The 113,157-nt window shown below is 60.1% G+C and carries 105 protein-coding genes and 1 riboswitch (2 of these 106 only partly in view); of the genes, 54 read left to right on the forward strand and 51 right to left on the reverse strand.

Translation table 11 applies throughout. From position 1 onward, the window contains the following. The 5 genes from PM04_RS06635 to proS all read left to right on the forward strand — a co-directional run. Window positions 1-866, forward strand: the 3' portion of a protein-coding gene (locus PM04_RS06635) for an AI-2E family transporter (RefSeq protein ID WP_038004809.1). Its footprint begins 232 nt before the window's first position; the window shows 866 of its 1,098 coding nt (coding positions 233-1,098); the start codon falls outside the window, past its left edge; it ends in the stop codon at window positions 864-866. Then, on the forward strand, window positions 863-1,543 hold the full coding sequence (locus PM04_RS06640) for a DnaA ATPase domain-containing protein (RefSeq protein WP_038004810.1): 681 nt from the start codon (window positions 863-865) through the stop codon (window positions 1,541-1,543). The genes PM04_RS06635 and PM04_RS06640 overlap by 4 nt, the downstream gene beginning before the upstream one ends. 50 nt (window positions 1,544-1,593) lie before the next feature. Beyond that, a complete protein-coding gene (locus PM04_RS06645) occupies window positions 1,594-3,801 on the forward strand; it encodes an RNA degradosome polyphosphate kinase (RefSeq protein ID WP_038004811.1) in 2,208 nt (735 codons plus the stop codon). A 71-nt stretch (window positions 3,802-3,872) separates the two neighbouring features. Continuing rightward, entirely contained in the window at window positions 3,873-5,420 is a 1,548-nt protein-coding gene (locus PM04_RS06650) for a Ppx/GppA family phosphatase (protein WP_038004812.1), read from the forward strand. A gap of 61 nt (window positions 5,421-5,481) precedes the next feature. Then, window positions 5,482-6,822, forward strand: a complete 1,341-nt coding sequence (proS, locus tag PM04_RS06655; RefSeq protein ID WP_038004813.1) for a proline--tRNA ligase — start codon at window positions 5,482-5,484, stop codon at window positions 6,820-6,822. Between the two features lie 96 nt (window positions 6,823-6,918). On the opposite strand, the gene PM04_RS06660 is transcribed toward proS, so the two are convergent. Genes PM04_RS06660 through ccmA form a run of 5 tightly spaced genes read right to left on the reverse strand, consistent with a single transcriptional unit; the run spans window position 6,919 to window position 9,720 of the window. Continuing rightward, a complete protein-coding gene (locus PM04_RS06660; protein WP_324618314.1) occupies window positions 6,919-7,491 on the reverse strand; it encodes a DsbE family thiol:disulfide interchange protein in 573 nt (190 codons plus the stop codon). Further along, a complete protein-coding gene (gene ccmD / locus PM04_RS06665) occupies window positions 7,484-7,654 on the reverse strand; it encodes a heme exporter protein CcmD (RefSeq protein ID WP_234702814.1) in 171 nt (56 codons plus the stop codon). The genes PM04_RS06660 and ccmD overlap by 8 nt, the downstream gene beginning before the upstream one ends. After that, window positions 7,651-8,379 (reverse strand): heme ABC transporter permease, encoded by a 729-nt coding sequence (locus PM04_RS06670; protein ID WP_038004814.1) that lies wholly within the window; start codon window positions 8,377-8,379, stop codon window positions 7,651-7,653. Before PM04_RS06670 ends, ccmD begins: the two co-directional genes overlap by 4 nt. Window positions 8,380-8,434: 55 nt before the next feature. Continuing rightward, window positions 8,435-9,091: a heme exporter protein CcmB gene (gene ccmB / locus PM04_RS06675; protein WP_038004815.1), complete on the reverse strand. Its 657-nt coding sequence runs from the start codon at window positions 9,089-9,091 to the stop codon at window positions 8,435-8,437. After that, a complete protein-coding gene (gene ccmA / locus PM04_RS06680; protein WP_038004816.1) occupies window positions 9,088-9,720 on the reverse strand; it encodes a heme ABC exporter ATP-binding protein CcmA in 633 nt (210 codons plus the stop codon). Before ccmA ends, ccmB begins: the two co-directional genes overlap by 4 nt. 164 nt (window positions 9,721-9,884) lie before the next feature. On the opposite strand from ccmA, the gene acnA reads away from it, so the two are divergent. Next, window positions 9,885-12,575 carry an aconitate hydratase AcnA gene (acnA, locus tag PM04_RS06685; RefSeq protein WP_038004817.1) on the forward strand — a complete coding sequence of 897 codons (2,691 nt, stop codon included), beginning with the start codon at window positions 9,885-9,887 and terminating at the stop codon, window positions 12,573-12,575. Between the two features lie 66 nt (window positions 12,576-12,641). Here acnA and PM04_RS06690 read toward each other — a convergent pair whose 3' ends face one another. Then, window positions 12,642-12,824 carry a hypothetical protein gene (locus tag PM04_RS06690; protein WP_038004818.1) on the reverse strand — a complete coding sequence of 61 codons (183 nt, stop codon included), beginning with the start codon at window positions 12,822-12,824 and terminating at the stop codon, window positions 12,642-12,644. A 230-nt stretch (window positions 12,825-13,054) separates the two neighbouring features. Here PM04_RS06690 and PM04_RS06695 point away from each other — a divergent pair, with 230 nt between their 5' ends. The 4 genes from PM04_RS06695 to nthA are packed head-to-tail and all read left to right on the forward strand — an operon-like array spanning window position 13,055 to window position 14,769. Next, a complete protein-coding gene (locus tag PM04_RS06695) occupies window positions 13,055-13,486 on the forward strand; it encodes a TIGR01244 family sulfur transferase (protein WP_369793298.1) in 432 nt (143 codons plus the stop codon). Beyond that, the gene (locus PM04_RS18315) at window positions 13,483-13,824 is read left to right on the forward strand and encodes an SH3-like domain-containing protein (protein WP_038004820.1); all 342 of its coding nucleotides are present in this window, start codon (window positions 13,483-13,485) and stop codon (window positions 13,822-13,824) included. Before PM04_RS06695 ends, PM04_RS18315 begins: the two co-directional genes overlap by 4 nt. Beyond that, window positions 13,814-14,077, forward strand: coding sequence for an SH3-like domain-containing protein (locus tag PM04_RS18320; protein WP_038004821.1), 264 nt, complete (start codon window positions 13,814-13,816; stop codon window positions 14,075-14,077). The genes PM04_RS18315 and PM04_RS18320 overlap by 11 nt, the downstream gene beginning before the upstream one ends. A gap of 50 nt (window positions 14,078-14,127) precedes the next feature. Then, the gene (gene nthA, locus PM04_RS06710; protein ID WP_038004822.1) at window positions 14,128-14,769 is read left to right on the forward strand and encodes a nitrile hydratase subunit alpha; all 642 of its coding nucleotides are present in this window, start codon (window positions 14,128-14,130) and stop codon (window positions 14,767-14,769) included. Here the strand turns inward: nthA and PM04_RS06715 are convergent. Together PM04_RS06715 and PM04_RS06720 are read right to left on the reverse strand one after the other, a co-directional pair. Next, window positions 14,766-15,461, reverse strand: coding sequence for a thioredoxin family protein (locus tag PM04_RS06715; RefSeq protein WP_052068231.1), 696 nt, complete (start codon window positions 15,459-15,461; stop codon window positions 14,766-14,768). The two genes, nthA and PM04_RS06715, sit on opposite strands and share 4 nt — an antisense overlap. 79 nt (window positions 15,462-15,540) lie before the next feature. After that, on the reverse strand, window positions 15,541-15,990 hold the full coding sequence (locus PM04_RS06720; protein WP_038004823.1) for an isoprenylcysteine carboxylmethyltransferase family protein: 450 nt from the start codon (window positions 15,988-15,990) through the stop codon (window positions 15,541-15,543). A gap of 221 nt (window positions 15,991-16,211) precedes the next feature. On the opposite strand from PM04_RS06720, the gene PM04_RS06725 reads away from it, so the two are divergent. After that, window positions 16,212-18,242: an enoyl-CoA hydratase-related protein gene (locus PM04_RS06725; RefSeq protein WP_038004825.1), complete on the forward strand. Its 2,031-nt coding sequence runs from the start codon at window positions 16,212-16,214 to the stop codon at window positions 18,240-18,242. Here the strand turns inward: PM04_RS06725 and PM04_RS06730 are convergent. After that, window positions 18,239-19,225, reverse strand: a complete 987-nt coding sequence (locus PM04_RS06730) for an ester cyclase (RefSeq protein ID WP_052068232.1) — start codon at window positions 19,223-19,225, stop codon at window positions 18,239-18,241. The two genes, PM04_RS06725 and PM04_RS06730, sit on opposite strands and share 4 nt — an antisense overlap. Window positions 19,226-19,327: 102 nt before the next feature. Here PM04_RS06730 and PM04_RS06735 point away from each other — a divergent pair, with 102 nt between their 5' ends. The 3 genes from PM04_RS06735 to PM04_RS06745 are packed head-to-tail and all read left to right on the forward strand — an operon-like array spanning window position 19,328 to window position 21,230. Further along, a complete protein-coding gene (locus PM04_RS06735) occupies window positions 19,328-20,377 on the forward strand; it encodes an ABC transporter ATP-binding protein (RefSeq protein WP_038004827.1) in 1,050 nt (349 codons plus the stop codon). Further along, complete coding sequence (locus PM04_RS06740) at window positions 20,370-20,687, forward strand: GMC oxidoreductase (protein WP_234702815.1); 318 nt, start codon at window positions 20,370-20,372, stop codon at window positions 20,685-20,687. Before PM04_RS06735 ends, PM04_RS06740 begins: the two co-directional genes overlap by 8 nt. Window positions 20,688-20,702: 15 nt before the next feature. Then, complete coding sequence (locus PM04_RS06745; RefSeq protein ID WP_038004831.1) at window positions 20,703-21,230, forward strand: ester cyclase; 528 nt, start codon at window positions 20,703-20,705, stop codon at window positions 21,228-21,230. 3 nt (window positions 21,231-21,233) lie between these two features. On the opposite strand, the gene PM04_RS06750 is transcribed toward PM04_RS06745, so the two are convergent. Then, window positions 21,234-21,449, reverse strand: coding sequence for a hypothetical protein (locus PM04_RS06750; RefSeq protein WP_038004833.1), 216 nt, complete (start codon window positions 21,447-21,449; stop codon window positions 21,234-21,236). A gap of 107 nt (window positions 21,450-21,556) precedes the next feature. On the opposite strand from PM04_RS06750, the gene PM04_RS06755 reads away from it, so the two are divergent. Next, window positions 21,557-21,838: a DUF2312 domain-containing protein gene (locus PM04_RS06755; protein ID WP_038004835.1), complete on the forward strand. Its 282-nt coding sequence runs from the start codon at window positions 21,557-21,559 to the stop codon at window positions 21,836-21,838. Between the two features lie 66 nt (window positions 21,839-21,904). On the opposite strand, the gene PM04_RS17350 is transcribed toward PM04_RS06755, so the two are convergent. Together PM04_RS17350 and purD are read right to left on the reverse strand one after the other, a co-directional pair. After that, window positions 21,905-24,289, reverse strand: coding sequence for a methyl-accepting chemotaxis protein (locus tag PM04_RS17350; RefSeq protein ID WP_052068233.1), 2,385 nt, complete (start codon window positions 24,287-24,289; stop codon window positions 21,905-21,907). Window positions 24,290-24,394: 105 nt separating this feature from the next. Continuing rightward, window positions 24,395-25,657, reverse strand: a complete 1,263-nt coding sequence (purD, locus tag PM04_RS06765; protein ID WP_038004837.1) for a phosphoribosylamine--glycine ligase — start codon at window positions 25,655-25,657, stop codon at window positions 24,395-24,397. A 132-nt stretch (window positions 25,658-25,789) separates the two neighbouring features. Here purD and PM04_RS06770 point away from each other — a divergent pair, with 132 nt between their 5' ends. From PM04_RS06770 to PM04_RS06780, 3 genes are read left to right on the forward strand one after another with little or no spacing between them, the layout of a single operon-like run. After that, window positions 25,790-26,476 carry a type 1 glutamine amidotransferase gene (locus tag PM04_RS06770; RefSeq protein WP_038004840.1) on the forward strand — a complete coding sequence of 229 codons (687 nt, stop codon included), beginning with the start codon at window positions 25,790-25,792 and terminating at the stop codon, window positions 26,474-26,476. Next, complete coding sequence (locus tag PM04_RS06775) at window positions 26,469-27,821, forward strand: glutamine synthetase family protein (protein WP_038004843.1); 1,353 nt, start codon at window positions 26,469-26,471, stop codon at window positions 27,819-27,821. The genes PM04_RS06770 and PM04_RS06775 overlap by 8 nt, the downstream gene beginning before the upstream one ends. Further along, complete coding sequence (locus PM04_RS06780) at window positions 27,788-29,104, forward strand: FAD-binding oxidoreductase (protein WP_161785686.1); 1,317 nt, start codon at window positions 27,788-27,790, stop codon at window positions 29,102-29,104. Before PM04_RS06775 ends, PM04_RS06780 begins: the two co-directional genes overlap by 34 nt. A 58-nt stretch (window positions 29,105-29,162) precedes the next feature. On the opposite strand, the gene xseA is transcribed toward PM04_RS06780, so the two are convergent. From xseA to PM04_RS06825, 9 genes are all read right to left on the reverse strand, one after another. Next, complete coding sequence (gene xseA, locus PM04_RS06785) at window positions 29,163-30,578, reverse strand: exodeoxyribonuclease VII large subunit (RefSeq protein WP_038004846.1); 1,416 nt, start codon at window positions 30,576-30,578, stop codon at window positions 29,163-29,165. Window positions 30,579-30,587: 9 nt separating this feature from the next. Then, window positions 30,588-31,919 (reverse strand): glutamine synthetase family protein, encoded by a 1,332-nt coding sequence (locus tag PM04_RS06790; protein ID WP_038004848.1) that lies wholly within the window; start codon window positions 31,917-31,919, stop codon window positions 30,588-30,590. Next, window positions 31,916-32,719, reverse strand: a complete 804-nt coding sequence (locus PM04_RS06795; RefSeq protein ID WP_038004850.1) for an ABC transporter permease — start codon at window positions 32,717-32,719, stop codon at window positions 31,916-31,918. The genes PM04_RS06790 and PM04_RS06795 overlap by 4 nt, the downstream gene beginning before the upstream one ends. After that, window positions 32,719-33,600 (reverse strand): ABC transporter permease, encoded by an 882-nt coding sequence (locus PM04_RS06800; RefSeq protein WP_038004852.1) that lies wholly within the window; start codon window positions 33,598-33,600, stop codon window positions 32,719-32,721. The genes PM04_RS06795 and PM04_RS06800 overlap by 1 nt, the downstream gene beginning before the upstream one ends. Before the next feature lie 45 nt (window positions 33,601-33,645). Continuing rightward, on the reverse strand, window positions 33,646-34,374 hold the full coding sequence (locus PM04_RS06805) for a transporter substrate-binding domain-containing protein (RefSeq protein ID WP_038004854.1): 729 nt from the start codon (window positions 34,372-34,374) through the stop codon (window positions 33,646-33,648). 42 nt (window positions 34,375-34,416) lie between these two features. Continuing rightward, complete coding sequence (locus PM04_RS06810; protein ID WP_038004856.1) at window positions 34,417-35,196, reverse strand: ABC transporter ATP-binding protein; 780 nt, start codon at window positions 35,194-35,196, stop codon at window positions 34,417-34,419. 148 nt (window positions 35,197-35,344) lie between these two features. Beyond that, window positions 35,345-36,058 (reverse strand): hypothetical protein, encoded by a 714-nt coding sequence (locus PM04_RS06815; protein ID WP_052077290.1) that lies wholly within the window; start codon window positions 36,056-36,058, stop codon window positions 35,345-35,347. Between the two features lie 14 nt (window positions 36,059-36,072). Continuing rightward, window positions 36,073-36,513 carry a TerB family tellurite resistance protein gene (locus PM04_RS06820; RefSeq protein ID WP_038004858.1) on the reverse strand — a complete coding sequence of 147 codons (441 nt, stop codon included), beginning with the start codon at window positions 36,511-36,513 and terminating at the stop codon, window positions 36,073-36,075. Between the two features lie 75 nt (window positions 36,514-36,588). After that, the gene (locus PM04_RS06825) at window positions 36,589-37,878 is read right to left on the reverse strand and encodes an O-acetylhomoserine aminocarboxypropyltransferase/cysteine synthase family protein (protein WP_038004860.1); all 1,290 of its coding nucleotides are present in this window, start codon (window positions 37,876-37,878) and stop codon (window positions 36,589-36,591) included. Between the two features lie 281 nt (window positions 37,879-38,159). Here PM04_RS06825 and PM04_RS06835 point away from each other — a divergent pair, with 281 nt between their 5' ends. The 3 genes from PM04_RS06835 to PM04_RS06845 are packed head-to-tail and all read left to right on the forward strand — an operon-like array spanning window position 38,160 to window position 39,413. Continuing rightward, window positions 38,160-38,537, forward strand: coding sequence for an NADH:ubiquinone oxidoreductase subunit NDUFA12 (locus PM04_RS06835; RefSeq protein WP_038004863.1), 378 nt, complete (start codon window positions 38,160-38,162; stop codon window positions 38,535-38,537). A gap of 40 nt (window positions 38,538-38,577) precedes the next feature. After that, the gene (locus PM04_RS06840; protein ID WP_038004864.1) at window positions 38,578-39,030 is read left to right on the forward strand and encodes an outer membrane lipid asymmetry maintenance protein MlaD; all 453 of its coding nucleotides are present in this window, start codon (window positions 38,578-38,580) and stop codon (window positions 39,028-39,030) included. A 2-nt stretch (window positions 39,031-39,032) separates the two neighbouring features. Beyond that, window positions 39,033-39,413, forward strand: coding sequence for a DUF2155 domain-containing protein (locus PM04_RS06845; protein ID WP_038004865.1), 381 nt, complete (start codon window positions 39,033-39,035; stop codon window positions 39,411-39,413). On the opposite strand, the gene aat is transcribed toward PM04_RS06845, so the two are convergent. Genes aat through PM04_RS06865 form a run of 4 tightly spaced genes read right to left on the reverse strand, consistent with a single transcriptional unit; the run spans window position 39,377 to window position 43,456 of the window. Continuing rightward, a complete protein-coding gene (gene aat, locus PM04_RS06850; protein ID WP_038004866.1) occupies window positions 39,377-40,018 on the reverse strand; it encodes a leucyl/phenylalanyl-tRNA--protein transferase in 642 nt (213 codons plus the stop codon). The two genes, PM04_RS06845 and aat, sit on opposite strands and share 37 nt — an antisense overlap. Before the next feature lie 9 nt (window positions 40,019-40,027). After that, the gene (locus tag PM04_RS06855) at window positions 40,028-41,281 is read right to left on the reverse strand and encodes a multidrug effflux MFS transporter (protein ID WP_038004867.1); all 1,254 of its coding nucleotides are present in this window, start codon (window positions 41,279-41,281) and stop codon (window positions 40,028-40,030) included. Continuing rightward, window positions 41,268-41,921, reverse strand: a complete 654-nt coding sequence (locus PM04_RS06860; protein ID WP_038004868.1) for a DsbA family oxidoreductase — start codon at window positions 41,919-41,921, stop codon at window positions 41,268-41,270. The genes PM04_RS06855 and PM04_RS06860 overlap by 14 nt, the downstream gene beginning before the upstream one ends. After that, entirely contained in the window at window positions 41,918-43,456 is a 1,539-nt protein-coding gene (locus PM04_RS06865; protein WP_038004870.1) for a class I adenylate-forming enzyme family protein, read from the reverse strand. Before PM04_RS06865 ends, PM04_RS06860 begins: the two co-directional genes overlap by 4 nt. Before the next feature lie 74 nt (window positions 43,457-43,530). Between PM04_RS06865 and PM04_RS06870 the strand changes: the two genes are divergently transcribed. Beyond that, window positions 43,531-44,151, forward strand: coding sequence for a helix-turn-helix domain-containing protein (locus tag PM04_RS06870; RefSeq protein ID WP_038004872.1), 621 nt, complete (start codon window positions 43,531-43,533; stop codon window positions 44,149-44,151). An 85-nt stretch (window positions 44,152-44,236) separates the two neighbouring features. Here PM04_RS06870 and PM04_RS06875 read toward each other — a convergent pair whose 3' ends face one another. Both PM04_RS06875 and PM04_RS06880 read right to left on the reverse strand, forming a co-directional pair. After that, window positions 44,237-45,256 (reverse strand): patatin-like phospholipase family protein, encoded by a 1,020-nt coding sequence (locus PM04_RS06875; protein WP_038004875.1) that lies wholly within the window; start codon window positions 45,254-45,256, stop codon window positions 44,237-44,239. Between the two features lie 34 nt (window positions 45,257-45,290). Further along, entirely contained in the window at window positions 45,291-46,064 is a 774-nt protein-coding gene (locus PM04_RS06880; protein WP_038004877.1) for a 3-hydroxybutyrate dehydrogenase, read from the reverse strand. Between the two features lie 337 nt (window positions 46,065-46,401). Between PM04_RS06880 and PM04_RS06885 the strand changes: the two genes are divergently transcribed. After that, on the forward strand, window positions 46,402-48,243 hold the full coding sequence (locus PM04_RS06885; protein ID WP_038004879.1) for an extracellular solute-binding protein: 1,842 nt from the start codon (window positions 46,402-46,404) through the stop codon (window positions 48,241-48,243). Here the strand turns inward: PM04_RS06885 and PM04_RS06890 are convergent. Next, entirely contained in the window at window positions 48,240-48,638 is a 399-nt protein-coding gene (locus PM04_RS06890) for a hypothetical protein (RefSeq protein WP_038004882.1), read from the reverse strand. The genes PM04_RS06885 and PM04_RS06890 overlap by 4 nt on opposite strands. Before the next feature lie 216 nt (window positions 48,639-48,854). Between PM04_RS06890 and PM04_RS06895 the strand changes: the two genes are divergently transcribed. The 4 genes from PM04_RS06895 (at window position 48,855) to PM04_RS06910 (ending at window position 53,582) form a co-directional block, all read left to right on the forward strand. Further along, window positions 48,855-50,540: an NAD(P)H-dependent oxidoreductase subunit E gene (locus PM04_RS06895; RefSeq protein ID WP_038004884.1), complete on the forward strand. Its 1,686-nt coding sequence runs from the start codon at window positions 48,855-48,857 to the stop codon at window positions 50,538-50,540. A gap of 174 nt (window positions 50,541-50,714) precedes the next feature. Then, complete coding sequence (gene ftsY, locus PM04_RS06900; protein WP_038004886.1) at window positions 50,715-51,968, forward strand: signal recognition particle-docking protein FtsY; 1,254 nt, start codon at window positions 50,715-50,717, stop codon at window positions 51,966-51,968. A gap of 6 nt (window positions 51,969-51,974) precedes the next feature. Continuing rightward, a complete protein-coding gene (locus PM04_RS06905; RefSeq protein WP_038004888.1) occupies window positions 51,975-52,880 on the forward strand; it encodes an EamA family transporter in 906 nt (301 codons plus the stop codon). A 57-nt stretch (window positions 52,881-52,937) separates the two neighbouring features. Continuing rightward, on the forward strand, window positions 52,938-53,582 hold the full coding sequence (locus tag PM04_RS06910) for an inner membrane-spanning protein YciB (protein ID WP_052068235.1): 645 nt from the start codon (window positions 52,938-52,940) through the stop codon (window positions 53,580-53,582). Window positions 53,583-53,585: 3 nt separating this feature from the next. Here the strand turns inward: PM04_RS06910 and PM04_RS06915 are convergent, their stop codons facing one another. Then, a complete protein-coding gene (locus tag PM04_RS06915) occupies window positions 53,586-55,154 on the reverse strand; it encodes a pseudouridine synthase (RefSeq protein ID WP_081945939.1) in 1,569 nt (522 codons plus the stop codon). 75 nt (window positions 55,155-55,229) lie between these two features. Between PM04_RS06915 and PM04_RS06920 the strand changes: the two genes are divergently transcribed. Next, complete coding sequence (locus PM04_RS06920; RefSeq protein WP_038004890.1) at window positions 55,230-55,682, forward strand: nucleoside deaminase; 453 nt, start codon at window positions 55,230-55,232, stop codon at window positions 55,680-55,682. Window positions 55,683-55,689: 7 nt separating this feature from the next. Here PM04_RS06920 and PM04_RS06925 read toward each other — a convergent pair whose 3' ends face one another. Then, window positions 55,690-56,976: an acetylornithine deacetylase/succinyl-diaminopimelate desuccinylase family protein gene (locus PM04_RS06925; protein WP_038004892.1), complete on the reverse strand. Its 1,287-nt coding sequence runs from the start codon at window positions 56,974-56,976 to the stop codon at window positions 55,690-55,692. Window positions 56,977-57,087: 111 nt separating this feature from the next. On the opposite strand from PM04_RS06925, the gene PM04_RS06930 reads away from it, so the two are divergent. From PM04_RS06930 to PM04_RS06940, 3 genes are all read left to right on the forward strand, one after another. Beyond that, the gene (locus PM04_RS06930; RefSeq protein ID WP_038004894.1) at window positions 57,088-57,363 is read left to right on the forward strand and encodes a hypothetical protein; all 276 of its coding nucleotides are present in this window, start codon (window positions 57,088-57,090) and stop codon (window positions 57,361-57,363) included. Between the two features lie 8 nt (window positions 57,364-57,371). Then, a complete protein-coding gene (locus PM04_RS06935) occupies window positions 57,372-57,917 on the forward strand; it encodes a DUF1523 family protein (RefSeq protein ID WP_038004897.1) in 546 nt (181 codons plus the stop codon). A 69-nt stretch (window positions 57,918-57,986) separates the two neighbouring features. After that, on the forward strand, window positions 57,987-58,745 hold the full coding sequence (locus tag PM04_RS06940; RefSeq protein ID WP_038004899.1) for an alpha/beta fold hydrolase: 759 nt from the start codon (window positions 57,987-57,989) through the stop codon (window positions 58,743-58,745). Here PM04_RS06940 and PM04_RS06945 read toward each other — a convergent pair. Beyond that, window positions 58,742-58,927 carry a hypothetical protein gene (locus PM04_RS06945; protein ID WP_038004902.1) on the reverse strand — a complete coding sequence of 62 codons (186 nt, stop codon included), beginning with the start codon at window positions 58,925-58,927 and terminating at the stop codon, window positions 58,742-58,744. The genes PM04_RS06940 and PM04_RS06945 overlap by 4 nt on opposite strands. Window positions 58,928-59,046: 119 nt before the next feature. Continuing rightward, on the reverse strand, window positions 59,047-59,766 hold the full coding sequence (locus tag PM04_RS06950; RefSeq protein ID WP_038004905.1) for a DsbA family protein: 720 nt from the start codon (window positions 59,764-59,766) through the stop codon (window positions 59,047-59,049). Window positions 59,767-59,931: 165 nt separating this feature from the next. Between PM04_RS06950 and PM04_RS06955 the strand changes: the two genes are divergently transcribed. Both PM04_RS06955 and PM04_RS06960 read left to right on the forward strand, forming a co-directional pair. Continuing rightward, on the forward strand, window positions 59,932-61,950 hold the full coding sequence (locus tag PM04_RS06955) for a protein-disulfide reductase DsbD (protein WP_038004907.1): 2,019 nt from the start codon (window positions 59,932-59,934) through the stop codon (window positions 61,948-61,950). Between the two features lie 39 nt (window positions 61,951-61,989). Further along, window positions 61,990-63,390, forward strand: a complete 1,401-nt coding sequence (locus tag PM04_RS06960) for an MATE family efflux transporter (protein WP_038004909.1) — start codon at window positions 61,990-61,992, stop codon at window positions 63,388-63,390. Here the strand turns inward: PM04_RS06960 and PM04_RS06965 are convergent. Further along, entirely contained in the window at window positions 63,362-63,898 is a 537-nt protein-coding gene (locus PM04_RS06965; protein WP_038005235.1) for a gamma-glutamylcyclotransferase family protein, read from the reverse strand. The genes PM04_RS06960 and PM04_RS06965 overlap by 29 nt on opposite strands. Window positions 63,899-63,972: 74 nt before the next feature. Next, window positions 63,973-64,059: riboswitch (glycine riboswitch) on the forward strand. Window positions 64,060-64,174: 115 nt separating this feature from the next. Between PM04_RS06965 and gcvT the strand changes: the two genes are divergently transcribed. The 4 genes from gcvT to parA all read left to right on the forward strand — a co-directional run bounded on the left by gcvT (window position 64,175) and on the right by parA (window position 69,300). Continuing rightward, on the forward strand, window positions 64,175-65,284 hold the full coding sequence (gene gcvT, locus PM04_RS06970; RefSeq protein WP_038004911.1) for a glycine cleavage system aminomethyltransferase GcvT: 1,110 nt from the start codon (window positions 64,175-64,177) through the stop codon (window positions 65,282-65,284). A 16-nt stretch (window positions 65,285-65,300) separates the two neighbouring features. Continuing rightward, entirely contained in the window at window positions 65,301-65,657 is a 357-nt protein-coding gene (gene gcvH, locus PM04_RS06975) for a glycine cleavage system protein GcvH (protein ID WP_038004914.1), read from the forward strand. 36 nt (window positions 65,658-65,693) lie between these two features. Beyond that, window positions 65,694-68,534, forward strand: coding sequence for an aminomethyl-transferring glycine dehydrogenase (gene gcvP, locus PM04_RS06980; protein WP_038004916.1), 2,841 nt, complete (start codon window positions 65,694-65,696; stop codon window positions 68,532-68,534). A 106-nt stretch (window positions 68,535-68,640) separates the two neighbouring features. Continuing rightward, entirely contained in the window at window positions 68,641-69,300 is a 660-nt protein-coding gene (parA, locus tag PM04_RS06985) for a ParA family partition ATPase (RefSeq protein WP_038004917.1), read from the forward strand. Window positions 69,301-69,306: 6 nt separating this feature from the next. Here the strand turns inward: parA and accC are convergent, their stop codons facing one another. The 11 genes from accC to PM04_RS07035 all read right to left on the reverse strand — a co-directional run bounded on the left by accC (window position 69,307) and on the right by PM04_RS07035 (window position 80,260). Then, entirely contained in the window at window positions 69,307-70,656 is a 1,350-nt protein-coding gene (accC, locus tag PM04_RS06990; protein WP_038004919.1) for an acetyl-CoA carboxylase biotin carboxylase subunit, read from the reverse strand. 12 nt (window positions 70,657-70,668) lie between these two features. After that, the gene (gene accB, locus PM04_RS06995; protein WP_038004922.1) at window positions 70,669-71,160 is read right to left on the reverse strand and encodes an acetyl-CoA carboxylase biotin carboxyl carrier protein; all 492 of its coding nucleotides are present in this window, start codon (window positions 71,158-71,160) and stop codon (window positions 70,669-70,671) included. 137 nt (window positions 71,161-71,297) lie between these two features. Then, window positions 71,298-71,837 carry an RSP_2648 family PIN domain-containing protein gene (locus tag PM04_RS07000; RefSeq protein WP_038004924.1) on the reverse strand — a complete coding sequence of 180 codons (540 nt, stop codon included), beginning with the start codon at window positions 71,835-71,837 and terminating at the stop codon, window positions 71,298-71,300. Continuing rightward, a complete protein-coding gene (locus tag PM04_RS07005; RefSeq protein ID WP_038004926.1) occupies window positions 71,834-73,027 on the reverse strand; it encodes an RSP_2647 family RNA methyltransferase in 1,194 nt (397 codons plus the stop codon). Before PM04_RS07005 ends, PM04_RS07000 begins: the two co-directional genes overlap by 4 nt. 38 nt (window positions 73,028-73,065) lie before the next feature. Further along, a complete protein-coding gene (locus PM04_RS17980; RefSeq protein ID WP_161785687.1) occupies window positions 73,066-73,209 on the reverse strand; it encodes an RSP_7527 family protein in 144 nt (47 codons plus the stop codon). A gap of 175 nt (window positions 73,210-73,384) precedes the next feature. Beyond that, on the reverse strand, window positions 73,385-74,149 hold the full coding sequence (locus tag PM04_RS07010) for an HpcH/HpaI aldolase/citrate lyase family protein (RefSeq protein WP_038004928.1): 765 nt from the start codon (window positions 74,147-74,149) through the stop codon (window positions 73,385-73,387). A gap of 67 nt (window positions 74,150-74,216) precedes the next feature. Then, the gene (locus tag PM04_RS07015) at window positions 74,217-75,410 is read right to left on the reverse strand and encodes a FliM/FliN family flagellar motor switch protein (protein WP_038009408.1); all 1,194 of its coding nucleotides are present in this window, start codon (window positions 75,408-75,410) and stop codon (window positions 74,217-74,219) included. A gap of 83 nt (window positions 75,411-75,493) precedes the next feature. Next, window positions 75,494-78,172, reverse strand: a complete 2,679-nt coding sequence (locus tag PM04_RS07020; RefSeq protein ID WP_038004933.1) for an ATP-binding protein — start codon at window positions 78,170-78,172, stop codon at window positions 75,494-75,496. A 1-nt stretch (window position 78,173) separates the two neighbouring features. Continuing rightward, complete coding sequence (locus PM04_RS07025; RefSeq protein WP_052068236.1) at window positions 78,174-78,479, reverse strand: hypothetical protein; 306 nt, start codon at window positions 78,477-78,479, stop codon at window positions 78,174-78,176. 3 nt (window positions 78,480-78,482) lie between these two features. Continuing rightward, complete coding sequence (locus PM04_RS07030) at window positions 78,483-78,857, reverse strand: response regulator transcription factor (protein ID WP_038004935.1); 375 nt, start codon at window positions 78,855-78,857, stop codon at window positions 78,483-78,485. A gap of 74 nt (window positions 78,858-78,931) precedes the next feature. After that, window positions 78,932-80,260 carry a helix-turn-helix domain-containing protein gene (locus PM04_RS07035; protein ID WP_052068237.1) on the reverse strand — a complete coding sequence of 443 codons (1,329 nt, stop codon included), beginning with the start codon at window positions 80,258-80,260 and terminating at the stop codon, window positions 78,932-78,934. A 238-nt stretch (window positions 80,261-80,498) separates the two neighbouring features. On the opposite strand from PM04_RS07035, the gene PM04_RS07040 reads away from it, so the two are divergent. The 6 genes from PM04_RS07040 to acs all read left to right on the forward strand — a co-directional run bounded on the left by PM04_RS07040 (window position 80,499) and on the right by acs (window position 87,890). Next, window positions 80,499-81,845: a substrate-binding protein gene (locus PM04_RS07040; protein ID WP_038004937.1), complete on the forward strand. Its 1,347-nt coding sequence runs from the start codon at window positions 80,499-80,501 to the stop codon at window positions 81,843-81,845. 109 nt (window positions 81,846-81,954) lie between these two features. Then, window positions 81,955-82,986: a branched-chain amino acid ABC transporter permease gene (locus PM04_RS07045; RefSeq protein WP_038004939.1), complete on the forward strand. Its 1,032-nt coding sequence runs from the start codon at window positions 81,955-81,957 to the stop codon at window positions 82,984-82,986. A 130-nt stretch (window positions 82,987-83,116) separates the two neighbouring features. Next, a complete protein-coding gene (locus PM04_RS07050) occupies window positions 83,117-84,307 on the forward strand; it encodes a branched-chain amino acid ABC transporter permease (protein WP_038005242.1) in 1,191 nt (396 codons plus the stop codon). Window positions 84,308-84,319: 12 nt separating this feature from the next. Continuing rightward, on the forward strand, window positions 84,320-85,081 hold the full coding sequence (locus PM04_RS07055) for an ABC transporter ATP-binding protein (RefSeq protein ID WP_038004942.1): 762 nt from the start codon (window positions 84,320-84,322) through the stop codon (window positions 85,079-85,081). A 12-nt stretch (window positions 85,082-85,093) separates the two neighbouring features. Further along, the gene (locus PM04_RS07060) at window positions 85,094-85,849 is read left to right on the forward strand and encodes an ABC transporter ATP-binding protein (protein ID WP_038004944.1); all 756 of its coding nucleotides are present in this window, start codon (window positions 85,094-85,096) and stop codon (window positions 85,847-85,849) included. A gap of 82 nt (window positions 85,850-85,931) precedes the next feature. Next, complete coding sequence (acs, locus tag PM04_RS07065) at window positions 85,932-87,890, forward strand: acetate--CoA ligase (RefSeq protein ID WP_038004946.1); 1,959 nt, start codon at window positions 85,932-85,934, stop codon at window positions 87,888-87,890. Between the two features lie 695 nt (window positions 87,891-88,585). Here acs and PM04_RS07075 read toward each other — a convergent pair. Next, entirely contained in the window at window positions 88,586-89,461 is an 876-nt protein-coding gene (locus tag PM04_RS07075; RefSeq protein WP_038004950.1) for an NAD(P)-dependent oxidoreductase, read from the reverse strand. A 74-nt stretch (window positions 89,462-89,535) separates the two neighbouring features. Between PM04_RS07075 and PM04_RS07080 the strand changes: the two genes are divergently transcribed. After that, window positions 89,536-91,995: a penicillin acylase family protein gene (locus tag PM04_RS07080; RefSeq protein WP_038004952.1), complete on the forward strand. Its 2,460-nt coding sequence runs from the start codon at window positions 89,536-89,538 to the stop codon at window positions 91,993-91,995. 193 nt (window positions 91,996-92,188) lie between these two features. Here PM04_RS07080 and hemB read toward each other — a convergent pair whose 3' ends face one another. After that, the gene (hemB, locus tag PM04_RS07085; protein WP_038005245.1) at window positions 92,189-93,190 is read right to left on the reverse strand and encodes a porphobilinogen synthase; all 1,002 of its coding nucleotides are present in this window, start codon (window positions 93,188-93,190) and stop codon (window positions 92,189-92,191) included. Between the two features lie 141 nt (window positions 93,191-93,331). Here hemB and PM04_RS07090 point away from each other — a divergent pair, with 141 nt between their 5' ends. Continuing rightward, a complete protein-coding gene (locus tag PM04_RS07090) occupies window positions 93,332-93,859 on the forward strand; it encodes a hypothetical protein (protein ID WP_038004953.1) in 528 nt (175 codons plus the stop codon). A gap of 32 nt (window positions 93,860-93,891) precedes the next feature. Further along, on the forward strand, window positions 93,892-97,326 hold the full coding sequence (gene mfd, locus PM04_RS07095; RefSeq protein ID WP_038004956.1) for a transcription-repair coupling factor: 3,435 nt from the start codon (window positions 93,892-93,894) through the stop codon (window positions 97,324-97,326). Here the strand turns inward: mfd and PM04_RS07100 are convergent. Both PM04_RS07100 and PM04_RS07105 read right to left on the reverse strand, forming a co-directional pair. Further along, window positions 97,323-99,341: a capsular polysaccharide biosynthesis protein gene (locus PM04_RS07100; RefSeq protein WP_038004958.1), complete on the reverse strand. Its 2,019-nt coding sequence runs from the start codon at window positions 99,339-99,341 to the stop codon at window positions 97,323-97,325. The genes mfd and PM04_RS07100 overlap by 4 nt on opposite strands. Window positions 99,342-99,366: 25 nt before the next feature. Then, window positions 99,367-100,503, reverse strand: a complete 1,137-nt coding sequence (locus tag PM04_RS07105) for a polysaccharide biosynthesis/export family protein (RefSeq protein WP_369793299.1) — start codon at window positions 100,501-100,503, stop codon at window positions 99,367-99,369. Window positions 100,504-100,749: 246 nt separating this feature from the next. Between PM04_RS07105 and PM04_RS07110 the strand changes: the two genes are divergently transcribed. The 5 genes from PM04_RS07110 to PM04_RS07130 all read left to right on the forward strand — a co-directional run bounded on the left by PM04_RS07110 (window position 100,750) and on the right by PM04_RS07130 (window position 104,053). After that, the gene (locus PM04_RS07110; protein WP_038004960.1) at window positions 100,750-101,349 is read left to right on the forward strand and encodes a riboflavin synthase; all 600 of its coding nucleotides are present in this window, start codon (window positions 100,750-100,752) and stop codon (window positions 101,347-101,349) included. Between the two features lie 120 nt (window positions 101,350-101,469). Next, window positions 101,470-102,591: a 3,4-dihydroxy-2-butanone-4-phosphate synthase gene (gene ribB / locus PM04_RS07115; protein ID WP_052068238.1), complete on the forward strand. Its 1,122-nt coding sequence runs from the start codon at window positions 101,470-101,472 to the stop codon at window positions 102,589-102,591. 3 nt (window positions 102,592-102,594) lie between these two features. Further along, window positions 102,595-103,143 (forward strand): 6,7-dimethyl-8-ribityllumazine synthase, encoded by a 549-nt coding sequence (locus PM04_RS07120; protein WP_038004962.1) that lies wholly within the window; start codon window positions 102,595-102,597, stop codon window positions 103,141-103,143. Beyond that, entirely contained in the window at window positions 103,140-103,619 is a 480-nt protein-coding gene (gene nusB, locus PM04_RS07125) for a transcription antitermination factor NusB (protein ID WP_038004964.1), read from the forward strand. Before PM04_RS07120 ends, nusB begins: the two co-directional genes overlap by 4 nt. Before the next feature lie 119 nt (window positions 103,620-103,738). Next, entirely contained in the window at window positions 103,739-104,053 is a 315-nt protein-coding gene (locus PM04_RS07130; protein ID WP_038009413.1) for a hypothetical protein, read from the forward strand. Here PM04_RS07130 and PM04_RS07135 read toward each other — a convergent pair. Next, window positions 103,998-105,905 carry a monovalent cation:proton antiporter-2 (CPA2) family protein gene (locus PM04_RS07135; protein WP_084212699.1) on the reverse strand — a complete coding sequence of 636 codons (1,908 nt, stop codon included), beginning with the start codon at window positions 105,903-105,905 and terminating at the stop codon, window positions 103,998-104,000. The two genes, PM04_RS07130 and PM04_RS07135, sit on opposite strands and share 56 nt — an antisense overlap. Window positions 105,906-106,036: 131 nt before the next feature. Then, on the reverse strand, window positions 106,037-107,665 hold the full coding sequence (locus PM04_RS07140) for an AMP-binding protein (protein WP_234702816.1): 1,629 nt from the start codon (window positions 107,663-107,665) through the stop codon (window positions 106,037-106,039). A gap of 101 nt (window positions 107,666-107,766) precedes the next feature. Between PM04_RS07140 and moaA the strand changes: the two genes are divergently transcribed. Continuing rightward, the gene (gene moaA, locus PM04_RS07145) at window positions 107,767-108,780 is read left to right on the forward strand and encodes a GTP 3',8-cyclase MoaA (protein WP_038004966.1); all 1,014 of its coding nucleotides are present in this window, start codon (window positions 107,767-107,769) and stop codon (window positions 108,778-108,780) included. Here moaA and PM04_RS07150 read toward each other — a convergent pair. Next, on the reverse strand, window positions 108,777-110,063 hold the full coding sequence (locus PM04_RS07150; RefSeq protein ID WP_038004967.1) for a DUF3422 family protein: 1,287 nt from the start codon (window positions 110,061-110,063) through the stop codon (window positions 108,777-108,779). The genes moaA and PM04_RS07150 overlap by 4 nt on opposite strands. Window positions 110,064-110,516: 453 nt before the next feature. Here PM04_RS07150 and PM04_RS07155 point away from each other — a divergent pair, with 453 nt between their 5' ends. Then, window positions 110,517-112,091, forward strand: coding sequence for a Re/Si-specific NAD(P)(+) transhydrogenase subunit alpha (locus tag PM04_RS07155; RefSeq protein WP_038004968.1), 1,575 nt, complete (start codon window positions 110,517-110,519; stop codon window positions 112,089-112,091). 13 nt (window positions 112,092-112,104) lie between these two features. Further along, window positions 112,105-113,157, forward strand: the 5' portion of a protein-coding gene (locus tag PM04_RS07160; RefSeq protein WP_038004969.1) for an NAD(P)(+) transhydrogenase (Re/Si-specific) subunit beta. 432 nt of this gene lie beyond the right edge of the window; only the first 1,053 of its 1,485 coding nucleotides appear in the window; it begins with the start codon at window positions 112,105-112,107; its stop codon lies beyond the right edge, outside the window.

Raw genomic sequence — 113,157 nt, forward strand, 5'->3', positions numbered from 1 at the left:
TGGTGATCCCGCTCTTGGTGGAACAGACCCTTGCGTTGATCCGGTTCGCGCCGGAATTGTTCATCCAATTGCGCGATGGCCTCACGGCGCGTTTCCCGCAATTGATCGATGTCGATAGCACCGTTGGTCGGACGGTCAGTCGCGCGGTCGTTTCCATCGGTGAGGCGATCCAAGCGCAGGGCGGTGCATTTGCACAACAAATCGCATCCTCGGTTGTGGGCGTCATCAACGCGGTGGTGTTTGTCGTCGTTGTGCCGGTTGTGGCATTTTACCTATTGCTCGATTGGGACCGTATGGTTGCCCAAGTCGATGACCTGCTGCCGCGCGATCACGCGCCAACGGTCCGCCGCCTCGCGTCCGAGGTAGACCGCACTCTGGCCTCATTCGTGCGGGGTCAACTAACGGTCTGCGCAATTTTGGGCACGTTTTATGCCGCGGGCCTGATGATCGTGGGCCTGCAATTCGGCGTAGTGGTCGGAGCGGTTGCGGGCTTGATCTCTTTCATCCCCTACGTCGGTGCGCTGATCGGCGGGGCCTTGGCGTTTGGCTTGGCGTTGTTCCAGTTCTGGAATGATCCGGTATGGATCGCGGTGGTCGCAGCCATCTTTGCCGCCGGCCAAATGCTAGAGGGCAACTTTCTCACCCCCAAGCTGGTCGGTGGATCGGTCGGGTTGCACCCGGTGTGGTTGCTGCTGGCGCTTTCGGCGTTTGGGGCGGTGTTTGGTTTTGTGGGCATGTTGGTGGCCGTGCCGGTGGCTGCGATGATTGGGGTGCTCGCGCGCTTCTTGATCCAAGAGTATAAGGCCAGTCGCCTGTACCTTGGCCTCGAATCGAAACGTGACCCGGACAAAGACGCCGCCGAATGAACGACACACAGCTTCCCCTTCCACTGCCCATGCGCCCTGCGATGGGCCGGGACGATTTTTTCGTCGCGCCCAGTAACGCAATGGCGCTGGCTTTCGTGGATATTTGGCCCAACTGGCCAAGCAATCGGCTGGCTGTTGTGGGCCAAGAAAGTGCGGGCAAAAGCCATTTGGCCGCGGTGTGGGCACGTGTTTCGGGCGCAAGGGTGATGCGGGCCTGTGATGTGAATGCGGCAGATGTGCCCGATTTGGCCAGCGGGCCTCTGGCCATTGAAGATATGCATGTGCCGATGGGGGCCGAAACGGAACGCGCTCTGTTTCATTTGCACAATCTGATCGCGGCGGAGGGGCATAGCTTGATGGTCACGGGGCGCGGCGCGCCTAGCAGTTGGCCCATCACACTGCCCGACCTTGCCAGCCGCTTGCAGGCCATTACGATGGCCGAGGTGGCCGCCCCCGATGACCAATTGTTGTCGGCTTTGCTGATCAAACACTTCTCGGATCGCCAAGTGACCGTATCGCCTGCGGTGATCGCCTATGTCATCCCGCGGATTGAGCGTAGCTTTGCCGCCGTTGAGGCCATTGCCCAGCAATTGGACGCCGCTGCACTCGCGGGACAAAAGCCAATCACGCGGTCGCTGGCCCGCACATTGCTGGACACAGACGACGCAGAGGCGTAGTGTGTCTACCTTGTCATAAAGCTGTCATTTAAGCCCCTTAGGGGAAGTGCATGTTAGATAATTCACACATTCCGGCGTCTGATTTCCTCAAGTCGCCGCTGCCTGCTCCCCGTGCCTTGGACGAGGATCGGACCACCGGTCCGCGCCGTTTCTTCAACCGTGAGCTGAGTTGGCTCTCGTTCAACTGGCGCGTACTCGAAGAAGCCGCAAACCCCCGTGTCCCTTTGTTGGAGCGGTTGCGCTTTTTGTCGATTTCGGCGGCGAACTTGGACGAATTTTATACGGTGCGCGTCGCGGGCCTGCGGGAACTCGCGCGCGCGGGCACAACAACGCCCGCCGCGGATGGCCGCTCTCCGGTTGAGCAATTGCGGCTGATCAATGAAAACGCGCGCAATTTGTTGTCGGCGCAGCAATCGACGTGGATCGGACTGCGGCGGTTGATGGAGGCGGATGGCATTCGCCTGCTGGAGCGGGACGCCCTGACGCCCGCGGATGAGCAGATGATGGATGACCATTTTCTGGCCCAAGTGTTTCCCGTCCTGTCACCGCTCGCGATTGACCCCGCGCACCCGTTTCCGTTCATCCCGAACGAAGGTTTTTCGCTCGCTGTGATGTTGGAACGGCCCAGCGACAAACGCCGCCTTCAGGCTTTGCTGCCCGTGCCGCAACAGATCGACCGCTTTGTGCGGTTGGCGGATGAGGATGGTGTCGCGCGGTTCCTCCCGCTGGAGGAGCTGTTGTTGATGCAGATCGACGCGCTGTTCCCCGGCTATGAACTAAAGGGTCATTGCGCCTTTCGGGTGCTGCGCGACAGTGACCTTGAGGTCGAGGATGAGGCCGAAGACCTTGTGCGTGAGTTCGAGACCGCCCTCAAACGTCGCCGCCGGGGCGAAGTTGTGCGCATGAAAATCACGGCCGACGCGCCAGAGGCGTTGCGCAAGGTGATCGTGGGCGAGTTGGGCGTTCAGCCTGATGAAATCATCGACATCAAGGGTTTGATCGGCCTCGCGAGCCTTAAGCAACTCGTGCTGGATGAGCGTCATGATTTGTTGTGGCCCCATTTTACCCCACGGGTGCCCGAACGCGTGCAGGATCATGACGGCGATATGTTTGCCGCGATCCGGCAAAAGGACATGCTGCTGCACCATCCGTATGAGACCTTTGATATGGTCATTCGGTTCCTGCAACAGGCGGCCCGGGACCCAAATGTTGTGGCGATCAAGCAGACGCTCTATCGGACGTCGCGCAACTCCCCCATCGTTGAGGCGCTGTGCGAAGCTGCCGAGATGGGCAAGAATGTCACCGCTTTGGTCGAGCTGAAGGCGCGCTTTGATGAAGCCGCGAATATTCGTCAATCGCGGCGGCTGGAACGGTCCGGCGCACATGTGGTCTACGGCTTTATCAACTACAAAACCCATGCCAAGATCAGCACCGTTGTCCGCCGTGAAGGTGATCAACTGGTGACTTATACCCACTTTGGGACGGGCAATTACCACCCGATCACCGCGCGCGTTTATACCGACCTGAGCCTATTTACCTGCGACGCAGCCCTTGGGCGCGATGCCACCAAGGTGTTCAACTACATCTCTGGCTACGCGCAGCCCGTCGGCTTGGAAAACCTCTCGATCTCACCGCTGGATATGAAATCGATCCTGCTGGAGCGGATTGAGGGTGAGATCGCCCATGCCAAAGCTGGGCGGCCTGCGGTGATTTGGGCCAAGATGAACTCGCTCATCGATCCCGATATCATCGACGCCCTCTATGCGGCCTCTGGTGCGGGTGTGCGCATCGATCTGGTCGTGCGGGGCATTTGTGGTTTGCGGCCCGGCGTGACGGGGCTTAGCGAAAATATCCGGGTGAAATCGGTCGTGGGGCGGTTTTTGGAGCACTCTCGCATTGTGTGCTTCGGCAACGGTCAGGGCCTGCCGTCGAAAAAGGCGCGGGTGTATATCAGCTCAGCTGATTGGATGGGGCGCAATTTGAATCGCCGTGTCGAAACCCTTGTCGAGATCCGCAATGCGACCGTCAAGGCGCAGATTGTGAGCCAAATTATGGCGGCCAATCTGGCTGACGTTGCGCAAAGCTGGGTGCTGGGCCCGGAGGGCGAGTTCGAGCGTGCAGATACCTCAAAGCTCGATAATCCGTTCAATTGCCATCGGTTTTTCATGGAAAATCCGTCACTTTCGGGACGCGGTTCTGCGGGGGCGAAGGATGTGCCGGAATTGGCGCACTCGGCCGATGATGACACTGCGCGTTGACCTGCAGGCCCTTCGCGGGCAAAGGTGACACCCAGACATCGGGATGTGTCTGAGCGACCAAGGAGATCCACATGGACGGAGCGGAACGCAGTGCGGAGCCGTGGGATCTGTTTGGAGCCCCGTTGTTCGACGACCCCAAAGCGCGTGCACTGTCGCGAGTCGGGGTGATTGACGTTGGTTCCAACTCCGTACGGATGGTGGTTTTTGACGGCGCCGCGCGGTCGCCAGCTTATTTTTACAATGAAAAAATTCTTTGTGGGCTCGGGGCAGGGCTGTCTGAAACGGGCGTTCTAAACCCCGAAGGACGTACCCGCGCATTGGACGCGATCCACCGCTTTGCGATTATCGCGCGGTCCATGCAGGTGTCACCACTGGTGGCCGTGGCCACCGCCGCCGTGCGTGAGGCCGTGGATGGCGACGCCTTTGTCGCCGAGGTTGAGGCCGTGACCGGGCTGCGCATTCAATGCATCAGCGGAGAGCAAGAGGCGCGGTTTTCGGCGCAAGGTGTTTTGTTGGGCTGGCCTCAGGCGGACGGTTTGATGTGCGATATCGGCGGCTCGTCTATGGAACTGGCTGAGGTGACGCATGGCCATGTTGGTGCCTGCGTTTCAGCCCGTCTGGGGCCCCTCAAACTGGCAGGGCTGCCCGGTGGGCGCAAGGCGCGCTTGGCTGAGATTGACGCGACCCTCGGCGCGATGCGCGAAGAGATGTCGGGCGCCTACAAGACGCTGTTTCTTGTGGGTGGGTCATGGCGCGCACTTGCGCGGATCGACATGGAACGCCGTGCCTATCCGCTGCATGTGCTGCACGAATATACGATGCGACCCCAAGATGTTCGCGCGACGGTGCAATACATCGGCCTGCAAGACCTAGAGGGCCTGCGCCAACGCACAGGAACTTCGGCGGCACGTATGGCGTTGGTGCCCATCGCTGGCGAAGTCATCTTGCGGCTTTTGCATCACTTCAAGCCGAGCCAAGTTGCGGTGTCGAGCTACGGCATTCGTGAGGGGCTTTTGTATGAACAGATGCCCCAATCCCTGCGTGAGCGTGATCCACTGATTGAGGCCTGCCGTTTTACGGAGGCCAAAGATGCCCGCCAGCCGGGTTTCGGGCGGACGCTGTATCATTTTATTCTACCGCTGTTTCCCAAGGTCACGGCTGCGCGCAAACGGCTGATCAAGGCTGCGTGTCTGCTGCATGATGTGGGCTGGCGCGCGCACCCAGACTACCGTGCGGATGTGGGGTTTGATCGGGCCGCGCGGTCCAACTTTGGCGGGCTATCCCATGCGGAGCGTGTGTTTCTTGGCCTCGCCCTATTGCACCGTTACCGCAACAAACGGGCCTATGAAAAATACGATAGCCTCGCGCATTTGCTCACCCCAGAGGAGGCCGAACAGGCTGAGGTTTTGGGCAAGGCAATGCGCTTTGGGGCGATGTTCTCGGCGCTTGATCCGACGTTGATGGCGACGTTGGAATGGGCGCCCAAAAAGCGGCAAATCACACTGGGTCTGCCCGCAGGTGAAGGGGAGGTCCTGTTCGGAGAGGTGGCACAGGCGCGCTTTGCCTCGCTCGAAAGCAGCCTTGGGGCCACTTCCAAGGTTCGTGTCGCGCGCAGCTAAGCGGCTTGCCCCCGGGCGTTGGCTTGGCTAAGGCAAGAGGGCACTTTTCCGGAGACTTTCCATGCGCCTGAGCCGTTATTTCCTGCCCGTTCTCAAAGAAACGCCGTCCGAGGCGCAGATTGTCAGCCACCGCTACATGCTGCGCGCGGGCATGATCAAGCAGGCGCAGGCCGGCATCTATTCTTGGTTGCCGCTGGGCTTTAAGGTGCTCAAACGGATTGAGCAAATCGTCCACGAAGAGCAGGAACGTGCGGGCCATATCCCTCTGCTCATGCCGACGCTGCAATCGGCGGATCTGTGGCGTGAAAGTGGGCGGTATGATGATTACGGCGAAGAGATGCTGCGCATCACCGACCGCCATGGCCGCGATATGCTGTACGGCCCCACGAACGAAGAGTTGATCACCGATATCTTCCGCAGCCATGTGTCCAGCTACAAGGACTTGCCGCTGACGCTGTACCACATCCAGTGGAAATTCCGCGATGAGGTTCGGCCTCGCTTCGGCGTGATGCGCGGGCGTGAGTTCTTGATGAAAGACGGCTACAACTTTGATCTGACAAAGGAAGCGGCACTGCACGCCTACAATCGCCACCTTGTCAGCTACTTGCGCACCTATGAGCGGATGGGCCTTCAGGCGATCCCGATGCGTGCGGACAGTGGCCCGATTGGTGGCGATGACACGCATGAATTTCTTGTGCTGGCTGACACTGGCGAAAGCGAAGTGTTCTACGATTCTGCTGTCACGGACCTGACATTTGGTGATCGTGCAATTGACTACGACAGTGTTGAAGAATGCGCGGGCATCATGCGTGAATTCACTGAGAAATACGCCCGCACCGATGAAACCCACGATGAGGCGAAATTCAACGAAATCCCCGAGGAGCGTCGTCGCGTGGCGCGTGGGATCGAAGTGGGCCAGATTTTCTATTTCGGGACCAAGTACTCTGAGGCAATGGGCGCCACGGTCCAAGGTCCCGATGGGAAGCCGACGCCAGTGCATATGGGCTCCCACGGGATCGGTGTGAGCCGCCTTCTGGGCGCAATTATCGAGGCCAGCCATGACGACAAAGGCATCATTTGGCCAGAGGGCGTGACGCCTTTCCACGTTGGTATCGTGAACCTAAAGCAGGGTGATGCCGAGGCTGATGGCGCATGTGAGGGGCTTGAAACCGCTCTGATCAACGCAGGCCTTGATCCGCTGTACGATGACCGAAAGGAGCGAGCCGGTGGCAAGTTCGCGACCATGGACCTGATTGGTCTGCCATGGCGGATCACCGTGGGTCCACGGGGCCTGAAGAACGGTGTGGTTGAGCTCACCTCCCGTCGGACGGGTGAAAGCGAAGAGATGGCCCCCGAAGCTGCGGTCGCCAAGCTGGTTGAGATTTACGCAAAGCATCTCTGAGGGGCTGGCCCCTCAGTTCACAAAAATGAAAAACCCGCCTCAGCTGATGCTTTGGCGGGTTTTTTGATAGGCGAGTGATCGGGGCAGTGTGGCTTTTTACTGCGCCATCGCCTCCGCCCGCTCAATCGCGGGCTTGATCGTGTCTTTCATGATGCTGCGTGTGATTGGTCCCGCCCAACGCAGGACGACCGTGCCGTCGCCCGCAATCACGTAGGTCTCGGGCACGCCGTACAGGCCCCAATTGATCCCCATCCGGCCGGTTGCATCGGCCACGTGGGCGGCAAATGGGTCACCAAGCTCCGCAAGGAAGTCGAGGCCATCAGCCGCCTCGTCCTTGTAGTTGATCCCGTAGACGGGCAATTGCTCGGACAATTCTTTGATCATCGGGTGCTCAGCGCGGCAAGGAACGCACCAAGAGGCCCAGAAGTTGACCAATGTCACGTCACCGCCGCGCAGGGTGGCATCGTCGAATGACGCCAGTCCGGGCAGTTCAACGCCTTCAATTGCGGGTGCTTGGCGGCCTTCTATGGTTGAGGGCAGGGCATCGGGATTGTCGCGAAATAACCCCGGGCCAAAGAAGGCACCGATTAGGGCGGCAAATAGCCCAACAGGGATCATCGCGACCCAATTAACAGATTTCCGCTTGTCCGGGGTGGGGGTCTCACTCACCTTTGTGCGCCTTTTCTTCCTGCTGAAGCCGTTGCTTGATCTTACGGCCTTTCCACAAGGATTGCCCAATCAAAAGCGCGAGAAGACCAAGGCTGACACCATAGGCGAGGCCAACCTCCGTCGCGTATTTTCCAAGGTCTGGCAGAATGCGTGCGATGATCATGCGGCCATGCTCCGGGCATCAAGGGCGTGCAGGCGGCGCCGGCGGATTTCCATCCGCGTGCGGTAGAGGACCAGCGTCACGAACAGGCACACAAAGCCCGCCATGGATATGACCGCCGGATACCAGAACACGTTTGATATGTTCTGCTCCTTGTCCATTGAGAAGGTCGCCCCTTGGTGCAGGCCTTGATTCCAGAACAGAACCGCGTAGCGCGACAACAGGGCAAAGACGGATCCGACAAGGCAAAGTACCGAGGTCAAGTCGGCGGCGGCGTCGGGGTTTTCGATCGCCTCCCACAGGGCCATGTAGCCGATATAAAACAGAAAAAGGATCAAGAACGACGTCAGGCGCGGGTCCCATTCCCAGTAAGTGCCCCACATAGGCTTGCCCCAGATCGCACCCGTAAACAGGGCAATCAGTGTCATGACCATGCCGATGGGGGCTGCGGCGCGGGCGGCAAGCGCGCTGACATGGTGGCGCCGGATGATCCATATGAGTGAGCAGACCAGCATCATCAGCCACGCATTGATCGCCATCAGGGCGGCGGGCACGTGCAGGTAGATGATCTTGACCGTTGAGCCTTGGCGGAAGTCATCGGGGGTGAAGAAGAAACCCCAAACGAGCCCCGTTACGATCAGCAAAGCTGACATCACAACGAGCGGCGGCAAGAGCCACGATGAGGTCGCCATAAATCGGCGCGGATTGGCGTATTCCCACAAAGACATGGGGTGAAATTATGAGGCCGGCCAAGCAGCGACAAGGGACAAAGCGGGAGGGGTGTTAGCGCAAATTGACGCGGAGGGCGGCAGCCGTTGCGAATGGCAGCAGCGCGACAGTGCCCAACGTGATGCCCGCAAGAAACGCAAGCGGGGTCGCCGTGGCCAGCCCATCGGCACCGCGTTTGACGACTTCAGCGCCGAAAATCAGCGTGGGAATATAGAGCGGTAAGACCAACAGCGACATGAGCAACCCGCCACGTTTGAGGCCGACGGTCAGAGCCGCCCCAAACGTACCCAGCCACGAAAGCGCGGGTGTACCGACGAGCAGTGACAGGATCAGCCACGACATGGCTTCCACCGGTAGGCTCAGGAACAGCCCAAGCAGTGGCGAGATCGCCACGAGCGGCAGGCCCGTCGTGATCCAATGCGCGAGCGCTTTTGATACCGCGACGCCCTCCAGCGGTAGCGGGGCGGTTGCCAACAGGTCCAGCGAGCCGTCCTCCCAATCGAGGGCGAACACCCGGTCGAGTGACAAAAGGCACGCCAGCAACGCGCCGAGCCAGAGAATGCCCGGTGCAATTACGCCCAAGGTGGCTGAGTTCGGGCCAACCCCGAAGGGCACCAAGACCGTCACGATCAGAAAAAACGCAAGCCCCAGCCCAAAGCCGCCGCCTGCACGGAAGGCGAGCGCGAGGTCACGGCGCAAGAGGGCGATCATTCGAAGGCCTCCTCAAACGGGTCGTCGGTTTGGCGACCGGACAGTTTGGTAAAGGGGCTGATGTCGAGCACGCGGGCAGTCGGCAGGCCAAGGTCGATATGGGTCGCGATCAGGGCAGAGCCGCCCTGAGCCAAGTGGGATTCAACGGCGCGGGCAAAGCGCGCAACGTTTTCGACATCGAGGCTGACGGTTGGTTCATCCATGACCCAGATGGGCCGCCCGGTGACGACCATACGCGCAAGCGATAGGCGACGCTTTTGCCCCGCAGATAGGGCGCCGGCGCGGCGGTCGCGCAAAGCCTCAAGGTCAAAGGCCGCGATGGCGGTTTCTACAGCATGCGCACGGTCGCTTTCAAAGACGGCGGCCCAGAAGGCGAGGTTTTCCGCGACGCTCAGCTGTGCCTTGAGCCCATCTGCGTGTGCGGCGTAGGCGATGGTGTCTTCGGGTGCGTTGATCTGGCCCTCTAGCGGTGGCGTTAACCCCGCAAGGCAGCGCAGCAATGTCGTTTTGCCCGCGCCGTTCGGGCCGCGCAGGATCAACGCCTCGCCTGCGGCGACTTCAAACGTCACCCCTTCGAGGATGCGCAATTGCCCGCGGCGGCAGGCCAGGTTCGTGACGGACCATTCCATGGCTCCGGTCTAACCCCCTCATGCCACGACTGAAACCCCCGTTTCATCGCCGCGCTGGGCTGCGGTTATCGCTTTTGCAAACGCGACGGGGCCTCGCGCCCTTGTGGACGCCACAAAACCTCCCAAATTTGATATAAAGACATTCAAATTAGGAGGAGCCCACCATGACTGTTGTCGTTGGCAGCGATACCGCACAGACCCGCAAAACCCTGAACATTGGGGCCGCACAGATCGATTATTATTCGATCCCCGCAGCGCAAGCCGCCGGTTTGGGGGATTTCTCAAGGCTTCCGGCGGCATTGAAGGTCGTTCTGGAAAACATGCTGCGGTTCGAGGATGGCGGACGCACAGTGTCGGTTGATGACATTAAGGCCTTTGCGCAATGGGCCGTGCAGGGCGGGCAAAACCCTCGCGAAATTAACTACCGCCCGGCCCGCGTCTTGATGCAAGATTTCACCGGGGTTCCGGCCGTTGTGGACCTTGCGGCGATGCGCGACGGTATTGTGGCACTTGGCGGCGACGCGCAGCAGATCAATCCGCTGAACCCCGTGGATCTTGTGATTGACCATTCGGTGATGATCGATGAGTTCGGCAACCCGCGCGCGTTTCAGATGAATGTCGACCGCGAGTATGAGCGGAATATGGAGCGTTATACGTTCCTGAAATGGGGCCAATCGGCGTTCAACAACTTTCGCGTGGTGCCTCCCGGCACGGGGATTTGCCATCAGGTTAACCTTGAATACTTGGCCCAGACCGTTTGGTCCGATGCCGATCAAAATGGGGTGCAGATCGCCTATCCCGACACGTTGGTCGGTACCGATAGCCACACCACGATGGTCAACGGCATGGCCGTTCTGGGCTGGGGTGTCGGCGGCATTGAGGCAGAGGCCGCGATGTTAGGGCAGCCGATTTCAATGCTGATCCCCGAGGTTGTGGGCTTTGAGCTGACCGGTCAGATGAGAGAGGGCACGACGGGAACTGACCTTGTTCTCAAGGTTGTTGAGATGTTGCGTGCCAAGGGGGTCGTGGGCAAGTTCGTTGAGTTCTATGGCGCGGGTCTGGACACGCTGCCGTTGGCGGATCGGGCCACGATTGCCAACATGGCCCCTGAATACGGCGCGACCTGCGGGTTCTTTCCCATCGACGCGGAAACGCTGCGCTACATGCGCACCACGGGGCGGGATGCGGACCGCATCGCACTGGTAGAGGCCTATGCAAAAGCCAACGGCCTCTGGCGCGACGCGAACTATTCGCCGATTTATACCGAGACGCTTCATCTTGATATGGGCACGATCGTGCCTGCGATTTCGGGGCCGAAACGCCCGCAAGATTATGTCGCGCTGACGGATGCAAAATCCGCGTTCACCCGCGAAATGGCCGAGACGTTTCAGCGCCCGACGGACAAAGAAGTCCCGGTGCAGGGAGAGAATTATTCTCTGTCATCGGGCAAGGTCGTGATCGCCTCGATCACATCCTGTACCAACACGTCGAACCCCTATGTCATGATCGGGGCGGGCCTTGTGGCGCGAAAGGCAGCGGCCTTGGGGTTGAACCGTAAGCCTTGGGTCAAAACCTCGCTAGCGCCCGGATCACAGGTGGTCAGCGCTTATCTAGAGGCGGCGGGCTTGCAAGAGGATTTGGATAAGATTGGCTTTAACCTTGTCGGCTATGGCTGCACGACCTGCATTGGGAACTCGGGGCCATTACAGCCCGAGATATCGGAGGCAATTGCTGCGGGCGATCTTGTCGCCACCTCAGTCTTATCAGGAAATCGAAATTTCGAGGGGCGGATCAGCCCTGATGTACGGGCGAACTACCTCGCCTCTCCTCCGTTAGTTGTGGCTTACGCACTGGCGGGCACGATGGATATCGACCTTACGACCGAACCGTTGGGCCAAGACCAAGAGGGCCGCGATGTGTTCCTCAGGGACATTTGGCCCACACAAGCCGAGATCGCAGAATTGGTTGAGCAGACCGTCACGCGCGAGGCCTTTCAAACCAAATATGCCGACGTCTTTAAGGGCGATGAAAAGTGGCAAAGCGTTGAGACCACGGATCAAAAAACCTATGACTGGCCGCCCAATTCCACCTATGTGCAGAACCCGCCCTATTTTCAGGGCATGGGGATGGAACCCGGTACGATTGAGAACGTCGAAGGCGCCAAGGTATTGGCGGTTTTGGGGGATATGATCACGACGGACCACATCTCACCTGCGGGTGCGTTCAAGGAAACGACGCCGGCGGGCCGCTATTTGATGGACCGTCAGGTGCCCTTGCGGGAGTTCAATTCCTATGGCTCGCGGCGGGGGAACCACGAGGTGATGATGCGCGGCACCTTCGCCAACATCCGTATCAAGAATGAGATGCTGGACGGGGTCGAGGGCGGCTATACCAAGGGCCCGGATGGCACGCAGATGTCGATCTTTGATGCAGCGATGGCCTATAAATCATCGGGCACGCCGCTCGTGATTTTCGGGGGCGCGCAATACGGCGCAGGCTCTAGCCGCGACTGGGCGGCGAAGGGCACGGCCCTTTTGGGCGTGAAAGCAGTGATCGCCGAAAGCTTTGAGCGCATACACCGTTCCAACCTCGTCGGCATGGGGGTGATCCCACTGGAATTCACGGGCGAAGACACGCGCAAAACGCTGGGTCTGACGGGGGAAGAGACTGTCTCGATCCACGGGCTCGACACGGTGAAACCGCTACAGGAGGTGCCCTGTACGATTACTATGAGTGATGGCTCGATCAAGGAAATCACCCTGAGATGCCGGATCGATACCGAGGTTGAGATTGAATACATCGAAAACGGCGGCGTGCTGCATTACGTGCTGCGTAACCTTGCCAAGGCGAGCTAGTCGCGCGGTCAAGCCGATTAGGCCCCGCCGGATGATATGGCGGGGCTGATATGCGCGCGGCCGAGGCTAGACGGGCATGTTGTCCCACATGTCGTCATCGGCTTCCTCAACCTTTGGGGCAGGCTCGGTACGGTCCTGTAACAATGCAGGCTGAAGCAGCATTTTTTGCATTTCGATCATCTGACGCGACCATAGATCGATCGTTTCAGCGGTCGGTGTGTCGGGGGCAGTCCGTGGTAGGGTGGTCATCGTGTTCCTCCTTATTGAGACCTTTGGCAACAGTATGCCCCGGATGTGTGACAGGTTCTTTGCGGTGCATCAGATGAGTGACGTTTTTTGCGCTTACCCACAGGTTGAATAATTGGAGCAGCGCTAGAGTTTGGGCGTGGGAGCAGTTGAACCGGCGCGCGTCTCGGTCCACGATGGTGCCAACCTGCTGGGCGACCCCGCCCGCACCACCGGAAGACACCTAAGGAGTAATGATGGATCTTAGACAATTAGCGCCCGGCTTTTTTGCGGCACCGCAATTGGAGCCCTCAGACATGGCCGCGCTGGCCGCACAGGGCGTGACGACCGTGATTTGTAACCGCCCCGAGGTGGAGAACCCTCCGCCACTACAGGCCGCCGCGATGCAACAGGCCGCTGAGGCGGCAGGCCTTGCGTTTGTGTTCAACCCTATCACGATGGGCGCGATGACGATGGACAACGTGGAGGAGCAATCCGAGGCGATGGCCGGCAGCGAAGGTGCGGTCGTGGCCTATTGTGCGTCGGGCACACGTTCTGCGATTATGTGGGCCTTGGCGCAGGCGGGGCAAATGCCCACCGATGACATCCTCAGTGCAACTGCGTCTGGGGGATATCAGCTGGACGGGCTGCGCGGGCAGATTGACGCGCTCGCGGGTGAAGCATGAGCGGGCTGGACGGCAAACGCTGGCACGATATGGGCGGCGCGCTTGCCGGGCCAATCCCGCAGGATGACCATGACTTTGCCCTTTGGGAAAAGCGGGTAGATGCGTTGATGATCCTCGCCTCAGGTGCGGGGCATTTTTCCGTGGATGGGCTGCGCCGCGCGCTGGAAGACATGGGCGAGGCGGCCTTTGAAACCATGACCTACTATGAGCGTTGGGTCGCGGCGATCAATCAAAACCTGTTGGAGCAGGGGGTCTATTCGATCGCTGAGTTGGGCGAAAAGATGGAGGCCGTGCAGGCGCGCGGTGAGACCTACGGTGAGGCGAGTAATGCTGGATAAGGTACGGGTGCGCACTTGGGCACCGCCGGGGCATGTTCGCACGCCCAGCTACCTGCGCGGCAAAATTGGCGAGGTTGAGCGGACCTTGGGTCCGTTTGGCAACCCCGAGCAGCTTGCATACGGTCTGCGGGCGGACCCCTTGGCCCTGTACCGGGTGCGGTTTCGGATGGGCGATGTTTGGGGGGCAGATGCAGAGCGTCCCGAAGATGTGCTTGAGGCGGAAATCTATGCCCATTGGCTTGAGCCCGTTTGATGGCGTTGGAATTTTGAGTATTTTTGGAACAAAGGAGGGAGGGGTGCGCGATGCCACATGATCACCTTGACCATGATGAATTGAGCCCGTCTGGCCATCCTTACCGTGCAGATCAAGACGGACCGCTGAGCTATTGGCAGGTCATGGAGATCGCGGTGCGGGAGTTGATGATCGAAAAGGGCGTGACAACGGCGGAGGCTGTGTCGGCCCAGATTGAGGCGATGGATGCGCGCAATCCTGCGCACGGGGCCGCAGTTGTGGCACGGGCTTGGGTTGATCCCGCGTTTCGGGCGCGGCTGTTGGCGGATGGGTCGGCGGCCTGCGCGGAGATGGGGTTCGATGTAGGGCCTATGCGTTTGATCGCGGTTGAGAACACTACGGACGTTCACAACGTGGTCGTTTGCACGCTGTGTTCTTGTTATCCGCGCAACTTGTTGGGCTTGCCGCCCGACTGGTACAAATCGCGGGCTTACCGGTCGCGCACTGTGCGTGAGCCGCGCAAGGTGTTGTCCGAGTTCGGCTTGGAGCTGCCCGCGGGAGTTACACTGCGAGTGCATGATAGTACGGCGGATATGCGGTATCTTGTGGTGCCCACGCGGCCCGAGGGCACTGCGGATTTGAGCGAGGCTGACCTTGCCGCGTTGGTCACGCGGGACGCTATGATTGGCGTTGGTGTGGCCAAAGCGCCCTAATCGATGCGTAGCGTCGCAAGGTAGGGGCCATAGTTTTCCCCTTGGGCAAGCACCACGCGCCGCGCCGGTGGTTCGGGCGCGGGGGGCAGTGTGACCGTTAGAGGGCGCGCGCCATCAAAGCGTTCAAGTGCGGTCCAATCCGTTACGACATGCGTATAGGTCACAGATTTGCCTGCGTTCTCACCAGAGGTGATGTCCACGGTCTGTGACGGCGTATAGGTCACAAGCATGATCCGAGCAGGCGGGTCGATTGGATTGTCAGCCTCTGCGCGAATGGTAATGCCGTTCGGGCCTGAAGCCACCGTCATGCGCATGCCGGGCGCGCGTTCTGTGTGGGCCGCAATCTGTTCCATGACTTGCATCGGTTTGGCGCCTGCGACGTGGTCTGTGCCGCCCACCACCATATGTGGCGTGTAGACGACGGTGCTGCCAGCGGCGCGGGCATACCCCTTTTGACGTTTGCCAAAGGCGGGCTGGGCAAAGGTGTCGGGCCAACCGATATAATCCCAATAGTCCACGTGCAAAGCCAGTGCGATCACGTCCTCATTGCGGCCCAACTCACCCAGCAGCGCATCTGCGGGTGGGCAAGAGGAGCACCCCTGCGAGGTGAAAAGCTCCACCACCACGGGATCAGCCTGAACGGCGGATAGGGGAAGAAGGGCAAGAACGCAGGCCGCGAGAGTGTGACGCATCAAGATGGCTCCGATGTTTGGTAATCTTGCATATAGAGCAGCCCACGGCGCAACGCCAATCAAGCAATTGCGAGCGGTGTTAAAGCCAGCGGCGCGTGCGGGAGATATAGTCAAGCGCGGTGTCGCCAAACGTCAGGTGCAAGGCGATCTCTTCGGGTTCGATGAAGCGACGTTGCAAGATGAGGGCGAGGATCGCGGGCAGGGGCAGGGTGACCAGGGCACCGTGCCAGAAAACGGCTGCGGCGGCGATGGCGACCATGCCCAGATAGATCGGGTTGCGGGTTACTTTGTATGGCCCCTCAACGATGAGGATGCGTGGGGTGTGGTGAGGCTCAATCGTTGTTTGTTTTTGGTAAAACCATGACGCGGACCAGGCGATGAGGCCTAGGCCCAGCAGAAGTAAGATGACCGAGATGAATGTGGCGACTGGCCCCGCAAAAGAGGCGAGTGGCAGCCACGAGGCAAGCGCCCACGTCAGGAGCAAACAGGCCAGCAGCCAAAGTGGCGGGAGGTCGGGAAACCCTTTCATCGTGGCCAACACGGGTTAGCGGGCTGCCACGCATGCGCAAACTGCGGCGCTGAGGTCACAAGGGGATGCAAACATTCCATTCGCTCTGGTCGCAAGCGGCAAGAGACTTGTCAACGGCGCTGCGGCTGCGAACACTTAGGCATTATTGATGGATCAGCTTTGCGCGCGGTGTATTTTAGCGCGCGGGTTGGCACAAACCGAGGCATTTGATGAAAGATAGCATGACCCAAACGCGGCTCCAACTTGTGACCCGCCATGATCAGCGAGGTGTGGGAATCATCACGTTGGCGTATCCTCCGCGAAATGGGCTGGAGCCGGAGGTCATTGCCGAGGCTCAATCGGTTGTTCAGGCGGCGCTGTTAGATGCTGATGTGCGGGCACTGGTGATAACGGGCGGGGGCACGGGTTTCGCGTCAGGTGCGGATTTGCGTGGCGCGGTGGCGCGGCCGGATTCCGCATTATCGGCGCTGTGTCGGATGCTGGAGGATGCGCGCAAGCCGACTGTCGCCGCGATCCATGGGGCTGCGATTGGTCCGGGACTAGAGTTGGCGTTGGCTTGCCACTTTCGCGTCGCACAAGTGGATACGCAATTCTCATTCCCGGACATCGCGCTGGGCTGGTTGCCTGCGGCTGGCGGAATACAAAGGTTAACGCGGATTGTCGGCGGGCGCGCCGCCATGAGCGCGCTGCTGGGTGGGCGCGCATTCGGCACGCCGCGGGCTGAACAATTGGGACTTTTGGATATAGTCACCCAAGGCGCACCATTGGACGCCGCGACAACACGCGCCTTGCAGGTTGCCCCGCGTCCGACGCGAAAACGGTTGGATGCCTTGGTCCATTCCAAGCTGGATCTTGAGGCTCTGGACGCGGAACGGACCAAACGGGCTGTTGTTGATGCGCCAACTGGTGCGCCACGTGCAATTCTGTCCTGTATTGAGGCCGCTTTGACGGATGATATGGCATCTGGTTTTCGGCTGGAGGCACGATTGGCGGCAACCTGTGCAGAGGACCCGGCTGCGCGGGCGCTGCGTGCTATCTTTCTTGCGCGGCGGGATGCGGTGCGGACCAAACCCTTAGATACAGGGCAGGTTTCGGTCGGACGGCTTGGGCTAGTGGCAAGCGGTGATGCGCAGAGTGATCGGATCGCCGCCCTTTTGGGAGCCCGCGCTTTGCGTGCGAATTTGGCATTGGTTGTAGGCGGCGATGATCCTGATGCCCGCGCTAGCCTGAGTGCGCAGATTGAGCGTCACCTCCAGCGGTCCGAGGTTGCAGGTCATCTTTCGGCCGGACGCCTCAATGCGCTAATGAATGGGATTAACCTAGCTGAGAATTTGCAGGATATCGGGTCATGCGATGTGGTGTTTATGGGCGGAGTGCGGCCTGATGTGCTTGCATATACGCGGGACGATGCAGTTTGCTTGTGCCCGTCGGACGGGCAGGCCGGGCCTGCGCCGGTGGCAGTTCAAGTGTTACCTTGTCGGGGGTTGATGACGCCACGCGCGGTGTTGGAGCTGTGCCCGTCTGAGACTACCAGCCCAAAGGCTCGGGCCCTTGGCCTCGCATTAGCAGGTGTATTGGATCAGCCCACGATTGAGGTGCCAGCAGGCAAGCCACCGGTGTTGCCCGCGCTTGAGGCAGCTTGGCTCGTGGCAGCAGATCATTTGCTTATGGCGGGGGCGAGCGTGGCGCAGATCGACGCGGCCTTTGCCAAGGCTGGCTGGCGCGAGGGGCCGTTTGTACGGCAAGACCGCTTCGGCATTGTGGCCACTCGGACCCGCATCGCACAGGCCGCGGCGTATCAGTCGGAAGGCGGTATCAAACTAGCCGCATCCTTGATCGCAGCGGGGCAAAACGGGATCAAATCCGGTTTGGGCTATTACACGTGGGACGCCGGTGAACTTGTGGGCGAAAATCCGGCGGTTCAATCGGCGATTGCGCTTTTGCAGCCTGCCCAAAAACCGGTCCTTGATGCCGATATCGTGCCCTATTGCGCGGCGGCGATTAGCAACCAAGCGGCGCGGATTTTGGGAGCGCAAGGTGTTGCCCGCGCCTCTGACCTAGATGTGGCGGCTGTGTTTGGGCTCGGTTGGCCGCGCGGTCAGGGCGGTCCCATTTGGGCGGCTGAGGATGAGGGGCTTGGCCTCTTTCTGAGCCGTATCTGGGGCTATAGCACGCGCGATGCCACGTTTTGGCAGCCCGCCCCACTGCTCGAAAACGCCGTGGCCAAGATGCGGGAAACGCTTGTGCCCTAAAGCGTTCGGCGGGGTGCGCCTGCGTGGTGTGCTACCCTCGCTAAGACGTCTACGCCCATCTGGGCGGCTAGTCCTAGGATGTCGATTGGTAGCCAATTTTCCGCGATCCGGTCACCATCGAACCGGTAAAAGTCCATGACTGACATTTTGATGGGTCGGCCTGTGGGGGCCATGCCGAGGTATTCACCCGTGTGGGTCGCGCCCACGTCACCGCCCGTTACGGCAAAGTCACCGTCCCCAATTCGGATGAAATGACCTATGGCGTAACGATCTGGAAAGGCGTGTAAAAACGGTATCTGGTGATGCGCGCGAAATCCTGCAAGGCCGCGGGTCGTACCGATACCGCCCCCGGCATAGTACATAAAGTTTTCGGTCCACCAGTCAGACATCGGCATGGAATCGAGCGATTTTCCGTCAAAGCTCAAAAGGGCGTCGTGCATCGCAAAAACGCGGGCCAGTGCATCTGCAGGACCCGCCCTGTCGAGCAAAACACCGCCACCGCCTTTGGGGCCCGGCCAGAGACCCGGCGCACCAAGAGGTGCGGCCAAGGGCCAGCGGCCCACTTGCAACAACAGGTCCGCAAGATCCCAAATTAGCCAAGATCGCAGCAGGCGACCGTCCTCAAAGTAATGCGCCTCGCCGTAACGCAAGGTGACGACGCCGTGGCTGGGCGGAATGCCAAACAGTGGCGCGCTAAAGGTACCTTGATAACTGCCCATGCAGGCGACCAGCGGTCCAAATCGCTCAAACTTCGCCCGCGGGTCAGGATGGTTTTCACCCGCAAGAAAAATGTCGTCTCTCCGCTCCCCATCGGGGAGGGCGCGGCGCAACGCGTGCCATATCTCCGCTACGTCCGAGCCGCCTGTCACATGGCCGACCGGATGCATGGCCTGTGCTTGGGCGTCTTCGTGCGGGGCGATGGTGCCGGAGAAAAGGCCCTGAAGGGTGGCGAAAGCCTCTGATTTCAGCTGAGCGAGATCCATTTGACGATGCGTTCCGTGATTTTTGCAAACCTATGCAAAAACTCTTGCCCCGCCCTGCGCGCGCTGTCTAGTGTGCTTGCGACACAACAGAGGTAGCAGATCATGGCCGAGATCGTCTTGAAGGATGTGACGAAGCGTTGGGGCGATTTCGTCGGCGTGCATAAATTTGATCTGACGATTGCTGATCGGGAATTTTTGGTCCTTTTGGGCCCCTCTGGCTGCGGCAAAACCACGACCATGCGGATGATTGCCGGTCTTGAGGACCCGACGTCTGGTGACATCGTTATTGGCGGCAACCGGGTTAATGACCTCGACCCAAAGGATCGGGATGTGGCGATGGTGTTCCAAAGCTACGGTCTTTATCCGAACATGGACGTCTATGAGAACATCCGTTTTCCACTGAAGGTGCGCAAAGTGCCAGAGGCCGATCATCATGACAGGGTGATGAAAGCTGCCGCCATGGTTGAGTTGGAAGAGTTTCTGCATCGCAAACCCGCCGCGTTGTCGGGTGGACAGCGTCAGCGGGTCGCCTTGGCGCGCGCAATCGTGCGTAAGCCCCAAGTTTTCTTGATGGATGAGCCGCTTTCCAACCTTGATGCAAAGCTGCGCGTATCGACCCGTGCACAGATCAAAAACCTGAGCCATGAGCTTCAGGTGACCACGATTTACGTCACACACGACCAGATCGAGGCTATGACGCTTGCGGATCGTGTGGTGGTAATGAAGCAGGGCAAGGTGCAGCAAGTTGGTACCCCGACCGAGATTTATGATCGACCGGCCAATACGTTTGTCGCGGGCTTCATTGGCAACCCTGCGATGAACCTGATGGAGGGTGAGATGCGCGACGGCACATTTACGGGCGCCAACATCATTGTTCCCGGTTTTAGCGGCGTTGCAAATGGCCCCGTGATCTGTGGGTTTCGTGCTGAGGACGCCAGCGTCGCGCAGGGCGAAGGCCAGTTGAGTGCCCCAGTTTATTCGATGGAATTATTGGGCGATAGCACGATGGTCACCGTCAAAGCCGGAGGCGCATTGGCGGCCGTGAAGGCGGGAAAAGAGTTCCGCACACAGATCGGTGCGCCCTTCGCCGCCGACATTCCAGTAGGCATCTGCCATCTGTTTGATGCGCAAACCGGCGAACGGGTTGGCTAAGACGTTTGATCTGATCGCTGTCGGGGGCGGGGCTGCGGGTGCGACGTGCGCTGGCCGTTTGGCGGCTCAGAATTCCAAGGCAGTTGACGCGCATATCGATGCGCATCTGGGAACGGCGTATCACCCGGTTGGAACATGTGCGATTGGTGCGGTCGTTGGCCATGATCTGGCAGTTCGTGGCATTCACAGGCTATCGGTTGCTGACGCGAGTGTTATGCCGCGTATCACATCTGCGAATACAAATGCGCCCTCTATCATGATTGGCCACCGCGCAGCGCGGCTGATCACACAACAAATCAAAGCCAAATAGCAAAAGGACGTCCCCATGAAAGGCAGCCGCCCCGAACAAGCCACCCTCACGCGTGAAACCGATATGTCCAAGACCGAAGAGACCCGGGCGGTCATCGAAGGTATGGTCGATGGATTGAATGACCACCGCATTGCCGACATCGGAGAGTTCTTTGCTGAAGGTTTTCGTTGGATGGGTAATACGGGGTGTGGCACCAAAGAAGGCCTGCGCGCGTTTCAAGAAAACTGGCAAAAGCCCTTTCAGGCTGCGTTTTCGGACAAAGTCTGCGTGGATGAAGCGCGACTTTACATGGGTGAATGGGCTGCAGCTTTTGGTCGGCAAGAGGCCAATCATTCAGGCCGGTTTATGGGCGTCGAAGCCACAGGTAAGCGGATTACAATCCGCTACATGGATTTTTGGAAGGTTGAGAACGGTAAGATTGTCGACAATTACGTGATGGTCGACTTTCCCCACGTGCTCGCACAGCTCGGGGTTGATGTTTTCAACGGCGAAGGTTGGGAAGCGTTTGATCGCGGTGAAAAGCAGTCGCCACAGCCGGGGTAAGCGTCAGCTTAGAAAGATGCCGACAACAACCAGCATCAAGCCTAGCGCGGAGATAGCCACGGCACCGAGGTTCAGTGCCACCAACCCGCGCAGGCGCAGCTCCATTTCTGCACCTTCAAGTCCTGCACGCTTGGCTTTCACCGCAATGGCGACACACCATACAAGCAGGGCTATTCCCGCGAATGTCATGCCTGCGCCGATCCACACCATCCATTCCATGGTTTTGCTCCCTTTGAGTTGCCCTTCGCTAGCGTCAGAATCCCCGTTGCGCAAGACGGGTCGTCAGGATAGGCACAGTGCTCATTCCGTTCCGCAGGAGCTTGCTTATGTCCGATATGTCCGCCGAAACCCACTCGAACTCAACGCCCGATAGCTACCGTGTCACAGCCGACGAACTGCGTCAGTTCATCGAACGTCTTGAGCGCCTTGATCAAGAGAAGAAGGACATTGCTGAGCAGCAGAAGGAAGTGATGGCCGAAGCTAAAGGGCGAGGCTATGACACTAAAGTTATGCGCAAAGTAATGGCGCTGCGGAAGCGTGAGCCTGACGATATTGCTGAGGAAGAGGCAATATTGGACATGTACAAAGAAGCCCTGGGGATGCGCTAGGCGTTCTGTGGTTCCAGCGTGGCCTTGGTGTTTGAACCAAAGGCTACGTTCTAACTTGCACGCTGCTTATGCCACTAAAGCGTTCTGTCCGTCTTCTGCTGTACTCGGCTGTGTTTTGAATGCGCCAACCGCGCCCATTAGGCTTGCTGCTTCCTCGTTCATTACATTGATAGCCGCAGTTGTTTCCTCGAACATTGCTGCGTTTTGTTGGGTCGATTGGTCCAGATGAGCACATACTTCGTTTACCTCCGCGAGGCCTGAACTTTGTTGATCCGACGTTTCTGCAATGCGTTGAATCCGGTCGGCAATTTCCTGCACTCGCGTGGCGATCGCTTCAAGAGAAGAGCGGCTTTGGTCGACCAGTGCCACACCGTCCCCGATGCTTTTGTCGTTGAGTGAAATCAAGCCGGCAATCTCTTTTGCGGCCTCAGAAGAGCGGCCCGCTAGACTGCGAACTTCATTGGCGACAACCATAAATCCGCGACCAGCTTCACCCACTCGGGCGGCTTCAACGTTAGCATTCAGGGCCAAAAGGTTGGTTTGGAAGGAAATGTCGTCGATCAGGTCAATCACCTTGTTGATTGCGGCGGAGCTTTTCTTGATCTCCTCCATCGCCTGAACAGTTTCTTGCAGAAGAGTATTGCCTTGATGGGTTGCCCGGTTCACATCGGCGGCGTCTGCGCTGGCTTCACGTGCGATGCCAGATGCCTCTTGAACCGACGTCGTGAGCGCGGCCAAGGAGACGGTTGTTTCTTGGAGCGAAGCCGCATTGTTTTCAGTCCGCTTTGCCAAGTCTTGAGCGGCAGAAGCGATGCTATCGGTTGAGTCGCGCATATTCATGCTGCTGTCGCGGATGCTGCTAACGATTTTCGTCAAGCTGTCCATCGCATCGTTTACGCTGCCAATGATCAGTTTGAAAATACCATCGTATTGGCCTGCAACTCGGTGGCTCATATCGCCCTCAGCCAAAGCTTCAACCGCTGTTTTAATAGCAGAGAGGCTGGTTTCCGTTGCCTCACCGATCTCATTTATGCCGACGCAAAGCTCTTTGAATGTGCCTTCTTTGTCCTCGACGGGGAGCCGCTTTGAGAAATCACCATGGGCGAAAGATCGTACAACTGACGCGATCTCCTCCGCGATCTTTTCGTTCGTTTTGCGGGCTTGTTCCTCATTCGCGGCTTCGGCCAAAGCGGTTCGTTCCGCAGTCGCGGCTGCTTCGCGCTCCTGCTGTCGCCGTGTTTCGACTTCGTTGCGTTCACGCTCCTGCAACTCTGCTTCTCGGGCTTGAGCCTCAAGAATGCTGTCGCGGAATGACGCGATTGCGGCCGACAGTTGCCCCAGTTCGGTTTCTGTTACCTCGGGCACTTCGGTTTGCAATTCGCCCTCTGCCATTTTTGTCGCGACAGTTGAGATTTCGACCACCGAGTTGCGAATGACCCGTGCCATCAACACGCTGAAGGCCAAGCACAAGAGAAAACAGGCTGTTAGCCCTGCGACTGTCAGGATACCGTTTGTGAGGATTTGTTTTTGGGCGGTATTGGTGAACGCGAGCAAATCTGCGGTAAGCGAGTCTTCAAATTCCTTCAAAAGGTTGATTTTGTTTGTCTGCGCGGAGAAGTGTGTGGGCCCTGTGATGCCTTCAGTTGCACCGCTTAATCCGCCCGCGTTCGCCACATCGCGCATACGCTGAACACTGGTCGCGGCCTCAGAGGACATCAATGTATCAAACCGAGCGATCTGTTCTGCGGTCGCGTCGGCTTTGAACTGCGAATAGTATACGTTTTGCGCAGCGATCAGCACGTTGAGGCGGGTTAGGGACTGCACCGTAAAGCCCGCCGCGAAGCCACCGGAGCCGATGGCGCGCTCAATGCCGGCTCGCTCCTTGCCTTGTAAGAAAGCGGAATAGGCGGAAATGGCTGCAAAGCTGCGTGGGTCTGGGCTTTGCGCGGCAAAGGCGCGGATTGCTGATAAGACGTCTGCGTTGAGGTTGGTGTAGTAAGCGACAGCCTGGCCCACCGAAACCGATTGCGCATCCACTTGCGACCGCATGTCATCCATCACGGCAAGCTGGGTCACGATGCCCTTAAGCTGTGGATTGATCGGATTGTCAGGATACCGTTGCGATAGCTCTGCAATCTGCCCTTTGATCTCTGCTCGTAGCTTCGTCGTCAACTCGCGCTGATCACGCAATTCGGGGCCGAATGTTTGACCCTTCGAGCTAAGAAATAGGGCGGATGCGCCCCGCTCTTTTTGCTGTTCATGCACCAATGCGGATAGCCGCGTTGAAAAGGTCGTATATGTGATTAACGTGCTGTAATCACTGTATTCCCTCACGCTTTTCACAGTGGAAAAGAGCGACAGCATCGCGGCAAGAACAATGGGCAGGGCGGTCGCTGCGAGGATAGCCCAAAGAATCGGTTTATGGCGAAGGAATGCAGTGATTTTGGGCATCAGGAGCTCTCAGGTTGTGCGAGTGTTCCATCCTGCTACCGCAAAATTCTTTATTGTCTGTGAACAGGCAGGCCGCGCTATGGGCCTGCCGTAGTTTTTGGGGCGTTACAGCGCCCGCCACCCGATATCACGGCGGCAAAAGCCACCGGGCCAATCAATTGTATCGACCATGTTATAGGCGCGTTCGCGTGCCTCCGCGAGGCTATCTGCCCGCGCGGTCACGGCCAACACCCGGCCACCTGTTGCCACGATTGCGCCGTCTTTTGCCGCTGTACCTGCGTGGAACACCATGGTTTTGCTGTCTTCTGGAATGTCGTCCAGTCCGTTAATCTTGCTGCCTTTTTCATAGGCGCCAGGGTAGCCATTGGCAGCCATCACAACGGTCATCACGTGATCATCTGCCCAGTGCACCTGCGCTTGCGAAAGCCGCCCTTCGGCACAGGCAAGCATAACATCCAATGCTTGCCCACCAAGGCGCATCATCAGGCATTGGCACTCTGGGTCACCAAACCGCACGTTATATTCCACGAGGCTTGGCTGGCCGTCTTTGATCATCAGGCCGACGAACAAAATACCCTGATAGGGGCTGCCGCGACGTGCCATTTCCGCCATTGTTGGCCGCACGATTTGCGCAAGTGTAGCCTCTACCACTTCGGGGGTCATCACGGGCGCGGGGGAATACGCGCCCATACCGCCAGTGTTGGGACCGGTGTCGCCATCACCGACGCGCTTATGATCTTGGGCGGTGCCGAGCGGCATGATGTTTTCGCCATCGACCAGTACGAAAAAGCTGGCCTCTTCACCTTCGAGGAAGGCTTCGATCACGACCTCCGCGCCGGCATCACCAAACGCACCGCCAAAGATATCCTCTAGCCCCGCAAGGGCTTCGGCCTCTGTCATCGCAACAATCACGCCTTTGCCCGCAGCCAGCCCGTCGGCCTTTACGACGATGGGCGCGCCCTGTTGGCGAACGTAATCCTGCGCGGGGGCCAGTGCGGTGAAATGTGCGTATGCGGCGGTTGGGGCACCTGCGGCATCGCAGATCTCTTTGGTGAACGCCTTGGAGGCTTCTAGCTCAGCCGCGGCTTGGCTGGGGCCAAAGCAGGCGATGCCCGCCGCGCGGATCACGTCAGACACGCCAGCGGCCAAAGGCGCCTCAGGTCCGATGATCACAAAATCCACTGCATTTGCCACGGCAAATTCCGTCACCGCAGCGCCGTCCATAATGTCGAGGTCTGCGCACCAAGCGAGATGGGCCATACCCGCGTTGCCGGGCGCCACAATCAAGCGGTCACATTTTGGGTTTTGCTTGACCGCCCAAGCCAGCGCATGTTCGCGCCCGCCGCTGCCGAGGATCAGAATATTCATGCGGGCCTCCTTGGGCATCATCCAGTTGACCTCGGTTTACGCGCCTCGGCCCCCGCCCGAAAGAGGCAAAACGCCCGCTTGGCAAGGCGCTGTGTCGCGCCTAATGTCGCGCTGCAAACGCACAGGTGAATTATGCACATCGGTATCTTGCAATGCGGCCATACCTCGGGCGAGGTCGCAGCGCACCACGGAGACTTCGACGCAATGTTCGAGGGTCTCTTTGACGGACACGGCCTGACCTTCTCCAGCTATGACATCGAAAACATGGTCTTTCCGCCTAGCGTCACCACTTGTGATGGCTGGCTTCTGACTGGCTCAAAGCACGGCGCATATGAGGACCACCCATTCATTCCTCCGCTTGAGGCGTTCATTCGTGACGCCTATGCAGCGGGTATCCCGCAGGTTGGGATTTGCTTTGGCCATCAAATTATGGCGCAGGCTATGGGCGGAAAAGTTGTCCAATATGATGGTGGCTGGGGGATTGGACGCGCTGTTTACCGCATGGGGGACCGCGATATCGCGCTGAATGCGCTGCACCAGGATCAGGTTGTCACGCGGCCTGAGGCGGCTCGTGTTCTGGCTTCTTCTGATTTCTGTGAGAATGCCGCGCTGGTGTACGGGGACCGCATGCTTTCGCTTCAGCCGCATCCTGAGTTTTCACCGCAAGTGATTGAGACCTACATTAAGATGCGCAGAGGCATGGCAGGCTATGACCCTGACCGCATGGATGCGGCGATGGTTGCGTTGGATGAGCCCATTGATCAGGCACCAGCCGCTGCCATGATCGCGGCCTTCTTCAAGGATGCACATAATGGATGATTGGCTTTCTGGATTACCCGAGCACGCGCGCTCCTACCTTGAGGGGCGTCGTCTGGATGAGGTGGAATGTATCGTTTCGGACCTGTCGGGCATTGCCCGGGGCAAGGCGATGCCGGCGGCTAAATTCGCCAAGCAGTCTCATTTTTACCTGCCTGCCTCAATCTTTCAGCAAACCATCACAGGTGAGTGGGCCGACGATGGGGACCAGCCATTCCTTGAACCCGACATGATCCTGCAACCGGACCTAGAGACTGCCTGCGCGGCACCCTGGACGGCAGATTGGACCCTGCAAGTTATCCACGACATGGTTGATCCTGACGGCGCGCCTGTGCCCGTCGCTCCGCGCAACGTACTGGCGCGTGTCGTCGCGCTTTACCGTGCCCGCGGGTGGGAACCCGTCGTTGCCCCAGAGATGGAATTCTACCTTGTTGCGCGCAACACGGACCCTCGCCAACCCGTGGTTCCGCCCTTGGGGCGCTCGGGGCGGCCAGCGGCGGCACGACAGGCCTATTCCATGTCTGCGGTGGATGAATACGGTCCCGTCATCGACGATATTTATGATTTCGCCGAAGCGATGGGCCTCGAGATTGATGGCATCTTACAAGAGGGCGGCTCGGGTCAGATCGAGATGAACCTGCGCCACGGCGATCCGGTGAAACTGGCCGATGAGATATTCTATTTCAAACGCATGATCCGAGAGGCCGCTCTGCGCCACGATTGCTATGCCACATTTATGGCCAAGCCGATCCAAGATCAGCCGGGCAGCGCGATGCACATTCACCACTCAGTCGTTGGTACGGATGGTAACAACATTTTTGTGGACGCGCAGGGCGAGGAAACGCCTGCCTTTTCGCACTTTATTGGGGGCATGCAAAAGCACCTGCCGCAGGTGATCGCGCTTTTGGCGCCTTACGTGAACAGTTACCGCCGGTATGTGCCGGATTTCGCCGCACCAATTAATTTGGAATGGGGGCGTGATAACCGCACCACGGGTCTGCGCGTGCCGATTTCGAACACGCAGGCTCGGCGATTGGAAAACCGGATCGCGGGAATGGATTGCAACCCTTACCTCGGGATCGCAGGGTCACTGGCCTGTGGCTACTTGGGGTTGGTCAATCAGATTGAACCGGCAGAGCAATTCAAAGGCGACGCCTACGCGAGTGATGAAGGCATCCCGCGAAATATGGCCGAAGCGCTGGATCTGTTCGCCGAGGCGACCGAGATCCATGAGGTCCTGCACCCGCGATTTGCTGAGATTTATCGCTCTGTGAAGGATTTGGAATATCGGGCCTTCCTACAGGAGATTTCCCCGTGGGAGCGGGAGCACCTGCTGTTAAACGTATGAGCTGGCTGCATGCCAATGGCCCGTTGAGCCAGCATCCAGACAGCTATTATGCGAGCCTTCAGTCGCCGATACCGTTGTACGAACCTCTGCGTGGGGCAACGACAGCTGATGTCTGTGTCGTGGGTGGTGGGATCACGGGCCTATCGACGGCTTTGCATGCTGCGCAGATGGGCCAAGATGTCATTGTGCTGGAGGCTGCGCGCTTTGGCTGGGGCGCGTCGGGGCGGAATGGCGGGCAAGTAGGCAGCGGCTTTAATTGGGATCAGCGCAAGCTGGAGAAAAAGCTGGGCGTTGAGATGGCCGCTCAGCTTTGGACACAGGCGGAAGAGGCTAAAGCACTCACCCGTGAGTTGATCGAGGCGCATGCGCCAGAGGCCGATTATCGGCCCGGCATTGTTCATGCGTTTTCGCGCGAGCAAGAGGCGACAGGCTACGGCGAACACATGGCACATATGGCGGACCGGTATGGCCAGTCGTTAGATTTATGGTCAAAGGATGAAATGGCCGCACGCCTCGGCACGCAGGTCTTTGCGGGTGGCGTGGTGGATATGAGCGCAGGTTTTTGTAACCCGCTTGCCTATGTCGCGGGGCTGGTCCGCGCATGTGAGGAGGCCGGCGTCAGGCTGTATGAGCGTTCTGAGGTGCATCGGCTGACATCAGGCCTTGTCCAAACGGGCGGCGGCGAAGTGCGCGCGGCCAGTGTGGTGCACGCGACCAACGGGTTGGGCCCGCACCTGACTAGGCGTGTGGCAGTGCGGGTCCTGCCCATCAATAACTTTATCGCCGTGACTGAACCTTTGGGCGATGCAGCCCCCATGACTGATCCGATCGCGGTGGCGGATGATAGGTTCGTCGTGAATTACTTTTGGCAAACCCGGGATGGGCGGTTGGTTTATGGCGGTGGCGAAAGCTATGGCAAACGCTATCCATCTGACATTGCCACGCGTGTGCGGCAGAACCTTGGACGGGTATATCCGGAGTTGGCGGATGTGCGGTTTGATCACGCGTGGGGGGGCACCCTAGCAGTGACGGCCACAAGGTTGCCCTATGTCGCGGATCTGGGCGGCGGCGTTTTTGCGGCGGGCGGGTATTCAGGTCACGGCTTGGCCTTGTCAGGGCTTGCGGGCAAAGCCCTTGCGGAGGCGATATGTGGCGACCGAACACGCTTGGGCCTGCTGGGTAACTTGCCCGTGCCTGCATTGCCCGGGGGGCGGATGTTTGGAGGCTTGATGGCGACCGGCGGGATGATGTGGGCGGCCGCTATGGACCGGTTGCGCGGTTGAATGGGGCTCTGCCCCCGTCCTGCGGACGCCCCCGGGATATTTTTAAACCAAAGAGTGCTTAGAAGAGGGAGCCTTGATTGGGCGGGGGTGTTTTTTGTTTAAGTTTCTTGGGAGTGGTTGGCGTGACTGGTTTACGCCCGTCTGCGAATTCGATTTCCACAGTTTCGGCTGATTTGAGGGCTTTGTGGGAGGTGACGACGGCATCATCGCCCCAGACGACGGCGTAGCCGCGTTTGAGTGTTTCTTCGTAGCCCAAAGATAGGCGCATCCGTTCCAGTGCATCGAGTTTGGCGCGCAGAGCGGCGACCTGTGATTGGGCGCGCGGGGCGAGGCGGGCTGTGGCGGTTTGGAGGCGTTGATCTTGGGTGCGCAGGGCTGCGCGGAGAGTGTTGGGTGTCATGCGCCCTTCGAGCCGTGACAGTGCCATGCGGCCAGAATTGGTGCGTGCGCGCAATGCGTTTGGTAGGCGTTCTGAACTAAGGTCGAGGCGCTGGCGCGGTTGAGATAAAAGCGTGTCGGGGCGTGGTAGAGCGCGGGCCAGATCGGTGGCGCGTTGGGTGCGCTGGCGCAGGCCCATGCGAAGCGTCTGTGTCATCCGTGCACCCTGTTGATCGACCCAGCCCATCAGGTCCAGCCGCACGGGTACGGCCATTTCCGCGGCGGCGGTCGGGGTAGGGGCGCGTTGATCGGCGGCGTAGTCGATCAGCGTGGTGTCCGTTTCGTGCCCCACGGCTGAGATCAGGGGAATGCGGCTTTCGGCGGCGGCGCGCACGACGATTTCTTCGTTGAAGCCCCACAGATCCTCGATCGAGCCACCGCCACGGGCCACGATGATCAGGTCCGGTGTGGGCGCGCCCTCGGGCATCGCGTTGAAGCCGCGGATCGCATTCGCGACTTCGGGGGCGCAGGGTTTGCCCTGTACGGCCACGGGCCAGATAATCACACGCCGTGGGAAGCGGTCGCGCAAGCGGTGCAAAATATCGCGGATCACGGCGCCGGAGGGCGAGGTGACGACGCCGATGACCTCGGGCAGGTAGGGGAGGGGTTTCTTCCGTTCCGGCGCGAAGAGACCTTCAGCGGTAAGCTGTTGCTTACGCTTTTCGAGCATGGCCATCAGGGCACCTGCGCCTGCGACCTCTAACTCCTCAACGTTCATGTTGTATTTTGACTGGGCGCCGTAAGCCGTGAGGCGGCCTGTGACGATGACCTCCATCCCCTCTTCGGGCTGTACGCTGAGCCGGGCGGCTTGGCCTTTCCATGTGGTGCAGGCGAGCGTGTTGCGATCGTCTTTGACGTCGTAATAGATGTGTCCTGACCGCGCGCGGACGACACGCCCGACCTCTCCGCGCACGCGAATGCGCCCAAACTCACCCTCTAGGGTGCGTTTGACGGCGCCCGACAGCTCGGACACGGTGAATTCAGGGGCGTTTGATCCGTTGGGATCGCCGGTGGGGTCGTCGTCAAGGAGGTCCATGGGCAAAGGTTAAACCGTGTCGAGATAGAGGTCCATGCGCTCTGCGTCGGTTAACTCGCTCACGTCGGTCAATTCTTGCTTTTTGGTCAGCAGAAGGTTCTGGATCAACCCCTCGGGCAGGAGGCGCTTGATCCAAGGATCGCGTTCAAATCGGGCGATGGCCTCGGCCCAAGTCTCGGGCGTTTGGGGCAGGTCTAGCGCGTATGCGTTGCCGGTGATCGGTGCAGGTGGTTCATTGGCGTCCTCGATCCCTGCGAGGGCCGCGCCCAACACGACCGCGAGCATCAAGTAAGGGTTAATGTCACCGCCCGCGATACGATGTTCGATGCGGCGCGCTACGGGAGGGCCGGAGGGCACACGGATGGCCGCCGTCCGGTTTTCATAGGCCCATGCGAGCCCTGTGGGGGCATGGGCACCGGGCACAAGCCGGTCGTAGCTGTTGGCGTGGGGGGCGAAGATGAGCATCGATGCGGGCGTGGCTGCCAGTAGGCCCGCGATGGCGTGGCGCAGGGTTGCTGTGCCCTTTGGGCCGCCATCGTCAAAGATGTTCTTGCCGGCCTGATCGAGCACGGAAAAGTGCGTATGCAGGCCGTTGCCCGCATAGTCGGGATAGGGTTTGGCCATAAAGCTGGCCGCAAATCCGTGTTTGCGGGCAAGGCCTCGGACCAACAACTTGAACAGCCATGCGTCATCCGCGGCTTTTAGGGCATCAGGTTGATGCATCATGTTGATTTCAAACTGGCCCAGACCTGCCTCGGAAATGGCGGTGTCCGCGGGAATGTCCATGGCCTCGCAGGCGTCGTAGAGTTCGGTAAAGAACTGATCGAACGCATCCAGCTGGCGCATGGCCAAGGTCTCGGCTCCGGCGCGGCGTTTGCCAGAACGGGGCGAGGGCGGCACGCGCAGGACGCGGCGACTGTCATCGATCAGGTAAAATTCTAACTCGGTCGCCACTACGGGCGTCAGCCCCTTTGCGGTGTAGCGCGCGACGACGGCGTTCAGTGCATGACGCGGGTCACCGGCAAACGGACGGCCATCGTCGTGGAACATCCACAGCGGCAGCAGAGCGGTGGGTGTTTCGAGCCACGGCATCGGCACATAGCCCCGGTCGGTGGGCAACAGAATGCCGTCCGCGTCGCCGGTGTCAAACACCAGCGGGCTGTCTTCGATATCTTCGCCCCAAATATCTAGATTGAGGACAGAAAACGGGAACCGTGTGCCCTCGTCCTCAAGTTTGTGGGCAAAGCGGCGGGGAACACGTTTGCCTCGGGCTTGGGCGTTTAGATCGCACGCAACCGCGCGGACAGAGTGAATGTGCGGGTTGTCGTGGAGCCAACTCATCGGATCAGTGTGGGCCTTATCTTTAGCTTGGGAGCCTTGCCGAGGTGTCGGTTCAGGCGACGATTGATCGCCCCCATGGACAGGATCACCACCAAGGTCAGCAGGATGAAATATCCCGCAAGAATGGGGTAAGGCACAAAGGGATTAAAGGTCTTATCGGCGAAATAGTTCGCGTAATACAGGGCGTCGCCACGTTGCTGGCGCGCGGGAAAGCCGGAAAAGAACACCAGTGCTGTGGCGTGAAACAGAAAGATCGCCTCATTCGTGTAGGCCGGCCAAGCGAGGCGCATCATCGTGGGGAACGTGATGCGGCGGAATTTGGCGTAGCCGGATAGGCCATAGGCGTCCGCGGCCTCCATATCGCCCTTTGGGATTGATTTAAGCGCGCCGAAAAAGATTTCACCGGAGTAGGCGGCGGTGTTGAGGAACAACACAATCAATGCGCCCAACCATGCCGACGAAAACGCATCAAAGATCGGCGAGACGCCTTTGAGCGAGAGAAAGAAGAAGTAGGCGAAGAAGAATTGAATAAACAGCGGTGAGCCGCGGAACAAGAAGATGAACCATTCCGAGGGTTTGCGCACCAACCGGTTGCTGGATGCCTTGCCCATCGCCACCGCGACCGCCAGCACAAAGCCCGCGAGCAGTGCGAAAAAGCCGAAGTATATATTCCACAACATGCCCGAGCCGATGAGGGTGAACTGCTGGCACAGGGTAAAATCGCTGCGGGGGAGTAGTCGCTCACCGTAGCCGAGCGCGCGCAGGCCATAATCGCCAATGGTTTGCAGGCAGCTGTCCATCAGGCGGCTTTCCTTTGTGCTTCGCCGCTGGTGGTGGCTTGGCCGTGGGTCAGGCGGTTCATCAGGCGTTCTAGCACGACCTCGGATACGCGCGTAAAGGCGAGGTAGAACACCAGCAGAAACAGAAAATACCACATGCGCCAATCGCCGTGAGGGTAGTCTGTGAAGCGCGGGTTAGCCGTGCCGCCCAGTTCGCGCGCCCAGTAAACGATGTCTTCAACGCCCAACAGGAATAGCAGGGGCGTGGCTTTGATCAGAACCATCCATAGGTTGCTCAGGCCGGGCAGGGCATAGACCCACATTTGCGGCACGAGAATGCGCCAGAACGTCTGGCGGTGGGTCATGCCGTATGCCTCAGCGGTTTCCAGTTGCGCGCGGGGCACCGCCTGCATTGCCCCGTATAGGACGTTGGCGGCAAAGGCGCCGAACACGATGGCAAAGGTAAAGACCGCAAGCGCGAAGCCGTATACCTCATGCACCCATTGTGGTGCGTTGCCCAAGGGCAGTTTGGCCGCGTCACAGACGATGAAATCGTTGCCCTGTCGGATTGGTTGGTCCCAGTCGGGGCAAAGTGCGCTGTGGCGCAAGAACTCTAGCCCCTGATCGAGGGCGATCACAAAGAACAAGAAAAATGCGATGTCGGGCACACCGCGCACCACGGAGATATATCCGTGCCCAAGCCAGCGCACCGGCGCAATGCGCGACCGCGCGGCAGACGCCCCGCCAAACCCCATCGCAAGAGCCGTTGGCGCGGTGACCGCAAGCAACAATAGCACAGTGACGAAGGCCCAATAGAAGTTCGCATGCTTACCCGTGGTGAAGTAGCAGGCGAACCACTGGTAGGTCTCCAGGGTCGAGGGATCGGTGCAGAATGAGAACATAAGATAATGGAGGGCGGCAGGTGTAACCCCGCCGCCCAAGCGCGATTAGAATTTCGCGCCGACTTCCCATTTTTCGATCAACGCGTTGAGCGAGCCGTCTGCCTTCATGGAGGAGATTGCTGCGTCCATTTTCGCCTTCAGCTCACCGTCGCTTTCGCGCAGGCCCATGCCAACGCCGCCACCGATCAGCTCTTCACGCTCCAGCTTGGCTAGCTCTGCGTCAGCCTCAACGATTGGCGCCAGAAAGCTGTCGTCGGCCAAAACGGCGTCTGCTTCACCGGCTTTGACGGCAGCAACCGACTCCTCGGGGGAGGCGAATTCCAGCAGCGTCGCGCCCATTTCAGCCACAAAAGAGGCTTGGATAGTGTTGGTCTGAGCCGCGATCACGGCGGTTTCGACGTTCAGGCCTTCGTTGCCCGCAGCCACCAAGTAGGAGGATGGATCGGGTTGTGTGTAGTTCTGAGTGAAGTCGATGACTTCATCACGCTCGGCGGTGATGGACATGCCAGCGATGATGGCGTCGTAGTTGCCGGACACGAGGTTGGGGATGATGCTGTCCCACTCGTTTGTGACCCACTCACAGGTCAGTTCGGCGCGTGCGCACAGCTCGTCACCCAATTCGCGCTCAAAGCCGTCAACTTCGCCAGCGTCGTTGAGGAAGTTGAAGGGAGGGTATGCGCCCTCGGTGCCCAAACGGACAACGGAGTGGCCATCGGCAAATGCCGCGCCCGCGCCGATTGCGAGAAGTGCGGTGGATAGGATCAGCTTGTTCATGGTGGTCTCCCGTTAGCTGGTTTTGCTGGTAGTCGCCTAGGCTCAGGCCAAGTTGGTTGAGGCAAGAAAGCCTCTGAGCCGCTCGGATTTCGGTGCTTTAAAGAGAGCCTCTGGCGGGCCCTCTTCCTCTATCCTGCCTTGATGCAGGAAGATCACGTGGTCTGACACGTCGCGGGCAAGCGCCATGTCGTGGGTCACGATCAGCATGGTCCGGCCCTCAGCAGCGAGGTCCTTGATCACGCGGATGACTTCTTGTTCCAATTCGGGGTCCAAGGCGGATGTCGGCTCATCGAACAACAGCGCCTTCGGCTCCATCGCCAGCCCGCGCGCAATCGCGGCGCGTTGCTGCTGACCGCCAGACAGTTGGGCGGGGTACACATCGCATTTGTCGCCAATACCGACCTTGTCGAGGATCGCGCGCGCGCGCACCTCAACCTCAGCCCGGTCCTGTTTGAGAACGGTGACGGGGGCCTCCATGACGTTCTCAAGGATCGTCATATGCGCCCAAAGGTTGAACTGTTGAAATACCATCGACAGGTTCGTGCGGATGCGGCGGACTTGGGCGGCATCACCGGGGACCCGCGCGGCCCCTTGGCCTCTCCAGTGTACGGGTTCACCGCAGAAAATGACCTCACCCTGCTGGCTGTCTTCCAGCAGGTTGGCACAGCGCAGAAGCGTAGATTTGCCCGAGCCCGACGATCCGATGAGGGAGATCACATGCCCTTGTGGTGCAGTCACGTCCACGCCCTTCAGGACCTCAAGATCACCATAGGCCTTGTGCAGGTCCCGGATTTCGATCACCGGCGCGGTTTTAGAACTCATGGACATCCCCAGATCCAAATGACGCCTGACTTAGCGGTAATTCTTAGCGAATTGCAATGGTGCAGGCCGCAATGACGGAACGTCATGTGTGTGAGGCGCTGGTGTATCGGCTGATGTGCCAAGACAGGTGCCGGTCGGATAGTGCGACTTAAACGACTGGTGGGGGCGGGACGGCCGCGTCAAAGTACGCCGATTCTGGCCAGACGTGAAAGCTAGACAAGCCACCGAGTGCATCAGAGCCTCGCACAGGTGAGCTGTTGATCACGGCGTCTAGCGCTGCGCGCAGGGGTGCGGGATCACGCGAGAGCGCTGTAATCAGGGGCAGGCCCGGTGTGGGTTGCGTGCGCGACCGGATCGGTATGTCGGCAAATTGGGGCGTGTTGCGCTGCAACAACCGCCAGGTCACCGCGTCAATAAACGCGATATCCGCGCTTCCCTCCGCCACTGCGGTGGCAGAGGCCGCGTGCGAGCCGGTCATGATAATGCGTGTCTCGGGGCCCAGGGCGGGATCATCCTGCGCTGCGGCCCAGCCCGATTGGCTATCGGCCGCATTCACGGCCAACTTGACGTCTTTGGCGGGTGCCGTCCCAATACAAACCGAATGATAGCTGCCCACAGGGCCGGGTAGGCCGAAATCCAACGTGCCCACATAGGTCACGCGGCCCTTTAGCGATGTCCGCAGCGGCAAGGCGCAGGTCTGCGAAAGGACCAGCTCAGGATCAGTCCAATGCGCGGTCCAATCCTTTGGCAGCGCGCTGGGCGGCGTCAGATCCGGGAGCCTTAGGCCAAAGTCGCATGCCGCATCTTGGATATCGCGCCAAAGGCCCGTCCACGCAGCAGCACCTGCCACGTCCCAATACATTGGCAGGCTCGCAATCATCCCCGCTTGGCGGCACGCTGGCGCGCAAAGTTGCTGTCGCGGTCGTTGATGCCTAGCAGATTGGCGACCATACGAAGAAACGTGTCTTCGTCGTGATCCCGCTCTCCGTCGGCAAGGACAACAGCCCAAAGCGCTTCGATAATGGCGGTGCGATCCTCTAGGTCAACGGCGTCCTTGATAGCGCGGGTAAAGCGGACGGTATCTGGCGCCTCGGTTTCCAACGTTTCGGCCTGACCGCGCAGCTTCGCGGCCTCAAACGGGGAGAGACCGTGGCGGGCCGCAAGGATCTTGTCGATCTTGGCGATCTCAGCGGCAGCATAATCACCATCCGCGCGGGCCACGCGCACCAACAGGGCGGCCAGCGCCACTTGCGCATCTGGTTGAGGAAGGCGCTCGGGCTGAGGCGCGATGAGGCGGTTTAGTAGGTCAGCAAACATAGGGCACCATATAGGAAAGACCGGGGCAGAGTTTTAGGAAAAACGCCGCCCCGGGTCAAAATGAACGCAAAAGGATTAGGCTGTCGCTTTTGCCAGCGCTTGATCCAGATCGGCGATCAGGTCGACGGCATCCTCGATCCCGATGGATACGCGCACGACATTGGGGGCAGCCCCTGCGGCTTCTTGCTGCTCAGCCGTCAACTGACGGTGCGTGGTTGAGGCGGAGTGGATGATCAACGACCGCGTATCGCCCAAGTTGGCCACGTGCGAGAAAATTTCGAGGTTATCAACCAGCTTGATGCACGCCTCGTAGCCACCCTTGACCGCAAAGGTAAACAAACCGCCTGCGCCACGCGGACAGATTTTGGGCACGAGGTGGTTGTACGGCGACGATTCGAGCCCTGCATAGGTGACGTAATCCACCCGTGGGTCAGCTTCGAGCCACTTGGCCAGCTTGGTCGCGTTCTCAACGTGGCGTTCCATCCGCAGGCTCAGCGTCTCAATCCCGCACAGCGTGTAGTGCGCCGCCTGTGGGTTCATCGTCATGCCCAGATCGCGCAGACCAATGGCAATCCCGTGGAATGTGAACGCCATAGGGCCAAACGTCTCGGCGAACTTCAGGCCGTGATAGGCAGGCTCGGGCTGGCTCAGACTTGGGAACTTATCGTTCGCAGCCCAATCGAACTTACCGCTGTCCACAACGCAGCCGCCGGTGACGGTGCCATTGCCGGTTAGGTATTTCGTGGTCGAATGCACAACAAGCGTGGCACCATGTTCAATCGGGCGCACAAGATATGGGGTGGCGGATGTGTTATCGACGATCAGGGGGATGCCAGCCTCATCGGACACAGCCGAGATCGCGTCCAAATCCGTGATGTGACCACCGGGGTTGGCAATAGCCTCGCAGAAAACTGCACGAGTATTCTCGTCAATCGCTGCAGCAACCGCCTTGGGATCGTCCATGTCGACAAATTTGGCCGACCAGCCAAACCGTTTGATCGTCTGAGAAAACTGCGTGACCGTTCCGCCATACAAGCGGGTCGAGGCGACGATGTTGCAGCCAGGCTGCATCAGCGGAAATAACGCCATGATCTGCGCCGCATGCCCTGATGAGCAACAAACCGCACCAACACCACCCTCAAGCGTCGCGATCCGCTCTTGCAGTACGGCAACCGTCGGGTTCGTCAGACGCGAATAAATGTAGCCGACTTCCTGAAGGTTAAACAGCTTGGACGCATGCTCTGCATCGCGAAACACGAAGGCCGTCGATTGATAAATCGGCGTGTTACGTGCGCCTGTCGCGGGGTCAGGGTTCGCGCCTGCGTGAATTTGTAGCGTGTCGAAGCCGTACGTTTGATCACTCATGTCATCTCTCCATGTCTTTTTGTCTTTTGTTGCGGCTTTGATAGGCCCGTGCGCCCGCGCCGTCCATCGCAACGATAAATCCAGCGCGGGAATTCGGCCTCGAATCCCGGATAATCCCAGAATTTCTGCCCATTTCTCGCAAAACCCGCCCTCTTTGGTTTAGAAATATCCCCGCCGGAGGCACATAATCCTTTATTTCGCGCCACATGCCGCAGCCCACGGGCACTGGACGCTTCCCCGTGCGGGGCCTATAGATGAGGCGTTCGAACCGGAGGACACCCATGTTCTATTTTCTCAAACGCGCCGTGACGTGGTGGAACAGTCAAACGCTGGGCACTCAGCTTTTCACGTGGCGCAAAGGCGAACGTGTGGGTGAGGATGACCTTGGCAATACCTACTACCAAACAACAGGGGGTGTGCGTCGCTGGGTGATCTTCAATGGTGAGGCAGAAGCATCCCGCGTTCCGCCCGAATGGCACGGTTGGTTGCATCACACGTACAAGCTACCGCCCACCGAGGCGCCATTGCCGCACAAGGTTTGGGAAAAGCCGCACCAGATGAACCTCACCGGGACGGCTGCGGCTTATGTGCCAGCAGGATCGCTGAAACGTGCCAAACCCGTCGAACGCCAAGATTATGAGGCTTGGAGCCCGGAATAATCGGGGCTACGTATGGGCACCTTAACAAAGGGGCGCTCTGATGGCTGAAAACCGCACTGAGATTTTTGTAGGCACCGTGGTGCTGACCGTGGCACTCGGGTTCCTGTTCTACACGGCCCAGGCCACGGGCTTTGCAAACGGGCCGGGCAGCAGCGCTGCAAACTACTCCGCATCCTTTCGTGCGGCCGATGGCATTGCAGTCGGGTCCGAGGTGCGTTTGGCGGGCGTCAAGTTGGGTACAGTCACGGATCTTGAGCTGAACCCGGTGACTTTTCGCGCTGACGCCACCGTGGCCGTACCTGCAAATCTCGAAATCCCTGACGACAGTTCACTGATCATCTCTTCCGAAGGGCTGCTTGGCGGCAACTTCGTTGAGATTGTCCCCGGCGGCTCGCCGTTCAACCTAGAACCCGGTGGTCAGTTTCTCGATACCCAAGGCTCCGTCTCTCTGGTGTCGTTGTTGATGCGGTTTGTGACCGGGTCCGAGGAGTAATGATGCGGCTTCTGGGCGCGTTCTCACTGGTCCTTGGCCTTTTAGTGGCCCCCGAAGTGGCGCCGGCTCAGGGCACATCCGTTGTCACGGGCACAGGCACTGGCGCGGTTTTGCGCACCTTGGACAAAGTCACGGGCGCGGTGTTCGATGTTGAGGTCGCATCGGGTCAAACCTTGGGGTACGGCACACTCGAAATCACCCTCAGTGAATGCCGCTACCCTGCCAGCAACCCCGCAGGGGACGCCTTCGCGCATTTGACTGTGATGGATGGCAACAAGCGTCAGGATATCTTTCAGGGGTGGATGATCGCCTCATCTCCCGCGCTCATGGCACTGGATCATGCCCGCTATGACGTCTGGGTGCTGCGCTGTATCACATCCTGAACCGGGGGCATTTCGGGTGCGCGGGTAAAGTCCGCCTCTTGGCCTAATGCGCGCTCCAGTTGTGCATGATACATCGCACGCGGAATCTCTACGGCACCAAGCGACGTTAAATGCGGTGTGACGAACTGCGTGTCAAACAGGGTAAAGCCGCCGGCCCGCAACCTGTGCACCAGATAGGCCAGCGCGATTTTTGAAGCATTGGTGCGCCGCGAAAACATGCTTTCCCCAAAAAATGCAGCCCCAAGGGTGACCCCGTAAACGCCACCAACCAAGGTCTTATCCTCCCAGACCTCTAGGGCCTGCGCGTAACCCGCCCGGTGCAACGCGCTATACAGGTTCGCTATAGGGCCATTGATCCATGTCTCATCCCTGTCGGCGCAGCCCTCAACCACTGCATCAAAAGCCGTGTTGATACGGATTTGAAATGGCTCTTTGGCGATGTGTTTTCCCAAAGATCGGGAAATGTGAAAACCGTCGAGGGGCATGACCCCACGCTCGCGCGGATCGACCCAGAAAATCTCGGGATCGTCGCGGCCCTCGGACATCGGGAAAATCCCGGCGGCATACCCCCGCAGGAGCGTTTCTGGCGTCAGCATGGTGGTCATAGCGGCACGCTACTCCGCATCAGAGGTGCGCGGCAACGCGACCATCAATCCCCGCGCCAACACCGCAAGCACGCACACACCGAGCATCAAAGGCACAGCGGTTCCGTCAAATGCTAGCCCCAGCGGGATGGCAATGACCGCCCCAGCGATGGTCGCGACCGAGCCAATGACCGACGATGCGACGCCCGCGATGTGGCCCATAGGGCTCATGGCGATGGCGTTAACGTTGCCGATGGTCAGTCCTGCCTGAAAGAATACGGATGTTTTCCAGATGATGAACATTGCGAACAAAAAGCCTCCATCCAACAGACCCGTCAGCCAGAGAATCGCGCATAGGCCTGACAAAAGGATCTGCGCCGCAAGGGTCCAGCGGATGATGAAGTGCATGCCCAGCTTCTCGACGAGCTTTGCGTTCAGCAGCGACGCGGTGCTTGCGATCAGGGCGACCAACCCAAACCAAAGCGGAAAACTGCCGGCACGGTCGAATGTGATGTCGAAAATCTGCTGGGTTGAGGCAAGGACCCCGAACAACATGCCATAGCACAACGCCTGTACCCCGATCGCGAGGCTCACGTTGCGGTTGGCCAAAACCTCGCGAAGGCTGGATGCCAAAACGCCGGGGCGCAGGGGGCGTCGGGCCGCGGGCGGGTGGGTTTCGGGCTGCCGCAGCCCCATCCATAGGGACAGGATGATGGCAAACACCACAAACGCGGCAAAAATCCCGCGCCATCCCGTGACCCAGATAATGCCCGCGCCGATGGCTGGCGCGATGGCAGGCACCAGCGCAAAGACCAGCATGACAAAGGACATGATCTTCGCCATGCCTCGCCCCGCATATTGGTCGCGCACGATGGCCAGCGTCACTACGCGGGGCCCTGCGGCGCCTAGACCCTGCAATACACGACCCGCGATGACTGTTTCCAGTGTCGGGGCCACGTAGGCCAAAACCGAACCGATGCAAAACAAGAGCGCTCCGGCCAAAACAACCGGCTTGCGCCCGACCGCATCTGAAATTGGTCCCGCAAAGAGTGTTCCAAGGCCAAGGCCGAGGACAAATGTCGTGATGATTAACTGCGCCCGGTTCGGTTCATCGGGGGTCAGGTCGCGCGCGATGTCAGGCAGGGATGGCAGCATCGAGTCGATTGAAAACGCAACGATTGCGGTCATCATCGCCATGAGAGCGATAAATTCGGCGCGTGATAGCGGTGGCTTGGGCGTCAGTTGGTCGCCTGCCACCGCTGTGTTGGGGTCACTCGGGGGCATCTGCCGCTTTGATCTGGGCGTTCAGGTCGTCAATCACTTGGCCCCATAGTTCGGGTGGTTGTGCACCGGGTACGACGTGTTGATTGGCGATGATAAAGGTAGGCACCGCACTGACGCCACGCTCACGCGCATGGGCGTCTCGGGCACGGATATCATCCGCATCGGCATCACTGCTCAGCAAGCGGCGGGTCATATCCGCCTCTAGCCCCGCGCGGGTGCCGATTTCGACCAGCGCATCCCGGTCGCCGATGTCCTCTCCTTTGATGAAATAGGCTTCAAAAAGGGCCTGCGCCATGGGGGTCTGTTTATGCTCCAGTCCGGCCCAATGGATCATCCGGTGTGCGTCCAGTGTATTTGGCGTGCGGGTGATGCCCTCAAGGTTAAGGTTCAGGCCCATGGCCTCAGCCGTCTCAGCAATCGGGGCATAGGCGCGCACTGCGGCCTCTTTGCCACCAAACTTACCCTCCAGATAGGCGCGGCGATCCATACCTTCGGGCGGCATGTCCGGGTTCAACTGGAACGGATGCCAAGCCAGCACAAAGGGGTGGTCGCCCGCTGCCTCTAGGGCGCGGAACAGATGGGTTTTGCCAATGAGGCACCAAGGGCAAATCGGGTCGGAAAGAATATCAAGGGTGATCATCCCCTCTCGTCGTCCACTCGGCTGCGTTTTGCAACCCCTGAGGCAAGGACCGCCGCCTCTGCCTCGGTACGCAAGGCGCGGCGGTTCAGTTTGCCATTAGCATTCCGCAGTAGTTTTCCACACGCGAAATAGAGGCGCGGCTGTTTGTACCGGGCCAGATGGGTCTGAGCCATGTCGCGGATATCGTCTTCTTGGCCACCGACGTGAAACAGCGCAATCACACTCGTGTCTTCGTGGAGCCGCACCTCGCAGGCGGCCACTTCCGACACGCCGGGTGTCAGCGCGAGCTTGGTTTCCACTTCAAGGGGCGAAACCCGAAAGCCCCCGGCGTTCATCATATCATCGCGGCGCCCTAGGTATGTGATCGCTCCATCGCGGGACATAGTGACGTAATCACCGGTGCCGAACCAAGCCGTGCCAAGGGGTACGGGCCCTGTGCCCGGCTCCCAATAGCCCAGCATCAAGCCCGGCTCAGAGGCGTGCAGGCACAACTCCCCGGGGGTGTTGTAATCTACGGCTGTGCCCTCGGCACGCACGCTGATGTGACGCCCGGCTTGTGGGTAGCCAGCCGTGCCGGGTGCCGCGGGCCGTGTTGGGCTGCCAGAGATATAGGTTGAGCATTCGGACATCCCCAAAGCCTCATGCACAGCGGTGCCGGTTGCCTTGATCCATGCGGCACGTGTGATGTTCGGCAGGGCCTCTCCCGCGCTTAGCCCATGACGTAGCTTGCGCAGGGGTGGGGTCGGACCCCGCAGCATTTGGCGGTAGACGCCCGGTGCTGCAGCAAAGATCGTGACGTTGTGCGCGGCAATCATCGCGGGCAGGTCCTTGGCTTTGGTGCCTTCCGCGGGGATCAACGCAGTGGCCCCAATGGCCCAAGGGTCCATTAGTCCCGTCCCCATCGTATAGGTCCAATTAAAGGCGCCTGCGTGCATCAAACGGTCGTCGACCCGCAGGCCATACCAGCCGTCCCACATCATTTGCCGCGCCCATACGGCCCGGTGGGCATGACAGACGGGCCGTGATTTTCCTCCGCTGCCAGAGGTGAACACAATGTAGGCAGGTCGGTTTGGGTCTCCCATCTCTGCGCTCAGCGGGGGCAGATTTTGCATCTGGCGCAAGGTATCGGCATCAAGCAGCGGCAGATCCGTTTCAGGTACCGCCACGCCCTGTGACGTGGCAATGGCCGCCGGTGTAACCTGAGAAATCAGGGCCGCAACCTCAGCACTTGTCAGGGCGGCGGCCGTTGGTACGGGAATGATGCCTCCCCAAATGCAGGCCAAATACGTCAGGGGACAAATCACCGAATTGCCTTGGCGCAGCATCAACCGATCACCAGGCTGAAGGCCGGCATCCCGCAACCCGCGCGCCATGCCTGCTACGGCTTGTCTTAGGTCCGCATAGGTCCACGGTGCGGATCCGTCTCCAACAACTTGCAGGGCGCAGGCGTCGGGCTTTCCAGCCTGCAAAACATAGGCCGCCATGTTGAACTCAGCGGGCGGGGCGGGAAACGTATCGTGAAAAACAGCAGGCATATGCCATGTTTAAGTATCCAAACCCCATGCGGCAAGCGCTTGCAGCGACTTTGGGCTGAGGATACAAAGGCGCCATGTCCAAGACCGAACCCAGCCTGATCCGCTTGGCCCGCGAAAGCGGGGGCGACCGCAGCCCCGAGCCCCTCAACCTCGCGGAGCGGGTGCGCTCCTTGCGCAAATCACGCGGCTGGACGTTGGAACAGGCCGCTAATCAGGCCGGTCTGGCGCGGTCCACCCTCTCCAAGATCGAGAATGGCCAAATGTCCCCCACGTGGGAGGCACTCAAGAAACTCGCAACGGGTCTAGAAATTTCGGTGCCACAGCTGTTCACCCCCCCCAAAGAGGGTCAAGTCACGGGCCGCCGCACAGTCACACGTATGGGTGAAGGCGAGGCCCATGTTACCACAACCTACGAACACGAACTGCTGGCGGGCGCTCTCACGACCAAACGGATGCTGCCCTACCGCGCCCGTATTCGCGCGCGCTCCTTCTCTGATTTCGATGATTGGGTCCGTCACGACGGAGAAGAATTCCTGCTGGTGCTCACAGGCGCTATCCGGCTCTACACCGAATTCTACGAGGCCATCGAAATGCGTCGTGGCGACAGCGCCTATTATGACGCCTCAATGGGCCACAATGTTGTCTCGGTTTCGGACGAAGACGCCACGATACTCTGGGTCACATCGCTACCCTAAACCCTTCTTTGGTTTTCAAATATCCCGGGAGTGTGAGGGCAGAGCCCTCACGTCTCGCGGGGCCAAAGGCGCCGCGACGCTCAGCCTAACTGTCGAACATCGCTGCCAGATCAACTGAACTTTCATCGCCGATCTGATCAAAATGCTTGTCCAAAAACGTGTCCGTCGCGCGGTATCCCGCCGCGCGCAGCTGGGCCAAGACCGCCGGGTTCGGGACCAGCTTTGTGGCCACGGATAGTTGCTGCATCAGCGCGTCGTCGGCGACCATATGCACCAATACGTCCTTCATCGCGTCGCCCGACATGGTGCCTGCGTGCAAAAGGCGTTGCACGAAGGCAATCGCACGCAGCTCTCGCAAAAGCGACGTGTTAAAGCTGATCTCATTGATGCGGTTTTGAATGTCCCGCGCGGAACGCGGCACCTCAGCCCGGTGCAACGGGTTGATATTCACGACCAGGATATCCCGCGGCAGGTCCTTGTGAAACAGCGGAAATAGCGCGGGATTGCCGGTGTATCCGCCGTCCCAGTAGGCTTCTCCATCAATTTCGACGGCCTCGAACAATGTGGGCAAACAGGCAGAGGCGAGGATCGCATCAGTTGTGATTTCCTCGCGGGTGAACACGCGGATTTTACCTGACCGGACGTTGGTCGCACAGATATGAAACTGCGGCCCCGCCTCGGAACAGACATTGTCAAAGTCGAACCCCTCAACAATGCGGCGCAGCGGGTTCGACGTTGTGCCCCGATACAAATAGGGTGATATCGTCCGCGATGTGGTGTCCGACAGCGCGAATGGCAGCGAGTATTCAATCGCTCGGCTGATCGCCATCGGCGAAAACGCGTTCAGCCATGGGCCAAACGCCTCGTCCGTAATCGCACCCACCTTGGTCCAAAGCGCCTCAAGCCCGGCTTTGGCCTTGTCCCGATCCCCAGTGACCAGCCCACATTTTATCGCCGCCCCGTTCAGCGCACCCGCAGATGTGCCCGAGATGGCCGCAATCTCGATCCGCTCATCTTCCAGCAACCGGTCCAGCGCGCCCCATGTGAACGCGCCATGTGCCCCGCCGCCCTGAAGGGCTAGGTTGATGCGTTTTGTTTGGCCCATGGGTCATCCTTTTGCGCTTGGGGTCGGGGCCTTCTCAGAGGGCGGTCCAGCCGCCATCCACCGAAATGGTCGTGCCGGTGATTTGTGCCGCCGCGTCCGAGCATAGAAACACAGCCGTGCCGCCCATCTGCTCAACCGTTGCGAACTCTTTGGACGGTTGCCGCGTGAGCAGGACGTTTTCAACGACCTCTTCGCGGCTCATGTTATATTCTTTCATCGTGTCGGGGATCTGCGCCTCGACCAATGGGGTCAGAACATAACCGGGGCATATCGCGTTTGCTGTGATCGGCTCGCGCGCAGTTTCGAGGGCCACGACCTTGGTCATGCCAACCACCCCGTGTTTCGCAGCGACATATGCCGATTTGTAGGGTGAGGCCGTCAGCCCATGTGCCGAGGCGATGTTGATAACTCGCCCCCAGCCCGCCGTGCGCATCATCGGCAATGCTGCAGCCGTGGTGTGATAGGCCGACGACATGTTGATCGCGATAATCGCGTCCCATTTGTCTTGGGGGAATTCGTCAATCGCGGCGACGTGCTGGATGCCTGCGTTGTTGATCAGGATGTCACATGCGCCGGCCTGCTCGATCAAGGCGCGGCACTGGTCGCCTTTGGACATATCGGCCTGAATATAGCGCGCGTTGACGCCGTGATCTGCCGCGATCTGGGCGGCCAGCGCGTGATCTTCTTCGCGGTCTGTGAATGAGTTGATCACCACGTCCGCGCCAGCCTTGGCCATTTCGATTGCGATACCCAAGCCGATGCCCGAATTGGAGCCGGTGATGACGGCGGTCTTGCCTTGAAGTGTCATGGATCGTTTCCCTTGTCTCACGTTGCGTCAACGATAGCTGCTGCACCGCAGAATGAAAGGAAGTTCTGCGATACCTGCCGCAGTGCGGCATCAATCGTGATCGGCTGTGATGCGTGATTGGTGTGATGGATTGCCTCGCATATGGCCCAAAAAAAACGCCAGCACGAAGCTGGCGTTAAGTTATTGAGGCAGGTTTCATACAGGCAAGAAACCTATCGAGCAGTGACCTCAATATACTGGATGCGGTGTTGAGAGTCCAAGTTAAAGTTTTGGACTATCTTGAGGGATCACCGTATCTTGAGGCCAATAAATCAAGGAAAACAGGAACTGTTTCGATATGGTCTTCAATTCTTTTCATCGAGCAGTCGCAGGCGCCGTGGTCGGATTGGCGCTTTTTTGCCAACCGATTCTTGCCACCGATTCTCCCTCTGAAAGCGCTCAGGCACACCATGGAATCGCTCTTTATGGTGCTCCGGCGTTGCCTGCGGACTTTGCGCACTTGCCTTACGCCAATCCGGACGCTCCCAAGGGTGGGGTGTTTGTTGACGGTCAGGTCGGCGGTTTCGATAGTCTCAACCCGCACATCCAAAAAGGCCGGGTGCCGTGGCAATTGCGGTTCCTTGCGCACGAAAGCCTGATGGGCAGATCCTATGATGAGCCGTTCACATTGTACGGCCTTCTGGCCGAGACGGTGGCCGTCGATCCAGAGGGCCATTGGGTCGAGTTTCACCTGCGTCCCGAGGCCCGGTTTTCTGACGGTGCTCCGGTCACCGTTGAGGACGTTATCTGGTCCTATGAGGCGCTCGGCACCCAAGGGCATGCGCGCTACCGGGGGTCATGGGCGCAGGTGGCGCGTATTGTGCCGGTGGGTACGCGCGGTCTGCGCATCAGTTTTAAGGCGCCCAACCGTGAGTTGGCGATGATCATGGGGATGCGCCCTGTTCTGAAAAAAGCTCAGTGGGAGGGCCGCGATTTTACCCAAAGCGGGTTGGATGTGATCCCGATTACGAGTGCGGCTTATGTCATCACTGATTTTGAGCCGAACCGCTTTGTCGAGCTGAGCCGCAACCCTGATTATTGGGCCCGTGATCTGCCTCTCCGCAAAGGGGTGCACAACCTTGATACCCTGCGGATGGAGTTTTTTACCGATGCGTCCGCCATGTTTGAGGCGTTCAAATCCGGTGAACTGAGCACGATGCGCGAAACTTCTGCCGCGAAATGGGCGGAGCAATATAACTTTCCTGCAGTGGAAAGCGGCGCAATCGTCAAATCCGAGGTTCCGCATCAACGCCCCACGGGGATGACGGGCTTGGTTATGAACACCCGCACCGGGTTTTTTGCTGATTGGCGCGTGCGTGAGGCGATGATTGAGGCGTTCAACTTTACCTACACCAACACGGTCCTGAACGGTGGCGCACTGCCCCGGATTGAAAGCTATTTCGCGAATTCGCCGCTTGGCATGACACCGGGCACCCCTGCTGAGGGCCGCGTGCGTGACCTGTTGGAACCCTTTGCCGATAGCCTGCCACCGGGTGCGATTGACGGCTATGCATTGCCCAAGGGCAGTGCGCGTGTGGCCAATCGTGGTGCGATCCGGCGGGCTACGGCTTTGCTTGAGGATGCAGGGTATACCGTTGAAAATGGCCGCCTTGTGGGACCGGACGGGCCGGTTCAGTTCGAAATCCTGCTGCAAAACGGCTCAAGCGAGATCGGTTCAGTGGTCGATATCTATGTCGAAGCACTGGAGCGGCTGGGCCTTGATCCGGAGATTTCCTCCATCGACAGCGCCCAATACACGGAGCGGGTGAACAGCTACGATTTCGACATGACTTATTATCGCTGGGGTTTGTCGTTGTCGCCGGGGAATGAGCAATGGCGCTATTGGGGCCCTGAAGGGGTTGAGGCACCGGGATCGCGAAACCTAATGGGCACTGACACGCCCGCGATTTCCGCGATGATTGAGGCTATGCTAGAGGCCCAATCGCAAGAGGATTACGTGGCTGCCGTCAAAGCGCTGGACCGGGTGCTGACCGCAGGGCGCTATGTGGTTCCTCTGTGGCACAACCCGGTCTCATGGATTGCACATGATGCTGAGCTGAAATTCCCCTCTGATAGGATCTCGATCTACGGCGATTGGATCGATTTCCAGCCCGATGTTTGGTGGCGCGAACCCGGCTAGACCCCCAAGTCGGGCGCTTTGCATGCCAGTGGCGCCTCGTCCTCATGGACTGCGAACAAATCATTCAATGGGTCCGCGCCTTTCGCGCGGGCCGACACGCCCCCGCCGGGTTGTTTGAAAAAGTCCCAGCAGATCGGCTCGGGGCTTTCGTCGTAGATGAAACAGATGTCGCTATCGGCGTTTTCAAACCATATGCCGCGTTGGCATTGCCCGTCCTCAAACGCCCAGATGACGCGTTTGTCGGGAAAGTATTGCTCGGCCCCAAAGGCACGGCCCGCGCGTTCAAAATAGAGAGTTTTGCCAGAGACGCGGGCGTCAAACTCAGCGCCTGAAAACGTCTCTTGGGCGACGGCGGGCGTGGTGAGCATAAGGCAAAGGGTTAGGGCGAGGCGCATGGTCACTCCGGGCTGTTGGCCCCAACATAGGCAACGTGGGGGCGGCTGAAAACCATACCTGTCAAATCTGTGTGGTCACCGGCGACCGTGGAATTCGTTTCCTATGGTAGTCGCGGTGGTATCGGCTTGGGGGAATTCGCCCATTTGGTGTCGGTTTTGACATTTGGGAGAGGGCAGGGCGTGCTATCAAACACCCGATGCGCGCGGGAGGCTTTCATGGCATTGGACGACAACAAAGGTGTGTGGAAATCAGGTCGAGGCAAAGGGCGCAAAACGCCCAAGGGTCGGCAGTATGAGGATACCGCACTGGCAGAAGTGCGCGCCCTTTTGGGGGATCGCCCTCAGCGGCGGGACCTGCTCATCGAGTTTTTGCACCTGATCCAAGATGCCTATGGGCACCAATCTGCGGCGCACCTGCGGGCTTTGGCCGAAGAGATGAAGCTATCAATGGCCGAGGTCTGGGAGGTCGCGACGTTTTACGCGCACTTCGATCCGCTGCGTGAAGATGATCCGGTGCCGCCCGCACTTACCATTCGAGTGTGCGATTCGCTGTCGTGCGAATTGGCTGGATCTGAGACACTGATTTCGGCGCTTGAGGATGGCGTTGATCCATCCCAAGTGCGTGTTCTGCGTGCGCCTTGCATGGGTCGCTGCGATATGGCCCCAACGTTGGAACTGGGGCACAACCATATCGACAACGCCACGCCTGAATTGGTGCACGCGGCGATTGCGGCGGGTGATACTCACCACAAGATGCCCGACTACGAAGGGTTTGAGGCATATTGTGCAGGTGGTGGTTACGCCGAGTTGGCGCGTTTGCGTGCGGACGGCGACTGGGAGCAAGTGCAGGATCAAGTTCTAGCCTCGGGTCTGCGCGGACTTGGCGGGGCAGGGTTCCCGTCGGGCAAGAAGTGGGGCTTTGTTCGGGCCAATCCCGGGCCGCGCTATTTGGCCGTGAACGGTGATGAGGGCGAGCCGGGCACATTTAAGGACCGTTACTATCTAGAGCGCACGCCGCACCTGTTTCTTGAGGGGATGCTAATCGCCGCATGGGCCGTCGAGGCTGAGACCTGTTTTATCTACATGCGCGATGAATATCCGGCGGTGCTGGAGATTCTGGCGACCGAAATCGCAGCCCTAGAGACGGCCGGTATCGTTGAGCCGGGATATATCGATTTGCGCCGTGGGGCGGGTGCCTACATTTGCGGCGAAGAAAGCGCGATGATTGAATCGATTGAAGGCAAACGTGGCCTGCCGCGTCATCGCCCACCGTTTGTGGCGCAGGTCGGTGTGTTTGGTCGCCCGACGCTGGTGCATAACGTTGAGACTTTGAAGTGGGTTGCGCGGATTGTACGCGAAGGACCTGAAATCCTTTCATCCATCACGCATAACGGTCGCACGGGCCTGCGGAGCTATTCCGTATCTGGACGTGTCGCTGCACCCGGGATGTACCTGCTGCCAGCGGGTTCGACGATTGTTGATATTATCGATGCGGCGGGTGGCATGGCCGAGGGGCATGCGTTCAAGGCCTATCAACCGGGCGGGCCATCTTCGGGCGTTTTGCCCGCTTCGTTGAATGATGTGCCGCTTGATTTTGATACGTTGCAGCCGCATGGGACATTCATTGGATCTGCCGCCGTGGTTGTTTTGTCGGATCAGGACCGCGTGCGGGATGCGGCGTTGAACATGCTGCGGTTCTTTGAGGCAGAGAGCTGCGGGCAATGCACCCCCTGCCGCGTGGGCTGTGAAAAAGCCGTGAAGCTGATGCAGGCGGAAACGTGGGATCAGGGGCTTTTGGAAGACCTGAGCCAAGCGATGGTTGATGCGTCGATCTGTGGGCTAGGGCAGGCGGCGCCGAACCCCATCCGGCTGACGATGAAGCACTTTGCCGACGAAATCTAAACGTCGCCCTTTGGGCGGTTACATCTTTTAGGGGGCGCTGCCCCCGGCTCCGTGCCGGAGCCTCCCCCGGAGTATTTTGGGAACAAAGGAGGCTGAGTAACGCGGTGGCTTTCAAACCGTGCGTGCTCGTATTAGATGTGAGCGCCGTAGGCGACGGTAGGAACGGTCTGGGCGATGGCATTTTTCAAGAAACTCAAGGAACGAATGTTCAAGAGCTCCTCTAAGTTGGAGGAGGGATTGGATGCTATCGTTGAAGATGGTGGTGCGGTTGAGGCGGCTGCCGACGTAGATTTGGGTGTTGAAGCGGAACGGTTGGCGACGGAGCGCGCTCGGCTTGAGGAAGAAGCGGCCCGTTTAGAACGTGAGGCTGATGACGCAGCGGCTGCGCGGGCATTGGCGCAGGAGGCTGATGCGAAAGAGCGCAGAGCAGCAGAGGCGGCCCGAATTGAAGCTGACCGCGTGGAGGCTGCACGCATCGCGCGAGTTGAGGCTGAGGAGCGCCGCGCCGAGGAGGCGAGAGCCGCAGCAGAGGCATCCCCCAAGCCCGGCCTGTTGGGCCGGATTTTGGGCCGCGGCGAGGCCAAGGCTGTGGTGCGCCGTGCGCTTGATGATGAGATGTTGGAGCAGCTCGAAGAGTTGCTGATCACGGCAGACATGGGGGTCGATACCGCGTTGCGCGTGACGGCCAATATGGCTGAGGGTCGGATGGGTAAGCGGCTTTCTACTCAAGAGATAAAGGGGCTTATGGCTTCTGAGGTTGCTGCGATCATGGAACCCGTTGCCAAGCCGATGCCTCTGTACCCCAAGAAGCCTCAGGTCGTGTTGGTTGTGGGTGTGAATGGCTCGGGTAAGACGACGACGATTGGCAAGCTGGCCAGTCAGTTTCGAGCGGCAGGCAAGTCCGTTGTGATTGCCGCAGGCGATACGTTTCGTGCCGCAGCAGTGGAGCAGTTGCAGGTCTGGGGGGATCGGGCCGGCGTTCCGGTTCTGACAGCGCCTGAGGGTTCGGACCCTGCTTCGTTGGCGTTTGACGCAATGAGTAAGGCAGAGGCAGATGGCGCCGACTTGCTGATGATCGACACGGCTGGGCGATTGCAAAATCGCGCAGATTTGATGGAGGAGTTGGCCAAGATCGTGCGTGTGATCCGCAAAAAGGACCCCTCTGCGCCGCATAACACCTTGCTGGTTCTGGATGCGACGACTGGTCAAAACGCGATCTCTCAGGTGGAGACATTCCAAAAACTGGCGGATGTGTCTGGCCTTGTGATGACAAAGCTGGATGGCACCGCGCGGGGCGGTGTTTTGGTGGCTTTGGCGGATAAATTCGGCTTGCCTATCCATGCCATCGGCGTGGGAGAGCAGATTGACGATTTGCAAGCCTTCGATCCAGAAGACTTTGCAAGAGCACTGACAGGCCTAGATGCCTGACGCTACATGAGCGCTTGGATCCTCGCGGTTGAGGGGACGCCAGCGGGCGAACAGGTCGCCTTATTGCTTGTGCTGTTTGCGGCGCTTTTGCATGCGATCTTTGGCGCGATGCAGAAGGGGCGGTTTGATCCTTGGACGACCCGGGCGGCGATAGACGTTTGCCTTGTCCTTATCTCGGTGCCGTTTGCGTTGTTTGTCGTGCCATGGCCCCAAGGCCAAGAGTGGTGGTTGTTTGCGGGCGCATTGGTCATCCACTTTCTGTATAAATCTGGCATGGCGGCGGCCTACCAACGGGGCGCATTTACCGTTGTTTATCCCGTTGTGCGAGGCACGGCGCCGCTGTTTGCGGTCTTTGGCGCATGGCTGATCTTTGGTGAAACCTTCGCCCCCCTGCAATGGTTTGGGCTAGGGTGCTTGTTGGCCGGTATCTTTGGCCTCGCGCTTTATAACATCCTCTACTTGGTTAAGGATCGCGGTTCGCTTTTGCCGGCGCTTGGCATGGCGGTGTTCACGGGGATGATGGTTGCGGCCTACACAACCTTTGATGCTTTCGCGATCCGCACAACGCCCAATCCATTCACGTTTGTTGTGTGGTTCTTCTTTCTCTGCTCGCTCGATTTTCCGGCGCTGTGGCTTTGGCTGCACGCCCGAGGGCGCGTGGCGACGCCAGAATGGCGGCCGCTGTTCACACGCGGTGTGATTGGCGCGCTTGTGGCCTATGGCTCCTTCGGCTCAGTGCTTTTGGCGACACGGTTGGGCAAGGTCGGGGAGGCCGCAGCCCTGCGCGAAACCTCAATCGTTTTTGCAGCCCTGATCGGCTGGCTCATCCTAAAGGACACCGTCGGGCCGCGCCGGATCGCGCTTATGTGTTTGATCGCCTTGGGCGCCGTGTTCATCGAGCTTGGCAGCTAGGGGTGGATATTCCGCGCCACCGGGCCTAGGTCAGATTACATCCATGGAGAAGCCGATATGACCCAGCCCGAACCCGCGCCCAAACCTGCTGCGCAGTCTGAGGGGCGCACCGTGAACGGTACGCTTAAATTTCTGTTGGAAACGGGGCCGGTTCTCGCGTTTTTTGGGGCCTACATGTATTTCAAGGATGAGACGTTTCTCATCAACGGGACGGAATACGGGGGCTTCATCGCGGTGACGGTGGCGTTCATTCCCGTCATCCTAGCGGCTACGGCGATCTTGTGGGCGCTGTCGGGCAAACTATCCAAGATGCAGGTGCTGACGGCGATTTTGGTGATTTTTTCGGGCGGTATCTCGTTTTGGTTCAATGACGAGCGGTTCATCAAAATCCGCCCCACTATTATGTTTTCGATCTTTGCCGCGATCCTGTTTTTTGGCTTGGCACGAGGGCGCAGCTATCTCGAATACTTGATGGAAGACCTAATCCCCTTGCAACGCGAGGGGTGGCTTATCCTGACAAAACGCTTTGCGATGCTGTTTGCAGGCCTCGCCGTGTTTAATGAGATCGCGTGGCGTAGCCTGTCGACCGAAGTCTATGTGACGGTTGACACGTTTGGCGTACCCATCGCGATCTTTGCGTTCTTTTTCACGCAAACCAAACTATTCACGGTTTACGCGATTGAGGAAGAACCTGAGGCCTAAACCTCAGGGTTTTGTCGGTTTTTTCGAGCTAAGATCACGCGAACCATAGAACCCTGCGCCGGGTGACTTGGCGCCACCTTTGCGCGCGCTGCCGCGTTTTGGCGCGCCCTTCGCGTCCTTTCGCAAAGACATGCCGGGGTTAGAGAGGAACTGCTTCTTTTTCTCCGCTCTTTCCGCTTGCTCGGCTTCGCGCCGGGCGGATCGGTCATTGTCGGGACGGTCTTTGCCAAAAGGTTTCCGATCGCCACGATCCTCACCGTATGGTTTGCGCGCGGGGCGGTCGCCACGGTCTTCGCCGGGCTTGCCGTATGGTTTGCGCGCGGGACGGTCGCCACGGTCCTCACCGGGCTTGCCGTATGGCTTGCGCGCGGGACGGTCACCGCGGTCCTCACCGGGCTTGCCGTATGGCTTGCGCGCGGGACGGTCGCCACGGTCTTCACCAGGCTTGCCGTATGGTTTGCGCGCGGGGCGGTCGCCACGGTCTTCACCGGGCTTGCCGTATGGTTTGCGCGCGGGACGCTCGCCACGATCTTCACCGGGCTTGCCGTATGGTTTGCGCGCTGGGCGGTCGCCACGGTCTTCACCGGGCTTGCCGTATGGCTTGCGCGCGGGACGGTCACCACGGTCTTCACCGGGCTTGCCGTATGGTTTGCGCGCGGGGCGGTCACCACGGTCTCCACTGGGCTTGCCGCCGGGGCGCCCACCGGGCTTTCCGCCAAACTTTCCAGCGGGCTTCCCGCCGAATTTGCCAGCAGGTTTTCCGCCGGGTTTGCGGCCACCGGGGCCGGGTTTACCCGGTGCGCGGGTTTCGGTTTCGTCGGCCATCTCGGGCTCTCCTAGTTGGTCACGCAGCACACGCGTGCGGACCTCTTCAATCTCGCCGATCGCCAGTGTGCCCAGCTGAAACGGCCCATAACTCAACCGGATCAGACGGTTCACCAAAAGCCCTTGGCTTTCCATGGCGCGCCGAATTTCACGGTTCTTACCTTCGCGCAGGCCCAGCGTCAGCCAAGCATTGCCGCCCTGTTGGCGGTCAAACGCCACCTGCATGGGGGCAAAGCGTTCGCCTTCAACGGTTAGACCTCCGCGCATCGCTTCAAGTTGTGCCTCTGTCGGTGTGCCGCGGACGCGGACGCGGTAGCGCCGCAGCCACCCGGTTGAGGGCAGCTCAAGACGGCGTTTCAACTCACCATCGTTGGTCAGCAGCAACAGCCCCTCAGAATTGAGATCCAGCCGCCCCACAGTCATCACCCGTGGCAAATCGTCGGGCAGCGCGTCAAACACTGTCTCACGGCCTTGCTCATCGCGGGTCGTGGTCACAAGGCCGGTGGGCTTATGATACATCCACAGACGGGCACGTTCCGGCGGTGCAAGAGGCACGCCATCAACCGCGACGCGATCGTCGTCCGTCACGTTAAGTGCGGCGCTTTCAATGACTTGTCCGTTAACCGTAACGCGGCCTTCAGCAATGATAACTTCGGCGTCGCGGCGCGAGGCGATGCCCGCTCGGGCGATCACCTTGGCAATGCGGTCACCGGGAGGCGCGCTTTTGGAGGGGAATGTGTTGGACATGCGCCTCCCTTATCGCGCAAGTGTGCGCTTGGAAAGCGTCTTGCGCGGGGGGCGGGGTTTCGGCAAGTCTGCGACATGTCGTTTCGATCCCACATGGAGGCCGCGCTAGAGGCCGCAAAAGCCGCAGGTGAACGCGGCGAGGTGCCTGTGGGCGCGGTCGTTTTATCCAAGGATGGCAAGGTCTTGGCGGTGGAGGGCAACCGCACTCGGGAACGTAATGACCCCACCGCCCACGCCGAGATCCTTGCGATCCGAGCGGCATGTGCCGCGCTTAACCAAGAACGATTAACGGATTGCGATCTTTACGTTACGTTGGAACCTTGCGCGATGTGCGCCATGGCGATCAGCCACGCGCGGATTGCACGGGTGTATTATGGGGCGTCTGATCCAAAATCAGGCGGTGTGGCCCAGGGCGCGCGGGTGTTTGCCCATCCGCAGACCCACCATGTGCCCGAGGTCTACGATGGTATAAATGCCGCCGCCTCTGAGGCGTTGTTGCAGGATTTTTTCAGTGCCCGCCGGGGGTAGTCATAGGCTACGCCTGCACGGGTTCAACCAATAGCGCCCGAAGTGAAAGGGCCATGACCTTGGCACTATCGAGCATATCCTGCACGCCCACCCATTCGTCTGGCTGATGGGCTAGATCAAGGATGCCCGGCCCGTAGGCAATACAATTCTTGAGCCGCCCAATCCGGTCGATATGCTTTTGATCATAGGTTCCGGGAGAGACAACAAATTGCGCCTGCGTGTCCAATACTTGGGCGATGGCGTCTTGGACCGTGCGCACCACCGGCGCGTTTTCATCGGTCATGGTGGGGGTGACGGACCATAACTCACGCAGGTCATAGCGGAACTCGGGGCGTTGGGATTTGACCGTCTCAAGGACAGCGATGATCTCGGCTTTGACCTCATCGATGTTTTCTTCGATCAAGAACCGCCGGTCGATGGTGATCCGACACGAGTCTGGCACACAGGCAGAGGGGAAGCCGGTGTAATCCGCAGGCAGCTCATTCGCGCCGCCGTGAATGGCATTGATATTCATAGTCGAATTGCGCGCGCCCTCTGGCACCACCGGCATATCCGTGTGCTTTGAGGCCAAAAGCGGGAACAACGTGCGTTCCATTTCCTCTAGCACGGCGCCCATGTGGCGCACCGCGCAATCGCCCAAGAATGGCATGGAGCCGTGGGCGATCCGGCCCTTTGTCTCAATCTCGGCCCACCAAACGCCACGGTGGCCCAGACAAATGCGGTCCTTGTTCAAAGGCTCGGGGATGATGACGTGCTGCACGCGTTCGGGGTCAAAATACCCCTGCTCAGCCAGATACGCGACGCCGCCATAGCCGCCGGTTTCCTCATCCGCCGTTGCGCTGATTTCCACAGCGCCAGAGAATTCGGGGTGGGTCTTGATGAACGCCTCTGCGGCGATGATGGATGCAGCCAGCCCGCCCTTCATGTCACATGCGCCGCGACCATAGATGCGGTCACCCTCCAGCTCACCGCCAAACGGATCACGGGTCCAGCCCTCGCCCACGGTGACGACATCGTGGTGGCTGTTGAAATGCACGCATTCACCGGGGCTGGCTCCTTCGCGCCGGGCCACAAGGTTCCAGCGCGGGTGGGTTTCACTGTCTGCGGGCGCGCCTTGGGCACGGATCATTTCGGTCGTAAATCCATGCGCGCTGAGCCGGGCGTCCAGATAGGTACAGATCGCGTGGTAATTGTCGCCCGGCGGGTTAAGGGTCGGAATACGGATCAAGTCTTGGGTCAGCGCGATCAGATCATCGCGCCGGGCCTCGATGGTTTGGAGAAGAGGATCGGACATTGGGGCCCCCGTGCTGTTCGGGTTGAGTGTAGGCAATTGCCACCCAATGACCAGAGGGGGTGGCGGCAAAGGCCGCGCCGACCTATGTGCTGATAAGCAAAGGGGGTGGCTATGCTGCTGAATATACGAGTGATGATGCTGATGCTTGCGGCCTTGACGGTGGTGTTCGTCAGCCTCTTTTTCTACTTTCGCGCCGGCCGGGTTGAGGCCGCAAAGGCCGCTTGGACGGCCAAGCAACCGCCGCTACCGGAACATACCTACGTGCAAAACGATCTGGGCGACTATATACCGGGACTGGTGAAGCGCCTTGCGATTTGGGTCTATTGCGTCCCGTTGGCGGCGACTTCGGTGTTGGCATTTGTGCTGAATATGCCGGAAGGGGACTGAGGGCTGTGATGAAGTGGATTTTATGGGGGCTGTTTGCCGCGATCTTGGGATCGTGTCTGCATTATACGCTGCCCCAACGCGATATTGTGATTGTGACTGGGACCGAAATTATTCGGCAGGACGTGGGTGGGCTGAACAGCTGGTTCTATGCGGGGGCCGACAGCGGCAACGCGACGACGGCCAACCGGGACCTACGTTTGATCAACACAACCGACGCCGATGGGACCACGCGGGTGTACCGCAATGAGGACACCGGGGTTGGCTGGCCCCCATATTTTAAATTCGATAGTGCGGATTTGCAGGCTGATGCGCAGGCCGTGATTTCTACGCGGGCCGAACCGCAATGGGTTGCCGTTCGCCACTATGGTTGGCGCAGCACGCTGATTTCGATCTACCCCAATGCGACCTCCCTCAAGCCTGTTGCAGGGCCAGACGTGACGTTGATCCCTTGGTTCAATATCATCGTGTTGGTGGGTCTGCTGGCCTTGATCCGCGCTGTGCAGGTCCGTGTCGCGCGCTGGTGGGGCCGTAAATTTGGGGATGCGGCGGCCTAAGCGGTGCCCCACACCGGCCGACGCAAAACGTATCTGGCCGTGCCGCTGCCGGTGAGATAAGTCAGATTTATGCTAGCTACCACACACCTTCCATCTCAGGGCGCTGCGGCGCCGACGTTGATCGCACATGGTCTGTTTGGGTCCGCCCGCAATTGGGGCGTCATTGCCAAGCGCCTCTCGGATAGAGGCCCCGTTGCGGCCGTTGATATGCGCAACCATGGTGATAGCTTGTTCGCCGACGATCACAGCTATGCGGCCTTGGCCCAGGATCTGTCCGAGGTGATCACCGCCAACTGGGGGCAGGCCGATGTGATCGGTCATTCGATGGGGGGCAAGGCCGCGATGGTTTGCGCGTTAAAGGCTCCGGATGCCGTGCGGCGTTTGGCTGTCGCGGATATCGCACCTGTGGGCTACGGCCATACCCAAGCCCATCTGATCCACGCCATGCGCGCGCTTGACCTAAGCCACGTTACCCGCCGCAGCGAAGCCGCCGAGGCCCTTGAGGCGAGTATCCCGGAGCCGGGTGTGCGCGCCTTTTTGCTGCAATCGCTTGATGTCGCGGGCAAACGGTGGCGGCTCAACCTTGATGCGCTTGAAGCAGAGATGGACAAGATCATCGGCTTTCCAGAGATCGAAGGCCGCTATGATGGGCCAGCGTTCTTTTTGTCCGGTGCCGAAAGCGATTATGTCCTGCCGGAGCATCGCGCACAGATCAAAGCGCTATTTCCCCAAGCGCGGTTTGCGAAAATCCCGGGCGCGGGGCACTGGCTGCATGCGGAAAAACCGCGTGAGTTTGAGGCAGCGGTTCGCGCATTTCTGGACGCTTAGCGGCGCGGTGCGGTGGCCCGGCGACGGCGCTGCCATACCCACGCTGCCGGACCACCTGACGCCAGCCCAAGTATCATCCCCATGACTTGTAACTGGCTGTCGATCAGCAACGCACCCAGACCGCAGGCCAACCCCAAGGTGACCGCACACAAACTACACAAAACTAGATACTCGCGGCTCATGCCAAGGGTCCTTCTCGCTGCTGCGATCCCATTAGGGCGCGATCAGCGGTGGGGGCATTGATCTGTATCAATCACACCAAAATGTGACTGGATCCATGCGCCCCTACGGACCCTAGGGGCTACTGTGCGGCGCGCAATTCATCGACCATTTCTAGCAGCTGCGCGCTGGTGATCAGGCCGGGTGCGAGTGTCTCACCCACGACAAACGATGGCGTCCCGCTGAACCCAAGCTGCTGGGCCAACTGCATTGAGGTTTCGATGTGGGATGTGACTTCGGGGGCGTCCATATCGGTGCGCAATTGCTCGACGTCCAGCCCGACGTCCGCTGCGATTTTGAGCACGGTCGTTTCACCCAAACGGGTGCGGGCGTTCATCAAGGCTTGGTGGAATTCAGGGTACATGCCCTGAGCGCGCGACGCGAGCGCGGCCCGTGCGGCCCAAACAGAGCCTTCTCCCAGAATGGGCCATTCCCGCATCACGACACGGATGCCATCGTCTAGGCCAAGCGCTTCGTTCACCTGCTCGCCTGCGCGTTGGCAGTAGGGGCAGTTGTAGTCGAAAAACTCAACGACCGTGACATCGCCATCAGGGTTCCCAAGCACCGGTGCGTTGGGGTCACGCTCCAACGCGGCGCGCCCTTGCGACAGCGTTTCCTGGGCCGCGGCTTCAGCGGCTTGCGCATCGCGGGCGCGCAAAATTTCCACGGCCTGCATCACGATCTCGGGGTTCTCAAGGATCGCTTCTAGCGCCAGTTTCTTTACCTCATCGGGGGACAAATCCTGCGCCATTGCAGTGGTGGGCAGGGCCAAAAGGCCAGACAGGATAAGCGCGCGGAACATGGGGTCGTCTCCATTCGGGGATGTCAGTTTTCGGTAGTCTCCCTCGCAACGGCGGGGGACACAAGCAAAACCGCCCGTGGCCCGCGCAATGTACACAGTCACAACTGTGTGTGTCCGGTGGCAGCAGGTCTTTCGGGCGGCGTGGCTTTGGGGTAGCGATATCCCATGATCCGCGCGTGCCTCTTTGCCCTGTGGGCCTGCCTTGCCCTCCCGCTTTATGCGGCGGGGTCCGATGTGGTGGTCACACGTACGATCACGGCGCAACTCGTCTCGGCGCAAGACGGCGTGCCAACAGGCAGTGGCGCGCTGACGGCGGGGCTGTTTGTGACGCTAGAGCCGGGGTGGAAGACCTATTGGCGCTCACCCGGTGAAGTGGGTTTGCCGCCTCAGATCAGCTGGGATGGATCGGAAAACATTCGCGATGTCGTGCTAAGCTATCCTGCGCCGACGCGGTTCACCGCCTTTGAGATTGAGAATTTCGGCTATGAGACCGAGGTGCTTTTTCCACTTCAGCTCCAGCTCGAACGCCCCGGTGCGCCGGCCCGCCTCGCGCTAGAGGCGACCTTGCTGGTCTGCGCCGACATTTGCATCCCCGAGACGGTGTCCTTGTCGCTGGACCTACCCGCAGGTGGGGGCATTGACGCCAAAGCCGCGAAGCAGATCGCGACATGGATGGCGCGCATCCCCGACGATGGCGGGGCCTCTGGCTTGCGGCTCGATACGGTCTTTCTCGATGAGACCGCGCTCGTCGTCACGGCGCAGAGCGATCGCCCCTTCACCATCCCTGATATTTTCCCCGAGCAGGGTGAATACGCGAGCTTTGGCAAGCCCGAGATTATCGTGGCTGATGCCGGGCGGTCAGTGTGGGCGCGCCTACCGGTTCTGGCTGAGGGAGAGGGCGGGTTACAGATCACCCTCACGGATGGGGCGCGCGCGGCGACACTAAACGCGTCTACGTTTGCGGACGTTCCGGCACCGCGGCCGCAAGCCTCCGGCGCGCTGATCGGGATGTTGGCCATCGCGCTTTTGGGCGGTTTGATTTTGAACGTCATGCCCTGCGTCCTGCCTGTTCTGTCGATCAAGCTGACTTCGGCGCTGGGCGCTGCGGGGCAGGGCCGGGCGCGTGTGCGTGCGGGGTTTTTGGCATCGGCTGCGGGGGTTATAGCGTTTTTCTGGGTGCTGGCGGCGATTGTGATTGCGATGCAGGCTTCGGGCGCGTCGTTCGGTTGGGGCATGCAGTTCCAAAACCCTGTGTTCCTCAGCTTGATGATTACGATCATCGCTTTGTTTGCTGCCAACATGGCGGGCTTGTTTGAGATCACCTTGCCGCAGGGCTGGACCACGGGCATGGCCCGCACCGAGGCGCGCGGCGGGTGGAGCGGTGATTTTGCCACCGGTGCGTTTGCTGCATTGCTGGCGACACCGTGTTCTGCGCCGTTTTTGGGCACAGCAGTGACCTATGCCATGACCCACGGGCCGCGCGAGGTCGCAGCGATTTTCACCGCTTTGGGCGTGGGACTGGCGCTGCCGTATTTCTTGATCGCCGCGCGGCCTGGTTGGTTATCGCGCCTGCCTAAACCCGGACCATGGATGGTGTGGGTCAAATGGGCCATGGGCGGGCTACTGGCTGCGACGGCTCTTTGGTTGCTCGCTGTGCTGGGTGCCGTGTCGGGGCTGGGGCTGGCGGGTGCGTTGGCGGCAATTTTGGTGATCGGAGGCGTGGTTTTGGTCAAGCGGCGCGCGGCGTTGCCTGTTGCGGTGGCAGTGTTTGCGGCGGCCATGGCGCTGCCGCTATTCTGGCCCGCACCGACCGCGATGGCCCAAGACGACAGCATGTGGCTGGTGTTTGATGAGGCAGAGGCCATGGCCCGTGCTGAGGCGGGTGAGGTTGTTTTTGTTGATGTCACCGCCGATTGGTGCCTCACCTGCAAGGCGAACAAAAGCCTTGTGCTGGACCGGGGTGCCGTGGCGCAAGCGTTGGAGGGCGTGACCCTCATGCGGGCCGATTGGACTCGGCCCAGCGATACAATCCTGAACTACCTCAAAAGCCATGATCGCTACGGCATCCCTTTCAACATGGTTTACGGTCCCGGCGCGCCCATGGGTATTGCTTTGCCGGAACTTCTGACGCCCGATGCCGTGCTGGATGCGATCATGACCGCACAGGGGGCTGTGCAGGGCTAGACCTATCGCGCAGGCCCCCCTTCGCGGTAGGTGTCGATCATGTCAGCACACAATTCCTCCGCCAAGTTCCTATCCGGCAATCTTTTTGCGCACGTGAGCATCATGTCTCTCACGGCCTCCGTCGGGTTGATGGCGGTGTTCCTTGTGGACTTCATCGACATGATTTTCATCGCCATGCTGGGCAAGGCTGAGTTGGCCGCAGCGGTGGGCTACGCGGGCGCGATTTTGTTTTTCACGACCTCGTTCGGGATCGGGATGGCGATTGCGGCAGGGGCCTTGGTCGCCCGGGCGTTAGGCGCGGGCGACGTGGCATTGGCGCAAAGCCGCGCGACGACGGCGCTGATCTATGGGTTTGGCTTCGGGGCGATTTTTGCCGCGACGGTTTGGGCGTTTCTTGCGCCCCTCGCACAGCTTGTGGGGGCCAGTGGTGAGACGCTGGATTTGGCGGTGCATTACCTTGCGATCATTGTCCCATCCTTGCCGTTTTTAATGTTGGGCATGATGGGTGGGGCGATCCTGCGCGCCCATGGTGATGCCCGCCGCGCGATGATGGCAACGATCTGGGGCGGGGTGGTGAATGCCGTGCTCGATCCGATCCTGATCTTTGGCCTCGACTTGGAATTGACCGGGGCGGCGCTTGCCTCGGTGGCGGCGCGGCTCACGATTGCTTACTTCGCACTGCGCCCGATCTTGCGCCACTATGGCGGCTTCACACTGCCGCCTGTTTTGTCTTTCCTCGCGGACTTGCGACCCATTCTGGCTATTGCAGTGCCCGCGATCTTGACCCAATTGGCCACGCCGGTGGGGCAAGCATGGGTCACGCGTTCCATGGCCGCTTATGGCGAAGAGGCAGTGGCCGGGATGGCCATTGTTGGGCGCCTGACGCCTGTGGCATTTGGTGTGATCTTTGCGCTGTCGGGTGCTATCGGCCCCATCATTGGCCAGAATTTTGGAGCCAAAGACCACGCCCGCGTTCGCCGCGCTTTTCTGGACGGGGTCTTGTTTTGCGGGTTGTTCGTGGTGGGGATGACGGTGCTTTTGTACCTTCTGCGCCCGTTCATTGCAGGGTTGTTCTCGGCGCAGGGTGTGACGTTGACGCTGGTCTATCTGTTCTGCGGGCCACTTGCGCTTGTGTTCTTTTTCAACGGGTTGCTGTTTGTTTCTAACGCGGCGTTCAACAACCTTGGGCAACCGTTCACGTCAACGTGGCTCAACTGGGGGCGGCATACACTGGGGACTGTGCCGTTGGTCGCCTTGGGCGGTTGGTTGTTTGGCGCACCGGGGGTGTTGATCGGGCAAGCCGTGGGCGGGCTGATCTTTGGGCTATTGGCTGCGTGGATGGCGCTGCGAGTGATCGCGCGCGGAGGTGCACCGGCAGCCCCCCGCGCGCCCTTTGCGCGACAAGCCCGGCTTATGTCACTTTTGCACCTACGTCGCTGAGCATCGCATCGACCAGAGCCGTTTCATCCGGGCTTAGCTGCTGTGCGCGCGGGTACTGCGGTGCGGTGCGGTCGTTTATGATCGGTGCCTCCCAGCCGTCTGTCGTGGCAAAGAACCGTGCGACACCGGCCTCTCCGAATTCGTTCAAATATCCCTGCACGACCACATCCAGATAGCTGAGCAGGATCGGATGCGTCTGACTGGGGGCTGCGTGCAGATCGGCCGGGATATGATAGATTTGCGCGCCCCGCCCGTGTTCCGCAGGGGCGCGGATATAGGCCCATTCGCGGGCATCCAGCGCGGCCCAATCGCCCTCGGGCACCTCCGCAAGCAGGCCATCAATCCGGGTGTTCGGACACGGGACAGCCGTCAAGAACGCGACCTTGCGCGCGCCCGTGTGCCGCCAAGCCCGCCGCCAGCCCGATATGGTGGCACGTTTGACACCGGGATAGTCCTGCGTGGCCCGGTTCACCAAACTGCCGTAGCCGAAGAACATGTTGTGGTTCATGGTCATTATGACACCTTTTCATGTAGCGCGCTGTGCACCGCTCTTGATTGGATTTCACGGATCGCCTATCCACGGCGCATCGCACGGGAGAATCTGCACCCGCAGTGCCGAAGGAGCAACCGCCCCGGTAAACTCTCAGGCCCAAGGACCGTGTGACGATAAAACTCTGGAGAGAGGCATTCAATTGCCCGCCGAAGGGATAACGATCTCAGGCGCATAGGACAGAGGGGGCAGGACCCGCCACGGCATCGTGGCGATAACTGTGAAGGGGCGCCTATGTCTGAACTGAACCCATTGCCGCTAGAAGCGTTGCACGCCGAATTGGGCGGCAAGATGGTGCCTTTTGCTGGGTGCTCTATGCCGGTCCAATACCCGATGGGGGTCATGGCTGAGCATTTGCATTGCCGGTCCGAGGCCGGTTTGTTCGACGTTAGCCACATGGGGCAAGTGATTGTACGCGGCGCGGAGGTTGCCAGCGCGCTGGAACGCTTGATCCCTGCGGATGTCGCGGGCCTTGGGGCGGGGCGGCAACGGTATGGTGTGTTGATGCAGCCCGATGGGGGCGTTGCAGACGACCTGATGTTCGCAAATCGCAGTGAACACTTCTATTTGGTGGTTAACGGTGCGTGCAAATATCAGGATATGGAAATTCTCAAAGCTGGCCTGCCTGGGTGTGAGGTCACGCTTTTGGACGATCGCGCGCTGCTGGCGTTGCAGGGGCCAAAGGCTGAGGCGGTCTTGGCCGACTTGCTGCCCGCAGTCGCGCAGATGCGGTTTATGGACAGCCAGATTTTTGACTGGATGGGGGCTGAGCTGTGGATTTCACGCTCCGGCTACACTGGTGAGGACGGCTTTGAGATCTCGGTCCCCGAGGATCGAGCCGAAGAATTGGCCCGTGCGTTACTGGCTCACCCGGCTGTGGCGCCAATCGGTCTTGGGGCGCGCGACAGCCTCCGGCTGGAGGCAGGGATGCCGCTTTATGGTCAAGACCTGACCCCTGAAATTTCCCCCGTGGTCGCGGGTCTCGGCTGGTCCATCGCCAAGGCGCGACGTGCGGGCGGGCCGCGCGCGGGCGGCTTTCCGGGGGCCGAGCCACTCCTTCAGGAACTGATGGACGGGCCTGCAAGCATTCGCATGGGCTTGCGTCCAGAGGGCCGCGCCCCCATGCGTGCCGGTGTGGAGCTCTATCATTCGGTTGATGCGACAGCCCCCATTGGCCGGATCACGTCGGGCGGCTTTGGCCCTTCGGTCGGCGCGCCGATTGCGATGGGTATTGTCCCCGCAGAACTGGCCCCAGGCACCACGATTTACGGCGAAGTCCGGGGCAAACGTTTGCCCGTGACCCTTGCCACGCTTCCCTTTCATACACCCCGCTACAAGCGCTAAGACTAGGAGAACCCCCATGAAATTCACCGAAGAGCACGAATGGCTAGACGCCGATGGTGACGTCATCACCGTTGGCATCACGGAGCACGCAGCCACCCAGCTGGGCGACGTTGTGTTTGTTGAACTGCCCGAGGTCGGCACCACGGTTGCAAAAGGCGATGAGATCGTCGTGATCGAAAGCGTCAAGGCCGCCTCCGACATTCTGGCCCCCCTTGATGGCGAGATCGTTGAGGTCAACGAGGCGCTGGTCGACAACCCGGCCGCCGTAAACGACGACGCCGTGGGGTCGTGGTTCTTCAAGATGACCTCTCCCGCCGCCGCCGAAATGGATGAGATGATGGATGAGGCCGCTTATCAGGCCTTTATCGGTTAAGAACACTCGCCTTCCCCCATGCAGATGGAGCGTCCCATGCAGATCACCGAGTACGATACCTATGACTTCGCCAACCGCCGCCATATCGGTCCCTCGCCCGAGGAAATGGCCGAAATGCTCAAGGCCGTTGGGGTCGACAGCCTTGATGATCTGATCGACCAGACGCTTCCACCTGCTATCCGTCAGGCCGAACTGCTGCCTTGGCCACAAATGACCGAGCATGCGGTTCTGGCCGAGATGCGGCGGCTTGCGGATAAAAATACCGTGCTGACCTCTATGATCGGGCAGGGCTACTATGGCACGGTCACGCCCCCAGCGATCCAGCGCAATATCCTTGAAAACCCTGCGTGGTACACGGCCTACACCCCCTACCAGCCCGAGATCGCGCAGGGGCGGCTTGAGGCGCTTTTGAATTTCCAAACCATGGTGGCTGACCTCACGGGGTTGCCGGTTGCCAATGCCTCGCTTTTGGATGAGGCGACAGCCTGCGCTGAGGCGATGGTGATGGCGCAGCGGGTGTCCAAATCAAAGGCGACGGCGTTCTTTGTGGATGAAAACTGCCACCCTCAGAACATCGCCGTGATGCAAACCCGGGCCGAGCCTTTGGGCATCGAAGTCATCGTGGGCCCTGCCGATACACTGGACCCTGCTGCGGTGTTTGGTGCGATTTTCCAATATCCCGGCACCCACGGCCATCTGCGCGACTTCACTCCCGAAATGGCCGCGTTACGGGCGCAAAAGGCCATCGGGATTGTGGTCACTGATCTTTTGGCGCTGTGCCTGCTCAAAGAGCCGGGCGCGATGGGTGCTGATATCGCCGTTGGCAGCGCGCAGCGTTTTGGCGTGCCGCTTGGCTATGGCGGGCCGCACGCGGGCTTTTTCGCCTGTGCCGATGCGTTCAAACGCAATATGCCGGGCCGGATTGTCGGTGTGTCGGTCGACAGCCATGGCCACAAGGCGTTTCGCCTGTCGCTGCAGACCCGCGAACAACACATTCGCCGCGAAAAGGCGACGTCAAACGTGTGCACCGCGCAGGCTTTGCTGGCCGTCATGGCGAGTTTTTTCGCCGTGTTCCACGGCCCAAAGGGCCTGCGCCACATCGCGCAAAACGTTCATCGCTCTGCCAGCGCGCTCAAGTCGGTCCTGCAAGACGCAGGGTTCAACGTGGCGCCTGAACATGTCTTCGACACCCTCACCGTTGAGGTCGGCGCGATGCAGGGTGTGATCCTGCGGTCCGCCGTGGCCGAGGGCATTAACCTTCGGAAAGTGGGTGACACGGCCATCGGGATTTCCTGTGATGAAATGACTGATACGGCTATTTTGAACCGCGTGGCCCGCGCCTTTGGGATCGACACTGAGGTCCGCTTGGACGTGCTGGACATCCCCGCGGATCTGCAACGGCAAAGCGAGTACCTGACCCATCCAACGTTCCATATGAACCGGGCAGAGGCGGAAATGATGCGCTACATGCGTCGCCTTGCGGATCGGGATTTGGCGCTGGATCGAGCAATGATCCCGCTGGGGTCTTGCACGATGAAGCTGAACGCAGCCGTGGAAATGATGCCGGTCACATGGCCCGAATTTGCAAACATCCACCCCTTTGCCCCCGCCGATCAGGCCGAGGGTTACAAGGAGATGATCGATGATCTGGCTGAGCGTCTGTGCGTGATCACCGGATATGACGCGATGTCGATGCAGCCCAATTCCGGGGCGCAGGGCGAATATGCGGGCCTGTTGACCATTGCGGCCTACCACCGCGCAAGGGGCGATGATCGTGATATTTGCCTCATCCCGACCTCGGCGCATGGCACAAACCCTGCCTCTGCGAACATGGCGGGAATGCGGGTTGTCGTGGTGAAATCCGCTGACAACGGTGATGTCGATCTTGATGATTTTCGCGCCAAGGCTGAGGCGGCAGGCGATAAACTTGCAGCGTGTATGATCACATACCCCTCAACCCACGGGGTGTTTGAAACGACCGTGCGCGAGGTGTGTGAGATCACGCATGCCCATGGCGGGCAGGTCTACCTTGATGGGGCCAATCTGAACGCGATGGTTGGCCTGTCCAAGCCCGGCGAGCTGGGCGCGGATGTGAGCCACCTGAATTTGCACAAAACGTTCTGCATCCCGCACGGTGGCGGCGGCCCGGGCATGGGCCCAATCGGCGTAAAGGCGCACTTGGCACCCTATCTGCCCGGTCACCCAGAAACTGGCATGGACGCGGACGACGGCGGCCCGGTTAGTGCTGCTCCCTTTGGCTCGGCTTCGATCCTGCCGATCAGCCATGCCTATTGTTTGATGATGGGCGGAGAGGGGCTGACCCAAGCGACGAAAGTCGCGATCTTGTCGGCCAATTATATCGCGGCTCAGCTAAAAGGCAGCTTTGATGTGCTGTTTACGGGACGCAATGGGCGGATCGCGCATGAGTGCATTCTAGATACCCGACCCTTTGCAGACAGCGCCCACATCACCGTAGATGATATCGCTAAGCGTTTGATAGATCACGGGTTTCACGCGCCAACCATGTCTTGGCCCGTGGCTGGGACATTGATGGTTGAGCCAACTGAGTCCGAGACGAAGGCCGAGTTGGACCGCTTTATCACCGCGTTGCGCGCCATCCGAGATGAGATCGCTCAGGTTGAGGGCGGCACGATGGATGCCGATAATAATCCGCTTAAAAACGCGCCGCACACGATGGAAGACCTCGTGCGCGATTGGGATCGGCCCTACACGCGTGAGGCGGCGTGTTTCCCACCCGGTGCCTTCCGCGTCGATAAGTATTGGCCTCCTGTGAACCGGGTGGACAACGTGGCAGGCGACAGAAATCTGATCTGCACCTGCCCACCGCTAGAGGCTTATCTCGAAGCCGCAGAGTAGCAAATAGGTGGCGCGGGGTTCCCCCTGCGTCACCGCCGCCATTGACAGGGCGTGTCCCCACCTCCACCATGCCGCAACGCAGCATTTTGGGTTATGGGGAATCGACATGCCGGGTCAGGTCATCACAGTCGCACAGCAAAAGGGCGGTTCGGGCAAAACCACTTTGTCCGTCAATCTGGCCGTCTCTTTCGCACAAATGGGGCGCAAAGTGGCGGTGATCGATAGCGATGCTCAGGGCTCGCTTGGACGGTGGTTTATGACCCGGCTTGAACAAACGGGCGGTGAACCCGGCGTTGACTTCTCTACGGCCAGCGCGTGGGGCGTTGCCTATGAAGTCGACAAGTACCGCAAAACCCACGACGTCATCATCATCGACACGCCACCCAAGATTGACAGCGATATGCGGCCTGCGTTGCGTTCATCTTCGCTGGTCGTGGTGCCTATTGCGGCAAGTGAGGTCGATATGTGGGCCACCGAAGGTGTGCTGGAGCTAGCCGCGCGGGAGGGCAAAGTCGTGATGGCGGTGCTGAACCGGGCCAAGTCGGGCACACGCTTGGCCGCGAAAATGTTGGAACAATTGGGTGCACTAGACGTCGTCCCAGCAGCTACAGTGTTGGCCAATCGAGTGGTCTATGCTGAAAGCTTGGGCAAAGGGTTGGGCGTGGCCGAGGTCTCTCGGAATGCGCCTGCCACTGAGGAAATCAAGGCGTTGACCGCAGAGGTTGATGCCGCCCTTGGCGCGCTGGCCAAGCAGGCGGCAGAGTAACCCCGGCTAGCCGCCGAGGTTGGTTTCAAGCCACTTCTCCAGCCAGTGGATCGTGTAGTCACCGGTGTGGATATCTTTCTCTTCCAGCAGGGCATGGAACAGGGGCACTGTGGTGTCGATCCCGTCGATGATCAGCTCACCCAAAGCACGATGCAGACGCGCCAATGCTTCCGGGCGATCACGTCCGTGGACGATCAGCTTGCCAATGAGGCTGTCGTAATAGGGTGGAATTCTGTAGCCGTCATACAGCGCGGAGTCCATCCGTACACCCAAACCACCCGGCGCATGATACTGGGTGATCGTGCCAGGGCAGGGGGTGAAGTTTGGCAGCTTTTCCGCGTTGAGACGCACTTCAATGGAGTGCCCATTGATCTGAAGGTCTTCTTGCTGGAACGACATGTCGTAGCCTGCGGCCACACGGATCTGTTCGCGCACCAGATCGACACCAAAAATGGCCTCGGTCACAGGGTGTTCCACCTGCAAACGCGTGTTCATCTCGATGAAGAAGAACTCACCGTTTTCGTACAGGAACTCGATCGTGCCTGCACCCGCGTAGTTGATGCGGGCCACAGCCTCGGCGCAGGTGCGGCCAATTTCGGCGCGCTGCTCGGGCGTGATAGAGGGACCGGGGGCTTCCTCGAACACCTTTTGGTGGCGCCGCTGAAGCGAACAATCCCGCTCACCCAAATGTACCGCGCGGCCTTTGCCGTCGCCAAAAACCTGCACTTCGATGTGACGTGGCGTGCCGAGATATTTCTCGATGTACACCTCATCGTTGCCAAAAGCGGCCTTGCCCTCAGCGCGGGCGGTGCGGAAAGCGGTCTCAAGCTCTTCGGCCGTTTTGGCCAGCTTCATGCCACGGCCGCCGCCACCGGCGGTTGCCTTGATGATGACGGGGAAACCCATCTCATCGCACAGGGCTTGCGCCGTCTCAAAGTCAGGCACGCCACCATCCGAGCCAGGCACGCAAGGCACGCCTAGCGCCTTCATCGTGTCCTTGGCCGTGATCTTGTCGCCCATGATGCGAATGTGCTCGGCCGTGGGGCCGATGAACGCGATGCCATGGTCCTCAAGCGCCTGAACAAAGCTCGCGTTCTCGCTCATAAAGCCATAGCCGGGATGGATCGCCTCTGCGCCGGTGATTTCACAGGCCGAAATGATCGCGGGCACGGACAGGTAGCTGTCTGTGCTAGAGGCGGGTCCGATACAAATGGATTCGTCGGCCATGCGCACGTGCATCGCATCAGCGTCCGCCGTGGAGTGGACCGCAACAGTCGCCACGCCCATTTCACGGGCCGCACGGATGACGCGCAGGGCGATTTCGCCGCGGTTGGCGATCAGGATTTTCTTGAACATGCCGGATGTCCCTTATTCGAGGATCACGAGCGGTGCGCCAAACTCAACGGCCGCGCCGTCCTCGATCAGGATGCGTTTCACCTTGCCCGCTTTGGGCGAGGGGATCTGGTTCATTGTTTTCATCGCCTCAACGATCAAAAGCGTTTGGCCCTCGGACACGGTGTCGCCGACGGAAATAAAGGCAGATGCGCCGGGTTCGGGCGACAGATACGCCGTGCCAACGATGGGCGATGTGACGGCGCCGGGGTCTTGGGCTGGATCTGCGGGGGCAGAAACCGGGGCAGCTGCGGGGGCGGCCGGTGCGCTGGCAGTAGGGGCTGCTGCCGCGGGGGCAGCGGCGACTGCTGCAACAGGTGCGGCCATCATCTGGCGGCTCACACGAACGTTGAGGCTGTCGTCCTCTGCATAGTCGCGCTTTACCTGAAGCTCGGTCAGGTCATTCTCCCGCAAAAGCTCGGCCAGGGCCTTGATAAAGGCTACGTCGCTGTCATGTGTCTTGGTCATGTTGGATGCTCCTCGCGGTGGGCCGCGCTTTTTGCCTATTCGCTTTTCTATACGTCAGCTATCCATGGGTGAAAACCCAAGGACAGCGCGTTATTTCCCCTGATTTGCTGCCTTTTTACACCGGGGGCAAGGGAAACTCACGCCAAAGCTTTGCCCAAGCGGTGTAGACGTGCGCGCTTGAGCAGGGTGCGGCGGTCTAGGGCCGTTCCTTCAAGGCGCGATGCCTCTGCGTGGACGCGGGCCACGGCGCGCTCCACCCCATCCGGCTGCGCGAGCCATAGATCGTATAGGAAGGCATCTGGCGTTTCGCGGGAGATACCCTCAGCAAACAGGTCTGCGCGGGGAAAGTCTTTGATATTCAGCGTAATAAGAGTGTCGGCATGTCCGTCGATGGCGGCGGCAAGCACGTGGATGTCATTGGGGTCAGGCAGCCAAAGCCGTGCCTCGGTGCCTGTATGAACCCGGATGCTGGCCTTTGGAAAGCGCGCCGCAAGAAGAGCGATTTCCGCGCGGGCCTGCGCCTCACCCGTTGGGCCGATTTTGCGGGCCGCGCGTGCCCATTCCTCTAGGATACGCGCGGACCAAAGCGGCTCAAACTGGGTTTCCTCTGCCGCGGCGAGCAATATTTCGCGCAAGACCGTGGGGAAGAGTACGCAAGCGTCCAGCAGGATCTTCATGGGCAATGGAACGCGAGCGCCTTGAGATAGCCGGTTTCTGCCAATTGTGGATGCATTGGGTGATCAGGGCCGGCAAAGCCGGTGTAGATCAGTGCGCCGGGACGGCCCGCCCGCCCCATGCCGCGGACACATGCGGCCCGAAACTTCGACAACTCCGCCGCGTGCGAGCAGGAACACAGGATCAGATAACCACCCGGCGCGACGAGCGATGCGGCCAATTTCGCCACTCGCTCATAGGCGCGCAGGCCTGTTGCAAGGGCCTGTTTTGACGGGGCAAAGGCGGGCGGGTCGGCGACAACAAGGTCGAATGTTTCGCCAGCAGCACTGAGTTCGGTCATGACGTCAAACGCATCACCGCGCCGCGTGCTAAAGGCATCCGCGCGGCCCATGGCGTCCGCGCCCTCTTCGGCGAGTGCAAGCGCGGGGGCAGACCCGTCCACCGCAAGCGCGGATTGAGCACCGCCTGCAAGGGCCGCCAAGCCAAACCCGCCGACGTGGGAAAACACGTCCAGCACCCGGCCACCCGGCGCAAGGCGCGCGGCAAAGGCGTGGTTGGGGCGTTGGTCGTAGAACAGACCCGTCTTTTGGCCACCAATAAGGTCGGCCATGTAGGTCGCGCCGTTCATTGGTACGGCAACTTTGCCGGGGGGCGTGCCTAGCAACGGGCCGTTCACGTCGTCCAATCCTTCGGTCACGCGTGCCCGACCTTGGGCGTTCTTAAACACCGATGTGCAACCCGTGACCTGTGCAAGGACATTGGCCAGAAGCATGCAGTTCGCCTCGGCCCAAGCGGTGTTGGGCTGAATGACCAGTGTGTCATGGAAGCGGTCGACAATAACACCGGGCAGGCCGTCGGCTTCGGCGTGGATCAGGCGATAGTAAGGGGCGTCGAACAAGCGGCTGCGCAGCGCAAAGGCCTGCGCAATCTTGGCTTGTACCCATGTGGCGTCAATCTGCGCCTCGGGGTTCAGGTCCAGAACGCGCGCAACAATGCGTGTGCCCGGATTTGCGGTGACCAGCGCGAGGGGATTGCGTTCGGCGTCCTCTAGCAGGGCTAGGGCGCCCGGCACCACATTGCGGCTGCGGCGATCAAGGACGATGTCATCGCCGTAAACCCAAGGGAATCCATGACGAATACGCTTGGCATCAGCTTTGGGTTTGAGGCGGAGTGTGGGGAGTTGTGTATCCATGGCCCCGCCTAGCAAGCGGCGGGGCATTGGAAAAGGCTTTAGTGCGCTGTTTGGCGACCGAATACGACGGTTCCGCTGCGTACAAAGGCGACAACTGCCTTCAGGAAGGAACGCAGAGCCTCGGCACGCAGGCGGCGGGCTTCACGTTCGATTTCGATGTGGTTGATTTCAAAGCTGTTCATTTGATGTCTCCGAGCGGGCGCGGGGAGGGAGGAAGGGAGGAGGAGACGCGCCCGTTGATGCACCCAAAATGGGGCTAAACTCGGATTGCGAGTAGATATGAAAATGGAAAAGCCGGGTTGCAGTGGGCGCAAACCGGCTTTTTTGAGCTATGTTAGCGATCACATTGCATATTTCTTAGTCGAGGGTGTGAATGCCCTCAGCCGTTTGCCGCGCGCCCGAGAGCATCCAGGCGTGTTCCGATGCGACAAAGAACATCGAAAACCCAAAGCGACGCCAGTCTTGGGCTTGGGCCGTCGTCGGGACCCACGTCATGTAGGTCTTGCCATGGGCGGCACAGGCGGCCCCGACTTGGGTCATGGCCTCTTGGAGTTCTGGGGATGTGGTATCGGTTTTGCCATAAGCGACCGATAGGTCCGCAGGCCCCACAAACAAGCCATCGATGCCTTCAATGGCCGCAATGTCAGCGGCAGCGTCGACGCCCTCAGGTTCTTCGATCTGGGCGATTACGATGGTTTCTTCCCGCGATTGAGCCAACAATTCGGGCATTTTGCGCGTGGCGTACCCGGCCCATCGGGTTGAGCCTGCGTATCCCCGTCCACCGTGGCCAAAACGGGCGGCTTTGGCGATTGCGCGGGCTTTTTCGACGCTATCGACATGGGGCACGACTATGCCTGTGGCCCCTAAATCCAGCGCGTTGAGGATGTCTGAGGGAGAGGCGGATGGCACCCGGATCAGGATTGGCACGCCAAGCGCGCGGGCCACGGCGATGCAGGCATCCGTGCCGCTGCGGTCAAACGGGGCGTGTTCTGCGTCAAGGCAGATAAAGTCGAGGCCCGCGTGGGCGAGCACCTCAATGATCACGTGGTGGGGTGTTTTTAGGAACGTGCCGGCAAGCATCTGTCCCTCGGCCATAGCCGTGCGTAGCGATTTGGTTGTCATGGAGCCTCCCTCAGACGTTGCGCGATCCTATGCGTGTTGGATCGGGGGTGTAAACGGGCGGCTTTCTTTATTCGATGGCGGGCAGGTCCGGTAAAGCGGGAAGAGGGGGCAGGTCGGGCAAACCACCATCCGGTCCGTCGAGCGGCGGCAAGTCAGGCAGCGGTGGCATATTGCCCGCCTCAGGCGAAAGCGGGGGCAGATCGGGCAGTTCAGGCGGGGCGCCAATGTCGGGCATATCTGGCGCGCTGGTGGGAGGCGCCAAAGCAGGTGCCGCCGCTATTGGAGTAGATGTGTCAAATACGGCGTTGCTGCCCGCAGGTTGACCAGCATCTGCTGCAGGCCCCGCTAGTGACAAGCGCACCGCGCGCATCCCATTTTGTTGGCCCAGCTTGCCAGAAAGAGAATGCCCTGGACCCGCGCCCATAACCTCAAGCGCGCCCAATGCGCCGCGTGAAATCGGCAGCGTATCGCCGGGCTTTAGGGATTGGAGGCGGCTCAGCGGGACGGAAAACCGGGTGAGTGTGACGCGCAATTCTACGGGCGCGTCGGAAACGGCGGCCTGTATGTCGGCGGCCCAGACCGGATCAGGTGCGGAAGCGGGGGCTTTGCTGGGGGGGGCACCCGTGGTCGCCGCCCCGGCCGGCGATGATGGTTGCACTGCGGCGGCAATCGCGGGCAATGCCAGCCACACCTTTGCGCGTTTGGCTCCGTTGCCCAGCTCAACCGTGACGCATTGCAGGCGGTAGTCGCCTTCGCCTAGCATAAGCGGCAGCGGTGTTGGATCGGGCACATAGGTGCCGTATTTAAACCCACGCGCCCAACGGGCATCCGCGACCGTGGCCACGCGGGTCGCAAAATCTGTTAGGACCGTTTCGACAAAATCGCGGGTCAGTGCGGCGTCAATACGGGTCGTTTCGCGCGCCGCACGGGTGGTTTTGTCCACGCGACCCATGGTTTGCACCTCAATAAGCGCATCGACCAACTCGGGGCTGAAACAGATCAATCCGCGACTATCGCCGGGACCATCAGCCAGCGTGAACAATGCCACCTCGGGCAATTGGCTCAACAGTTCGGACTGGTCCACGCGGGTGGAGTCCTGTTCTCGCACGGTGAGTTCCAGCCCCGGCAACCCCTCACCGGATTTGGTCAACGCCTGAACCAGCGCCTTTTCCGGCGACATACCGCGCGGAGGCGGAGGCGGACCCGGACGGGCCCCGGCCTTGCGGCGCAAAACAGGAAGAGGTGACATATCCTCGGACATAAATGGCCTTCGCAGCAAAAAAAGCTTTGCCCCGTTATGCTGCCAACAAAGTTAATTTTCCGTTCTTGCCGCGCAGAAAAAACCTATTGCGCGGCCACACTTGGCGCGTTGGCTTGGGCGCGCGGCAGTGTGACCCGGAAGGCGGCGCCTTGCTGGCCCGGCAGGTAGTCAATATTGCCGCCCAAACGGCCCATGACTTCCCGACAAATCGCAAGGCCAAGGCCCGCGCTGCCCGCCGAGGCATGGTCGGTCAGACGCGCAAATTTTTCAAAAATCACGCCACGAGATCGCGCCGGGATACCACCGCCATTGTCAATGAAATCAACGGTCACGCGGGTTTTGGTCCGGCGGACCTTGATCGCCAGCTCGGGCGCCTCTGCATCACAGTATTTACAGGCATTCGTGATCAGATTGATGAACACCTGAGACAGCCGATCCGCGTCAGTGTGCAGGCTGACATCCTCACGATCTGGATCCCGAATGATCGTTAATTTACCCTTTGTTAAGGACGAAGACGCGTTTACGGCGCGCTCCAATACTTCATGCAGGGATAGGGTCGCCTCGTTCAGGACGACCTGACCGTTTTCCAACACGCTGAGATCTAGCAAATCATCCAAAAGTCGGGTCAAGCGCTGGCTCTCATCCCGGATGATGCCGGAATAATTCTGTCGCTCCTCACTGGCGAGATCGTCGATCATCAAAATCTCAGAAAACGCTCGAATGGACGTCATCGGGGTGCGCAACTCGTGGCTAACTTGGCTGAGAAACGCGTCCTTCTGGATCGAAAGCTCCGTCAGCTTGGTGTTGGCTTCGCGCAGCTTGCGGGCGGTGCGGGTCAGCTCTTCGGATTGGGTCTCGAGCCGCGCGGAGTATTCCATAATTTGCGCCGCCTCATCCGCCACGGCCAGCAGGTCGTCCACGGATACGGTTGCGCCATCGGTCAGCTGGCCCACCATCGCGTGGGAGGTCGCGGTGCCGACCGATCCGGACAATTCACGTTCCAAAGTTTCAATGAAATCTGGCGTTGGATCAGGCAGATAGCCACTTTTTCCCTGCGCGCTGGCCTCGGTTTGGAACAGGCTTTGCGCTTGTTCGGTGCCCAAGATGCGCTGGGCCATGATCAACAGTTCTTCGGCGCCCGCGGTTCCCCCCTTCCAACCTCGTGGCGCGGTGGAGCGGTCAAACACGTTGATGAATTGTGCGCCCTGCCAACGTTCCAACGGTGTCGGGAATGACAGCAGCGATAGCGCGCAAAACGCGATGGTGTTGGCGCCGATCGACAGGATTAGGGTCGAAAGTAGGGGGTCCGTCTCATTGATGCCAAAAAGCCCCTCGGGCCGCAGCCATGCAATCCCAAACGGCCCCTCCGCGAACAAGGCCACCGGTAAAAGCGTGCCCTGAAACACCGGCAACAGCATGGTATAGCCCCAAATCGCGAAGCCGATAGAGATACCAGCCGCCGCGCCAATCCGCGTGGCCCCACGCCAAAACAAGCCCCCCAAAAGCGCGGGCAACACTTGGGCAAGGCCCGCAAACGCGATCAGCCCGATGGAGGCCAGCGCCTCATTCCCGCCGTTCAAGCGGTAATAGATGTAGCCCATGCCCAAAACGGCTGCGATAGACGCGCGCCGGGCCACCAGAACCACGTAGCGGACATCGCCCGAAACCGTCGCGCCCTCCGCCTTGGTCGCGAGCCACAGGGGCATGACTATGTGGTTCGATAGCATCGTCGCAAGCGCCACAGAGGCCACAATCACCATCGATGTCGCCGATGAAAACCCGCCGAGAAAGGCCAGCATCGCCAAGGTATCCTCGCCCAGGGCCAGTGGGATGGTCAGCACGAATAGGTCGGGATTGGAGCCTTCGGGCAAGATTTCGAGGCCGACAACCGCGATCGGCACCACAAAGATCGACATCCCCAAAAGGTAGAGCGGAAAGGCCCAGCTTGCGATGGCGAGGTGCCGCTCGTCCGAGGCTTCGACCACCATGACCTGAAACATGCGCGGCAGGCAAATGATCGCCGCGGCCGATAGCATTGTAAGCCCGACCCAGCGCCCGGAGGATGACGTCCAATCGGCCATGGGGGAGGCCGCGACACGCTCTAGTATATCTTGCGGGCCAGAGGCGACGCCCCACACCACAAAGCCACCAACCGCCAAGAGTGCTGCCAGCTTAACGACGGCCTCTACGGCGATGGCAGACACGATGCCGTCATGACGTTCATTCGCGTCCAGACTGCGGGTGCCAAAGATGATGGTGAACAGTGCGAGGCCAACCGCAACGTAGAGCCCGATTGCCTCCGCATCGCGGTTAGCGCCGTCGGCAAACACCGTGAAGGATAGGGTAACAGACTGCAATTGAAGCGAAATATAGGGCGTTGTGCCCACCACCGCGAGAACCGTCACCAACACGGCCAGCCCGTTAGATTTGCCATACCGGGCCGAAATTAAGTCAGCGATGGATGTGACGCGCTGGCTTTTGCCCACGCGCACGATTTTGCGCAATAGCCACCACCAGCCGACGAATACCAGCGTCGGGCCAAGGTAGATCGTGATGAACTCCAGCCCCGACCGCGCCGCTGATCCGACCGCCCCGTAAAACGTCCACGCGGTGCAATAGATCGACAGCGACAAAGTATAGACGAGCGGTGAGCGCAGCACCCGCAACTGGCCGCGCGCAGCCGCCCTCTCTGCCGCGAATGCCACCACGAACAGAAGCGCCACATAGGCCAGTGAGACGGCTATCAGGCTGTTGAGTGACATTTTAGTCGTCGCGCGGCGCGTCGTTTGGGCCGCCTTGCATATTTTCCGCCGTTAACTTGCGCGCCAAAAGGAACGCGAGCCCGATCAAAAACAGCCATGCAGCAAGGAAATAGACCAACCATGGGGCCGTCGCTCCTTGGGCCGCGCGTTCGTCCGACAAAATCAGGTCAGGAAACAGCAAAAGGATCGCGCCAAGGATCGGTAGCAGTCGGGCCGCGTCTGCGATCCGGTTACGGCGATACACATCGCGCCCCAAAAACAACGGCTGCTGAGGGGGCTTGAACGGTGGGCCCGGCAGCTCAGCCATGGGTCATGCCTTTTGCCCGACCAACGCCTCAACCGCTTCAAGCACGGCTTGGTTGGCAAAGGGTTTGGTCATGAATTGCGTCACACCCAAGGCCTCTGCGCGGGCGCGGTCCTTGGTCTGGCCTTTGGCCGTCAGCATCAACACCGGCACGTCGTGCCCCGCGTCTTGCGCGCGAATGTCCGCCAAGATGTCAAAGCCAGAGCGCCCCGGCAGCATCACATCCAGCACGATCACGTCGGGCCGTTCGCGGGCCACGGCCTCCATCGCGTTAGCGCCATCGGAATGGGTCTGCACGCGCCAGCCAGCGCGTTGCAGGATAAAGCTGATTGCGACGATGATATTGGGCTCATCTTCGATCAGGAGAACCGTTTTGGTCATGGTGCCGTCCCTTGCACAAAGCGCTTATTTTTTTATTCGCTTTTGCACAACTTTGCCGTGTTTTTGATCTCGTGTCAAAAGGCGGTGTCAGCCTTGGGGTGATCTGGCACAGGTGTCAGCAAAGATGGCTCGCGGCGAGCGGTGCAATTGGTGCGCGCACAAACGCGGCATGTGACACCCACAGCCAAGGGCCGCGTGACGGGCAAGCTCTTGGCGGGCATCCGTTGGATCAGCATCGTTGCGTGCAACACGTCGGGCGTGCCGGGGCGCGGTCGCGTGGCGGGCAGGGCGATTGCGGTTGCGTCAAATACGGCACCATCCGGTAGGGTCAGGCGGCTCTGCACGGGGTAATGCGGGCGCGCAAGGCTTTGATATAGTGGCCATAATGGGCAACCGGCTGTCACCAGCGGTAGGGCAAACCCTGAAATCGGGCGGCGATATCGCGCGGCCCCCGCACTGTCGATGACCAGCAGGCCGATGTCGGCGGTCTCGGCGGCGTCGGGGGGCAGGGCCGCAAGCCGCCGCATGAGGCAATCAAGCGGAACGCTCAACTCTTCGGCCAAAACCAAGGGGTCGACGCCTATGTCTAGGATCGCGTCACGCAGAATTTGCATCGGCAATTGGCGGGCATCATGCAGGTATTGCAAAAGTGCCGTGCGGACCATTGTGCGGGCATTTGCATCTTCTGGCGCCTCTGCGCACAGCGCTTCCACGTCCGTCTCGGACCCCGTTTCTAGTGTTGGGAAATGGTGCTGCGCAGAATCGAGGAAGGCTGACGCCACCTCTGTCGGGGCAAGAAACCCAGGCCCTCGCCGCGCCTGTGTCTCAAAGTAAGAGACCATAGCCTCTGCGCCATCGGCCAGCCTGCGGCTGTCTTCGTCAAGGTTGGTGTGGAACCGGCCCAGCCAGTTGGGGTCAATCTCGGGGGTAGAGGCAAGGATCGATGCGGTTGAGCGCACGGCCGATACTGTGGACAGTACCTCGTGCATGGCTTCGGCCAATGCGGGATCGTGGGTCAACCGGTCGTTCAACGCATCGACCGACCGTTCCAGCGCGGCGATCTGTTCTGCCTGATTGGCAATCAACCCCGCCCAACTGGGAAAGCCGCGAATAAGCCCTTCGGCTTGGGTCAGTGCGTCCTCATTTAGGCCTGTTGCCGCGCCTGCGGCGGTCACGGTTTCAAGCAGGGCCTGATCTGCGCCTTGCATTAGTTCGGTGTAGTCTACGTCTAAATGCGTGGCGATATCCGCAAGCAGCTTTCCCGCGATCCGCCGCTTGTTGTGTTCTATCAAGTTGAGATAGGAAGCGGATATTCCCGCCGCACGCGCCAAATCCGCCTGCCGCATGCGCAATGCAAGGCGGCGTTCACGGATGCGGGTGCCGGTTAGCTCAGATCTGGCCATGTTAGGATCACTCAATTATCGCGTGTTTTCAGACACTTTCTGCGGGTGCAAGAAAACCGATTTACACATTCTTCACATGCATTGTGTATATATTTACAAAAAAGTCTATGCGTCAAAGGCACTTATTGCTTATTTTTCGATTCCACCCCGATACTGGTAGCGCCTTGTAAACCAAGCGCGCGGCTCAGAGCCTTGGAGGAGGACCTCTTTGCCGGTATATCAAATAGGGAGGGACTTCATGTCCAAATCTAACTTTACACGCCGTGGCGTGCTGAGAACTGGTGCCGTGGGCGGCGCTGGTCTGGCTCTGCCAACCATTTTCACCTCCGGTGCGTCTGCTTTCACAAACGAACCTACAGGCGGCACGGTTACTCTGGGCTTTAACGTCCCACAAACCGGCCCCTACGCGGATGAGGGTGCAGACGAACTGCGCGCATTCGAACTGGCTGTTGAGCATCTGAACGGCACCGGCGCCGACAGCGGCATGCTGGACACCTTCAGCTCCAAAGCTCTCAAGGGCAACGGCATCCTCGGCAAGAAAGTCGAGTACGTCACAGGCGACACGCAAACCAAATCCGACGCCGCACGCGCATCCGCACGTTCGATGATCGAAAAAGACGGCGCTGTCATGGTATCGGGCGGCTCGTCCTCCGGTGTGGCTGTGGCTGTGCAGGCGCTGTGCCAAGAGGCTGGCGTTATCTTCATGGCGGGTCTGACCCACTCCAACGACACGACCGGTAAAGACCGCCGTGCCAACGGTTTCCGTCACTTCTTCAACTCCTACATGTCCGGTGCTGCACTGGCCCCCGTGCTCGAAGCTCGCTACGGCTCCGACCGGAACGCCTATCACCTGACCGCGGACTACAACTGGGGTTACACCACAGAAGAAGCCGTCCGCTCGTCCACTGAAGCCATGGGCTGGAACACGGTCAACGCCGTGAAAACACCCCTGACCGCGACTGACTTCTCGGCCTACATCACGCCGATCCTCCAGTCCGACGCAGACGTTCTGGTTCTGAACCACTACGGCGGCAACATGGTGAACTCGCTCACAAACGCCGTTCAGTTCGGCCTGCGTGACCGGATCGTCAACGGCAAGAACTTCGAAATCGTTGTGCCTCTGTACTCGCGCCTGATGGCGAAGGGTGCTGGTGCCAACGTTAAGGGTATCTTCGGTTCTACAAACTGGCACTGGTCGCTGCAGGATGCAGGCTCGCAAGCCTTCGTTCGCTCGTTCGGCACCAAGTACGGCTTCCCCCCCTCGCAGGCGGCGCACACATGCTACGTGCAAACGCTTCTGTATGCGGATGCCGTGGAGCGCGCAGGCTCGTTCAACCCATGTGCGGTTGTCGAAGCTCTGGAAGACTTCGAGTTCGACGGTCTGGGCAACGGCAAAACGCTGTACCGCGGCGACGATCACCAGTGCTTCAAAGACGTGCTGGTCGTGAAGGGTAAAGAGAACCCAACATCCGAGTTCGACCTTCTCGAAATCGTCGAAGTCACACCCGTCGAGCAAGTTACATACGCACCCGATCACCCGCAGTTTGCGGGCGGCGAACTGGGCACGTGTAACCCCGGCGCATAAGCCTGACGAATCCAGTGCGGGCTCGCCCCCGCGCTGGACTTCATCACCCGCGGCCCATCCGACATGGGCCGCGGGCTCTGACACTCTGCAACTGCGAAGGGTGGGACCGATGGAAGCCATTATCCTCCAAATTCTCAATGGGCTCGACAAGGGCTCTGCCTATGCGCTGATCGCGATGGGCCTGACACTCATTTTCGGCACGCTCGGCGTTGTGAACTTTGCCCACGGGGCGCTGTTCATGGTTGGCGCGTTCTGTGCCGTCACTCTGAGCCGTATCCTCACGCTCAGCCACGAGGTGGTCGACCCCACCCGCACCGACTTTTTGGGCAATCCGCTCAAGGTTGACGTGCCCTACGCCTACGATTGGTTTGGTCAAGCCACGGGTGATGCGATTATCGACTGGGCGGTGCCGCTGTCGATCCTGTTCGCGGTCCCTGTGATGATCATCATCGGTGTGGTGATGGAACGCGGGTTGATCAAACACTTCTACAAACGCCCCCACGCGGACCAAATCCTCGTGACGTTTGGCCTCGCCATCGTTCTCCAAGAAGTCATCAAATACTTCTACGGCGCGAACCCAATCCCAACACCCGCCCCGCAAGCCTTTGCCAGCTCGATGGACATGGGTGCGGCTCTTGGCTTTGAAGCCGGGCAGATCATCTATCCGATCTGGCGCTTGGTGTATTTCGTCTTTGCCGCAATCGTCATCGGCTGCGTGTTTGCCTTCCTGCAGTTCACCACCTTCGGGATGGTTGTCCGGGCCGGTATGGCCGACCGCGAAACTGTTGGCCTTTTGGGCATCAACATCGACAAACGCTTTACGATTATGTTCGGCATCGCCGCCGCCGTGGCTGGTCTTGCGGGTGTGATGTACACGCCGATCACGTCTCCCAACTATCACATGGGCATGGACTTCCTGGTTCTCAGCTTTGTGGTTGTTGTTGTGGGCGGCATGGGCTCGCTGCCCGGTGCGGTTCTGGCGGGCTTCCTGCTGGGTGTGATCGAAGCCTTTGCTTCGCTGCCCCAAGTGCTCGACGTTCTGCCGGGCCTCAACCAGATCATCATCTTCCTTGTGGCGATCGTGATCCTGCTGACCCGTCCCCGGGGCCTTATGGGCCGCAAGGGCGTGATGGAGGAATAAGAGCCATGACGAACGCAATGTACACATTCATCTCTATCTCGGAAGGAGCGGTGCAATGACCGACCAGACCGAACAGCACGCCACCTCTGCGGCCCCTGCTGCAAGTTCCGCGACCCAATCCAGCACCAAGGTGCTGGGCCTCGGCCCCAAAGACTTCAAACTGATGTTCTTGGTTGTCGTCTTGACTATGGCCGCACCCTTCTTGCTGAACCCCTTCCCCGAAGGCTCAGCGATGGCGCAGTTCAACGCAGGCTACCCTGACTTGATGCAGCGTTTTGTGATCTTTGGCATCTTTGCCATTGGCTTTAACATCCTGTTTGGTCTCACCGGCTACCTCAGCTTTGGCCACGCCGCGTTTTTGGGTGTGGGGTCCTATGCGGGCATCTGGATGATGAAACTGCTGACCATGAACGTGATCCCCGCCATCGTGGTGTCGGTCGCAGTGGCTGGTGTGTTTGCCTTGATCGTGGGGTATATCTCTCTGCGGCGCTCGGGCATCTACTTCTCGATCCTAACTCTCGCGTTTGCGCAAATGTCCTACTCGCTGGCCTACTCGGTGCTGACACCGATCACCGGCGGTGAGACTGGCCTCCAGCCCAAAGTGGCTGACCCGCGTATCCTTGATGGCGCACTCGAGGCAGGTGCCTCCCCACGTGCGAACCTTTTCGGGCTCGAAATGGGCGCAGGTTTTGAATGGGAAGTCGGCAACTGGTTGTTCACCTTCAATGCAGGCTACTACGTGGCCGCTGTTGTGATGCTGGTGGCATTCTACCTGTCGATCCGCATCTTCCGCTCTCCCTTTGGCATGATGCTGCGCGCGGTTAAATCCAACCAGCAACGCCTGAGCTATACGGGCCTCAGCCCCAAACCCTACACGCTGGCAGCTTTTGTGATTTCCGGCATGTATGCGGGTCTTGCGGGTGGTCTGTTGGTGGCGATGGACACTCAGGTGGGTGCAGAGCGTATGTTCTGGACAGCCTCCGGTGAGGTGGTTCTGATGACCATCCTTGGCGGTGCGGGCACGTTGATTGGTCCCGTCCTGGGCGCTGGCTTGATCAAGTACATGGAAAACATCCTGTCCAAGATCAACAAAGACATCCTGCACGAATGGTTCTTCTTCCTGCCCGACGGCTTTGAGAACCTGATGGTTGAACTGGTCTATCCGTTCATCGGCAAAGGGTGGCACCTCACGCTTGGCATTATCTTTATGCTCGTCGTGATCTTCCTCCCCGGTGGCCTCGTTGAAGGCGGCCAGAAAATCGCCGGTATGTTCAAGCGTGACAAAGACGCTGACGCTTCCAAAGCCACCCCCGCAGAATAAGGAGATACACCAATGGGTATTCTTGAAGTCAAAGGGGTGAACAAACGGTTCGGCGGCCTTCAGGCGCTGGGCGATGTGAACCTCTCCATTGCGGACAATGTCTGCCATGCGATCATCGGGCCGAACGGTGCGGGCAAGTCCACGCTGCTGAACTGCCTCGTGGGTAAGCTGATCCCCGACACCGGGTCCGTCAGCTTTAAGGGCAACTCGGTGCTGGGGCGTTCCCCGCATGAGATCAACCAGATGGGGATTTCCCGCGTGTTTCAGACACCCGAAATCTTCGGTGATCTGAGTGTGCTCGAGAACATGATGATCCCGTGTTTCGCCAAGCGCGACGGCTATTTCAAACTCAACGCCATCTCCGATGTGATGGCGCAGCGCGATATGGTCGAAAAAGCGGAGCACATGCTCGAAGAGATGAACATGGCCAACAAAAAGGACATGATGGCATCTTCCATGTCGCGCGGTGACAAACGTCGCCTCGAGATCGGCATGTGTCTGGCCCAAGAACCGTCGCTGCTGTTGCTGGATGAACCAACCGCCGGTATGGCGCGCGCGGACACCAACAACACGATTGACCTGCTCAAGCAGATCAAGGACGAGCGCGACATCACCATCGCCATCATTGAGCACGATATGCACGTTGTGTTCAGCCTTGCGGACCGGATCACCGTTCTGGCCCAAGGCACGCCGCTGGTCGAAGACACGCCGGAAAACATCAAGGGTCACCCCAAGGTGCGCGAAGCGTATCTTGGTGAGAACTCTGGCCACTAGGAGGGCGATTTCATGAACGTCAAACCCGATTTCACGAAAAACGCCAACGCGGCGACCACCGCTCCGGCCTTCTTTTCCGTCTATGATCTGCACGCCTACTACGGCGAAAGCTATATCGTTCAAGGCATCAGCTTTAACGTCCACGAAGGCGAGATCCTCGCGCTTTTGGGGCGGAACGGTGCGGGCAAAACCTCGACCCTGCGGGCCTGTTCGCGGGTTGGCAGCCCCGAGGTGCGCCGCGGCGAGATCTGGCTTGATCACCAGCCGCTGCACCTGATGGAAAGCTATCAGGCGTCGGCTGCGGGCCTTGGCCTCGTGCCCGAGGATCGTCGGATCATTCCGGGCCTCACGGTGGAAGAAAACCTGCAACTGGCCCAAATCGCACCTCCCATCGGGTGGTCGATTGAGCGGATCTACGACCTGTTCCCCCGTCTGGGTGAACGTCGCAAGCAAGAAGGCGTGACCCTCTCGGGTGGTGAGCAACAGATGCTCTCGATCGCCCGCGCGCTGGCCCGCGACATCAAGGTGCTGCTTCTGGACGAACCCTATGAGGGCCTCGCCCCCGTGATCGTGGATGAGATCGAAAAGACCCTCATGCACATCAAGGAACAGGGCATGACGACCATTCTGGTGGAACAGAACGCGGTCCGCGCGCTGGAACTGGCAGACCGGGCCGTGATCCTCGACACCGGTGGCATCGTCTTTGACGGCCTCGCCTCCGAGGTTCTAGCCGATGAAGCCCTGCGAGCCGAATACCTCGCCATCTAAGGCACACAATTTAAAATCCCTCGTAAGGCGCGCCAAACGGCGCGCCTTACCTCCGTTTCCCACATCATAATCGGAGAAACCGATGAGCGATAAGACCTATCCCCCCAGTGCAGAATTTGCGGCCAACGCCCACGCCGATGCCGCGACGTATGAGGCAATGTACACCGCCTCCGTCACAGACCCCGAGGCCTTTTGGGGCGAGCACGGCAAACGGATCGACTGGATCAAGCCCTACACCAAGGTAAAAAACACCCGCTACGATTTTGGCGATGTGGACATCAAATGGTACGAGGACGGCACGCTCAACGTTTCGGCCAACTGCATCGACCGCCATGCGGCGGCGACCCCCGATAAAACCGCCATTATCTTTGAGCCCGACGAACCCACCGAGCCCGCGCGCCATATCTCCTACCGGGAGCTGTTGGAGCAGACCTCGCGGATGGCCAATGTGCTCAAGGGGTTGGGCGTGGGCAAAGGCGACCGCGTTGTCCTGTACCTGCCCATGATCCCAGAGGCCGCTTATGCAATGCTGGCCTGCGCGCGGATCGGCGCGGTACATTCCATCGTCTTCGCGGGCTTTTCGCCCGATGCCTTGGGTGCACGGATCAACGGATGTAACGCCAAGGTCGTGATCACCGCCGACGAAGCCCCTCGGGGCGGGCGGAAAACACCGCTCAAGACCAACACGGACAAAGCGTTGCTGCACGGCAATGACGGCGTGAAATGCCTGGTGGTCAAGCGCACAGGTGGCCAGACCACATGGATTGATGGTCGCGATTTCGACTACAATGCGCTGGCCGCTGAGGCCTCGACCTACTGCACCCCCGCTGAGATGAACGCCGAAGACCCGCTGTTCATTCTGTATACATCCGGCTCAACCGGTCAGCCAAAGGGCGTCGTGCATTCCTCCGGTGGGTACCTCGTGTTTGCGGCGATGACGCATCAATACACCTTCGATTACCATGAGAATGACGTCTTTTGGTGCACCGCGGACGTAGGCTGGGTCACGGGCCACAGCTACATCGTGTACGGCCCCCTCGCGAATGGGGCGACGACCCTGATGTTCGAAGGCGTGCCAACCTATCCCGACGCGGGCCGGTTCTGGGCCGTGTGCGAAAAGCACAAAGTGAACCAGTTCTATACCGCGCCGACCGCACTGCGCGCGTTGATGGGGCAGGGTAATGAATGGGTCGTGAAGTACGACCTTTCCTCGCTCAAACTGCTCGGGACAGTGGGCGAGCCGATCAACCCAGAGGCTTGGAATTGGTACAACGACGTGGTGGGCGGCGGGCGTTGCCCGATTGTCGACACGTGGTGGCAGACGGAAACTGGCGGCCACCTTCTGACGCCATTGCCCGGCGCGACGGCGACCAAACCTGGCTCGGCCACACGGCCGTTCTTTGGGGTGCAGCCCGTGGTGTTGGAGCCGACAAGCGGCGAAGAGATCACGGACACAGCCGCCGAGGGCGTGTTGTGCCTGCGCGACAGTTGGCCCGGCCAAATGCGCACCGTCTGGGGTGATCATGAGCGGTTCATGAAAACCTACTTCTCGGACTACAAAGGCTACTACTTCACCGGTGATGGCTGCCGCCGCGACGCGGATGGGTATTACTGGATCACGGGCCGTGTGGATGACGTGATCAACGTGTCCGGCCACCGTATGGGCACGGCTGAGGTTGAAAGCGCGCTGGTGGCCCATGAAACCGTCGCAGAGGCTGCCGTGGTCGGCTATCCACACGACGTCAAAGGGCAGGGCATCTATGCCTATGTCACGTTAATGGCAGGGGTCGAGGCGACTGAGGAGCTGCGCAAAGAGCTGGAGAAATGGGTTCGGACCGAGATCGGCCCGATTGCGAAGCCCGATCTGATCCAGTGGGCGCCGGGCTTGCCCAAGACACGCTCGGGCAAGATCATGCGCCGGATCCTGCGCAAGATCGCCGAAGATGATTTCGGCGCCTTGGGGGATACATCGACGCTGGCTGATCCGTCCGTTGTGGACGATCTGATCGAAAACCGCATGAACCGCGCGGCGGCAGAATAGGTTTGATCTAAAGGAAAGCCCCGCCATTGGCGGGGCTTACATCTTTGACATGATTTGGCCTCAGCACGACCTTTGAGCGTGCAAATCCAAGGTCGCTCTTGGTCCGTGCCGACCATCTTCCAAGATGGCCCATTTGACAGGTTCAAAACCCCGTTGCTAACTTCACAAAACTTGTGACCTAATTTTTTTAGTGGAGTTTTGTGATGCGTATTGTTGCGTTTGTTTTACCTTTTGTTTTGCTTGGATGTGACGTGGCCTAGGAAATCGCGCCAACCTCGACACAGCTTTCGACACCAGCCGAGTTTGCGCCTCTTTTGGGCAAGCGTTTGGAATTAAATGAAAACGACCATCTCATTTTGAATGCCGATGGAAGTCTTTCGGGAGAATTCGGTGGTGCGGTGACGCGCGGCACATGGGTTGTTCGCGACGGTTTTTGGTGCCGTGAATTGAGCGCGGGGCCGCGCGGACCTTCCCCTGAGGATTGCCAGCTGTGGGCCCAAGAGGGCAGCTCCATTAACGTGACCCGAGATCAGGGGCGCGGCGGATCGTTTGTCTATGAAATCAGCTAGCGATGGCTGGGTCAGAGGGAAAATGGCCCTTTTGTGGAGCCATTTTCATTCGTCATTGCGCCGGGCCTTTGGCCCGTCGCGATGGGCGCTGCGCGCCATTGAGTATTTTTAAAACAAAGGAGCCTTTTAGGCCTGGAGTGCGCGCAAGCGTTTGATGAGGCTTGAGGTGTCCCACCGGCCGCCGCCCATGTTTTGGACGTCTTTGTAGTATTGATCGATCATGGCCGTGCCCGGCAGCGGTGCGCCGATGTTGTTGGCCTCATCGAGGCAGATGCCGAGGTCCTTGCGCATCCAATCGACGGCGAAGCCGAAATCGTATGTGTCATCGAGCATGGTCGCGTGGCGGTTGAGCATTTGCCAGCTGCCTGCCGCGCCGCCTTTGATCACATCGACAACCGCGCGTCCGTCTAGGCCGGATTTTTCCGCAAATAGCATCGCTTCGGACAAGCCTTGGAGGAGGCCTGCGATTGCGATTTGGTTGACCATCTTGGTCAGCTGACCCGCGCCTGTTTCGCCCATACGAGCGCAGGCACCTGCGTAGGCGTCGATGACCGGAGCGGCTTGGTCATAGGCGTCTTGGTCGCCCCCGCACATGACGCTGAGCACGCCGTTTTCGGCGCCGGCCTGTCCGCCGGACACAGGCGCATCAATGAAGCTGATGCCGTGGTCTTTGGCCGCCGCGTACAGCGTGCGCGTGATATCGGCGGAGACTGTCGTGTGATCGACGAATACGGTGCCTGCAGCCATCGCCCCCAGTGCGCCATCTTCCCCTAGGCACACGCTGCGCAGGTCATCATCGTTGCCCACGCAAGACATCACAAAATCCGCGCCCTTTGCGGCCGCCGCCGGTGTTGTGGCCATCGCGCCACCATGTTCTGCGACCCAAGCCTCTGCCTTGGCAGTGGTGCGGTTGTAGACGGTCACGGTGTGCCCGGCCTTTACCAAATGCCCGGCCATCGGATACCCCATGACCCCCAAGCCCAGAAATGTGACGTTCGCCATGGTGTGCTCCCTTTGCAAATAGCGTTCCTAGCCGTTACGTAACGGGATGAGCGTGGCCGTCAACGGGGACAAGTATGGGCGAGGTGTTTCGGTGGACGGTGCGTGGCATTGGGGTCGTGTTTGCTTTGGCGGCTTTGGGGCTGTTTTTGGGCTATCTTCTCGCGGCGCGGTCGCTGCCTGAGTACGATAAGCGGCTGCGTGTTGCGGGGCTTGAGGCACGGGTCGAGATCGTACGCAACACCCACAACGTGCCTCACATTTTGGGCGAGACCTCTGAGGCCAGCTATTTTGGCTTGGGCTACGTGCACGCGCAGGACCGGCTGTGGCAGATGATGCTGATGCGGCGCACGGCGCAGGGCCGTCTGTCTGAGCTGTTTGGCGCGGAAACCCTGCGCACGGATGAATTGCTGCGGCGGCTGGACCTGTATGGTGCGGCCAGACGTGCGATCCCCGCGCAGGACCCTGAGACGATGGCTATGCTGGAGGCCTATGCCGCCGGGGTGAATGCCCGCATTCAACAGGTCAACGATGAGGCCTTGGGCCGTGGCGCGCCGGAATATTTTCTGTTTCCGCCCCAGATCGCGCCTTGGCGGCCGACCGATAGCCTTGCCGTTCTCAAGATCATGGCCCTGCAATTGGCCGGACACATGGAGGAGGAGATCGCGCGGGCCCGTGCCGGCCTCGTACTGCCGGCGGAGCGGTTGGTGGACCTGCATCCGGATGCGCCGGGGGGCGGGCGTGCCGTCCTGCCTGAGATCAGCACATTGTTCCCCACGCTTGAGCCGACGCAAATCGCCCGCTCGGACCGGCCCGCCTTGTGGCCGGCACCTTCGCGCAACATGGCGGGGGCCTCTAACGCTTGGGCGGCCACCCCCGCCCGCGCGGCCAAAGGGGGCACGCTGCTGGCCAATGACCCCCACCTTGGGCTGAGCGCGCCGTCCATCTGGTACCTTGCACGGCTTGAGCTTGCGACGGGCGGCGTGATCGGCGGCACCGTGCCGGGGATGCCGCTGGTGCTGGTCGGTCGCTCGGAACAGATCGGCTGGGGCCTGACCTCGGCCTATCTTGATGACCAAGACGTGTTCATCGAACGCCTGAACCCCGACAACCCGTTTCAATATCGCACCCCTGACGGCTGGAAGGATTTCGAAGTCCGCGAGAGTATTATTCAGGTCAAGGATGCGGACCCCGTGACCATCACCCTGCGCTGGACCGACAATGGGCCGGTTCTGACGCGCGGGCAGTTCGATCTGGGCAGTGTCACGCCGCAGGGGCACGTTGCGGCCTTGGGTTGGACCGCACTTGCCGATGCCGACACTTCGATGCGCGGCGCGCGTGAAATCATGGCCGCCAGCACGATTGATCAGGCACTTGAGGCGGGCCGCTATCACGTGGCACCGGCGCAAAACCTGACGGTCGTCGATGGACGCCGCGTGGCAATGCAGATCATCGGGCACCAGCCCCAGCGTGACATCAACCACCAAAGCCAAGGGCGCATCCCCGCCCCAGGCTGGGAGCCGCGCAACCGCTGGCAGGGCACTATGCCCTACGCAATGAACCCCCGCTTTGTGGACCCCGCAGGCGGCATCGTGGGCAACACCAACAACAAAACCGTGGATCAACCCTTTCCCCGCCACATCAGCCACTGGTGGGGCGACACCCAACGCGTCCAACGCTGGGAACGGTTGATGCAGGCACGCGTCGCCCACACCCGCGAAAGCTTTATCGAAGCGCAGCTAGACCCCGTCAGTATCTCGGCCCGGGCACTTTTGCCGCTGATCGGGCGGGACCTTTGGTTCACCGGTGAGGCCGCCGCCGCCGACACCCCCGAACGCACGCGCCACGATGCCCTGACGCTTTTGGCAGCATGGAACGGTGAGATGTCCGAACATTTGCCCGAGCCGCTGATCTATGCCGCATGGGTGCGCCACCTTCAGGATCGCCTGATCCGCGATGAACTGGGCCCATTGGCTGACGATTACACCCATGTTGAGCCTTTGTTCATCGAGCGGGTCTACCGCAACGCCCAAGGGGCGGCGGCGTGGTGCGATGTGATCCAATCCACTCCCCTTGAGACCTGCGCAGACATGGCGCGGATTTCGCTGGATGAGGCGCTGATCTGGCTGACGGAACGCTACGGTCGCACGCCCGCCAGTTGGCGCTGGGGCGACGCCCATGAGGCCCGCCATGACCACCCCGTGTTGGGCGAGGTGCCGGGCCTGTCGATGGTGGTCAACATCCGTCAATCAACCTCGGGCGGGGACAATACGCTGATGCGCGGGCTGACTTCGGGCGAGGACCCCGATCCGTTCACGAACGTCCATGCCGGGGCCTATCGCGGGGTCTATGACTTTTCGGATCCTGAAAGCTCTGTCTTTATCATCTCAACCGGGCAAAGCGGGCATCCGCTGTCGCGGCACTACGATGATCTGGGAGAGCTGTGGCGGCGCGGCGAATACATCCCGATGACGCTAGATCCCGCATTGGCGCGGGCGGGCGCGGTGGGCGTTACGGTGCTTGAGCCTGCGCGCTAGGCCGCACAGGGCATTAGCGGCGGGCGGGGCTATGGCCACAAGATATGGAGCTCACCATCGGTATCTCGTGGTTAACAAATCACTAATATGGTGTGAAAATCGTTAATTATAAGTAAGTTAGCATGACCCATTGTTGCGCGCTCGCAACAATGGGTCATGAGTGTAGACCTAAATTTTGGCGCGGGGTCAGACCCTAGCCACGGTTCAAAATCCGTGCGACTTCAGGGGCGAAATAGGTCAGGACCCCGTCACATCCCGCGCGGCGAAACGCCATCAGGCTTTCCAACATCACCCGCTCACCGTCGATCCAACCGTTGGCGGCAGCGGCCTTGATCATCGCGTATTCACCCGACACCTGATAGGCATAGGTGGGCGCGCCAAAGGTGTCTTTGGCCTCACGGCAGATGTCCAGATAGGGCATGCCGGGTTTGACCATGACCATATCGGCCCCTTCGCTCAGATCACGCTCAATCAAGCGCATCGCCTCGCGCCGGTTGAGGGGGTCCATCTGATAGGTTTTCTTATCGCCCGTCAGCGCGCCCGAGGCTCCGACCGCATCACGGAACGGACCATAAAAGGCAGACGCGTATTTCGCGGCATACGACATGATCGTCACGTTCTTGTGGCCATTGGTTTCAAGCGCTTGGCGCAACGCACCAATGCGGCCGTCCATCATGTCGGAGGGGCCAAGGATATCGGCACCCGCCTCCGCTTGGGCCATGCCCATCTTGACCAACGCCTCAACGCTTTCGTCGTTGATGACCTCACCGTTGACCACAATCCCGTCGTGACCGTGCGTGTTGTAGGGGTCCAGCGCGATGTCCGTCATGATCGCGATTTCCGGCACTGCGGCCTTGATCGCGCGGGTGGCGCGGTTTGATAGGTTGTCGGGGTTCCACGCCTCTTCGCAGCCGGGCGTTTTTAGCGCGGGGTCCGTGTAGGGGAACAGGCAAATCGCGGGTATCCCAAGGTCAGCGGCTTGCCGCGCGGCCTCAACCAACAGGCCCACCGAAAGCCTCTCAACCCCCGGCATCGAGGGAATAGGCTGGCGTGTGTTTTCACCGTCGCACACAAAAATGGGCCAGATCAGATCATCCACCGAAAGCCGATCCTCCCGCACCAGCGCCCGAAGGGCAGGGGTTGCACGGGTCCGGCGCAGTCGCGTGCCGGGAAAGGGGCTCTGGGTCGGGCGCATCGCGTCCTCCTGGAATAATGTGTCAGGTTTGAGTGACACGAAATCGCCATCGGCTGCAAGGCCCGCAAATGTCCTATCGGGTTGCAAATTTGCCCCCCGCGCGCCAAAGAAAAGCCATTCCCCACCCGCAGAAGGCACGCAGTGGATTTTTTCTGGCTCAATACGGCCTTCGAGGTCATCGACATGCGCTCGTTCTCGAACCTTTGGTTCTGGATCGCGCTGGCGGTGTTGTGGTCGACGGCGGCGCACTGGGTGATCGGCGTGCCCTTCGATATGGTGCAACGTGCCAACCGGGGCCAAGACGCGGCCTTGCGCGATGTTGAGACGCTGGCCAACATGCATGCGCGTCGCTTGATCCATATCTTTGATGTCTCCGGTATCTGGGCCACTGGGTTCATCTTTTTCGCACTGGCCGCCCTTGCGTCGCTGGGCTTTGTCTACGGACTTGAGTTCGCGCAGGCGGTGTTCTTGCTGGGCTTTCCGATGTCGATCGTTTGGGGGCTGTCGCTGCATTCAGCCCGGGCCATTCCCGGCATGGAGGTGGGCGCGCTGCTGGAACATCTTCGCTGGCACCGGATCAAAGTGCAGTTGGTTGGGGTCGTGTCGATCTTTGCCACGTCCATGTGGGGCATGTACGTAAACATGAGCGCGAACGTGCTGGGCGGTTGACAGCGGCGCTTATCCCGTTACCTCCCACGGCCATGGCTTCTTCCAATCACATCACCGCCTCTGGCGCTCCCGAAGGTTTTGACGCGAGCGTTTTGCTGCGCGAGCTGGAAAACGGCATGGTCCTGCACCTTGCCCGCGACGACAAACGGATGGAGGCGATGGCCGCCGCCCTGCGCTTTTTCGCGCCCAAGGTGCCGGTGTTGCGCCTTCCGGGGTGGGATTGTCTGCCCTACGACCGCGTCTCGCCCAACCCCGAGATCAGCGCCGAGCGGATGGCCACGCTGACCCTGCTTGCGCACGGGTTTTCGGAAAAGGTGATCGTGCTGTCTACGCTGAACGCCGCGACCCAACGGGTGCCCGCGCGTGAGGTTTTGCGCGGGGCGGGCTTTGCCGCGCGCCTCAACCAACGGTTGGATGAAAAGGCCCTGCGCGATTATCTTGTGCGCAACGGGTTTTCCCAGACCTCAACCGTGATGGAGCCGGGCGATTACGCGTTCCGGGGCGGCATCATCGACATTTGGCCCGCGGGTGAGCCCGCGCCGGTTCGGCTGGACCTGTTTGGTGACACGCTCGACGGGTTGCGCCGCTTTGATCCGCAGAGCCAGCGCACGACCGAACAGCTCAAGGGGATTGAGTTGGCCCCGGTGTCCGAGGTCATCCTTGATGGCCCCGCGATCACCCGCTTTCGGCAGACCTACCGCATTGAGTTCGGGGCCGCGGGCACGGACGATCCGCTGTATGAGGCCGTCAGCGCGGGCCGCAAACACGCCGGGATCGAACACTGGTTGCCGTTTTTCCATGAAACACTGGAAACGCTGTTTGACTACATGCCAACGGCTTCGGTCGTGGTGGACCCCGACGCCGACGCGTTGCGCGCGGACCGTTGGACCAGCCTGACCGACATGTACGACAACCGCCACGAGGCGATGACAGCAAAGGGGCGCGTGGACACCGTTTATAAGCCGTGCCCCCCCGATTTGCTGTATCTGGATGACGCCGCATGGGGTGCCGCGCTGGCCCCCCGCCGCGTCGTGAACATGAGCACATTTTCCCAGCCCACCGGGCCGGGTGTGATTGATCTGGGCGGGCGTCAGGGCCGCAATTTTGCGCCCGAGCGGCAGCAGGCTGAGCTGAGCCTGTTCACCGCGCTCAAGTCCCACGTGCAGGCCGTGCGCGCCGACAAGGCCGTGGTGATCGCCAGCTATTCGGGCGGCGCGCGGGAGCGTTTGCAAGGCTTGTTGCTTGATGAGGAATTGACGGACGTCAAGCTGATCAAGAACCGCTCTGAGGTGGCGAAAGGCGAGGTCGGTCTGACGATTTGGCCGTTAGATGAGGGATTTGAGGCTTCGGACATCGTTGTGATTTCCGAACAAGACGTCTTGGGGGAGCGTTTGGTGCGCGGTCCCAAGAAAAAGCGTCGGGCTGAGAATTACCTGACCGAGGCGCAAAGCCTATCGCCACAAGATCTGGTGGTCCATGTGGATCACGGCGTGGGTCGATACCTAGGGCTAGAGACCGTCACAGCGGCGGGCGCCCCCCACGAATGCCTCACACTGGAGTACGCTGGCGGAGATCGGCTGTTCCTGCCGGTTGAGAATATCGAACTTCTGAGCCGTTATGGTCAGTCGGAGGGGATGCTCGACAAGCTGGGCGGCGGGGCGTGGCAGGCGCGCAAGGCCAAGCTGAAGGAACGCATCCGTCAGGTGGCCGAACGGCTGATGCGGATCGCAGCCGAGCGCGCGCTGCGCCGTGCGCCCGCGTTGATCGCCCCGCACGATATGTACGAAACTTTTGCCGCGCGTTTCCCCTACACCGAAACCGACGATCAGATGTCCGCGATTGATGACGTCGTGTCCGACCTCGGCTCTGGTCGACCGATGGACCGGCTGGTCGTGGGGGATGTGGGCTTTGGCAAGACCGAGGTCGCGATGCGCGCAGCCTTTGTGGCAGCCTCTTCGGGCAAACAGGTGGCCGTGATCGCGCCTACGACGCTGCTTGCGCGCCAACATGCCGCGAGCTTTGCGGAACGGTTCCGTGGCTCGGCCCTGACAGTCCGGCAATTGTCCCGCTTTGTGACCAACAAAGAGGCCGCGGCGACCCGCGCGGGCATTGCGGACGGGTCCGTGGATATTGCCATCGGCACCCATGCGCTTTTGGCCAAAACGGTCAAGTTTCAGGACCTTGGCCTGTTGGTCATTGATGAGGAACAGCATTTCGGCGTCACCCACAAAGAGCGGCTCAAAGAGATGCGTTCGGATGTGCATGTTCTGACGCTGTCGGCCACGCCGATCCCGCGCACGCTGCAAATGTCGCTGTCTGGGGTGCGGGACCTGAGCGTAATTGGCACGCCGCCGGTGGACCGTCTTGCGATCCGCACCTACGTCAGCGCGTTTGACACTGTGACCCTGCGTGAGGCGCTGTTGCGCGAACACTATCGCGGCGGGCAGAGTTTCGTGGTTGTGCCACGCATTTCGGACCTGTCCGAGATGGAGGAATTCCTGCGCAATCAGGTGCCAGAGGTGACCTATGCGCTGGCCCACGGCCAATTGGCGGCAGGCGATCTGGATGACCGGATGAACGCGTTTTACGACGGCAAGTATGACGTCCTTTTGGCCACGACGATTGTGGAATCGGGTATTGATATTCCGACGGCCAACACGATGATCATCCACCGCGCGGATATGTTTGGTCTGAGCCAGCTCTATCAAATTCGCGGCCGGGTGGGGCGGTCCAAGACGCGTGCCTATGCCTATCTGACGACGAAACCGCGCACGAAACTAACGCCCACGGCGCAAAAGCGGCTCAAGGTTTTGGGCTCTCTTGATGCGCTGGGTGCGGGTTTTAACATCGCCTCGCAGGATCTTGATATTCGCGGCTCTGGCAACATCATCGGTGAGGAACAATCAGGCCACATGCGTGAGGTTGGCCATGAATTGTACCAATCCATGCTGGAGGAAACGATTGCCAAGCTGAAGGCCGGTGAGGCGGGCTTGGTTGAGACGGATGACCAATGGGCGCCGCAGATTAACCTTGGGGTGCCGGTCCTGATCCCCGAGGATTACGTGCCCGATCTGGACGTGCGGCTGGGCTTGTATCGCAGGCTCTCAACGCTGGCGAGCAAGGTCGAGTTGGAGGGCTTTGCGGCTGAGTTGATTGACCGGTTCGGTCCCCTCCCGCGGGAGGTCACGTTGCTGACGCGGATCGTGCGGATCAAGGCGATGTGCAAGAAAGCGGGTATTGCCAAGCTGAACGTCGGGGCCAAGGGCGCGACGATTGAGTTTTATAACAACAAATACGCCAATCCCGCAGGGTTGGTGGCGTTTGTTCACGGGCAAAATGGCCGCGCCAAGATCAAGGATACCAAGATCGTGGTGCAACAGGATTGGCCGTCTGAGGGTGACCGCGTGAAGGGGGCCTTTGCCTTGGCCAAGGACTTGGCACTGAACGCGCGGGCCTCTGCGGCTTAGCGGCTTGGGCGCGGAATTGAGGCCAGAACGCTCTTGAGCTTGACGCCCGCGCGGGCGGCATATCCGCTGCGGATTTTGCCGCCCTGCGCGAGCCGCATCACCGCGATCTCGGGCGGGCAGGCCAGCCCCGTTTCGGCGTCGTAATAGCGCGGATAGGCGATCAAGGTGGCGTGTACGAATTGCAGCAGGGTCGGGCGGGCTTGGCGGCGCGCGGGGATGGTGCCCAAGTCGCGGGTCAGCCCCCAGCCCGCATAGAACGGCGCCCCAAGGGTCGTGACAGGCACGCCGCGCAACAGGGCCTCAAACCCGAGGGTTGAGGTCATGGTCCACACCTCATCCGCGATTTTCAACAGCGCGAGGGGGTCTGCCTCGCTTGCGATGAAATCGGCCTCAGTCGCGGGGATTTGACCGTTGCGCAGGCCGGTTTCCACGTCCGGATGGGGTTTGTATATGATCCATGCATCGGGGTTTTCGCGCCGAGCATAGGCCAAAAGGGCGGCGTTATCCGCGACGCGGTCCGTGCCCGTCAGGATGGAGGCATCATCCGCCACTTGCCCCGGTACGAGGATCACCCGCGCGCCTTTGGGCGGGGTGGGGGCGGCGGCGCGCCCGGTGAGGTTATATTTCGTCACCCCAAGCTTCAGGAGCGCACCCACCAAGCGTTTGGCACGCACCTGATCGGCTGCGCTTAGGCTTGCGGATTGGGTGATCAGCCCTTCAAGGTCCGAAGGGCTGCGCGGGTCGTAATAGATGCCCGCGTGGTCCAGCACGAGGCTGAGCGGCGGCGTCATCGCAGCCCCCAACCCGCGCGAGCGGAGAAAGCCGTCCTCCACTTGGATCAGCGGTTGGTCGTGATTGGCACAGGTGGCGCGCAGTTCCGGGGTGATCGCGCGGCTCCAGACCAGCACGGGGCGGTCCGGTGCGCGCAGGGTCTCCGTGAATGTCATCCGCGTGGGGTGGCCAAACATCTCCTGAAAGGCGGCGCGTTTCCAAAATCGCATGCCGGTGCCGATGTACCCCTGCTGGTCCTCGCGCCACGCGCGGGCCTGCGCCTCTAGGGTTTCGAGGATATCCTCTAGCTCACACAGTGTGTCGGTAAAGGGGCTGTACCACTTGGGGTATATTAGCATTGCGCCCGCAAACAGCTGCGCCCTGGTCAGGGTGCGGCGGCGGCGATCAATCGGGTTGCGGTCCGCCGTCAGGCCCCAGCCCGCATAGAACGGTTGGCCAAACACCTGCGGTTTGTGGCCCGCAAGGATCGCCTCAAAGCCCATGTGGCTCGACACGGTGTAGACCGCGATCGCCCCGTCCAGCAGGGCCCAAGGCGAAAGGGCGCGGTCCTCAAGCGTGATGTTGCGGTTCGTATCGGCGTCGGTGAAATGGCCGGTGCCTGCGTGCGCTTTGGGGTGGGATTTGATGATGATCCGGGTGTGGGGGTGCTCGGTCTGGGCAAAGACCAACATCTCCCGAAAAGTGGCGGCTGAGGCGTTGCCAAAGGTGATGGCCTGGTCATCACGGGGCTGGTCGATGACCAACACGTAGCCGGGTTTTGGCGGCTCTAACGCGGGGTCCACTGCGGCGAACTTGGTGATATGCGCGCGGCGCATCCTGTCCATCGCGTTGTTGGCGCGGGCCAGTAGGGGGGCGTCGTCGAACGGGTGCCGCGCCAGCAGGTTTTCGAGGTCCGTTGGGCGGCGCGCGTCATAGTGGCTGCCGCGATGATCGACGCACAGTCCGATGGGCGGCGTGCCGTGATCTGTGGGATGCAGGCCGCACAAAAAACCATCGTCCACGCGGGTGATCGGCAGGGTGTGGCGGGCGGCTGCGGCCTCGGCCCGCTGGGTGTGTGGGCCATGCCCGTAAGCGGCCACCGTGTCGCCGCCCCGTGCGGTCGGGCCAAAGACCAGATCAATCCCGGCCAATTGCAGGATCCGCCGCACCCGGCGGTCGGTCGCAAAGCGGGTGTTATAGAAACGCGCCCGAAGGGAACCCTCGGACGCGGTAGAAGATGACATGTCTGGTCGTGGTCCCAAGGGGCGCTTAGCCGCCTTCGACCAGCTGGCTGACCGCGCCGACATTGCCAAGCGACCCTGTGAGCGAGGAGATTGTCTTGCTCCAGGTCACGAACGGGGCCTCGGTCACATAGACGGTATCGCCATCCCGCACGACAAAATCACGGGCGATGAACACGCCGTTCGGCTCTGTCAGGTCGAGCACATAGGCAAAGCGCTGGGTGCCGATCAGATCATCGCGGTCCAGCACCTGACGGGCGATGAACTCTGGCTCATTGCGGAAAACGAACACGCCGGTGGGGTCGGCCAGACTGCTGTTCAACCCGCCGACCTGTGCGATGGCCTCAATCGCCGAAAGCGTTTGGCTTTCAAAGGCGAGGCGGCTTTGCGCGCCGGTTGCGCCAAGGGCCGTGAAGGAGCGGCTGTCCTCTTCGACCAGAATGCGGTCATCATTGCGCAGGGCAATGTCGAGGCGCGGTTGTTTGTAGAGATCCAGCAGCCAGACTTTTTCCGTCGCATTGCCGCGCACAAGCGTGACTTGTGCAATCTCGGGCACCGCGCTGACGCCGCCCGCTGTGGCCAGCATCGAGGTCAGCATCCGGTTCGAGCGTTCGATTGGATAGACCCCTTGCGCGCCGACGTTGCCCAGCACGCTGACCGTGGCACCATCGCCCGCGAGGCGACGCACGACGACTTGAGGGTCGGGGGTTTGCGCATCCAGCCGTTCGGTGATGATTTCGCGCAGGCGGTTGGGGGAATTGCCCGCCGCCCGGATGCGCCCAGCGTAGGGCACAAAGATAAAGCCCGCGCCGTCCACTTGGACCTCATTGATGACAGAGGCGTTCTGACCCGCACTCGCGAGCAAGCCGTCCTCAACGTTTTCGTAGATCGTCAGGCCCAGCGTGTCGCCGGGGCGGATCGTGTCCGCGCCAACGGGGGCTGCATTGATCAGTTCCTCCGAAAAGCCTAGTGCGGGCACGATGCCCGTGGCCCGCGTGACGCGGTCATTGACGGATACGATGAACGCATCCCCCTGTTCGAGGACAGAACCTGAAAAGATTTGGCGTTTGCTTGGCCCACCGCGTGGCAACCCGCAGGCCGCCACCAAAGACGCAATCAACACCAGGACGATAATCTTCGCCCCCCGGGGTGCCGTGGTAATCAAAAGAATGGGCTCCTAGCTGCCGAAGTGCCTCAGTTTTATATTTTGGAAAGGCGTACCCCGTGTGGGCGTGTATTTCTAGTTTTTCATGGGGCTTTGCGCGTTGCGTAGACGAAATTTCGCCGAGTGTGGCATTTATTTCACAAGGTTTCGGGCAGGGCGCGCGCGTTTGGCGGTGGCGCAATGTGCCCGCAGGCTTGTCTTGGCAGGTGGTTAGGGCTACCTCGCGGTGAGCAACAGGAGGCCTTTATGTTCACAGGTATCATCACCGATGTTGGAACGATCCGCACGCTAGAGCGGCGCGGCGATCTGCGGGCGCGGATTGGCACGGCCTACGACCCTGAGGGGATCGACCTTGGGGCCTCGATTGCCTGTGATGGGTGCTGCCTGACGGTTGTGGACCGGGGGCGCGATGATCAAGGCGCGTGGTTTGATGTGGATATTTCGGCGGAAAGTGTCTCCAAGACTGCGATTTCCGATTGGGCTGAGGGGCGCGGCGTGAACCTTGAACGCGCGCTGAAGGTCGGTGACGAACTGGGCGGGCACATTGTGTCGGGTCATGTGGACGGTGTCGCGCATATCACGGCCATGCAGGATGAGGGTGACAGCACCCGCTACACCTTTGAGGTGCCTGAAGCGCTGGCGCGGTTCATCGCGCCCAAGGGGTCTGTTGCGCTTGATGGGACCTCGCTGACCGTGAATGAGGTTGGGCGCACGCATTTCGGGGTGAACTTGATCCCACACACCAAAACCGTGACCACATGGGGCGCGGCCAAGGTGGGCGACAAGGTTAACCTTGAGATCGACACGCTCGCCCGTTACGTCGCCCGTCTGCAGGACTGGGCGTAGGTTCGCGCGCCCCTTTGGTGGGGGCGTATCTGCTCACTTTTCCCAACAGCCGTCGCGGCACGGCTGGTCACGCGGGCGCGGGCAGGGTATGTGCTTGCGCAACGATATCAGGAGAGACCCATGTCAGATCCATTGCCCTTTGAGGCACCCGGCCCCGTTGAAGCCGCAAATTCCGATGTGATTTCCCCCATTGAGGAGATCATCGAAGACGCGCGCAACGGTCGTATGTTTATCCTTGTGGACCATGAGGACCGTGAAAACGAAGGCGATCTGGTGATCCCTGCGCAGATGGCGACGCCGGATGCGATCAACTTTATGGCGACCCATGGGCGTGGCCTGATTTGTTTGACGCTACCCACCGAGCGGATCGACGCGCTGGGCCTGCCGTTGATGGCCACGCAAAACTCTAGCCGTCATGAGACCGCGTTTACCGTGTCGATTGAGGCGCGTGAGGGCGTGACGACCGGTATCTCCGCCCATGATCGGGCGCGCACGGTGGCTGTGGCGATTGACGCGGGCAAAACTGCGGCGGACATCGCGACGCCGGGCCACGTGTTTCCCTTGCGCGCGCGCGACGGTGGTGTGTTGGTCCGCGCGGGCCACACTGAGGCCGCGACAGATATCTCGCGTTTGGCGGGGCTGAACCCATCGGGCGTGATCTGTGAGATCATGAAAGAGGACGGGTCTATGGCCCGTTTGCCCGACCTGATTTCCTTCGCGCAGCGCCACGGCCTCAAGATCGGGACGATCAGTGATCTTATCTCGTATCGGCGGCGGCACGACAATCTGGTGAACCAAACGGCGTCCCGTCCGGTCACATCTGCCCATGGGGGCGATTGGCTTTTGCGGATATTTACCGATGAAACTGAGGGGGCAGAGCACGTTGTCTTGACAAAAGGCGACATTTCCACGCCGGAGCCGGTTTTGGTGCGCATGCACGCGCTCAACCCGGTTGAGGACGTTTTGGGCATCGGTGAGAGCGACCTTTCGCGCGCTATGGACGTGATTGCGGACGCGGATCGCGGCGTTGTCGTGCTGTTGCGCGATACGGCGATGAAGCTGGACACTGAGGGCAAAGCCTCGCCGCAGAAATTGCGGCAATACGGGCTCGGCGCGCAGATCCTTGCCGCACTTGGGATCTCGCAGATGATCCTTGTGACCAACTCGGGCGCGCCCAAGGTTGTCGGCCTTGAGGCGTACGGCTTGGCCATCACCGGCACCCACCCCATCCCGCAGGAGTAGACCATGGCCAGCGCTGAGCAGCATTATTCCCCACCCCGCCCAACCTTTGATGCGCCTGTTAAGGTTTTGGTCGTGGTTGCGCCGTATTACAAAGACATCGCTGACAACCTGTTGGCGGGCGCGACTGCGGAGCTAGAAGCCGCAGGCGCAAGTTATGAGGTGGTTGAAGTGCCCGGCGCGCTAGAGGTTCCCACAGCGATTGGTATTGCCCATCGGCAGTCGAATTTCGACGGCTACGTTGGCTTGGGCTGTGTCATCCGGGGTGAGACAACGCACTACGATACCGTCTGCAATGACAGCTCGCGCGGGATCACGATGCTGGGGCTTTCGGGGGCTTGTATCGGCAATGGTATCCTCACCGTTGAGAACCGCAAACAGGCCGAGGTCCGTGCAGATCCTAAGGATCAAAATAAAGGTGGCGGTGCGGCTGCCGCGGCGCTGCATTTGGTTGCGCTGACACGGAAATTCGCTAAACCGCCCTCTGGTGTGGGCTTCAAGCCTGCAGGCACCGTCTTGATGGCGGAAACGACCAAAGGGCCAACAACTCCATGACGACTTCTTCAGATACCCGGGCGCTGAAAAAGCAGATGAAATCTGCCGCGCGCCTTTTTGCCGTTCAGGCGCTATTCCAAATGGAAGCCGCAGGGCAGACCGTGGACAAGGTCCGCGTGGAGTTTGAAGATCACCGGTTTGGGGCCGACTACGACATCGGTGAAATGGCCGATGGCGATTTGGACACGTTCCGTGACCTGTTGGAGGGCGCGGTTGAGCGTCAGGCCAAGATCGACCAAATGACCGACCGTGCGTTGGTGGCCAAGTGGCCGATTGACCGGATTGACCCCACGCTGCGGGCCTTGTTCCGGGCTGCGGGTGCGGAACTGATCGGGGCAAAAACACCGCCCAAGGTCGTGATCGTTGAATTCGTCGACGTTGCGCGCGCGTTTTTCCCCGAAGGCAAAGAGCCTAAGTTCGTGAACGCGGTGCTGGATCACATGGCCCGCGAAGCCCGGCCAGAGGCGTTTTCTTAAGCGAACGCCGGTATTTTCGCCCTAAACGAGTTGTTTTGGCGAAAATCACGCACAGTTAACCATTCAAGGAGCGTTTACGTGTATCATCGCGGTGACGCCCCCAAGAACGGAGACTGCGCATGCCAAACCATATTCGATTTCTTCTAAAACACGCGGCCATTGGGGCTGTTGCTGGGGTGGCTTTTGTCGGTCTGCTGTTGGCGTTTGATGTCGTGGGTCTGCGGCATCTGGTTTTGAACACCAGCGAAGGGTTTATCGCGCTTGCGGTGATGACGATGTTGTTCGTGATCACCTTCGGCTCGGTTCAGATGGGCCGCGCGATCATGTCCCTTGGTCGGGATGATCGCAGGGACGGTGGGCGGCCTCAGGCTGAGGCGCTCATCCCGATCCCGGTTGAGACGGCGCAGCGTCAGGCGCATCCTCGGCGTCGGTGATATCCTCACCGGTTTCGTGCCGCAGGAGTGCGGTTTCTAGGTCTTTGTTCAGATCGCGCGCGCGGGCCACGTAGGCGTCATTTTCGGCCAGTGGTAGGTCGGGGTTCCAAAGCTTTGCCAGTTCCAGCAGCGCGTGGCGGTCGTGCTTAAAGAACGCCTGTTCGGCTTCATTCGCCTCATATTCCGTGTAGCCCATGTTTTCTAACACGTAGCGACCTGCCCGGAGGGAGCTATCGAACATCTCTCGGACGATGTCATCGGCACCCGCGCGGTAGAGAGCATATGTGTGCACGCGGTCATAGGCGCGGGCGACGATGTGCAGATCCGGGCGTTCGCGGCGGGCATATTCCACCAGTTTGATCGCCTCTTTCGGGTCATCCATCGCAACGACCAAAACCTTTGCCTGCTCAAATCCAGCGGCGTGCAACAGCTCTGGGCGCGTGGGGTCTCCAAAGAACCCTTTGACCCCAAAACGGCGCATCAACTGGATGGTCGATAGGTCATTGTCCAACACCACGGTGCGCACCTGCGCCATCTGCATCATACGGTTCACAACCTGACCAAACCGCCCAATGCCCGCGATGATCACGGGCTGTTTTTCATCAATGTCGTCGTGAGGCGTGGTGGGTGTTGGGTCCACAAGGCTTTTTGAGACGTGTTCGTAGACGATGAACAGGACGGGCGTGAGCAGCATGGAAAACGCGATCACCAGCAGGAGGGCTTGGCCCAGTTCTGCGGGGACCGCGTTTTGCTGCACTGAAAATGAGGTGAGCACGAAACCGAATTCCCCGGCTTGGGCCAGTGACAGTGCGAAGAGTAGCCTGTCTTTGCGGGGCAAGCGCGCGGCCATGGCCAAGCCATAAAGGATCAACCCCTTGACCGTGATCAGCCCGAATGTGAGGCCAATGATTGTCACGGGTGCCGACATAAAGACAGCAAAGTTGATGCCCGCACCGACCGTGATGAAGAACAGGCCCAGCAGGAGGCCCTTGAACGGTTCAATATCGGCCTCTAGCTCATGGCGGAATTCGGAGTTCGCGAGGACGACGCCCGCAAGGAACGTACCCAGCGCAGGCGATAGCCCGACCGTCAGCATCAGGGCCGCGACCCCGACGACGAACAAGAGCGAGACCGCCGTGTACATTTCGCGCAACTTGGCCATGTGGATGAACCGAAAGATCGGGCGCGTCAGGTAGTGGCCGCCCAGCACAACAGCGACCACGGCCCCGATTGTGACAAGTGTCACACCCCATGCGGGCAAGCTGTCGATCAGGTGCATCACCGGGCCTTCGTCACCGTGGCCGCCGCCGTGATCACCGCTGGCCGCGTTGTGCAAGCCGGGCAAGGCGAGCAGAGGAATAAAGGCCAGCATTGGGATGACCGCGATGTCTTGTGCCAGCAAAACCGTAAAGCTGGAGCGGCCCCCGGTTGTCCGCATCAACCCTTTTTCTGTGAACGTTTGCAGGACGATAGCGGTGGATGACAGGGCGAAGATCATCCCGATCGACAAGGCGACGCTCCATTCCAGATCAAGGGCCATGGCGGCCGCCGTGACGACGCCCATCGTGATCGATATCTGTAGCCCGCCAAGGCCCGCAAGCCGCGCGCGCATCCCCCATAGGGCCCGCGGATCAAGCTCTAGCCCGATGAGGAATAGCATCATCACGACGCCGAATTCCGCGATGTGTTGCAGGTCTTGGGTTTCGGCGCCGACAATGCCCAGAACCGGGCCAATGATGATCCCGGCCAGGAGATAGCCCAGCACGGACCCCAGCCCAAACCGAACGCAAATCGGCACCGCGATCACGGCCGCAAGCAGATAGATAACGGCGTCCGCAAGTATGCCCTGCATGAAAAATCCTCAGTCGTTCTTGGCCCTTAGGCAGAAAAGAGCGTGGTCACTTTTGGGGTGAGACGCATTCATATTGAGGCTAGTCCGCTTCGCCCTGCGCCGTCCAGCGCCATGTTGCAGGTGCAGAAAGGTTAATCGGTATAGAGCGTGGCGTAGTGGTCGCGCAGGACGCGGCGTTGGATTTTGCCGGTCGCGGTCATTGGTAGGGCGTCTAGGACGATGATCCGCCGCGGTGCTAGGTGCGGTGAAAGTCGGGACTTTACGTGAGCGATGAGGGTGGCCTCGATGTCTCGTGCGTCGGTGGGGCAGGTGATGAACGCCGTTACAGCCTCGGTGCGGGCCGGGTCGGGCAGGCCAACCACGGCGGCCATCGTGACGTCGGGGTGTGCGGATAAGCAAGTCTCAATCTCGGACGGGCCGATGCGGTAGCCCGATGAGGTGATTACGTCATCATCGCGCGCGGCAAAGGTCACGTAGCCATCGTCGTCCATGACGCCGAGATCGCCAGTGTATAGCCATCCATCGCGCACCTTTTGGGCGGTTTTTTCGGGCAGGTTCCAGTAGTTCAGGAATTGGCAGGGGTTTGGTGTGCGGACGCAAATCTCACCCACTGCGCCGCTCGGCAGCGCGCCCTCGGGCCCGCGGATTGAAACGTCGAACCCCGGAACCGCTCGCCCCATAGAGCCGGGCTTTTGCGGCATCGTTCCCGCGCAGGAGGCGAGCACGAGGTTGCATTCCGTCTGACCGTAGAATTCGTTGATCGCGACACCCAATTCGCGTTTGGACCATTCGAGAAGGTCCGGGCCAAGCGCCTCACCGCCTGAGCCGATGGTGCGGATGTTCAGGCCTGTTGGTCGCGGGGCGGCGCGCATCAGCTTGAGGGCTGTGGGGGGCAGGAACAAGTTGCGAATGCCTTCGTCTGCGATAAGGGTCCACGCGCGCTCGGCGTCGAACTTTGCCATTCGCAACGCGACCAGCGGCACGCCGTGATACAGGCAGGGTAGGGCCATATCCATTAACCCGCCGATCCACGCCCAATCGGCGGGCGTCCAGCCCTTGTCGCCCGCTTGCGGGAACCCCTCGTGGTGGCATTCGACGCTGGGCATGTGGCCGATCAAAAATCGGTGCGCGTGCAGCACGCCCTTGGGGGCGCCGGTCGTGCCCGAGGTATAGATCATCACGGCAGGGTCTTCGGCAGAGGTCTGAACAGGGCTGGGAAGGGGTGCGTGTTCAAGAGCGTCATCAAGGGACAGTGCGCCGGGTGCGGGTTCTGTCGTGATGATTATATGCAATGCGGGCAGGTCGAGGCCCGCTAGTTTTTCAAGCTCGGCGGGATGGGTGATTAGGGCCGCAGCCCCGCTATCGCGCAACCGGTAGGCCAGTGCATCTGGTCCGAATAAAGTGAACAAAGGCAATGAGATGCCGCCCAACTTGTGGGTGGCGAAATGCGCGATCAGGGTGGCTGCGCATTGCGGTAGCAAGATGCCAAGCCGATCGCCACGCTCAAACCCGCGGGCGCGAAGAGCCCCAGCGAGCCGGTCTGAGGCGTCTTTGAGCGCGCGGTAGCTCCATTCGACGCGGCCCTGTGGCGTGTGTTCGATCAGTGCGATTTGATCGGGCGCAATGGCGGCCCTGCGGTCGCAACACGCCTCGGCGATGTTGAATATATCGGGCACGTTCCAGACGAATGCCTCGCGCATCGCATCCCACGATTGCAGCGTCTGGATGGTGCGCGGGTTTGCGCGGCTCGCATCAGCCATTGATGACCCTCGCACGTTTGAGTTGCGCTGCATTCCGTTTCCTCCCCTTTGACGCATGTTAACCTCTTGCAGGCTTTGCAACCTGCACATAGAGTTTCGCAATGAGCAACGTAGCCCCCCTGATCGACCCGTTCCAGCGCCCGATTTCGTATCTGCGCGTCTCTGTCACTGATCGCTGTGATTTCCGGTGTGTGTATTGCATGTCTGAACACATGACGTTCCTGCCGAAGAAGGAGCTTTTGACCCTCGAAGAGTTGGACCGCATGTGTTCGACGTTCATCGGACTTGGCGTTGAAAAGCTGCGGATTACCGGTGGTGAGCCGTTGGTGCGCAAGGGGATCATGACGTTTTTCAACCAGATGTCGCGGCATCTGGAGGCGGGGACCCTCAAGGAGCTGACGCTGACAACGAACGGCAGCCAGTTGCAGAAATACGCAGGCGATTTGTACGCGGCGGGGGTGCGGCGCATCAACGTGTCGCTGGATACGCTGGATGATGAGAAATTCGCCAAAGTTACGCGCTGGGGACGTCTGTCTCAGGTGTTGAACGGAATTGATGCCGCGCAAAAGGCGGGCCTTCGGGTCAAGATCAACGCCGTGGCCTTGAAGGGGTTCAATGAGGACGAACTGAACACAATCGTGGATTGGTGTGCAGAGCGGGACATGGACCTGACCTTTATCGAGGTCATGCCGATGGGTGATCTTGGCAACGAGGATCGGTTGGATCAATATTGGTCGCTCAAGGATTTGCGCGGGCGCCTCGCGGAGCGGTTCACGCTTAGCGATCTGGCAGAGCGTTCGGGTGGGCCTGCGCGGTATGTGCGGCTGGAGGAAACCCAGCAGAAGATCGGCTTTATCACGCCGCTGACCCACAACTTTTGCGAAAGCTGTAACCGCGTGCGCCTGACCTGCACGGGTGAGTTGTACATGTGCCTCGGGCAAGAGGATATGGCCGATCTGCGCGCGCCGCTGCGGGCTGACCCGGACAGTAATGCGCCCCTAGAGGCCGCCATTCGGGCCGCGATTGAGCGCAAACCCAAGGGCCATGATTTCGACTATTCCCGGCAGAAAGCGGACGGGCAAATGACCCGCCACATGAGCCACACGGGCGGCTAGCTTTCCATCGATTTGCGGATACGTGCGACCATCATCCACACAAGGATGACCACGGGCACGACCGCCAAGCCGAACACCCATTCCTTGCTTAGCCCAAAGGGTGAGGCGACGGGATAGAGCATATAGCCCACAAGGTTCAGCGCGTAATAGCTGATCGCGACGACGGACAACCCCTCAACCGTTTTTTGCAGGCGTAGTTGGAGGGCAGCGCGTTCATCCATGCTTTCGAGCAGTTTTTGGTTCTGCTCAGAGCGTTCGACGTTCACCCGTGTGCCCAGCAGATCACCTGCACGGCGGGCGCGTTCGGCCATCGTCTCCATCCGACGTTCGACTGACACACACGTGCGCATTGCGGGGTCAAACCGGCGCATCATGAATTCCGCGAATGTCTGGCGGCCGCCATAGCGTTCTTCGCGTAGGACGGCGATGCGCTGATTGACCAGCGCCTCATAGGCGCCGCGCGCGCCAAACCGAAACGCGGACCGGGCGAGCATCGTTTCCAGCTCTGACGCGATTTCCAGCAGCCCATCCAGCGTATCCACGGATTGGGCGTCCGGGTTGCGCATGTCCTCAACCAGCTTGGACAGCGTTTGATCCATGTCGCCCAGTTGCGCGCCCAAACGGCGGGCTTTGGGTAGGCACAGCATCGCCATGGATTTATAGGTCTCAATCTCACACAGGCGCTGGATGACCCTGCCAATCCGACGCATCCCGGTGTCGGGGCTGACAAAGGCCGCCATCCGCATGTGCCCGCTGGTATCAATGCGAAAATCGGTTGCTATGACCGCGCTTTCGTCCAGCACACTGGAGGCCGCGAGGCTTTCGGGCACAAACCACGTATCGAACTGTTTGCTGATGTCGGTTTCCTCATCAGGGCGTTCTTCGACCCGGATCAGGCAGGACGTGATGCGCGCGCCGGGGGCATTTTCCAGCCAATCCTCGGGAAAGACGTTGAAGCCGCTGGCGTCAAAGGCGGGGCCTTCGGGGATGTCGCCGAAAATGGTGTAGGTCACGAACTCTGTGTGGCTTTCCCACTTAAGGTGATAGCGCCCGATTTGTCCGAAAAAGTGCGTATCCTCGGGTGCGGGGTGCGACGTGCCGTAGCGATCCAACAGATCCAGGAGGTGCGCGCGGTCTGCGGCGCGGTCCCGGTTGGCGGCTTCTCGGGGCTGTTTGATGGCAAGGTACGCTGCCTGACAGGGGGCGCGGAGGGACGGGAACGGCCGCGCGTGCAGTTCATTGGCCAGAGCGTAACGATTGGGGTGGTCTTGGAGCGGAGACATAAAGGAATAGCTTTCGTGCTGTTGCCTTGGAGGTAGTGCAAAAAAGTGAGGCCGCAAAGGCATTTATGGGAATACATTGGTATGCTGTGGTGCAGCAATTGGAACTTTGTTGCCTACAAGCCACGGCAGAACATGAAAAAGTGTCGCAGTGGAATGAGTGGATTCACCCATGCGTGGAGTGCATGACAAAACGGTATACATATGTATTCAATGCATAACCCGGTCCTAAGGCCTTAAAATGATATGATTTCGCCCATCTCGGTTGCGCTAACGCCTTGTGGGAATCTTGTGGGATTAGGGACATTTCGCGCAAAAACACCGAGTTGATCAAAGTGCCGTAGCGTCCATTTCGCGTCTGGCAAGCCGTTGAACTGGCTGCCTGTGTGGTGTTAAGGCCCGTCTACCAATCCAGAGATGCGTGACGTGCGCGCTTTGTCATGAGGGGACGGAAACGTGAAAATCGGGGCACCGAAAGAGATATTTGAGGGCGAGTCGCGCGTTGCGATCACGCCCGACAGCGCCAAAGCTTTGCAAAAGCTTGGCTATGATGTGGTCATTGAGAGCAAGGCAGGCGAAGCCGCCGGGTTCTCGGATGCGGCTTACACAGCAGCAGACGTAGAGGTGGTCAAAACCGCCGCGGCGCTGTTCAAAGCGGCAGATGTGGTGGCCAAGGTCCGCCCCCCAAGCGACGCAGAAGCCAAGCGCCTGACCAAAGGTCAGACGCTGATTTCGTTCTTCTATCCAGCCGCCAACGAGGCGCTGATGGAACTTGCGAAAAGCAAGGGCGCCAACGTGATCGCGATGGACATGGTTCCGCGGATTTCACGCGCTCAGAAAATGGACGCGTTGTCGTCCATGGCCAACATCGCCGGCTACCGGGCCGTGATCGAGGCAGGCAATAACTTTGGCCGCTTCTTCACCGGTCAGGTGACAGCCGCCGGTAAAGTCCCCCCCGCCAAGGTTTTGGTTGTGGGCGCGGGCGTTGCGGGTCTTGCGGCGATCGGGACATCGACCAGCCTTGGTGCGATCACCTACGCGTTTGACGTGCGCCCCGAAGTCGCTGAGCAGATCGAATCCATGGGGGCTGAGTTCGTCTTCCTTGAGTTCGAAGATAGCGAACTGCCCGATGGTGCCGAGACAGGTGGCTATGCGCCACCCTCTAGCCCCGAATTCCAAGCCAAGCAGCTTGAGAAGTTCCGTGAGATCGCGCCAGACATGGACATCGTGATCACCACCGCGCTGATCCCGAACCGCGCTGCGCCGATCCTTTGGACCAAAGACATGGTCGAAATGATGAAGCCTGGCTCCGTCATCGTGGACCTTGCGGCTGAAAAGGGCGGCAACTGTGAGCTGACCAAGATGGACGAGCGTGTTGTCACCGACAACGGCGTGATCATCATTGGCTACACCGACTTCCCATCGCGGATGGCGACACAGGCCTCGACGCTTTATGGCAACAACATCCGTCACATGATGACTGACCTGACCCCCGAAAAGGACGGTCAAGTCGTGCACAACATGGAAGACGATGTGATCCGTGGCGCGACCGTCACGTTTGAAGGCGACATTACCTTCCCACCGCCGCCACCAAAAGTGGCCGCAATCGCGGTGCAAAAGAAAGAAAAGCCCAAAGAGCTGACCCCAGAGGAGCGTCGCGCCCAAGAAATGGCCGACTTCCAAGCACAGACCAAACAACAGGTGACCCTGTTGGCGGTTGGTGGGGCCTTGGTTCTGGGTGTCGGTCTGATCGCACCCGCGAGCTTTATGCAGCACTTTATCGTGTTCATCCTGTCTGTGTTCATCGGCTTCCAGGTGATCTGGAACGTTGCACACAGCCTGCACACACCGCTTATGGCGGTGACCAACGCGATCTCGTCGATCGTGATCTTGGGGGCGCTGATCCAGATCGGGTCGAGCAGCGTGCTGATTACAATACTCGCCGCGTTGGGGGTCTTTATGGCTTCGATCAACATCTTCGGCGGCTTCCTCGTGACACGGCGCATGCTCGCCATGTTCCAGAAATCTTAAGGAGACGAGGGAAATGGACTTCGGATTTACGATTGCAGCCTACGCGGTTGCGGGTGTCCTCTTTATCCTGTCGCTTGGCGGGCTCTCGGGACAAGAAAGCGCAAAGCGCGCGGTGTGGTACGGCATTGTCGGCATGGGGATCGCGATTTTCGCAACGATCGCCGGACCGGGTCAGGGCCTTGCGGCGCTGTCGATCATCTTGATCGCTTTGGGCGGTGCAGTTGGCTACCAGCTTGCGACCAAAGTGCAGATGACCCAAATGCCCGAGCTGGTTGCGATCATGCACTCGCTCGTGGGTTTGGCGGCTGTGTTTGTTGGCTTTAACGCCGAGATCGAGCTGGGCCGGGTGGCTGCGGCGATGATGGCGGCTGATCTGCCGTTCCCAGCACTTGAGTACGGACAAAAGGTGCCTGCGCTTGTGGCGGCTGAGTTCGGCACATTTGCAAACCTTCTGGCGAAAAAGACAGCTGTTGAGGTCGGTATCCTGCGGGTTGAGCTGGTGCTTGGCGTTTGGATCGGTGCGGTGACGTTCACGGGCTCGGTCATTGCCTATGGCAAACTGGCGGGCAAAGTGGACTCGGCGGCGAAAAAGCTGCCCGGTGGTCACATGCTCAACATCGCGGCTGCGGGTGGTTCGCTGCTGTTGACGGCGATGTATCTGGGCGGCGCTGGCACATGGACGCTGGTCGTTCTGACGCTGCTGGGCCTGTTCATCGGTTATCACCTGATCATGGGTATCGGCGGCGCCGACATGCCTGTGGTTGTGTCGATGCTGAACTCCTACTCCGGTTGGGCTGCGGCTGCGATTGGCTTCTCGCTTGGCAACGATCTGCTGATCGTCGTGGGTGCGTTGGTTGGCTCCTCCGGGGCGATCCTGTCGTACATCATGTGTAAGGCGATGAACCGGTCGTTCGTGTCTGTGATCTTGGGCGGCTTTGGTGGCCCCGCAGGTGAGCAGATGGCCGTTGAAGGTGAGCAAGTTGCGATTGACGCCGACGGCGTGGCAACAGCCCTGAACGAGGCGGATAGCATCGTGATCATCCCCGGCTACGGCATGGCTGTGGCT

Origin of the sequence: Thalassobacter sp. 16PALIMAR09, assembly GCF_000765485.1 — a bacterium.
Lineage (GTDB): Bacteria > Pseudomonadota > Alphaproteobacteria > Rhodobacterales > Rhodobacteraceae > Thalassobacter > Thalassobacter stenotrophicus.

What these genes read in the sequence shown, in the direction of transcription:
- ccmB (WP_038004815.1), bottom strand. Translation starts at nt 9,091, where the DNA reads ATGATCGCCCTCTTGCGCCGTGACCTCGCGCTCGCCTTCCGTGCAGGC.
- gcvH (WP_038004914.1), top strand. Translation starts at nt 65,301, where the DNA reads ATGAAATTCACCGAAGAGCACGAATGGCTAGACGCCGATGGTGACGTC.
- aat (WP_038004866.1), bottom strand. Translation starts at nt 40,018, where the DNA reads ATGACCACCATGCTGACGCCAGAAACGCTCCTGCGGGGGTATGCCGCC.
- PM04_RS07015 (WP_038009408.1), bottom strand. Translation starts at nt 75,410, where the DNA reads ATGTCCGAGGATATGTCACCTCTTCCTGTTTTGCGCCGCAAGGCCGGG.
- PM04_RS18315 (WP_038004820.1), top strand. Translation starts at nt 13,483, where the DNA reads ATGAGCGGGCTGGACGGCAAACGCTGGCACGATATGGGCGGCGCGCTT.
- PM04_RS07150 (WP_038004967.1), bottom strand. Translation starts at nt 110,063, where the DNA reads ATGTCTCCGCTCCAAGACCACCCCAATCGTTACGCTCTGGCCAATGAA.
- PM04_RS06875 (WP_038004875.1), bottom strand. Translation starts at nt 45,256, where the DNA reads ATGGGCCAAACAAAACGCATCAACCTAGCCCTTCAGGGCGGCGGGGCA.
- PM04_RS17350 (WP_052068233.1), bottom strand. Translation starts at nt 24,289, where the DNA reads ATGCCCAAAATCACTGCATTCCTTCGCCATAAACCGATTCTTTGGGCT.
- PM04_RS07055 (WP_038004942.1), top strand. Translation starts at nt 84,320, where the DNA reads ATGGGTATTCTTGAAGTCAAAGGGGTGAACAAACGGTTCGGCGGCCTT.
- PM04_RS06880 (WP_038004877.1), bottom strand. Translation starts at nt 46,064, where the DNA reads ATGACACTTCAAGGCAAGACCGCCGTCATCACCGGCTCCAATTCGGGC.
- ccmA (WP_038004816.1), bottom strand. Translation starts at nt 9,720, where the DNA reads ATGGAATGGTCCGTCACGAACCTGGCCTGCCGCCGCGGGCAATTGCGC.
- PM04_RS06865 (WP_038004870.1), bottom strand. Translation starts at nt 43,456, where the DNA reads ATGCCTGCTGTTTTTCACGATACGTTTCCCGCCCCGCCCGCTGAGTTC.
- PM04_RS06800 (WP_038004852.1), bottom strand. Translation starts at nt 33,600, where the DNA reads ATGTTCTCATTCTGCACCGATCCCTCGACCCTGGAGACCTACCAGTGG.
- PM04_RS07025 (WP_052068236.1), bottom strand. Translation starts at nt 78,479, where the DNA reads ATGGCTGAGCTGCCGGGCCCACCGTTCAAGCCCCCTCAGCAGCCGTTG.
- PM04_RS06940 (WP_038004899.1), top strand. Translation starts at nt 57,987, where the DNA reads ATGCTAGCTACCACACACCTTCCATCTCAGGGCGCTGCGGCGCCGACG.
- PM04_RS06935 (WP_038004897.1), top strand. Translation starts at nt 57,372, where the DNA reads ATGAAGTGGATTTTATGGGGGCTGTTTGCCGCGATCTTGGGATCGTGT.
- PM04_RS06945 (WP_038004902.1), bottom strand. Translation starts at nt 58,927, where the DNA reads ATGAGCCGCGAGTATCTAGTTTTGTGTAGTTTGTGTGCGGTCACCTTG.
- PM04_RS06950 (WP_038004905.1), bottom strand. Translation starts at nt 59,766, where the DNA reads ATGTTCCGCGCGCTTATCCTGTCTGGCCTTTTGGCCCTGCCCACCACT.
- nusB (WP_038004964.1), top strand. Translation starts at nt 103,140, where the DNA reads ATGACGACTTCTTCAGATACCCGGGCGCTGAAAAAGCAGATGAAATCT.
- ribB (WP_052068238.1), top strand. Translation starts at nt 101,470, where the DNA reads ATGTCAGATCCATTGCCCTTTGAGGCACCCGGCCCCGTTGAAGCCGCA.
- PM04_RS06930 (WP_038004894.1), top strand. Translation starts at nt 57,088, where the DNA reads ATGCTGCTGAATATACGAGTGATGATGCTGATGCTTGCGGCCTTGACG.
- nthA (WP_038004822.1), top strand. Translation starts at nt 14,128, where the DNA reads ATGCCACATGATCACCTTGACCATGATGAATTGAGCCCGTCTGGCCAT.
- PM04_RS07080 (WP_038004952.1), top strand. Translation starts at nt 89,536, where the DNA reads ATGGGCGAGGTGTTTCGGTGGACGGTGCGTGGCATTGGGGTCGTGTTT.
- ccmD (WP_234702814.1), bottom strand. Translation starts at nt 7,654, where the DNA reads ATGATCATCGCACGCATTCTGCCAGACCTTGGAAAATACGCGACGGAG.
- PM04_RS07100 (WP_038004958.1), bottom strand. Translation starts at nt 99,341, where the DNA reads ATGTCATCTTCTACCGCGTCCGAGGGTTCCCTTCGGGCGCGTTTCTAT.
- PM04_RS06905 (WP_038004888.1), top strand. Translation starts at nt 51,975, where the DNA reads ATGAGCGCTTGGATCCTCGCGGTTGAGGGGACGCCAGCGGGCGAACAG.
- PM04_RS07035 (WP_052068237.1), bottom strand. Translation starts at nt 80,260, where the DNA reads ATGGCCAGATCTGAGCTAACCGGCACCCGCATCCGTGAACGCCGCCTT.
- PM04_RS06910 (WP_052068235.1), top strand. Translation starts at nt 52,938, where the DNA reads ATGACCCAGCCCGAACCCGCGCCCAAACCTGCTGCGCAGTCTGAGGGG.
- PM04_RS06895 (WP_038004884.1), top strand. Translation starts at nt 48,855, where the DNA reads ATGGCATTGGACGACAACAAAGGTGTGTGGAAATCAGGTCGAGGCAAA.
- PM04_RS06925 (WP_038004892.1), bottom strand. Translation starts at nt 56,976, where the DNA reads ATGTCCGATCCTCTTCTCCAAACCATCGAGGCCCGGCGCGATGATCTG.
- PM04_RS06720 (WP_038004823.1), bottom strand. Translation starts at nt 15,990, where the DNA reads ATGAAAGGGTTTCCCGACCTCCCGCCACTTTGGCTGCTGGCCTGTTTG.
- PM04_RS06915 (WP_081945939.1), bottom strand. Translation starts at nt 55,154, where the DNA reads ATGTCCAACACATTCCCCTCCAAAAGCGCGCCTCCCGGTGACCGCATT.
- PM04_RS06845 (WP_038004865.1), top strand. Translation starts at nt 39,033, where the DNA reads ATGCGGCTTCTGGGCGCGTTCTCACTGGTCCTTGGCCTTTTAGTGGCC.
- PM04_RS06820 (WP_038004858.1), bottom strand. Translation starts at nt 36,513, where the DNA reads ATGTTTGCTGACCTACTAAACCGCCTCATCGCGCCTCAGCCCGAGCGC.
- PM04_RS06645 (WP_038004811.1), top strand. Translation starts at nt 1,594, where the DNA reads ATGTTAGATAATTCACACATTCCGGCGTCTGATTTCCTCAAGTCGCCG.
- PM04_RS06825 (WP_038004860.1), bottom strand. Translation starts at nt 37,878, where the DNA reads ATGAGTGATCAAACGTACGGCTTCGACACGCTACAAATTCACGCAGGC.
- PM04_RS06795 (WP_038004850.1), bottom strand. Translation starts at nt 32,719, where the DNA reads ATGGACAGCTGCCTGCAAACCATTGGCGATTATGGCCTGCGCGCGCTC.
- PM04_RS06715 (WP_052068231.1), bottom strand. Translation starts at nt 15,461, where the DNA reads ATGCGTCACACTCTCGCGGCCTGCGTTCTTGCCCTTCTTCCCCTATCC.
- PM04_RS06960 (WP_038004909.1), top strand. Translation starts at nt 61,990, where the DNA reads ATGTCAGCACACAATTCCTCCGCCAAGTTCCTATCCGGCAATCTTTTT.
- PM04_RS07130 (WP_038009413.1), top strand. Translation starts at nt 103,739, where the DNA reads ATGCCAAACCATATTCGATTTCTTCTAAAACACGCGGCCATTGGGGCT.
- PM04_RS07060 (WP_038004944.1), top strand. Translation starts at nt 85,094, where the DNA reads ATGAACGTCAAACCCGATTTCACGAAAAACGCCAACGCGGCGACCACC.
- PM04_RS06860 (WP_038004868.1), bottom strand. Translation starts at nt 41,921, where the DNA reads ATGATCACCCTTGATATTCTTTCCGACCCGATTTGCCCTTGGTGCCTC.
- PM04_RS06810 (WP_038004856.1), bottom strand. Translation starts at nt 35,196, where the DNA reads ATGAGTTCTAAAACCGCGCCGGTGATCGAAATCCGGGACCTGCACAAG.
- PM04_RS06690 (WP_038004818.1), bottom strand. Translation starts at nt 12,824, where the DNA reads ATGACCACCCTACCACGGACTGCCCCCGACACACCGACCGCTGAAACG.
- PM04_RS06755 (WP_038004835.1), top strand. Translation starts at nt 21,557, where the DNA reads ATGTCCGATATGTCCGCCGAAACCCACTCGAACTCAACGCCCGATAGC.
- PM04_RS07005 (WP_038004926.1), bottom strand. Translation starts at nt 73,027, where the DNA reads ATGGATACACAACTCCCCACACTCCGCCTCAAACCCAAAGCTGATGCC.
- hemB (WP_038005245.1), bottom strand. Translation starts at nt 93,190, where the DNA reads ATGCGCCCGACCCAGAGCCCCTTTCCCGGCACGCGACTGCGCCGGACC.
- PM04_RS06835 (WP_038004863.1), top strand. Translation starts at nt 38,160, where the DNA reads ATGTTCTATTTTCTCAAACGCGCCGTGACGTGGTGGAACAGTCAAACG.
- PM04_RS06955 (WP_038004907.1), top strand. Translation starts at nt 59,932, where the DNA reads ATGATCCGCGCGTGCCTCTTTGCCCTGTGGGCCTGCCTTGCCCTCCCG.
- PM04_RS06730 (WP_052068232.1), bottom strand. Translation starts at nt 19,225, where the DNA reads ATGGATCTCGCTCAGCTGAAATCAGAGGCTTTCGCCACCCTTCAGGGC.
- PM04_RS06725 (WP_038004825.1), top strand. Translation starts at nt 16,212, where the DNA reads ATGACCCAAACGCGGCTCCAACTTGTGACCCGCCATGATCAGCGAGGT.
- PM04_RS06870 (WP_038004872.1), top strand. Translation starts at nt 43,531, where the DNA reads ATGTCCAAGACCGAACCCAGCCTGATCCGCTTGGCCCGCGAAAGCGGG.
- PM04_RS07110 (WP_038004960.1), top strand. Translation starts at nt 100,750, where the DNA reads ATGTTCACAGGTATCATCACCGATGTTGGAACGATCCGCACGCTAGAG.
- moaA (WP_038004966.1), top strand. Translation starts at nt 107,767, where the DNA reads ATGAGCAACGTAGCCCCCCTGATCGACCCGTTCCAGCGCCCGATTTCG.
- PM04_RS06920 (WP_038004890.1), top strand. Translation starts at nt 55,230, where the DNA reads ATGTCGTTTCGATCCCACATGGAGGCCGCGCTAGAGGCCGCAAAAGCC.
- PM04_RS18320 (WP_038004821.1), top strand. Translation starts at nt 13,814, where the DNA reads ATGCTGGATAAGGTACGGGTGCGCACTTGGGCACCGCCGGGGCATGTT.
- PM04_RS17980 (WP_161785687.1), bottom strand. Translation starts at nt 73,209, where the DNA reads ATGAACAGCTTTGAAATCAACCACATCGAAATCGAACGTGAAGCCCGC.
- proS (WP_038004813.1), top strand. Translation starts at nt 5,482, where the DNA reads ATGCGCCTGAGCCGTTATTTCCTGCCCGTTCTCAAAGAAACGCCGTCC.
- PM04_RS06695 (WP_369793298.1), top strand. Translation starts at nt 13,055, where the DNA reads ATGATGGATCTTAGACAATTAGCGCCCGGCTTTTTTGCGGCACCGCAA.
- PM04_RS06750 (WP_038004833.1), bottom strand. Translation starts at nt 21,449, where the DNA reads ATGGAATGGATGGTGTGGATCGGCGCAGGCATGACATTCGCGGGAATA.
- PM04_RS06890 (WP_038004882.1), bottom strand. Translation starts at nt 48,638, where the DNA reads ATGCGCCTCGCCCTAACCCTTTGCCTTATGCTCACCACGCCCGCCGTC.
- PM04_RS07140 (WP_234702816.1), bottom strand. Translation starts at nt 107,665, where the DNA reads ATGGCTGATGCGAGCCGCGCAAACCCGCGCACCATCCAGACGCTGCAA.
- PM04_RS07120 (WP_038004962.1), top strand. Translation starts at nt 102,595, where the DNA reads ATGGCCAGCGCTGAGCAGCATTATTCCCCACCCCGCCCAACCTTTGAT.
- PM04_RS07075 (WP_038004950.1), bottom strand. Translation starts at nt 89,461, where the DNA reads ATGGCGAACGTCACATTTCTGGGCTTGGGGGTCATGGGGTATCCGATG.
- PM04_RS07135 (WP_084212699.1), bottom strand. Translation starts at nt 105,905, where the DNA reads ATGCAGGGCATACTTGCGGACGCCGTTATCTATCTGCTTGCGGCCGTG.
- acs (WP_038004946.1), top strand. Translation starts at nt 85,932, where the DNA reads ATGAGCGATAAGACCTATCCCCCCAGTGCAGAATTTGCGGCCAACGCC.
- PM04_RS06745 (WP_038004831.1), top strand. Translation starts at nt 20,703, where the DNA reads ATGAAAGGCAGCCGCCCCGAACAAGCCACCCTCACGCGTGAAACCGAT.
- parA (WP_038004917.1), top strand. Translation starts at nt 68,641, where the DNA reads ATGCCGGGTCAGGTCATCACAGTCGCACAGCAAAAGGGCGGTTCGGGC.
- PM04_RS06770 (WP_038004840.1), top strand. Translation starts at nt 25,790, where the DNA reads ATGCACATCGGTATCTTGCAATGCGGCCATACCTCGGGCGAGGTCGCA.
- PM04_RS07030 (WP_038004935.1), bottom strand. Translation starts at nt 78,857, where the DNA reads ATGACCAAAACGGTTCTCCTGATCGAAGATGAGCCCAATATCATCGTC.
- PM04_RS06805 (WP_038004854.1), bottom strand. Translation starts at nt 34,374, where the DNA reads ATGAACAAGCTGATCCTATCCACCGCACTTCTCGCAATCGGCGCGGGC.
- PM04_RS06815 (WP_052077290.1), bottom strand. Translation starts at nt 36,058, where the DNA reads ATGTATTGGGACGTGGCAGGTGCTGCTGCGTGGACGGGCCTTTGGCGC.
- PM04_RS07045 (WP_038004939.1), top strand. Translation starts at nt 81,955, where the DNA reads ATGGAAGCCATTATCCTCCAAATTCTCAATGGGCTCGACAAGGGCTCT.
- PM04_RS06640 (WP_038004810.1), top strand. Translation starts at nt 863, where the DNA reads ATGAACGACACACAGCTTCCCCTTCCACTGCCCATGCGCCCTGCGATG.
- PM04_RS06965 (WP_038005235.1), bottom strand. Translation starts at nt 63,898, where the DNA reads ATGAACCACAACATGTTCTTCGGCTACGGCAGTTTGGTGAACCGGGCC.
- acnA (WP_038004817.1), top strand. Translation starts at nt 9,885, where the DNA reads ATGACTGTTGTCGTTGGCAGCGATACCGCACAGACCCGCAAAACCCTG.
- PM04_RS06670 (WP_038004814.1), bottom strand. Translation starts at nt 8,379, where the DNA reads ATGTCTTTGTGGGAATACGCCAATCCGCGCCGATTTATGGCGACCTCA.
- xseA (WP_038004846.1), bottom strand. Translation starts at nt 30,578, where the DNA reads ATGGACCTCCTTGACGACGACCCCACCGGCGATCCCAACGGATCAAAC.
- gcvP (WP_038004916.1), top strand. Translation starts at nt 65,694, where the DNA reads ATGCAGATCACCGAGTACGATACCTATGACTTCGCCAACCGCCGCCAT.
- PM04_RS07040 (WP_038004937.1), top strand. Translation starts at nt 80,499, where the DNA reads ATGTCCAAATCTAACTTTACACGCCGTGGCGTGCTGAGAACTGGTGCC.
- mfd (WP_038004956.1), top strand. Translation starts at nt 93,892, where the DNA reads ATGGCTTCTTCCAATCACATCACCGCCTCTGGCGCTCCCGAAGGTTTT.
- accC (WP_038004919.1), bottom strand. Translation starts at nt 70,656, where the DNA reads ATGTTCAAGAAAATCCTGATCGCCAACCGCGGCGAAATCGCCCTGCGC.
- accB (WP_038004922.1), bottom strand. Translation starts at nt 71,160, where the DNA reads ATGACCAAGACACATGACAGCGACGTAGCCTTTATCAAGGCCCTGGCC.
- PM04_RS07010 (WP_038004928.1), bottom strand. Translation starts at nt 74,149, where the DNA reads ATGACAACCAAATCGCTACGCACGGCTATGGCCGAGGGACAGATGCTT.
- PM04_RS07000 (WP_038004924.1), bottom strand. Translation starts at nt 71,837, where the DNA reads ATGAAGATCCTGCTGGACGCTTGCGTACTCTTCCCCACGGTCTTGCGC.
- gcvT (WP_038004911.1), top strand. Translation starts at nt 64,175, where the DNA reads ATGTCTGAACTGAACCCATTGCCGCTAGAAGCGTTGCACGCCGAATTG.
- PM04_RS06855 (WP_038004867.1), bottom strand. Translation starts at nt 41,281, where the DNA reads ATGCCCCCGAGTGACCCCAACACAGCGGTGGCAGGCGACCAACTGACG.
- PM04_RS06840 (WP_038004864.1), top strand. Translation starts at nt 38,578, where the DNA reads ATGGCTGAAAACCGCACTGAGATTTTTGTAGGCACCGTGGTGCTGACC.
- PM04_RS06885 (WP_038004879.1), top strand. Translation starts at nt 46,402, where the DNA reads ATGGTCTTCAATTCTTTTCATCGAGCAGTCGCAGGCGCCGTGGTCGGA.
- PM04_RS06790 (WP_038004848.1), bottom strand. Translation starts at nt 31,919, where the DNA reads ATGAGTTGGCTCCACGACAACCCGCACATTCACTCTGTCCGCGCGGTT.
- PM04_RS07020 (WP_038004933.1), bottom strand. Translation starts at nt 78,172, where the DNA reads ATGTCACTCAACAGCCTGATAGCCGTCTCACTGGCCTATGTGGCGCTT.
- PM04_RS06775 (WP_038004843.1), top strand. Translation starts at nt 26,469, where the DNA reads ATGGATGATTGGCTTTCTGGATTACCCGAGCACGCGCGCTCCTACCTT.
- PM04_RS06650 (WP_038004812.1), top strand. Translation starts at nt 3,873, where the DNA reads ATGGACGGAGCGGAACGCAGTGCGGAGCCGTGGGATCTGTTTGGAGCC.
- purD (WP_038004837.1), bottom strand. Translation starts at nt 25,657, where the DNA reads ATGAATATTCTGATCCTCGGCAGCGGCGGGCGCGAACATGCGCTGGCT.
- ftsY (WP_038004886.1), top strand. Translation starts at nt 50,715, where the DNA reads ATGGCATTTTTCAAGAAACTCAAGGAACGAATGTTCAAGAGCTCCTCT.
- PM04_RS06735 (WP_038004827.1), top strand. Translation starts at nt 19,328, where the DNA reads ATGGCCGAGATCGTCTTGAAGGATGTGACGAAGCGTTGGGGCGATTTC.